This window comes from Enterobacter mori LMG 25706 (assembly GCF_000211415.1).
Classification (GTDB): domain Bacteria; phylum Pseudomonadota; class Gammaproteobacteria; order Enterobacterales; family Enterobacteriaceae; genus Enterobacter; species Enterobacter mori.
Genome location: NZ_GL890775.1, coordinates 391253 through 506595 on the forward strand (window position 1 = coordinate 391253; position 115343 = coordinate 506595).

The window sequence follows — 115343 nt, forward strand, 5'->3', positions numbered from 1 at the left end:
ATGCACTCAGCTGTACTGCCGCACCCTCGCCACCAGCTCTTCCGCGCTGTCGATTCGGTCGGCAATGACAATCAGCGCCTTGCCGAGCGTAATGGCGTGGCGCAGGCATTCGTGGCGCATGGCGTCATCCGCAATGGTGTCGATATCCGCCACGTGAGAAAGCCCCACGCTTCGGCGAATCAACTCGGTGCCGCAGAAGCCAATGGCATCGTGCCAGACTTTTTTCAGAAACGCGGAGGCGTAGCCCGGTGCGCTCAGCGCCGCATCGCGCGTTTTCTCGTTTGCCAGCGCCTGGAAGCGTTCCGCGAAGGTGTTCCACAGTTCCTGAATATCGGTCAGGCGCTGCTCGCGTGCGGCAGCGGCATCGCGAATGCCCAGATGCCCCGGCAGGCCGCAGAAATTGAGCAGCAGGTTGCCGATGGCGGTGCCGAGGTCAAAGCCAATCGGCCCGAAATAGCCAAACTCGGCGTCGATGGCCTTCAGGCTGCCGTCCGCCACGAAGATCGACCCGCTGTGAATATCGCCGTGCAGGAGCGCTTCGGCGTGCGAGAAGAAGCGATGCTTCAGCGAGGCCACGGCAATCTTCAGCTGGGCGTCGTCGCGCAGGGCCGCTACGTCATTTTCCAGCTCGGCCGGGTAGCTGTTGCGCTCGTGGATCTGGTACGGATCGTTGAAGAACAGATCTTCGGTGATCTCGCACATCTCCGGGTTAATGAATTTCGCCACCTGTGCTTTTTTCTCGTGCGGGTGCAGGTAGAAATCGCTGGTGTGGAACAGCGCGTGCGCGAGGTATTCTCCCAGCTGGCGTGCGGCCTGAGGGTAGTGATTATTTTTAATCAGCTCGCCGCGCCAGATCAGATGGCTGGAGAGATCTTCCATCACCATTACCGCCAGTTCCGGGTCAAAGTGGTGGATTTTCACGGTGTGCTGCGGGCTGTGCTGGTAGTGCTCGACCAGGGTTTGTGCCTCCAGGCGGGCACGATCCAGCGTCAGCGGCCAGGACTCCCCGACGCAGCGCACGTAGGGCAGCGCCTGCTTAACGATGATGCGGCTCACGCCTGCGCTGTCGAAAATTTTGAACACCAGATTGAGGTTGCCGTCGCCGACCTCCTGCGCCTCCACCAGCGATGAAGGGTCATCAAGACCGCCAAACTGCCTGGCATACTCCACGGCGTCCTGGGCGGTAAAGGTACGGTATTGCGACATGGCCTGTTCCTCACGGGTTTGCTAATAAAGACATGTAGACGTCTATACATCTGGATTTCATCCTGACACAATGTGCTACAACAACGCAACAGGGAATTAACGACATGCAGACATTACAGACGACCAGCCTGCGGGTGACGGATAATCAGCTCTTTATTCTCGACCAGCAGGCCCTTCCGCAGGAGAAACGCTGGCTGGACGCCTCTACGGTAGAGGCGCTGGTGGGGCATATTCACGCCCTGCGGGTGCGCGGCGCGCCGCTGATTGGTCTCTCTGCAAGCCTGCTGCTGGCGCTGCTGGCGGAAAGCGGCAAAAGCCGCGACGAACTGACCGTGGCGCTGGATACCCTGCGCGCGTCGCGCCCCACGGCCGTGAACCTGATGAACAATCTCGACCGCATGAAGGTTGCGCTGTGGCAGGAGGATTATGTTCCGGCGCTGGTGGCGGAGGCGCTGCGCCTGATTGACGAAGATAAACAGCTCTGCGATGCGATTGCGAAAGCCGGTAGCGCGCTGGTAAAACCCGGTAGCCGTCTGCTGACCCACTGCAACACCGGCGGGCTGGCAACCGCGGGCGTCGGCACCGCGCTCGGCGTCATTGCTCGTGCGCATCAGGACGGTAACGTCAGCAGCGTCTGGGTCGATGAAACCCGTCCGCTGCTTCAGGGAGGCAGGCTGACCGCATGGGAACTTGGCGAACTGGGCGTGCCGTATCAGCTCATCACCGATTCCATGGCCGCCAGCCTGATGGCGAAAGGGCAGGTCGACGCCGTGTGGGTGGGCGCAGACCGTATTGCCGCCAACGGCGATGTGGCAAATAAAATTGGTACCTACTCTCTGGCGGTGCTGGCGAAATTCCACGGCATTCCGTTCTACGTCGCCGCGCCGCATACCACGCTCGACCCGGCCTGCCCGAACGGGGACGCGATCCCCATCGAGCAGCGTGCCGCCAGCGAAGTCACGGGCGTGGCAGGGAGCTTTGGCGCGGTGCAGTGGGCACCGGAAAATGCACGGGTCTATAACCCGGCCTTTGACGTTACGCCTGCCTCGCTGATTAGCGGCTGGGTACTGGATACGGGCGTGGTCACGCCGCAAGAGGTGGCGGAAGGGAAATTCGCCTGAGTCCGGCTATCCTTTAAGGGTTTCCCTTAAGAGGACAATATCGTGACGCTCGATCCTGAAACTGACTTAAAACTGGAGCGCGTGGTGGATGCCCCGCGCGACCTGCTGTGGCTATGCTGGACCACGCCGGAACACATCAAAAACTTCTTCATTCCTGCTCCCCATAAGGTGACCGAGTGCGATCTCGATCTCCGCGTGGGCGGGCGGTTCAACACCGTGTTTGAGGTGGACGGTCAGCGTATGGATAACCGCGGTGTCTTCCTGGAAATCGATCCCGGTAAAAAGCTGGTCTTTACCGACGGTTATACCGAAGGCTGGAAACCGGCCGAAAAGCCGTTTATGACGGCGATTTTATTGCTGGAAGACGTCGGGGAGGGGAAAACCCGCTATACGGCGATAGCGCGCCATCCGACGAAGGACATCCGCGAGCAGCATGAGCAGATGGGCTTCCACGAAGGGTGGGGCATTGTGCTGGATCAGCTGGTGGGGTATGTGAAGGGCTTAACGCGTAGTGCGCGCTGATGCCCTCACCCCAGCCCTCTCCCACAGGGAGAGGGAGAAAAGATTATGCCAGGCGCGGATACGCATCCGCGATCGCATCACCCGTAAACTGCGCCACCCAGCCTTCCGGGTTATCGAAAATACGAATCGCCGTAAAGTTCGGCTCTGAACCCATATCGAACCAGTGCGGCGTGCCCGCGGGCACGGAAATCAGGTCGTTTTTCTCGCAGAGCACCTGATACACCTCATCGCCAATGTGCAGGCAGAACAGCCCCGCGCCTTCTACGAAGAAGCGCACTTCGTCTTCGCCGTGGGTGTGTTCGTTCAGGAACTTCGCGCGCAGCGCCTCTTTCTGCGGGTTGTCGGCGCGCAGGCTGATCACGTCCCAACTCTGGTAACCTTTCTCCGCCACCAGTTTGTCGATCGCATGCTGATAGGCTTCGATCACGGCTTCGGGTGCAGGATCCTGTCCTAAATCGCGATCGGCTGCCCAACGTTCAAACCGCACCCCTTTAGCGTTGAGCTGCTGGGCGATCTCGGCGGCGTCGGTGCTGTGCCACTGGTGTTGGCTGGCGTCTTTATCGGAATAAATGGTCAGTGCGCTCATGAAGGGATTTGCTCCGGATTAATCTCGTCAAACTGGTGGACCTGATGGTGATGGCTTGCGCCGTCATCATCGCCGCGAATCAGCTGCAGGGTGCGAAAACCTGCCTGTTCAGCCGCATCCAGCTCCTGATGGATATCGGAGAGGAACAGGATCTGCGACGGGGCGATGCCCGTTTGCGCCGCAATGTTTTGATAAGACTGCACCTCGCGTTTGGCGCCGATGTGGGTATCAAAATAGCCGCTGAACAGATGAGTAATATCACCTTCATCGCTGTAGCCAAATAACAGTTTCTGCGCGGCGACGGAGCCCGAGGAATAAACATAGAGATCAATACCTTGCGCTTTCCATTTTTCCAGCGCAGGCAGTACGTCCGGATAGAGATGGCCGGTAAAGTCGCCGTTCACATAGCCGTCGTGCCAGATGATCCCCTGCAGGGCTTTGAGCGCCGTGGATTTGCGATCTTCGTCCATAAAGGCAAACAGGGCGTCGATAAGCTCGCTGACGCTGGCGTGTGGGCTACCGATTTCATCGCGCAGGTTGTCCAGAATGGATGTGACCGGCTCGGCGTACTGCTGCGTGGTGACGAAGGCCGCCAGCCGCTCACGCGCATAGGGGAACAAAACATCATGGACAAAACGGATATCGCTGGTGGTGCCTTCAATATCCGTCACAATTGCGCGAATCAAACTCTCTCCAGTTGTCGTAAACGCATTTCACATTCAAACAGGAATTCCAGTCCTTCCAGATGACGGCGGGCTTCGGCCACGTCGCGTCCCCAGCAGGTTAAGCCATGACCGCGCAGAAGAAAACCATAATTAAGCGGGCGTTCCTGCGCGTAATGGGCGATGCGCGAGGCGAGGGCATCGATGTCCTGGTCGTTATCAAATACCGGGATGGAAACCGTATCCAGATGCGTGGTCTGTCCGGTGAGGGATTTTTGCATCTCAAAGCCGCTAATATTCAGTTCAGCCTCTTTCACCAGGCGCGAGAGCACCGTGGCATTGACCGTGTGCACGTGCAGGACTGCATTGGCCTCCGGGAACAGGCGATAAATAAGGGTGTGTAGCCCCGTTTCGGCTGATGGCTTACGACCAGACGGTGCGCGGTTGGTGGCGATTTCAACCTGCAGAAAACCTTCCATCGTCAGGCTGCCTTTGTCTTTACCGGATTCGCTGAGCCAGCACAGGCGTTCGTCCTGCCGCACCGACATATTGCCGCCGGTGGCGGGAGCCCAGCCTTTGGCACCAATCCAGCGGCAGGCGTCGACTAAATGTGTGAGTTGCAGGTTGTCTGTCATTTCCTTTTACCCTCGCGGCCAGGAATATTCATATGGTTTAGACGTCTAAGCGTCTTGATTGCCAAAGACTAACATCGTGTTATAGTGGCAGCAACATAAGTATTACACGCAGGCACAACACAATGAGCAATAACGCATTGATTCCGCAGAGTAAACTCCCCAATCTCGGCACCACTATCTTTACGCAGATGAGCGCCCTGGCGCAGCAGCACAACGCCATTAACCTCTCGCAGGGGTTCCCGGATTTTGACGGCCCGCGCTATCTGCAGGAGCGTCTGGCGTACCACGTGGCGCAGGGGGCGAATCAGTATGCGCCGATGACCGGCGTGCAGGCGCTGCGGGATGCCATTGCAGACAAAACGGCTGAGTTGTATGGCTATAATCCCGATGCGAACAGCGAGATCACGGTGACGGCAGGGGCGACCGAAGCGCTGTATGCGGCGATTACCGCGCTGGTGCGTGCGGGCGATGAAGTCATTTGTTTTGATCCGAGCTACGACAGCTACGCGCCAGCCATCGAGCTTTCCGGTGGCGTGGTGAAACGCGTGGCGCTCCAGCCACCGCATTTCCGCCCTGACTGGCAGGCGTTTGCCGCGTTGCTGAGCGATAAAACCCGCCTGGTGATCCTGAATACGCCGCACAACCCGTCGGCGACGGTGTGGCAAAAGGCCGATTTCGCCGCGCTGTGGCAGGCCATTGCCGAACGTGAGATTTATGTTCTGAGCGACGAAGTGTACGAGCACATCTGCTTTGCAGAAGAGGGGCACGCCAGCGTGCTGGCCCATCCGCAGTTGCGCGAGCGCGCCGTCGCCGTGTCGTCATTTGGTAAGACCTATCATATGACCGGATGGAAAGTGGGCTATAGCGTTGCACCGGCTGCCATCAGCGCCGAGCTGCGTAAAGTGCACCAGTATCTGACCTTTGCGGTAAACACGCCCGCCCAGCTGGCGCTGGCGGATATGCTGCGCGCCGAGCCGGAGCACTATCGCGATCTGCCGGACTTCTATCGAAAACGCCGGGATCTGTTTGTGAACGCGCTGAGCAAAAGCCGTCTGGAGATTTTACCCTGCGAAGGGACCTACTTCCTGCTGGCCGACTACAGCGCGATTTCCGATCTGGACGACGTGAGCTTTTGCCAGTGGCTCACGAAAGAGGTGGGGGTGGCCGCTATTCCGCTGTCGGTGTTCTGCGCCGATCCCTTCCCGCACAGGCTGATTCGCCTTTGCTTTGCGAAACAGGAATCGACGCTGCTGGCGGCGGCAGAACGCCTTAACGCACTCTGATTATTTTACCGTCCAGGCTTCTGAGAAACGACGGTCTGCAAAGAGTTCCAGCAGGCCGTTAATTTGCTTGAGGCGCAACACCTCATCACTGTCCATACCGAGCTCTTTGCCAATTTTCTCCTCGTTCCAGCCAAGCAGAGCCAGTTCACGAACGATTTCTGCCATCGCGTTGATCTGGTGTCGCCCCCGCGCCCGGTTGTGGCGAATGGTCGCGGCCATTCGGTCGTGTTTATCCTGGCGCTCCCGGCGCAGACAGGTGACGGGAAGATACCCTTTCAGTTGTCGCTTTAGCGCAGCGCGGGTGCTGCCTATTTCATGGCGATGAAAACCGTCCACGATTTCGTAATGCTGCGGGTCATTTTCGGTCACAACGAGAGGTTGGGTGAAACCATCAAGTTCCAGCGATTTCGTGAGTAATCGTTTTTCCGGTGGGGCGACATTATTGGGGTTGTAATCATTGGCCGCAATGCGATCCTGTTTAACCCAGAGGACGCAGTCGACAGGCTGCTCGCGAAAAGGGCTATGCTGATGTATGGCCTGGCGAAATGCATTGATAGCGTTAATGCGATCCTCTTCCGGAAGGGACTGAAGGTACGTTTCGATCTCTGAGATTATTCTTTGTCGCATAAAATTCCCCACTCCTTGCGTTTTGCCTTCACTCTTTCACTGTAGCGCTGATAGTGTTTGGGTTTGTTAGGGCTGAAAGAGAGCGCCCGGCACCAGTAGTCGTTATTAAGTAAAACCTTACAAATTCGGCGCCAGGAGGGGATATCTTTCGAGCCAATGTCCCCTTCCTGCGTATCGGGAATATCGTCCATGCCCCGCTTTTGATACCAGTGCAGATACACCGCAATTTTGTTGCGGTAATGCTCTGCCGTCGTTTGCGGCATGCTGTCGAGCAGCAGCATGGCATACGCGTACCAGCTCAGGTGGTCGGGTTTCAGGATCTTCCTGTGGCCGTAGAAATGGTTATCGTGTCCGGCGTAAATTCCGCCGCTGCTCGCACCGCTGACGCGTTCACACATAACGGCCCAGCGTTCAGGCTCGACAACGTGATACAACCACAAACCCTGACGTTGTTCCGGGCCAAAGGGTTCGCAGATGCGCATATAGCGTGGTGGGACCCCTGCCTGAAACATGAGATTGTACAGAGGGTTATAGCACTCTCCCGTTTTGGCGAACCACGTCCAGATATCCGCGGTTTTCCAGTCGTAAAGCGGGTAGATGTACCACGCGTGCCCGCCCGGAGCGATGGTTGTCCAGGGTTTATCATCGGCGAAACGCTGTTTGCGGGCATTGGCGATGGTTAAAAAGCGGTTGTAGGATTCATCGGCGCGTATGCCCACCAGCATCGCGGCAGGGCGATGCTGTGCAAACCAGTCAGAAAACGCACGGACAAAGGCTTCAAACGTCATGCCCGGCTGGTAAAAATCGAAATAATCAGGGGCGGTTATCGCCTCTTCGGGCGGCTGGCGAACCCACGGTTTTCCCGGCTCCCAGCATCGCCACTCGGGCTGGTATTGCGACAGGGCGTTTTGCGTCGTGAGTGGCAGCGCGACCCACCAGTATTTTTCAATCACATCGGCATACTGATGGAGCATTCTATTCACATGCTCAATGGTGTAAGTGAACTGCACTTCCCAGTCGATAAAGAGCAGATGAATTTTCTTGCCCATTTTTCGAGCTTGTTGAGCCGTCAAATGCAGCATGATGGTCGAATCTTTCCCGCCTGAAAATGAAACACAAACCATCGGGAGATTCTCAAGCGTCCATGTGATGCGGTCTACCGCGGCCTCAAGGACATTTTGATTCAGAGGATGCTTATACATTGACAAGGTAAACGCCTCCCTGCAAATAAATACTGCATGCGTGTCAATAATAAAGAGAGAGTAATATTAGGTAAAAATAATGGCAGGTAAATGAAAAAGAGAAATGTTTTTATAATCTATAAACGTCAATTATATCTTAATAACGATGAATGGCCGTGAGAAACACAGCCATTCAAAGTTATTTTTCTGCGATTTGTTCCACAAAGGTCGCGAAAACCGAACTGTTTAATGCCGAGCGATTATAAATCATGTAAACGTCCAGGGGAGGAAGCGTAAACGGGACGTCTAATTTTTTGAGCCTGAGCACATCTCTGTATTTATTAAATAACGGTTCGGGTATGTAGCCCAGCAGATGGGATGCGCTGATCATGGTTATAATGGTAAAGACTGAGTCACAGCGAAAAGCAATAGTCCTTTCCATATGGACTTTCTCCACCAGTGACTGATAGTTTTTGACGCCCGCCTCATCGCTGAGGAAGACGGTAAACTTCTCTTCCTGCAACTCCTCCATTGTGACAACGTCTTTCATGCGCGGATGATCTTGGCTGCACACCAGAATCATAGGATAACTTGCATAGGGAACGCAGACCATTGAGCGGTTGTTGACCGGGGCCATAGAGAAGATAAGATCCGCTTTACGGTATGCCAGCAGACTCTCCGCGGAATCAGCAGCAAGCAACATGTCATGTAACTCAATTTCGTAATTATGCTCTCTCATCAATAGCTTAAGTGGGTTAAGCAGATTGTTGGTTGTCAGGATCTGGGCGCTGTAAACAACAAAATTCTTCTTAAGCGAGGAGCCATGCATGATGTTAATCGTCTGCTCAAGCTGATTGAGGTTTTGCTCAAGATGGTGGTGAAGATTAACCCCTACGGTGGTGGGCGTGATGCCTTTGCCAGAGCGAATAAAAAGCGGATCGTTGAGCTGATTACGCAACCTTTGCAGCGACTGACTTACCGCTGAGGGGGTGATATAAAGCGTTTCGGCTGCCTTACTAATACTGAGATGCTGATAGATACATTCGAAAATGACCAACAGATTAAGATCGAATTTTTTGAGGTCGTAGAGGTTTGCCATGTTTCGTCCTGAGGGTGCCGAGTTTGCTGTGGTTAGCACATCACTGATAACTATAGTTTGAAGTTAACCATTTACAATCCCTGTGGTTAACTCACTTAATTTTAAATTTAAGTTACCTTAATATATCACGCTATCAAATTAATGAAACAAAACTTCAGGGGTGGTTAAGATAATTTTATCTTTAAAGGTCGAGCGCATGAATTGAATGACAATTAATATTTATATATGGTGCGGGATTCATCACTGAATTGTATTTATAACATTCTGAGAACATGTTCGATCATACCTATCACAGCCATAGGCAGGACTATCTCTCTTATGGATTGCTCATTGCTCGCGTGAATGGTGTAATCAAAACGCTGTTACCGCCTTGATATAAAGGGTTGTAGAGCGCAACGCAACGCCAGCTTCGGCTGGCACTGAATGTACCTGCGGGGAATTCAGGTATCAGGGCCGCCCGTTGAGGCGGCCTTTTTACTTTCAGGCTCCCTTTAATAAGGTTCACCTTGCTGTCTTGTCGACGTTGTAAGGTTTGGCTGATTGATTTGATAAAGCATACGCATTAGCCCCGATGAAGAAAGTTGGTTACCTTACATCTCAACGAAAACACGGAGGAAGTACAGATGTCTTTGATTAACACTAAAATTAAACCTTTCAAAAACCAGGCGTTCAAAAACGGTGAATTCATCGAAGTTACCGAGAAAGATACCGAAGGCCGCTGGAGCGTCTTCTTCTTCTATCCGGCTGACTTCACCTTCGTTTGCCCGACCGAACTGGGTGACGTGGCTGACCATTACGACGAACTGCAGAAGCTGGGCGTAGACGTTTACTCTGTCTCTACCGATACCCACTTCACCCACAAAGCATGGCACGGCAGCTCTGAAACCATCGCGAAAATCAAATACGCGATGATCGGTGACCCGACTGGCGCCCTGACCCGTAACTTCGAAAATATGCGTGAAGATGAAGGCCTGGCCGACCGTGCGACCTTCGTTGTTGACCCGCAGGGCATTATCCAGGCTATCGAAGTTACCGCTGAAGGTATCGGCCGTGACGCATCTGACCTGCTGCGTAAAGTGAAAGCCGCTCAGTACGTGGCTTCTCACCCAGGCGAAGTGTGCCCGGCGAAATGGAAAGAAGGCGAAGCGACGCTGGCTCCATCTCTGGACCTGGTCGGTAAAATTTAAGCCCGTAACGCCCGACGGCGCTGCGCTTGCACGGGCCTACAGTATCGCAGGCCGGGTAAACGAAGTGCCACCCGGCAATCAATGGGCGCACCCGCGCCCATTTCATTCCAGCACCATGATGCAAGTTGCATTCAGGCCGCCCGTTAAAGGCAGCTTGCATGATGACGTTTTAAGAGAGGGAAGAACAATGCTCGACACAAACATGAAAACCCAGCTCAAGGCCTACCTTGAGAAACTGACCAAACCCGTTGAGTTGATTGCCACGCTGGACGACAGCGCGAAATCGGCAGAGATCAAGGAACTGCTGGTGGAGATCGCAGAGCTGTCACCGAAAGTGACGTTCAAGGAAGATAACGCGCTGGCCGTTCGTAAGCCTTCTTTCCTGATTACTAACCCGGGCTCTGACCAGGGGCCGCGCTTTGCCGGTTCTCCGCTGGGCCACGAATTTACTTCACTGGTACTGGCGCTGCTGTGGACCGGTGGTCATCCGTCGAAAGAAGCGCAGGCGCTGCTGGAGCAGATCCGCGATATCGACGGTGACTTTGAGTTTGAAACTTACTACTCGCTCTCCTGCCACAACTGCCCGGATGTGGTGCAGGCGCTGAACCTGATGTCGGTGCTGAACCCGCGCATCAAACACACGGCAATTGACGGTGGAACCTTCCAGAATGAAATCACCGATCGCAACGTGATGGGCGTTCCGGCGGTCTACATGAACGGTAAAGAGTTTGGCCAGGGCCGTATGACCCTGACGGAAATCGTGGCCAAAGTGGACACCGGCGCTGAAAAACGCGCGGCAGAAGAGCTGAATAAACGCGATGCCTACGACGTGCTGATCGTCGGTTCCGGCCCGGCGGGCGCAGCGGCGGCGGTGTACTCCGCGCGTAAAGGTATCCGTACCGGCCTGATGGGCGAACGCTTTGGTGGCCAGGTGCTGGATACCGTGGACATCGAAAACTATATCTCCGTGCCAAAAACGGAAGGTCAGAAACTGGCAGGCGCACTGAAAGCGCACGTCAGCGACTACGACGTGGACGTGATCGACAGCCAGAGCGCCAGCAAGCTGGTTCCGGCAGCGGTCGAGGGTGGTTTACACCAGATTGAAACCGCGTCCGGCGCGGTGCTGAAAGCGCGCAGCATCATCATTGCCACCGGCGCGAAATGGCGCAACATGAACGTGCCGGGTGAAGATCAGTATCGCACCAAAGGCGTGACCTATTGCCCGCACTGCGACGGCCCGTTGTTCAAAGGCAAGCGCGTGGCGGTGATCGGCGGCGGTAACTCCGGCGTGGAAGCGGCCATCGACCTGGCGGGTATTGTTGAACACGTGACCCTGCTGGAATTTGCACCAGAGATGAAGGCCGATCAGGTACTGCAGGACAAAGTGCGCAGCCTGAAAAACGTCGACATCGTGCTGAACGCGCAGACCACGGAAGTGAAGGGCGACGGCAGTAAAGTGACGGGGCTGGAATACCGCGACCGCGTAAGTGGCGATGTTCATAGCGTGGCGCTGTCAGGCATCTTCGTGCAGATTGGCCTGTTGCCAAACACTACCTGGCTGGAAGGCGCGATTGAGCGCAACCGTATGGGCGAAATCATCATTGATGCGAAGTGTGAAACCAGCGTGAAAGGCGTATTTGCCGCAGGCGACTGCACCACCGTGCCGTATAAGCAGATTATCATCGCCACCGGCGAAGGTGCGAAAGCGTCACTGAGTTCGTTTGATTACCTGATTCGCACCAAAACAGCATAATAAAAGAAAGTAAGACGACACCTGCAATAGCAAGAGGCCACCGAACGGTGGCCTCTGTTTTTTTACCGAACGACCATCACCGGAATGTGAGTGTGGCGGATCACGCTGGAGGCGTTAGAGGCCCAGCAGGTGAGTGGTGATCGACGGATTACGCGAGCCAATCACCACCACGTCGGCTTTCAACTCACCAGCCAGTTCGTTTACGGCATCACGCACGCTGCCAAAACGGACGTGGGTTTTGATGCGCGATGGGTCAATGCTGAAGTGCTCAACCATGGTTTGCAGTCGGGTTTCGGCTTCGTGCTGAAGGTGCTCTTCGAAGCGGCGCACGTCGGCGGCAAAGCGGTGCAGGCTCAGGCTGGCCGAACCCGGTAATACATGAAGAAGATGAATAATGCCGTCCTGCTGCGCAAGGAACTCCGCGTGGCGAACGGCCTTGTCGCTCAACTCCATCTCAAAAACATCAACCGGCATAATGATTGTCTGATACATACCCGTTTCTCCTTGTTTATAAACGCTGAATTCATTCAAACATAAAATATTATCGCTTTCTGTAATCTGAACAGCACTTTTCTATTCCGCCAGGATAAATCTCAAAACAGCCTGATTTCAGGGCTGACCTTCAGAGGACGCTACCCTTTTAGAAGCTTACTCACATCCTTTCGGAGGTCGCATGAAAGCACTCACATACCACGGTCCACACCATGTTCGCGTGGATAATGTTCCCGATCCCGTCATTGAACAACCTGACGATATCATCCTGCGCGTTACGGCGACGGCGATTTGTGGATCCGATCTGCATCTCTACCGCGGTAAGATCCCGAAGGTCGAGCATGGCGACATTTTTGGTCATGAGTTTATGGGTGAAGTGGTCGAAACCGGCAGGGATGTGAAGAACGTGCAGAAGGGCGAGCGGGTCGTGATCCCCTTCGTGATTGCCTGTGGCGACTGCTTTTTTTGCCGTCTGCAACAGTATGCGGCCTGCGAGAAAACCAACGCCGGGCAGGGCGCGGCGCTGAACAAAAAGCAAATTCCTGCCCCTGCCGCACTGTTTGGTTACAGCCACCTTTACGGCGGGGTACCGGGAGGACAGGCGGAATACGTTCGCGTGCCGAAAGGCAACGTCGGACCGTTCAAGGTGCCGCAACTGCTGTCAGATGACAAAGCGTTGTTCCTCTCAGATATTTTGCCCACAGCCTGGCAGGCCGCAAAAAACGCGCAGATTACAAAAGGCTCGAGCGTGGCCGTTTTCGGCGCGGGGCCAGTCGGTTTGCTGACCATCGCCTGCGCAAGGCTGTTAGGGGCTGAAAAGATCTTTGTCATTGACCATCATCCGTACCGGCTTCAGTTTGCTCAGGAACGTTACGGTGCCATTCCCATTAACTTTGACGATGATAACGACGCGGCGGAAAAAATCATTGAGCAAACGGCGGGGCAGCGCGGCGTGGATGCAGTGATTGACGCGGTCGGGTTTGAAGCCAAGGGCAGTACCACGGAAACCCTCCTCAGTAATCTCAAGATTGAAGGAAGCAGTGGCAAAGCGCTACGCCAGTGTATCGCGGCCGTACGACGCGGTGGGGTGGTAAGCGTGCCGGGCGTCTATGCCGGGTTTATCCATGGGTTCTTATTTGGTGACGCATTTGATAAAGGGATCAGCTTTAAGATGGGGCAGACGCACGTTCATGCCTGGCTGGGCGAATTGCTGCCGCTGATTGAAAAAGGGCTGCTGACGCCGGAGGAGATCGTCACACATTATTTGCCTCTGGCCGACGCTGAACGTGCGTATAAGATTTTTGAGAAACGGGAAGAGGCATGTCGCAAAGTCATTCTGGTTCCCGGCGCGGAAAGCCCCGAGGCGGCAGAGCAGCAGGTTAAGGGGTTGGTTAACGCGTTCCCCGGCGGGGTAGTGTGAACGTAGTCGTTTACCAGTGGCGCTCAAGATAAAGCACGGCCATGACGATAATCGCCATAAAAATGAGAAAAATAAGTGTGATAGCCAGTATCTCACTCATAACCGTCCCCGCGGCAACAAAACAGATTAAGCGTGGATTAAGGTGATTTTGAGCGATATAGGACAATCGGGTGAAATGACGAAAAGAGGATGCAAGAGCATCCTCTTTGCAGGGCAGGAAACGCGGGATTAACGAAGGTAATCGCCTGCGGCTTCTGGCTGGTAGAGCAGCTCAAGCACTTCCAGATGCGTCGACGCGCCACCCGGTAGTTCCCAGTGAATGGTATCACCTGTGCGCAACCCAAGCAGGGCCGCACCCACAGGTGCCAGTACGGAAAGCTGCGTGCTGCTGTCGGTCATTTGCGTCGGATAGACCAGCGTGCGGGTCAACTCTTCGCCCGTTGTCAGGTTACGAAATTTCACCTGGCTGTTCATGGTAACCACATCCTGAGGCATGGTCTCAGGCGTGCACATCTGCGCCCGGTCAAGCTCCTCGTTCAGTGCATCGGCTACCGGGAGAGAAGCGAATTCGGGTTTCTCCAGAAGACGGTCAATACGTTCTGCGTCGAGCTCATTAATGATAATTGTGGGTCTGGACATTTTTTACTCCATGTCGTTAATACTGCGTGTAACGCAGAAACCAATCCAAAAGAAAACCCTCGCCGTCTGGCAGCGAGGGTTTAACTCTCCCGATGATACTGGCTGAGCGTGCAAGTTTGAAGTGATGAAGGTCACATTCACGGCCCATATGAATTTTCGCTGAAATTTATTCAGTCTTCATTCCGGGCGGAATACGTTACGCTGAGTCTTTTGAACCTGGGCGTTGCGCGCCCCCAACGAGAGAGAACTATGTACTTCTACCAACCGTCTCAGGGTCACGGCCTGCCGCACGATCCGCTGAACGCCATTATTGGCCCGCGCCCGATTGGCTGGATCTCGTCCTGCGACACGAACGGCATGCTTAATCTCGCGCCGTATAGCTTCTTTAACTGTTTTAACTATCGGCCACCGATCATTGGTTTTTCCAGCAACGGCTGGAAAGACAGCGTGCGCAATATTCATGAAACGGGCGAGTTTGTCTGGAACCTGGCCACGCGCGATCTGGCTGCTGCGATGAACAAAACCTCGGCCATGCTCCCCCATGATGAAGATGAGTTTACCTTTGCCGGACTCACGCCCGTCGCCAGCCAGTTGGTGAAAGCGCCGCGCGTGGCAGAAAGCCCGGTGAATTTTGAGTGCCGCCTGTCGCAGTGCATCCAGCTGACCGGCGCAGACGGTACGCCAGTGGACACCTGGCTGGTATTGGGAGAAGTGGTCGGTATTCATATTGCTGATACGCTGCTGGAAGAGGGGATTTATCAGACCGCAAAAGCGCAGCCCATCCTGCGTGCGGGTGGGCCGACGGCGTATTACGGCATCAGCGATGAACACCGGTTCGATATGGTGCGTCCGGGCGCGGGTCAATAACCTGCTTTATCAATAACGAACTGTTTGCCGCAGTTGCCTGGATGTGGTTGCGGCGCAAAAGAGGCCGGCGAGAGAGGGGCATTAATGGTGTCGGCTTTCAGGGAGATCTGCATCTCGGTCAGATAAGCCGGATTGCCGTTACAGGTAAGCTTAATGGCTTTGACGTTCTGTTTGCCCCAGCTTTTGGGCGACGGCATTATCAAAGTCACGGCGGCTGACGGTCTTGCCGTAGTTGTCCGCCAGAAATTTACCGACTGCGCTGGTTTTAACATCCTGATTTAAACGCACCATGGTGCCGAAGTAAGCGTCGGGATCAAAACCAAAGCAGACGCCGTGTTTGGCATATTCGTAACGTTCCAGGCAGGCGTTCCCGCCCGCACCGGGCATCACGCTGTTAAGCTTTGCGGCGCCTGAAAGTGACAGCCCGGTTTCTGCGGCAGAACATTTACGGCTTGCTTTTGCTTCAGGCATGTTCGGGACGGGGCGGGTGGCGCAGCCAAAGCGCATCCAGCGGCGTTCATCTACCCCGCGTGACGCGATGGATTTTGGCAGGCCAGGCCATAAGCCGTGCACGGTCAGGAAATCAGTTTTGCTGGCGCTCTCTTTTTGCAGGCGACATTCATCGGGTTCATTGCGATTGCGTTCGACCATGCTCTGACAGAATCCGGTTTGCCAGGAAAGCGCCAGAACGTAGCGATCGAAATCGCCATATTGCGTTGCCTTGAGGGGTTCTGCTTGTGCGGAGAGGACACAAAGGGCAAGCGCCATAGCGCCAGATGGGATAGCGATATCCTTACTGAACATTTGATTTCCTGATCGATTGAGTGCAATTAATTTCTGGAAATTATTAAAGCACAAAAAGCGCCCGCAGGCGCTTTTTGGTTATCAGGAATTTCGCTTAGGCGGCGCCGGGAACCAGCACTTCAGTGGCGATGATCACGATGATCAGGCCAACCACCACGGGTACTGACGTCCGTTTCACTACCTCAAACGGCGAGATTTTTGCCATACCGGCGACGCCAACCACCACACCCGATACGGGAGAGATGGTACGGCCCAGGTTTGAGGCCTGAAGCATCGGGATAGAAAGGTAAGCCGGGTTAATGCCAGAGGAGTGAGCCAGTTTCGGGATCATCTCAACGAAGGCATAAAACGGTGCGTTACCGGAACCCGTGGTCATTGCCGCCAACATGGTGAGGATCACCAGGACCAGCATCAGGATAATGCTGGCAGAGCCGAACGAGGTGGCGATGGAGATCAGGCTCTGAATAAAGCCGATGGTGCTGAGACCCTGGGCAAACACGCCCGCGGCAACCAGCAGCATCACGACGCCAGCAAATGCATCCGCCATCCCGCGATAGGCCACTTCCAGTCCTGAGAACACCTTCTGAGTGTTGAAGCCGCGCACAAATTCCAGCAAGGCTGCCAGCAGCATACAGATCACCAGAATGGTGATGATGTGCAGCTGTGGACCCCATTTGCCGTCAAAAATCAGTACCCCGATAATCGGGGTGAACGGCAGAATGGCGTAAAACGCGGGCGCAGTGGTGGTGATTTCACTCACGTCCAGCATTTCATGGCTGATGTTCTCTTTCTTATCGAGATAGCGCTGCCAGAAGAAGTGGGCGATGCCCATACCCACGATGGCAACAATGGAGATGGGCAGCGTGGTTTTAAAGGCGAAATCGATGAGTGACATCTCCGCCGCCTTTGCCGCCAGCACAACGTCGCCGGAGGTTGGGGAGAGAATAATGGCTGCAGGAGAGGCACAAATTGCCGCGGCCGCGCCACGGCTGATACCGACGTTGACCATAACCGGGAACAGCGTTGCCATTAACAGTACGCCAAGGCCGGTTGCTGACGACACCGCAAGGGACATCAGGCAGGCGAGGAAATAGGCCGCGACCATGAGCAAATAGGGGGAGTTGATGTACTGCAGTGGTTTCGACGCCAGTTTGACCACCATATCGTTTGCGCCGATATGGGTCATATAGGCGGCAAAACCGCACAGCATCATAATCATCATGCCCAGGTCGCCACCGCGGCTCATGAGCAGAATTTTTATATATTCAACAATGTCGGTGGCCGTGTAGCCGGTGCTGGCTGCGCTGGCAGGTAACACCTGATGACCCATTAGCGCGCTAACAATCAGCAGGGTTAAGCCGCCGACAAATAACACGCCTGTGGCTGAGTACCCTTTAATGATGTAGCGGGCTACACCGACAATGACGACGACTCCGATAAGGAGTTCGATAAACGTAAGCATGATTTCCCCTGTCTCCTTGCTACCCGAGAGCACAAATAATCAATAAAAAAGAAGGATGAGAATGTGCCGAATTATTGCTCAGTCCTTGCTGATTAAAATCAATAAAAAGACTACTAAAGAAGGCATTGACGCTATTTTTGCCATCACTCCGGCATTTATGTCATATGGGTATTGACCACCGGATACACCATTATATGTCATTTAGGGCACGGCAGGTCGGGAACGTGCGGGGCGCTGAAGCCTGTCTCTTCTGTGCACCTGGCAGCCTTTTGCTATAAGCCATATGATGCGTGTGGCTCAAAATCATTTTTTCTTCTCCGGGTATATTATTATTTTGGCGCAACGGATAAATATTTATTACATGACAAATAAATTGAAAAAGAATTTATGGGTTCTTCTGGGGGGTGTTTTATTATGCGGAATGATTTTTTTAATATATCGCCACTGGCCTTCAGGTTCTGTGGCTGAATATAGTTGTGATAAAGTAGAAGTGATACGAATATGTACCAAGGTGAGAACGGATGGCGGGCTTACTGACGTGTGCTGAGTGCGGCGGCAGAGCCCGGCAGGGCTGGAGTGCATCTTCTCATCCTCTTTCTAAGAATATTCTCGGATTTAGGGCCATTAATTAGGAATAACGCTGATGTTGTTAAGGATTCATTCAACTATTCTATGGTAAACTTTGCCTTGAATACTAAGAATGGTAATTGCATTGTGATGGTACGTAATAAATTTTTCCTGATTTTATTGTTTATTTTTGGGCAGTTAACTTTCTCTTCTGTCGCCAGGGCAGAGGATAACGCGGCGGATAAAGGTTGGTTCTCAACGTTTACGGATAACGTCGCGCAAACCTGGAAGGAGCCAGAACATTACGATCTCTATATTCCGGCGATAACGTGGCATGCACGTTTTGCCTATGACAAAGAAAAAACGGACCGCTACAACGAACGTCCCTGGGGAGCGGGTTTTGGTCAGTCCCGTTGGGACGACAAAGGAAACTGGCACGGACTGTACCTGATGGCGTTTAAGGACTCCTACAACAAGTGGGAGCCGATTGGCGGTTATGGCTGGGAGAAAACGTGGCGTCCATTAGCGGATGAGAACTTCCATCTTGGCCTAGGCTACACGGCAGGCTTTACGGCGCGTGATAACTGGAAGTACATTCCGGTCCCGGTCTTGCTGCCGTTGGCATCCATTGGCTATGGTCCCGCGACGTTCCAGATGACCTACATCCCGGGAACCTATAACAACGGAAACGTTTACTTTGCCTGGATGCGTTTTCAGTTTTAACTGACAAAACGTTACAAACTGGCGAAAAAGTGCACTCTCGTTGAATCGTAAAGGATAAAAATCCGTCAACGAAAATTAACGCGACTTTTGTCACTTTTTAGCAAAGATCCGCTGGACAAAAGGTTCCACAATTGATGTACTGATACCCGACACAGCACTTGTGTCGTTTTTTAATGTAAAGGTAATTTTGATGTCTAAGATTAAAGGTAACGTTAAGTGGTTTAATGAGTCCAAAGGATTCGGTTTCATTACTCCTGAAGATGGCAGCAAAGATGTGTTCGTACACTTCTCTGCAATCCAGTCTAATGGTTTCAAAACCCTGGCTGAAGGTCAGCGTGTTGAGTTTGAAATCACTAACGGTGCCAAAGGCCCTTCTGCTGCTAACGTAATCGCTCTGTAATTCAGACGCGTCAGCAAGAATTTCAAAACCCGCTATTTGAGCGGGTTTTTTTCGTTCTGAATCAACCAATCAGATACATTTTCAGGAAGCTGGCGACGATTGCCACGCTCAGCAAAACCATTCCTGCGCTCATCAACTGTTCTTTCATACTGTCACCCTCGCTCCGTATTACGTCCAGAGTGACAGAGAAAAATTAAGCCAACATTAACGTCGGGCGATTAATGCGCGCTGGCGGAAGAAAAGAGCCAAAATGCGATCCCGGTCATCGCAAATGAACCGAGCATATTGATGGCGATGTTCGTTAATGCCCAGCCAATGCGACCTTCCTGAAACAGGAACACCACTTCAGCAGAGAAGGTGGAGAACGTCGTTAAACCGCCACAGAAGCCGGTGGTAATCAATACCTTCCACACCGGGTCGATATGTGTCATGCGGTTAAACCAGGCTAGCCCCATGCCGATAATAAAGGCACCAATCAGGTTTGCTGCCAGGGTTCCCATGGGAATGGCCTGATGAAGAGGGTTAAACCGCATACTCAAAAACCACCGCGCAACGCTACCCGTGCCTCCGCCAATAAAAACGGCTATAAGTAGTTGTAACCCTGTCAATACCTGCTATTGGATGTGTAAGTACGTCGAGTGTAACGCTGTTTTTGACCGGGGGACAAATATGTATGTTGCGGTAGGGCAGTTTGCGGTAACGCCGGACTGGAATGAGAATGCGGGAACATGCGTCTCCCTGATGGCCCAGGCGCGACAGAAGGGGGCATCCTTGCTGGTGCTTCCCGAAGCGCTGCTGGCACGGGATGATAACGATCCTGATATGTCGGTTAAGTCGGCGCAGTCGCTGGACGGGGCGTTTTTACAGCAGCTGCTGGCAGAGAGCGCTGGCAATCTCATGACGACCATTTTTACGGTGCATGTACCTTCTGCTCCGGGCAGGGCAGTGAATACGCTTGTGGCTATCCGTGGCGGCGAGATTATTGCACGCTACGCTAAGCTTCATCTCTATGATGCGTTCAACATTCAGGAGTCGCGACTTGTCGATCCCGGCGACAGCGTTTCACCCCTGCTGGAGGTCGATGGATTTAACGTGGGATTAATGACCTGCTACGATCTGCGTTTTCCAGAAATGGCACTGAATCTGGCTTTACAGGGTGCCGACGTCCTGGTATTGCCAGCGGCCTGGGTTAAAGGGCCCCTAAAAGAGCACCACTGGGCGACGCTGTTAGCCGCAAGGGCGCTTGATACCACCTGCTACGTGGTCGCTTCAGGAGAGTGTGGGAATAAGAATATTGGGCAGAGCAGGGTTATCGATCCGTTGGGTGTGACCATCGCCTCAGCAGCCGAAACGCCAGCGCTTTTAATGACTGAGATATTATCAGAGAGAATTGCGCTTGCACGTCGGCAGTTACCCGTTCTTCGCAATCGACGGTTTGCGCCACCGCAATTATTGTGATGTTTTTTTCAACAATGCTTGATTCACCTTGTTACAGATTGCTATTGTGTGCGCGCGTCAAATGTCCGTTAATACGATCGGGTTTTTGGCGCTTAATGCAGCCTGTTTTATGTAAAGAAGGTATCTATGGGTGAGATTAGTATTACCAAACTGCTGGTGGTTGCCGCACTGGTCGTCCTGCTGTTTGGTACCAAGAAGTTACGCACGTTGGGTGGAGACCTGGGTGCTGCCATTAAAGGCTTTAAGAAAGCGATGAATGACGATGACGCGGCCGCGAAGAAAAGCGCCGAAGATAGTGTTCCTGCAGAGAAGCTTTCGCACAAAGAGTAATGGCAATCCTGCAAGGCTTGCATAAAAAAACCGGCTCATGAGGCCGGTTTTTTTGTGTTTCTGTAAAAAGATATTACAGGTTTATTTTACTTCTTCGCCTTTCGCCTGCATATCGGCGTGGTAGGAAGAGCGAACAAACGGGCCACACGCTGCATGGGTGAAGCCCATCGCCATGGCTTCGGCTTTCATCTCGTCGAACTCATCAGGGCTAACATAGCGCTGTACCGGCAGATGGTGACGGCTTGGCTGCAGATACTGCCCCAGCGTCAGCATAGTGACACCGTGGCGGCGCAGATCGCGCATCACTTCGATGATTTCGGCATTGGTTTCACCGAGACCCACCATCAGACCGGACTTGGTCGGAATATGCGGATGCGCTTCTTTGAAGCGCTCCAGCAACTTCAGAGACCAGTTGTAGTCTGCGCCTGGACGCACCTGACGGTAAATACGCGGCACGTTTTCCAGGTTGTGGTTGAATACGTCTGGTGGGGTGGCGGTCAGGATATCCAGCGCGCGGTCCATACGTCCACGGAAATCGGGAACCAGCGTCTCAATCTTGATGCTTGGGCTTTTCTCACGGATGGCAGTAATGCAGTCTGCAAAGTGCTGTGCACCACCATCACGCAGGTCATCGCGGTCAACCGAGGTGATAACGACATAACGCAACGCCATGTCGGCGATGGTTTGCGCCAGTTTCTGCGGCTCGTTCACATCTGGCGCAACAGGGCGGCCATGAGCAACGTCGCAGAACGGGCAGCGGCGGGTACAGATAGCACCCAAAATCATAAATGTCGCGGTACCGTGATTGAAACATTCAGCAAGGTTAGGGCAGGAGGCTTCTTCACACACGGAGTGAAGGCCATTTTTGCGCATCGCCGCTTTGATCCCCTGGATACGCGAAGAGTCCGCCGGCAGTTTGATTTTCATCCACTCCGGTTTTCTTAACAGCGCTTCGCGCTCTGTAGCCACGTTTTTAACCGGGATAAGGGCCATTTTATCGGCATCGCGGTATTTAACACCGCGTTCCATCACAATGGGTTTACTCATAGCGTGCGTGTTCCAGTTGCGAATATCGAAGGAAAGCGTTTCAATTCAAGGGAATGTTGTATTTATCAACTATTTTTGAACGAACGACAGGCAGTATATCATTGAAACGGTCGGTAAAGCAGCCTGCCAGGTCGCCAATTTGTAAAATAGTTGTTGTTTTGTGCGTTTTGCCCCGCATACAGCAGGGGCTTGTGCTGCCAGGCGGGTTCAGAAGGCCTGGCGGATAACGTTGATGACGTTTTCCAGTACCGGATCGCGCAGGCTTAGCTTGTTGTAATGCAGCGAAATTTCAAGCGTTTCGTCATTTAACTGATCGAGCGGAATGCTCTCCAGCGGCCAGCATTTGCGCAGCAGGTTAAAGAGGCGCAGAGGCATTACGCACAGCATGTCGCTACTGCCAATCAGGGATGCAACGGTAAACATATTGTAACTGCTGAAGCTCACCTGCCGCTCCGGGAAGAGTTCATCAATGCGCTGCCGTAGCGGGTTGGATCCCTGGCCTTCTGCCATAAAAGAGGAATGCTCATAGGCACGCAGGTTTTCTAGCGTCAAAGGCGCATTGAACGCGGGATGATGCTGGCGGCATACCAGGATCAGGCTGTCGGCGTACAGGACATGCTGGCCTAAAGCCCTTGCACTGAAATTATTGCTGTCAATGATCAGGTCGGTCTGGAACTGCGCCAGTTGGGTTTCAGGATCATTCACGGTGACGTTGCGGATCAACAGCTGCGGCGCATGTTGCTTTATTGTCTTGTAGATAGCAGGCATCACCAGCACGCCCAATGATGGAGATGTGCCAATAGTGATGGTTCTGTGTTTATCGTAGCTACCCGTGAGGTCCAGCGCGCCGAGAATCGATTCCAGTCCCTGGCTAATGTATTCATGCAGATGTGTGGCATAAGCCGTAGGGGTTACGCCCTGGCCCTTACGTATAAATAACGGATCCGGGAAAATAGCGCGCAGCTTTTGAATTGACTGGCTAATTGCTGAGGGGGTCAGATTAAGAATTTTCGCAGCGTTAACGATACCCTTATGGACATAAACTGCCTCAAAAATAGTCAACAGGTTGAGATCAATATTACGTAAAGTCCGAAAAATTTGTGGCTTATCTTCACCGCCGGGTTCATTCAGGCGTTTGGCTGGTAAATTAGTAGACTCCACGCTTTCACTCCGTATCCATTCACAATATGAATGATAGTTGAATTTATTTATTATGCTTGCAGAGATTCGTAAAGTGTTTCACATGTTTAACGAAAACAGACAGTTGGGTGATTGTCACGCAAGTAATATGGGATCCGCAGGCGGCACTATCAAATTGATGAATAATATGTATCGCTAATATGCGGGCGCTTCGAAAATATAGAATCTGCTGATTGTTGTAAAGCGTAAATGCGGGAAATAGCCGTGGCCCGTCAAATAATCGAGCCACTAGCAAGCATATATTAAGCAGGGATATATTCGTGAGGAGGATTGTTAAGCAGTGCTAAAAAGTTCTTCAAAAGTACAGGACGAATAATATCCGGGGTGGCGGTGGCTACCCACTGGCACATTTGCGTCATCTCCATACCCGCATAGCCGCACGGATTGATGCGCAGGAAGGGGGCGAGATCCATATTGATATTGAGCGCCAGCCCATGGAAGGAACAGCCTTTACGAATGCGCAGACCCAGCGAACAGATCTTCATCTCTCCCACATACACGCCCGGCGCATCCGCACGCGGATGGGCATCAATGCCGTATTCTGCGAGGGTGTTTACGACGGTTTGCTCCAGCAGGGTGACAAGTTCACGGACACCCAACTTTCTGCGCTTCAGGTTGAGCAACACGTACATCACCTGCTGACCCGGACCATGATAGGTTACCTGCCCACCACGATCGCTTTGGATCACCGGGATATCGCCTGTCATCAACAGATGTTCGGCTTTTCCTGCCTGCCCCTGGGTAAACACAGGAAGGTGTTCAACCAGCCAGATTTCATCGGGTGTGGTTTCATCGCGTGAATCAGTGAAGTCATGCATAGCCTGGGAGACAGGCTCGTAAGGTTGAAGCCCGAGATGGCGGACAAGAATGTTATCCTGGTACAAAACGACGTCTCCGAAGACGGGGAGAAAAGGGTGTGGAAAGTATATCACAGCAGGGAGAGGGGTTACCCGGCAAACCGGGTAACCGCAGAGGGACTACAGCACCATACGAACGATTTCGATATTGCCGAGTTCTTCGTACAGCGTCTCAACCTGCTCAATGTGTGTCGCAGTGATGGTAATAGAAACCGAGTGGTAGTTGCCCTTGCTGCTTGGTTTTACTGACGGAGAGTAGTCACCCGGCGCATGGCGCTGTACCACTTCAACCACCTGATCAACCAGCTCAGGCTTCGCCAGACCCATTACTTTGTAAGTAAATGAGGTAGGGAATTCAAGCAGTTCGTTAAGTTTGGTTTTCATGTCAGCTCCGGCGTAACGTCAAAAAATAATAACTCCCACGTCGGGTGGGAGTTATCAGGATACTTAGTATATGGGGATCAAAATCACACTTTCAAGTGTTCAGTTTTTAGCCAAACCAGTGGTGGAACATCAATTTAATGTAATCAATGATTTTGCTGAAGAAATTGCCTTCAGGAATTTCATCCAGCACCACGAGCGGACGCTGATCGATGGTTTTGCCGTCAAGCTGGAAGTTGATGGTACCCACAACCTGGTTCTTCTGCAGCGGGGCGTGCAGTTCGGTGGTGTTGAGCACATAGCTCGCTTTCAGATCTTTCATGCGGCCACGAGGAATGGTCAGATACAGATCTTTATCCACACCCAGGGAAGCACGGTCATTATCACCGAACCAGACTGGCTCTGAGGCGAACTCTTTACCCGCTTTCAGCGGATTGACGGTTTCGAAGAAACGGAAGCCCCAGGTCAGCAGTTTTTTGCTTTCGGTTTCACGGCCTTTGAAGGTGCGACCGCCCATCACGGCGGAAATCAGGCGCATCTGGCCTTCAGTCGCAGAGGCCACCAGGTTGTAACCCGCTTTATCGGTATGGCCAGTCTTGATGCCGTCAACGTTCAGGCTGTTATCCCACAGCAGGCCGTTACGGTTGGTCTGACGGATACCGTTGAAGGTGAACTCTTTTTCTTTATAGATGGTGTATTCGTTCGGAACATCACGGATCAGCGCCTGGCCAATCAGGGCCATGTCACGTGCGGAGCTGTACTGACCGTCTGCGTCCAGGCCGTGTACGGTCTGGAAGTGACTGTTTTTCAGACCCAGTGCGGAAACATAGCTGTTCATCAGGCCAACAAACGCGTCCTGGCTGCCTGCTGCGAAATCTGCCATGGCGACGCAGGCGTCGTTACCAGACTGCAGGTTGATACCGCGGATCAGCTGGGAGACGGGAACCTGCATGCCAGGTTTCAGGAACATCAACGATGATCCTTTGACCACCGGGTTACCGGTCGCCCAGGCATCGTTACCGATGGTGACCAGGTCGGTTTCTTTGAATTTACCTGCCTTCATGGCCTGGCCGATAACGTAGCTGGTCATCATTTTAGTCAGGCTGGCCGGATCGCGACGGGCATCGGCATTCTGTTCTGCCAGAACTTTGCCAGAGTTGTAATCGATCAGGATGTAGGATTCCGCGTCGATTTGCGGAACGCCAGGGATCATGGTCTTGATGTTCAGGTCATCCGCGTGAGCTGCAGAGAGAGCAGCTGCGCAAAGGGCCGCGGTCAGCGCCATGCGCTGCACAAAACGAGCAGAAAAAGTGGTCTTCATGGTCAGAACTACGACATCCGTGATGGAATTAAAAAAAGTGCCTTACTATAGCAAATGCTATACAGGCAGGCATCCGACTTTCATCATGAGATTGTGAATGTGTTTTACACAACTTGACATTTCGGATACCGCCGATTCATTACTTCGCAACAGTGATAAATGACTGGAGCTGCGCTTCACTTTGCAAACGCTGTTGCAGGGAAGCTGCCTGAGATTTGCTGGCAAACGGCCCCATCTGAATACGCCAGACTGCACCGTTTTGCTCAACGCGGCCCGGCACGCTGAACTGCTGGCTTAAGCGCTGCTGATACTGCTGTGCACGTGCCCGATCGCTGACGGCGCCGACCTGAACCACGTAACTGCCGCTTGCGGCCGCAGGGGCGGGAGTACTTTGCGTGGTCGCTGGTGCGGTCACGGGAGCAGGTTGCGTGACTGGGGCTGCGACAACCGGGGCTGGCGAGGGTTCACTGCCTTCAAGGACGCCAGAGGATAAAGTTGTCGGCGCACCGAGGAAACCGCTGCTTTTCACCGGGGCACCGGTACTGTCATCGCTTTGTAACGTATCGTTACTGATGGCGCGGACTTCGCCCTGTGGTTGAGCTGGCTCTGCAGGGGTAGACGCGCCTCCCATTCCACCACTCAGGTCAGGACGAGCCGGCAGGGCATAGGTTTGTTTCGCGACAGTCGTACAGGCGGTGCCTGGACCTGAAAGGGTACCATCCTGCGCGACGATAATCGGATCGATACGCACTTTGGTGTTGTTCGAGGTGTTCAGACGGTCAGCCGCTGCGCGGGACAGCGAGATCACGCGGTCATTCCCGTATGGGCCACGGTCGTTGATACGCACGACGATCATACGGCCGTTCGCCAGGTTGGTGACGCGAGCATAGCTTGGGATCGGCAGCGTAGGATGCGCCGCCGTGATTTGCATCGGATCGAAGGTTTCGCCTGATGCGGTCAGGTTACTACCCGGCTCGGCATCATAAATGGCGGCCAAGCCAGCCTGGCTGAAACGGGAAGGATCCTGAACAATTTTGAAGCTTTTGCCGTCGCGCTGATAATCCTGATTCGCCGTTGCGTTCAGCGGTTCATAGATCGGATCGGCACCGCTAATTTCAACAATCGGGCCGTTACAGACCGCAGGCTGCGGCGGCGCGACGGTTGCCTGTTGCTGACCATCATCACTCGTGCAGGCTGCAAGTAAACTTGCTGCGATGCAGATCCCCAGCCACTGCTTACGCATTGCGATCCCCTTATTTTTATACGCTTTTGGACAACATTTTTCTGTGGGTATGGATCGACATGACGATACCAAACCCGGCCATCAACACGATCAGTGCCGAGCCCCCGTAACTCACCAGCGGCAGCGGTACGCCTACAACCGGCAGAATACCACTCACCATACCAATATTTACGAAGACATAAACGAATAAAATCAACATCAATCCGCCTGCCATCACGCGACCAAAGGTGGTTTGCGCTCGTGCGGCAATCCACAAACCTCGCATGATCAGCAGCACGTAGAGGGCCAGCAGAATTAAGATGCCAACCAGCCCTAACTCTTCCGCCAGCACGGCAAAGATAAAGTCGGTGTGGCGTTCCGGTAAGAATTCCAGCTGCGACTGTGTACCGTGCAGCCAGCCTTTCCCGCGCAGGCCACCGGAGCCAATCGCAATCTTCGACTGAATAATATGATAGCCCGCACCCAGCGGATCGGTTTCCGGATCGAGGAGCATCATCACGCGCTGGCGCTGGTAATCATGCATCAGGAAGAACCAGAGGATGGGGATAAAGGCGGCAACCAGCACCACCGCGATACCGATCAGACGCCAGCTCAGGCCTGACCGGAACAGGACAAACAGGCCGGACAGTGCGATAAGAATCGAGGTGCCGAGGTCAGGCTGTGCTGCAACCAGCAAGGTCGGCAGGAAAATCAGCACCAGCGCGATCGCGGTATTTTTTAGCGAAGGCGGGCAGACGTCGCGGTTAATAAAGCGCGCGACCATCAGCGGTACGGCAATTTTCGCGATTTCCGACGGCTGGAAGCGGACGATCCCCAGATCCAGCCAGCGCTGTGCGCCCTTGGATATCGCACCAAAGGCATCAACCGCAACAAGCAGGATGATACAGAAAATATAGAGGTAGGGCGCCCAGCCTTCGTACACACGGGGTGGGATCTGCGCCATCACCACCATGATGACCAGGCCCATCGCGATTTGGCCGATTTTGCGCTCCATCATGCCGATGTCCTGACCGCTGGCGCTCCAGATAACCAGGGCGCTGTATACCAGCAAAGCCAGCAGAATCAATAGCATGGCAGGGTCAATGTGGATCTTGTCCCACAGCGATTTTTTATTCGGATTATCCGTCATGATTATTGGTCCTCCGCCGCAGCGGCTGCCGGGCTTTCTGCCGGCAGTTCGGTGTTGTTATCACCCAGCATAATGTGGTCGAGGATTTGACGCATGATGGTACCTACAGCCGGACCTGCACCGCCGTTTTCGAGAATCATCGCCACTGCAACCTGCGGGTTATCATAAGGGGCAAACGCCGTCATGAGCTTGTGGTCACGCAGACGTTCAGCAATTTTGTGCGCGTTATAGGTTTCGTTTGCCTTCAGGCCGAAGACCTGCGCGGTACCCGATTTAGCGGCCACTTTGTAGGGTGCGCCAGCGAAGTACTTATGCGCTGTCCCGTTTGGACGGTTTGCCACGCCGTACATACCGTCTTTGGCGATTTCCCAGAAGCCGGAATGGATATCGCCCACCGGTGCCTCATGCGGCTGGATCCACGGGACTTTCTTGCCATTCTCAACCGTACTTTGCAGCAGATGAGGAACCTTCACCACGCCGTCGTTAATCAGGATCATCATCGCTTTGTTCATCTGCAGTGGGGTAGCTGTCCAATAACCCTGGCCGATCCCGACCGGAATGGTATCACCCTGGTACCACGGCTTTTTAAAGCGCTTCAGCTTCCATTCGCGGGTGGGCATATTACCAGAACGTTCTTCCGCAAGATCGATGCCGGTGTAGTGTCCGTAGCCGAATTTACTCATCCACGTCGACAGACGATCAATACCCATATCATAGGCGACCTGGTAGAAGAAGGTATCCGCAGACTCTTCCAGTGATTTGGTCACGTTCAGATGACCGTGCCCCCATTTCTTCCAGTCGCGGTAACGTTTTTCAGAGCCTGGCAGTTGCCACCAGCCGGGGTCAAACAGGCTGGTATTGCGATTGATCACGCCCGCACTCAGTGCAGAAACCGCAACGTAAGGTTTTACCGTTGACGCAGGCGGGTAAACACCCTGTGTCGCACGGTTCACCAGCGGGGTGTTCGGATCGTTAAGCAAACCGGAATAATCTTTGCTGGAGATACCATCCACGAAGAGGTTAGGGTCATAGCTCGGCATGGAGACCATGGCCAGAATTCCACCGGTGCGCGGGTCGGTGACGATAACGGCGGCACGGCTGCCAGCCAGCAGGGTTTCGATATACTGCTGCAGCTTAAGGTCGAGTGTCAGATACACATCATGGCCCGCCTGCGGCGGCACCTCTTTCAGCTGGCGGATTACGCGGCCACGGTTGTTAACTTCAACCTCTTCATAACCGGTTTCGCCGTGCAGCACATCTTCATAATAACGCTCAATCCCCAGCTTACCGATATCATGCGTTGCGGCGTAGTTGGCCAGCTTGCCGTCTTTATCAAGGCGGTCAACGTCTTTATCGTTAATCTTGGAAACGTAGCCAATCACGTGCGTCAGCGCAGAGCCGTAAGGATAGAAGCGGCGCTTATAGCCTTTCACTTCCACGCCGGGGAATCGATACTGGTTCACGGCAAAACGGGCCACCTGCACTTCTGTCAGGTTGGTTTTGACTGGAATAGACGTGAAGCGGTGAGAACGGGAACGCTCTTTTTTAAAGGCGGCGATATCGTCATCGTTGAGATCGACCACGCTTCTCAGCGCGTTCAGCGTATCCTGCACGTTGTCGACCTTTTCCGGCATCATCTCGATTTGATAGATGGTGCGGTTTAAGGCCAGCGGCGTGCCGTTACGGTCGTAGATAATGCCGCGGCTTGGCGCGATAGGTACCAGCTTGATGCGGTTCTCGTTTGAACGCGTCTGGTAGTCGGTAAAGCGGACAATTTGCAGATTATAGAGGTTGGCGATCAGCACGCCGGTCAGCAGCAAAATCCCCGTAAAGGCGACCAGTGCCCGGCGCACAAACAGCGCGGACTCAGCCGTATAGTCGCGAAAAGAATTCTGTAGTTTCATCCGCTGCTTAATCTACCCTGGTCAGTCATTACTCGCGGTGGTAGGGGTGGTTGGTAGTAATGCTCCACGCGCGGTACAGGCTTTCTGCCACCAGCACCCTAACAAGCGGGTGGGGGAGCGTCAGCGCGGAGAGAGACCAACTTTGTTCTGCTGCCGCTTTGCAGGCGGGGGACAACCCTTCAGGTCCGCCAATCAACAGACTGACATCACGACCATCCTGCTTCCAGCGCTCCAGTTCGTGCGCCAGCTGCGGCGTATCCCAGGGTTTACCTGGAATATCGAGGGTAACGATGCGGTTTTTGCCTGCGGCAGCTAGCATCAGTTCGCCCTCTTTATCGAGAATACGTTTGATATCCGCGTTCTTGCCGCGCTTACCGGCAGGAATTTCCACCAGTTCGAACGGCATATCTTTTGGAAAACGACGCAGATACTCAGTAAAACCGGTTTGTACCCAGTCCGGCATTTTGGTGCCGACAGCGACCAGCTGCAACTTCACGCATTAACCCCAGAGTTTTTCCAGCTCATACAGGCGACGACTCTCTTCCTGCATGACATGGACAATCACATCGCCGAGATCGACAACCACCCAGTCGGCGGTCGCTTCACCTTCAACGCCAAGCGGTAACAGCCCTGCTGCACGTGATTCCTGAACGACGTGATCGGCAATCGAAACCACATGGCGAGTAGATGTACCGGTGCAGATAATCATGCAGTCGGTGATGCTGGATTTACCTTTTACGTCGATAGCGATGATGTCCTGACCTTTCAGGTCATCAATTTTGTCGATAACAAAATCCTGGAGTGCTTTACCCTGCAAGTTTTCCCCCTGGGTGAATGAGATTGTGTAACTATAAATTCGTAGCCAGACAGTATACCTGAACTGACGCCAGTGTCGGGACAAATGTCACCGGCCGGGCTTTTGAAGGCGGGTATCATCCCACCCTCCGCCGGAGATTGCATCGCCATTTTTGTAAAACAATTTCTGTAAAGCAATGATCGGCGGGAAAGTCTGGCAGCGGAGGATAACAGTATGGCTTACCCTGTCAAGGCAGGATAATCAATCAGCCGCTTTTTCTTGCCTCAGGCTATGCGTCTGCGCTTTTCTGATACAACCCGTGCTGATTGATATCCGCCAGCACTGACGAAGGCAGCATATCGTCACAGGCTAAACCCTGCTGCAGGCGCTCGCGAATGAGCGTCGCAGAAATATCAAACCACGGCGTTTCTGCCAGATAAATCTTCCCGGCTGGCCGATTATGCAGATCTTCCACGTTGTCGGTGAGATGAGCTTCAAGCCATTGCTGGTACTGTGGTTCGCGCATGGTCAGCGGATACCCGGGGCGACGGCACACGAGAAGGTGGCTGTTCTCCAGTATGGTTTCATACTGATGCCAGGTAGGAAAGTTGAGCAGGGAATCCTGACCGATAATAAAGGCCAGCGGTTTATCCGGCCCTTGTTCAGCTCGCCACTCCTGCAGCGTCTGGGACGTCCAGGACGGGGTGTTGCGACGTAACTCCCGTTCGTCAAGACGGAAAAGGGGTTTATCCGCAATCGCCAGCGCGAGCATCTCTTTTCGCTGTTTGCTGGTGGCCTCTGGTTGAGGACGGTGCGGCGGAACGTTATTGGGCATAATAATTACGCGCTGCAGGCCGATCAGATTCGCCAGAATTTCAACCGGCTTAAGATGCCCGTAATGCACCGGGTCGAAGGTTCCGCCGTACAGCGCTTGTAAAGAATGCATGCTATCCATCGATAAATACGTCTGCCAGCGCCTTGTGGCAGAGCAGCAGTGAAAGGCTTTCCAGCTCCGACCAGACCGACTGACCGTAATCTTGTTTCAACGTGAGCTCAGCGCGCATCAAAAGCTGTACAGCCTGGCGCAGCTGTTCATGACTCAGACGGTTGATGGCCTCGGTGGTCATCGCCCTGCGGTTTTGCCATACACGGTGTTTATCAAACAGTGAACGCAATGGCGTATGGGCAGACTGACGCTTGAGTGTATTCAGTAACAACAGCTCTCGCTGGAGCGTGCGCAGCAAAATGACAGGTTCACTGCCTTCAAGGCGCAGCTGCTGCAATATGTGTAGCGCGCGTTTGCTCTTTGCTGACAGCAGCGCGTCAACCCAGTGAAACGGCGTAAAGTGGGCAGCATCGTTTACCGCCTGCTCAACACGCGGTAACGTCAGTTTACCGTCAGGCCAAAGCAGAGAAAGCCTGTCGAGTGCCTGCGCCAGCGCCAGCAGGTTGCCTTCATAGCAGTAGCAAAGCAGCTGGTTTGCCGCCTCATCCAACTGAAGATTGTGCTGTTTTGCTCGCGCGGCTACCCATTTAGGCAGATGTGCCTGTTCAGGTGTCTGGCAGGTGACCTGAACTGTGTTGGTCGCAAGTTGAGTAAACCACGCTGCGTTTTCCTGCGCCTTGGTGAGCTTGTTGCCACGCACAATCAGCAGCAGATCGCTGTGTAACAGGCTGACCAGGGTGGCGAGTTGCTCATTCATGGCCGCGTTAGGGCCATTTTCCGGCAGCAGGATCTGGATTGTCTGGCGCGATGCAAACAGGCTCATTGCCTGGCAAAGTGAAAAGAGGGCGTTCCAGTCGGTGTTGTTGTCCAGCTGGACGGTGTGGTGTTCATCAAAGCCCTGAGCGACCGCCGCGTGACGAACGGCATCCAGACTTTCCTGAAGTAATAGCGGATCGTTTCCGAGCAGCAGATACGCCGCGCGCAGCCCTTCATTGAGCTGCGCGCGGAGTTGTTCAGGATACAACCTGATCATCAGTTACCCATCGACGTTGACATGGTCGGCGCGTTAGCGTCCGGTGTGTCGATAATGTCAGAGCCTTGTTTCGTCGACGCAGCAATGCTTGGCAGTTTACGGATCAGCTGTTCCGCTGCCTTATCATACATTTCGTTGATGATAATCTGCTGCTCGGCATCTTTTGCCAGCGCCGTTTGCGGGTTATCGAAGAACGAACGGTAGACTTTAGTACTGATTGGATAAATATCTTTACCCGGGATCAATACGGCCGCTTTCACGTTAAGCACCATCTGATATTCCGCAGTACGGCCATCCTGGAAGATGGACGCGGTATCTTTAGACAACGTCGAAGTCAGGATGCGGAATGACGGAACATCCTGGCGCAACGTGCCTTTCTCGATCAACTCAACATCGTTCAAACGGAGCTGGTTACGTACAGCCCGGCTGAGTGGGCCATTCGGATCCGAAGAGTCGAAGATCAACGTTTTCATCTGAGGCGGCACTGCCGTGGTATTGCGCAGATGCCACCCGCAACCTGCGGTGACAAGCACCGCCAGGGATAAGAGTATTGTTGCCAGTTGTCGCACGTTTCCTCCCGCGCTTAGCCAACGACCAGATTAAGCAGTTTACCTGGTACGTAGATCACTTTACGTACGGTAACGCCCTCAAGATATTTTGCAACCAGCGGTTCCTGACCTGCGCGTTCGCGAACCTGCTCTTCGGTTGCATCAACGGCCACGGTGATTTTCCCGCGCACTTTGCCGTTGACCTGCACCACAACCAGAGTGGTGTTTTCCACCATCGCTGATTCGTCTGCCACTGGCCACGGCGCGTTGTCGATATCGCCTTCGCCTTTCAGCTCCTGCCACAGGGTGAAGCTGGCGTGTGGTGTGAACGGGTTAAGCATGCGAACAACGGCCAGCAGCGCTTCACGCATGATGGCACGATCCTGCTCGCCATCCTGCGGGGCTTTCGCCAGCTTATTCATCAGTTCCATAATAGCCGCAATTGCGGTATTGAAGGTCTGACGACGACCAATATCATCGGTTACTTTCGCAATTGTTTTATGAACATCGCGACGCAGCGCCTGCTGATCTTCAGTCAGTGCCGCAGCGTTCAGTGCTGGCGCATCACCCTGTGAGGTGTGCTCGTAAACCAGTTTCCAGACGCGTTTCAGGAAGCGGTTAGCGCCTTCAACGCCGGATTCCTGCCATTCGAGGGTCATGTCGGCCGGAGAGGCAAACATCATGAACAGACGCACGGTGTCAGCGCCGTAACGCTCAACCATGACCTGCGGGTCGATACCGTTGTTTTTGGACTTGGACATCTTGCTCATGCCGGTGTAAACCAGTTCATGACCTTCAGCGTCTTTCGCCTTAACGATACGGCCTTTTTCGTCGCGCTCAACGATCGCATCAACCGGAGAAACCCAGTTACGTTCGCCGTTCGCGCCCACGTAATAGAACGCATCTGCCAGCACCATGCCCTGACACAGCAGCTGTTTCGCGGGTTCGTCAGAGTTCACCATGCCCGCATCGCGCATCAGCTTATGGAAGAAGCGGAAGTAGAGCAGGTGCATGATGGCGTGTTCGATACCACCGATATAGATGTCTACCGGCAGCCAATAGTTTGCCGCATCGGAATCCAGCATACCGTCCTGATACTGCGGGCAGGTGTAGCGCGCGTAGTACCAGGAGGATTCCATAAAGGTATCGAAGGTGTCGGTTTCACGCAGCGCAGGCTGACCGTTGACGGTGGTTTTTGCCCACTCAGGATCGGCTTTGATCGGGCTGGTGATGCCGTCCATGACCACGTCTTCCGGCAGGATCACCGGCAGCTGATCTTCAGGCGTTGGCATGACGGTGCCGTCTTCCAGCGTCACCATTGGAATTGGCGCACCCCAGTAACGCTGACGGGAAACGCCCCAGTCACGCAGACGGAAGTTCACTTTACGCTCGCCTACGCCCAGCGAAGCCAGCTTGTCGGCAATGGCGTTGAAGCCGTCTTCAAAGCTCAGGCCGCTGAATTCGCCGGAGTTGAACAGGGTGCCTTTTTCGGTCAGCGCTTGCTCGGACAGGTCGGGTTCAGAACCATCGGCGGCCAGAATAACCGGTTTGATTGTCAGGCCCTATTTTGTGGCAAATTCGTAGTCGCGCTGGTCGTGACCCGGAACGGCCATCACGGCGCCTGTGCCGTATTCCATCAGCACGAAGTTAGCAGCCCAGACAGGGATGGCTTCGCCAGTCAGTGGGTGAATGGCTTTAAAGCCAGTATCCACGCCTTTTTTCTCCATCGTCGCCATGTCGGCTTCGGCCACTTTAGTGTTGCGGCATTCGTCGATGAAGGTAGCCAGTTCCGGATTGTTCTCTGCCGCTTTCTGCGCCAGCGGGTGACCTGCGGCTACGGCCAGGTAGGTCGCGCCCATGAAGGTATCCGGACGGGTGGTGTAGACGGTCAGGGTCTGGTCGTAGTTCTCAACGTTGAAGGTAATCTCCACGCCTTCAGAACGGCCGATCCAGTTGCGCTGCATGGTCTTAACGGTATCTGGCCAGTGATCCAGTTTATCCAGATCGTTCAGCAGTTCGTCGGCGTAAGCGGTGATTTTGATAAACCACTGTGGGATCTCTTTACGCTCAACTTTAGTGTCACAGCGCCAGCAGCAGCCGTCGATAACCTGTTCGTTTGCCAGAACGGTCTGGTCATTCGGACACCAGTTAACGGCGGAGGTCTTCTTGTACACCAGGCCTTTTTTGTACAGCTCGGTGAAGAACTTCTGCTCCCACCGGTAATATTCCGGGGTACAGGTTGCCAGCTCGCGGCTCCAGTCATAGCCAAAGCCCAGCATTTTGAGCTGGTTTTTCATGTACGCGATGTTGTCGTACGTCCACGGCGCCGGTGCGGTGTTGTTTTTAACCGCCGCGCCTTCAGCAGGCAGACCGAATGCATCCCAGCCGATTGGCTGCAGGACGTTTTTGCCCAGCATGCGCTGGTAGCGTGCAATCACATCACCGATGGTGTAGTTACGCACGTGGCCCATGTGTAGTCGACCAGAAGGATAGGGAAGCATCGACAGGCAGTAATACTTCTCTTTGCTCTCGTCTTCGGTTACTTCAAAGGTGCGCTTCTCGTCCCAGTGTTGCTGGACTTTTGATTCTATCTCTTCCGGGCGGTATTGCTCTTGCATGGCAGCCAGTGGTCCTGTTTTCAATACAGCTACTAAATGTAGCCAATGGATGTGGTATCTCAGATCCGCATAGCATAGCCCAAACGCCCGCGTCAAAACAGCCTTTCGCACAAATGCACTTTGCAGGAATTTACCGGGTCTGTGCTTCACCTGACAAAGCGGCGGCGAAATAAGGTCTATTATTAGAAATAGTTACTTACCCGGGAGGCAAAATGATGAACAAGGTTGCTCAATTTTACCGCGAACTGGTAGCGACACTGACGGAACGGCTGCGCAACGGCGAGCGCGATATCGACGCGCTGGTCGAACAGGCTCGCTCCCGGGTGGCGCAAACGGGTGAGTTAACGCGAACCGAAGTGGAAGAGGTGACGCGCGCCGTGCGGCGTGATCTGGAAGAGTTCGCGCGCAGTTACGAGGAGAGCCAGGACGAGGTCGCGGACAGCGTCTTTATGCGGGTGATTAAAGAGAGTCTGTGGCAGGAGCTGGCGGATATCACCGACAAAACGCAGCCGGAGTGGCGCGAGGTGTTTCAGGATTTGAACCACCACGGCGTCTACCAGAGCGGTGAAGTGGTGGGGCTGGGGAACCTGGTCTGCGAGAAGTGTCATCACCATATTGCGGTGTACACGCCGGACGTGCTGCCGCTGTGTCCGAAGTGCGGGCACGATCAGTTCCAGCGTCGGCCATTTGAGCCCTAGGTAAAAGCAAAACTGTTTGCTCCCTCTCCCGTGGGAGAGGGTTGGGGTGAGGGCATCAGGCCGCACTATAGTAAGCCAGTCTCTCCGCCAGCAAATCCACAAACGCCTCCCGGTCGATGTTCACCATCACCGTAGTATTCGGTTTATTTCCCGTCAGCGAGTAATAATCCACCACCGTCATGCCCTGGGTGTATTTTCCCTGCGTCTCAACGCCAACCCATCTGTCCACCGTGGTAAACATCTCAGGTTTTAACAGCCAGGCAATGGTGCACGGGTCGTGCAGCGGTGCGCCCTGGAAGCCCCACTTCTCGGCTTTGTGATACTCCATAAAGAAGTTGAGCAGTTCGGCCACGGTTGTCGCAACCGGGTTGCCCACCGAGCGGAAGCGCTCAATATCGTCCGCCATAATCTGCGCGCGGTGGGTAACATCCAGCCCCGCCATCACAATCGGTAATCCTGACTGGAAGACAATCTCCGCCGCTTCCGGGTCGACAAAGATGTTGAACTCCGCCGCCGGCGTCCAGTTACCCAGCGCCATTGCGCCCCCCATCATCACGATCCGGGCGATTTTACCGTGCAGTTCCGGATGACTGTTCAGCAGCAGCGCAACGTTGGTTTGTGGTCCGGTTGCCACCAGCGTTACGGGCTCTGCGCTTTCGCGCAGCACCTTCGCCATCAGCTCGACGGCGGTACAGTTTTGCGGTGCAAACACCGGCTCCGGCAGCGTAGGGCCGTCCAGCCCGCTTTCACCATGAACGTTGTCGGCAATAATAAGCTCGCGCATCAGCGGCTTCACGGCCCCACCCGCAACCGGAATATCGGTGCGTTTAAGCAGCGTGAGCATGCGCAGCACGTTGCGCAGGGTTTTTTCAGGCGTCTGGTTTCCGGCGGATGAGGTGACGGCTTTTACGTCGAGTTCAGGGGAGGCAAGTGCAAGGACGAGTGCGATCGCGTCATCATGACCTGGATCGCAATCGAGAATGATCGGCTGTGCCATAGGGTTCTCCATTATTAGCGTTATTTTGTGACAAGGTTAACGCTGCAATATGACGCCGACGAGAAGCGCAGTGTGAAAGCGTGAAGCAGTGCGCAATCCGCAGATCGCGCACCGGGAAGATTAATGCAGGATTTTGGCGAGGAAGTCTTTGGCGCGGTCAGATTTCGGGTTGGCAAAGAACTCTTCTTTCGGAGAGTCTTCCACAATTTTCCCTTCGTCCATAAAGATCACGCGGTTGGCCACTTTACGGGCGAAGCCCATTTCGTGGGTTACGACCATCATGGTCATCCCTTCGTGCGCCAGCTCGACCATTACGTCCAGCACTTCGTTGATCATCTCAGGATCGAGCGCCGACGTTGGCTCATCAAACAGCATCGCCACCGGATCCATACACAGCGCGCGGGCGATCGCCACGCGCTGCTGTTGGCCGCCAGAAAGCTGTGCCGGGAACTTATCGGCATGTGCCGAGAGACCCACGCGTTCCAGGAGCTTCAGCCCTTTCTCGCGCGACGCCTTTTTATCACGCTTAAGCACTTTAACCTGTGCCAGCGTCAGGTTCTCGATGATAGAGAGGTGAGGGAACAGCTCAAAATGCTGGAACACCATGCCGACGTGTGAGCGAAGCTGAGCAAGATTGGTTTTCTTGTCGTTCACTTTGGTACCGTTGACGACAATTTCCCCCTGCTGCACCGGCTCCAGGCCGTTAACGGTTTTGATCAGCGTCGACTTACCGGAGCCGGACGGTCCACACACCACCACGACGTCGCCTTTTTTCACTTCGGTGGAGCAGTCGGTCAGCACCTGAAAGTGCCCATACCATTTCGAAACATTTTTCAGGGAAATCATTATACAGTCCTTTTCTTCAGCCAGCTGACCAACAGCGACGCGCTTAAACTAATCACAAAATAGACCCCACCCGTGAAGAGGACCATCTCAACCTGCGTACCATCACGCTCGCCGATGGTGGACGCGGTACGGAAGAAGTCTGCCAGGCTCAGGACGTAGACCAGAGAGGTATCCTGGAACAGCACGATGCCCTGTGTCAGCAGGAGCGGAACCATGGCGCGGAACGCCTGCGGCAGAATAATGAGCTGCATGGATTGCCAGTGGGTCATCCCCAAAGCCAGTGCGGCGCTGGACTGCCCGCGGGAGATACTCTGAATGCCCGCACGGATAATCTCTGAGTAGTAAGCGGCCTCAAACATTGAGAATGCCACCATGGCGGAGATCAGGCGGATATCGGTTTTCGGCGACAGTCCCAGTACGTTCTGCAGGAAGCCGGGAACAATCAGGTAAAACCACAGCAGCACCATCACCAGCGGAATGGAGCGGAAGACGTTAACGTAGGCAGTCGCAAACCAGGCGAGGGGTTTAAAGCTCGACAGGCGCATCACCGCCAACAGGGTGCCCCAGACGATACCGATGATGATGGCGATCACGGTGATCTTTAAGGTGATCACCAGGCCATCCAGCAGGTAAGGCATGGATGGAACGATAGAACTCCAGTCAAATTCGTACATTATTTGCCCCCCAGATTGCCCGGCAGGCGAATTTTGCGTTCAACCAGGTTCATCACCAGCATGATGAAAGCGTTAATCAGAACGTAAGCGAGGGTAATCGCGGTGAAGGATTCCCACGCGTGGGCGGAGTAGTCCAGCAGCTTACCCGCCTGCGCCGCCATATCCACCAGACCAATAGTCGAGGCGATGGCCGAGTTTTTCACCAGGTTCATCATCTCTGACGTCATCGGTGGAACGATAACGCGATAGGCGTTAGGCAGCAGAACGTAACGGTAGGCTTGCGGCAGCGTCAGGCCCATCGCCAGAGCCGCGTTCTTTTGCCCGCGCGGCAGTGACTGGATGGCAGCACGCACCTGTTCGCAAACCCGCGCGGCGGTGAACAGCCCCAGGCACAGCATGGAAGAGACAAAGAACTGAACGTTAGGATCCAGTTCCGCCTTGAACCACATGCCGATATTTTCCGGCAGCAGTTCCGGAATGACCAGATACCAGGTAAAGAACTGCACGATCAGCGGAACGTTACGGAACAGTTCCACGTACAGGGTGCCGAGTGTTGAAAGAAAGCGATTGGGAACGGTGCGCAGAATACCGAACAGCGAACCGACAAGAAACGCGATAATCCACGCCGTTATCGATAGCGCAACGGTGACCTGAAAGCCGCTCCACAGCCAGCCAAGATAGGTGGTGTTGCCGAACGGGGCTTGTTGCAGAAAGATGCCCCAGTTCCAGTCAATTGACATAATAAACTCCAGAAAAAAAAGGGTAGCAGCGCTACCCTCGAAGATTGGTGAGAAGCTCATTTTCGCGCTGAGTGGGGAACGACCACTCAACGTATAGTCTGTCCATGCTTCCCGACAATCGAGAGGGCAGGAGATCCCGCCCCTGTCGTTCTAATTAGTTAAGCGCTTTATCGTTTGGTGATTTGAACAGTGCTTTCATGTCGTCAGACAGTTCAAAGTTCATGTTGAGGTTCTTTGGTGGAATCGGGTTCTTGAACCATTTGTCGAACCATTTTTCCGCGTCGCCGGATGTCTGTGCCTGCGCGATGGTGTCATCAATCAGCTTTTTGAAGTCAGCATCGTCTTTACGCAGCATACAACCGTAGGCTTCTTTCGACTGCGCGGTGCCCACGATTTCCCAGTTGTCTGGTTTCTTCGCTTTCGCCCGTTCGCCCGCCAGCAGAGCGTCATCCATCATAAACGCGACGGCACGACCGCTTTCCAGGGTACGGAAGGAGTCGCCATGGTCTTTCGCGCTGATGATGCGCATATCCATTTTCTTCTCGTCGTTCAGCTTGTGCAGCAGCACTTCGGAAGTCGTGCCGGAAGTCACAACGACCGCTTTGCCTTTCAGGTCAGCAAAATCTTTGATTGCGCCGCCTTTCTTGGTCAGCAGACGGGTGCCCACGACAAAGATGGTGTCGGAGAAGGCGGCCTGTTTCTGACGTTCAAGGTTGTTGGTGGTGGAGCCACACTCGAAATCAAAGGTGCCGTTTTGCAGCAGTGGAATACGGTTCTGTGAAGTGATTGGGATCAGCTTCACCTGCAGGTCAGGTTTGTTCAGCTTTTTCTTCACAGCTTCAACGATAGCGTTGGAGTAATCCTGTGAATAGCCTACGACTTTTTGCGTGTTGTCGTAGTAAGAGAACGGGACAGAAGATTCACGGTGGCCGACCACGATGACGCCGTTTTTGGCAATCTTGTCGAGAGTGCTGCCTGCTGCCGGGGCATCTTCAGCGTGAACGACGCCAGCAGACATTCCCATCACCAGCATTGCTGTGGCCAGTTTACGTAATTGCATACCCAACTCCTTTCTTATCAGCGCCAGTGACGCATTGATACCCATTGTGATGTTGTTATATCTCGCGCTATGCGAGTGCAGTGTTATGCAAGCTTGTTAACATTTAGTCTGGCTTAATGTAAAGATTTTGCTGCGTTATTGTTTATTTTTGCGAAGCGCGCCGCACCATTCAGAGGCAATAATCTTTCGTTGCACCGTTTCGGTGCTGCCGATGATCTACGGTGGTGCGACAAGGTTGCACGTTAAGCCAAACTGCGTTTGCGCGAATAAACAAAGCAATAGGCGTGCCAGAATGGGAGTTTGGAGGGTATTGTCGGGTGGCGGCTACGCCTTACCCGACCTACGGGAGCAAAAATGTAGGCCGGGTAAGCGTCAGCGCCACCCGGCAACAGAAGGTAAAATTATTTACGACGCTGGCGCAGACTCATCAGCACCGCGGCAAAGCCGAACAGCGTGGTCAAAATCCACAGCGGCCAGTTGCCGGTACGTGCGTACGGCGTCAACCCCGTGGTAGGCGTGACTGTAGTGGTCAGCACCTCGCGGGTGAACTGTGGGATCATCGCCTGAATGTCACCCTGCGGACCAATCACAGCGGTGATGCCGTTGTTGGTGCTGCGCAGCAGCGGACGCGCCAGTTCCAGGGAGCGCATGCGCGCCATCTGGAAGTGCTGCCACGGGCCGATTGACTTACCAAACCACGCATCGTTGGAGATGGTCAGCAGATAGTCAGTATCCGGGCGGAAGTTATCGCGCACCTGTTCCCCGAGAATAATTTCGTAGCAGATGGCCGCCGTCAGGGCGAGACCGTGCGCGTGCAGCTGAGGCTGAACGTACGGACCGCGGCTGAAAGAGGACATCGGCAGGTCAAAGAACGGGGCCAGCGGGCGCAGAATCGACTCCAGCGGGACAAATTCACCAAACGGTACCAGGTGATTCTTATTGTATCGGTTGGTGGAGTTGTGGCTGTATTCGCTGTCTTTGCCGAGCGCAATGATGGTGTTGTAAGTGTCGTAGCGGTTTTGCTGATTCAGGCGTGCATCAACGATGCCGGTAATCAGCGTGCTGCCGCGCGCCACAAGCAGATCGTTCATCATGTTGAGGAACGGCTGCTGGTTAATTTCCAGATCGGGAATGGCGGACTCCGGCCAGATAATCAGCTGGGATTTACCCATCACCTCTTCGGTGGCGTTGGCGTAGATCTTCAGCGTATTCAGCAGCTCTTTTTCGTCCCACTTCATGGACTGCGGGATATTCCCCTGCACCATGGAGACCTGCATGGCGCGCTCGGGTTCAGGTGTGAACCACTGGATATAACGCAGCGGGAAGGGCAGAGCGAACAGCACCAGCGCCACAGCCAGCGGTTTCCAGCAGCGCGTGACCAGCGCCAGCACCAGCAGGCCACTGACCACCATCAACAAGAAGTTAATTGCTTCAACGCCCATCACCGGTGCCAGCCCTTTCAGCGGGCCGTCAATCTGGCTGTACCCGAACTGCAGCCACGGGAAGCCGGTAAGCACCCAGCCGCGCAGGAACTCGGTAATTTGCCAGACAACCGGTGCGGCAATCGCGACGCGCAGCCAGGTGGTTTTAGGCCACAGACGCGAGAGGATCCCTGCGAACAGTCCGGTATAGAGCGAGAGATAGGCGGCGAGCAGCACAACGAGGAAGATGTTAACCGGCCCCGGCATGCCGCCAAACTGCGCGATGCTGACGTAGACCCAGTTGATGCCTGAGCCAAACAGCCCCAGCCCCCACAAGTAACCGATGGCGGCAGCCTGTACCGGACGCCGATTCAGGGTTAAACCCTGAAGCCCCATCAGGGAGAGAAGGGCCGCGGGCCAGATGTCGTAAGGAGAAAAAGCCAGCGTACCGCTGGCTCCGAGCAACAGCGCCAGCAGCAAACGGACGCGCTGGCGTTCAAGTAATGGGGCAAATGCCATTTACATTAATCTTCCAGTTTTGGCACCGGTGAGTCGTCCGGCGTTCTGACGTGAACCTGAATAATACGTCGGCTGTCGGCCATGGCGACTTTGAATTGGTAACCGTCGATGTCAACGGTCTCTCCGCGCGCCGGAAGATGACCAAAGGCCTGCATCACCAGTCCACCAATGGTATCAACCTCTTCATCGCTGAAGTGAGTGCCGAAGGCGTCGTTGAAGTCTTCAATCGAGGCCAGCGCGCGCACGGTCCATGTGTGGCGGCTAAGCTGACGGAAGTCGATATCTTCTTCTTCGTCATACTCGTCTTCGATTTCGCCTACGATCAGCTCAAGAATATCTTCGATCGTGACCAGACCTGAGACGCCGCCGAATTCATCAATAACAATAGCCATGTGGTAACGCTGAGAGCGAAACTCTTTCAGCATCCGATCCACACGTTTACTTTCCGGCACAACCACGGCCTGGCGTAACACTTTTTCCATGCTGAAAGCTTCGGCATCGCTGCGCATAAACGGCAGCAGATCCTTGGCCATCAAAATCCCTTCGATGTGATCTTTGTCTTCGCTGATGACCGGGAAACGGGAGTGGGCGGATTCGATGATCACATCGAGGCACTCGTCCAGCGTCTGGTTACGTTTCAGGGTGATCATCTGCGAGCGGGGGATCATGATGTCGCGGACGCGCTGGTCGGCGATGTCCATGACCCCTTCGAGCATTTCGCGCGTATCTTCGTCGATAAGGTCGTTCTGCCCGGAATCACGAATCAGCTCCAGCAGTTCATCACGGTTTTTCGGTTCGCCGTGGAAAAGCTGGTTCAGAATGAGGGAGAAAAATCCCTTTTTACTGTTTGTCGTGTCGCTACTGTGTGAATTGTCGTCGCTCATGGCGTTTGTTAAGGGTTCTCTTGTGAGTTCAATGTTTACCGCCGCGCTATGTCCTTACGCGGCGGCATGTTAGTCAGGCGTTAGACCGACTATTCTTTCTCGGCAATGTACGGATCCTCATAGCCCAGAGCAAGCATTATCTCTGTCTCGAGGGACTCCATCTCTTCCGCTTCGTCATCTTCAATGTGATCGTAGCCGAGCAGGTGCAGGCTGCCGTGTACCACCATATGCGCCCAGTGGGCGTCGAGCGGCTTTTGCTGCTCTTTGGCTTCCTGTTCAACCACCTGACGGCAGATAATCAGATCGCCAAGCAGCGGCATCTCGATGCCCGGTGGCGCTTCGAACGGGAAAGAGAGCACGTTGGTCGGCTTATCTTTCCCGCGGTAGGTCAGGTTAAGCTCATGGCTTTCTGCTTCATCCACCAGGCGAATCGTGACTTCTGATTCTTCCTGAAACTGGGGGATAACCGCATCCAGCCATTTCTGAAACTGTGCCTCATCTGGCATGCCGGAATTGTCTTCACAGGCCAGCTGTAAATCGAGGATCACCTGACTCATTTCTGTTCTTGCTCCTGCGCTTCGCGCTTACGTTCCGCGGCCTGTTCGGCCCTGCGTTTTTGATCTGCCTCTTCCCAGGCTTCATAGGCGTTAACGATACGTGCGACCACCGGGTGGCGGACGACGTCTTCACTGTGGAAGAAGTTGAAGCTGATTTCATCGACCTCAGCCAGGACTTCAATGGCGTGGCGCAGGCCAGATTTGGTGCTGCGCGGCAGGTCGATCTGGGTGACATCACCGGTGATAACCGCTTTGGAGTTAAAGCCAATACGCGTCAGGAACATCTTCATCTGTTCGATGGTGGTGTTCTGGCTCTCATCGAGAATGATGAACGCGTCGTTAAGCGTACGGCCACGCATGTAGGCCAGCGGCGCAACTTCAATCACGTTACGCTCAATCAGCTTTTCAACTTTCTCAAAGCCTAACATCTCGAACAGCGCGTCATAAAGCGGACGCAGGTAAGGGTCCACTTTCTGACTTAAATCGCCCGGCAGAAAGCCCAGTTTTTCACCCGCCTCAACGGCAGGGCGCGTCAGCAGGATACGACGGATATCCTGACGCTCCAGCGCATCCACCGCAGCGGCAACGGCGAGATAGGTTTTACCCGTACCTGCCGGGCCCACGCCGAAGGTGATGTCATGGTCGAGGATATTGGCGATATACTGCGCCTGGTTCGGCGTACGTGGCTTGATGACGCCGCGTTTAGTCTTGATGTTGATCGCCTTGCCGTAGTCCGGCACGCTTTCTGCGCTTTGCTCAAGCACGCGTGCCTCTTTAATGGCGAGGTGAATTTGTTCCGGTTCGATGTCCTGAATCTCGCCACGCATTGGGGCGGTATCGACATACAGGCTGCGCAGAATATCCGCAGCCGCGTTGACGCAGATAGGGCGTCCGGTGAGTTTGAAATGGTTATCGCGACGATTGATTTCGATACCCAGACGTCGTTCCAGTTGTTTGATGTTGTCATCAAACGGCCCGCACAGGCTCAGCAGGCGAGCGTTGTCTGCGGGCTCAAGGCTAATTTCACGCGTGTCTATATTCAAACCGTTCCTCTTTGAGTGTTTTGTAGGCCTGGCGACATAAAACTGTCATTACCGAAAGTATTCACGCCTTAGATTAAAGGCGCAAGCATTGCTATGCATATTGGGACGACGAGAGGAAATACAAGGCCTGCCGGAAAGGCAGGCCAGAAGGATTACGGCTGGTAAATGCCCACGCCTGAATCGTTGACTTTGCGAGTGCGAGAGATAACGGATTCCGGAGATTCAGCAATTCGCAGGCCCATTTCGTCTTCGGTGCGTACCAGCTTCGCGCGCAGCGAGTTGGTCAGCACGTCGACAATCTCGACGTCCACGAATTTACCGATCATGTCCGGGGTGCCTTCAAAGTTCACCACGCGGTTGTTTTCGGTACGACCGGACAGTTCCATAATGCTCTTGCGGGAGGTGCCTTCCACCAGAATGCGCTGAACGGTGCCGAGCATACGGCGGCTCCACGCGTTGGCCTGCTGGTTAATACGCTCCTGCAGAATATACAGACGCTGCTTTTTCTCTTCTTCCGGCACATCGTCAACCATATCGGCCGCAGGTGTTCCAGGACGCGCAGAGAAGATGAAGCTGTAGCTGACGTCAAAATTCACTTCACCAATGAGCTTCATGGTGCGCTCGAAGTCATCGGTGGTTTCGCCAGGGAAGCCAACGATAAAGTCGGAGCTGATCTGGATATCCGGACGCGCGGCAAGCAGCTTACGAATGGTGGATTTATACTCCAGCACCGTATGTGGACGGCCCATCAGGTTCAGCACGCGGTCAGAGCCACACTGAATCGGCAGGTGCAGGAAGCTCACCAGCTCTGGCGTATCGCGATACACCTCAATAATGTCGTCGGTAAATTCCATCGGGTGGCTGGTGGTAAAGCGAATACGGTCAATGCCGTCAATCGCAGCCACCAGGCGCAGCAGTTCAGCAAAGCTGCCGGTGGTGCCGTCGTAGTTCTCACCGCGCCAGGCGTTAACGTTCTGGCCCAGCAGGTTCACTTCGCGAACGCCCTGTGCGGCAAGCTGCGCGATTTCAAACAGAATGTCATCCGCCGGGCGGCTGACCTCTTCACCGCGGGTGTAAGGCACCACGCAGTAAGTACAATATTTGTTGCAGCCTTCCATGATGGAGACGAAAGCAGTCGGGCCATCAGCGCGCGGCTCTGGCAGACGGTCAAATTTTTCGATCTCCGGGAAGCTGACGTCAACGACCGGGCTGCGATTGCCACGCACCTTATTGATCATCTCTGGCAGGCGGTGCAGGGTCTGTGGGCCAAAGACAATATCCACATACGGCGCTCTCTGGCGGATCAGCTTACCTTCCTGCGATGCGACGCAGCCGCCCACGCCGATGATCAGGTCCGGATTTTTACGCTTGAGAAGCTTCCAGCGGCCTAATACGTGAAAGACTTTCTCCTGCGCTTTTTCACGAATCGAACAGGTGTTCAGCAGCAGCACGTCCGCTTCTTTCACGTTTTCTGTCAGCTGGTATCCGTGGGTTGAATCCAGCAGATCGGCCATCTTAGATGAATCGTATTCGTTCATCTGACAGCCCCAGGTTTTTATATGGAGTTTTTTAGTCATCGACTTGCTCAGCTCAGGATTGCAAGCCGCGTATTGTAATGCTTTGGTGGGGTTGTGACCAGTATGAAGGTTATGGGCCTCAAGACCACAAAAATCCGGTAAACTTAAGGGATTCTCCAATAAGGAAAATTGACCATGACACTCCTACACACCGAAGTTGCCGTTGTCGGCGGCGGTATGGTCGGCGGCGCGCTGGCGCTGGGGCTGGCGCAACAGGGATTTGAAGTAACGGTAATTGAACAGTCTGCTCCGCCAGCCTTCGATCCCGCCAGCAAACCGGATGTGCGCATTTCCGCGATCAGCGCGGCGTCTGTCGATCTGCTGCGCGGGCTGGGCGTCTGGGAGGCGGTGCTGGCGATGCGCGCGCATCCGTACAGCCGTCTCGAAACCTGGGAGTGGGAAAATGCCCACGTCGCGTTTGATGCCGCCGAGCTGAAGCTGCCGCGTCTGGGCTATATGGTAGAGAACAACGTGCTCCAGCTCGCGCTCTGGCAGGCGCTGGAGGCGCACCCGAATGTCACGCTTCGTGTTCCTGATTCCCTCAAGGCGTTGCATCATCAACCGGGTGGATATGTGCTGACGCTGGATAACGGCGATGAGCTGGCCGTGAAGCTGGTGGTGGGGGCGGATGGTGCCAATTCGCAGGTCAGACAGATGGCGGGCATTGGCGTTCATGCCTGGCAGTATCAGCAATCCTGCATGCTGATCACCGTTCAGTGTGAAAATGCGCCCGGTGAGAGCACCTGGCAGCACTTTACCCCGAACGGCCCGCACGCCTTTTTACCGCTGTTTGATAACTGGGCCTCGCTGGTGTGGTACGACAAACCGGCGCGCATTCGCCAGCTGCAGGGGCTGAGTATGGAACAGCTGCAGCGTGAAATTCTGCTGCACTTCCCGAGCCGCGTAGGTCACGTTACGCCGGTTGCGGCTGGCGCATTCCCGCTCACGCGCCGTCACGCTTTACAGTATGCTCGTGAAGGGCTGGCGCTGGTGGGCGATGCGGCGCACACCATTCATCCGCTGGCCGGGCAGGGGGTGAATCTGGGATATCGTGACGTCGACGCGTTACTGGACGTGTTAGGTAATGCGCGCACTCATGCTGAAGCCTGGGCCAGCCATCAGATTCTGAAACGCTACCAGACGCGACGTATGGCGGATAACTTCATCATGCAGTCGGGGATGGATCTGTTCTACGCGGGGTTCAGTAACGACCTGGGGCCGGTGCGCATTTTGCGTAACATTGGATTGATGGCGGCAGAGCGTGCCGGTGGTTTGAAGCGCCAGGCGCTGAAATACGCTCTCGGACTCTAATCCTTTTACCCTCTCCCCGTGGGAGAGGGCCAAGTTTAGTCTGTACAAAAACAAAAAAGCCCGCAGAGCGGGCTTTTTTGTTACTTAAGTGGCTGGGGTGCAGGGATTCGAACCCCGGAATGCTGGTATCAGAAACCAGAGCCTTACCGCTTGGCGACACCCCAATTGCGTTAAACAGACTGCTTAACGACTTTTTTAAATTGGCTGGGGTACGAGGATTCGAACCTCGGAATGCTGGTATCAGAAACCAGAGCCTTACCGCTTGGCGATACCCCAACAATTTTTTCTAGTCTATCGAATAACTCGACAGATTACTAATTTGGTGGCTACGACGGGATTCGAACCTGTGACCCCATCATTATGAGTGATGTGCTCTAACCAACTGAGCTACGTAGCCAGTACTGCAATCTTCGATGGCTGGGGTACCTGGATTCGAACCAGGGAATGCCGGTATCAAAAACCGGTGCCTTACCGCTTGGCGATACCCCAATACCGCGGAGAACCGCAAAATCGAAGAAATATGGCTGGGGTACCTGGATTCGAACCAGGGAATGCCGGTATCAAAAACCGGTGCCTTACCGCTTGGCGATACCCCATCCGTGCAACGCTATCCTGGGAATGGTGCGGGAGGCGAGACTTGAACTCGCACACCTTGCGGCGCCAGAACCTAAATCTGGTGCGTCTACCAATTTCGCCACTCCCGCAAAAAAGATGGTGGCTACGACGGGATTCGAACCTGTGACCCCATCATTATGAGTGATGTGCTCTAACCAACTGAGCTACGTAGCCATCTTTTTTCGCGTTACCTTATCGGCGTTGCGGGGCGCCTTATGCGTATAGACCCTTGCAGCGTCAACACCTTTTTCAACGAAAATAGCCGGAATGTGACTGTTTGGTTAGGTTGCGAACAGCGTGGCCGAATATTCGGCAATTATTGGTTATTAATCGGTTTTAGCAGGTGAAAAGTGGGGAAAAAAATCAGGCCCCGGAGGGCCTGACGTCTTCATATTGATTATTTGTAGGCAGACTGGTGAACGCCGACCGCACGTCCTGACGGATCGTTCATGGATTTGAACGATTCATCCCATTCAATCGCTTTGGCAGACGAGCAGGCAACGGAAGGACCACCCGGTACACATTCGGCAGCACTCGGTACCGGGAACAACTCTTCGAAAATTTCACGGTACAGATACGCCTCTTTCGAGCCCGGCGTGTTGTACGGGAAGCGGAAGCTTGCGGTTTCCAGCTGTTGGTCAGAAACCTGTTTCGCCGCCACCTCTTTCAGGGTATCGATCCAGCTGTAACCGACGCCATCAGAGAACTGCTCTTTCTGACGCCATGCAACGCTCGCCGGCAGGTAGGATTCAAAACATTCACGCAGGATATGTTTTTCCATTTTGCCGTTGCCGCACATTTTGTCCTGCGGGTTGATGCGCATCGCCACGTCGAGGAATTTCTTATCCAGGAACGGCACGCGCGCTTCCACGCCCCAGGCGGACATCGCTTTGTTGGCGCGCGCGCAGTCAAACATATGCAGCGCCTGCAGCTTACGCACGGTCTCTTCGTGCAGCTCTTTGGCGTTCGGCGCTTTGTGGAAGTACAGGTAGCCGCCAAATACTTCGTCAGAACCTTCACCGGAGAGCACCATTTTGATGCCCATCGCTTTGATCTTACGCGACATCAGGTACATCGGCGTTGAGGCGCGGATGGTGGTCACGTCATAGGTTTCAATGTGATAGATCACATCGCGGATCGCATCCAGACCTTCCTGCACGGTGAAGTGAATTTCATGGTGCACGGTGCCGAGGTGGTTCGCGACTTCCTGCGCGGCTTTCAGGTCAGGAGCCCCTTCCAGGCCTACAGCGAAGGAGTGCAGCTGCGGCCACCAGGCCTCAGAGCGCTCCTGATCTTCCACGCGGCGGGCCGCGAATTTTTTGGTGATCGCGGAGATCACGGAAGAGTCCAGGCCGCCGGAGAGCAGTACGCCGTAAGGCACGTCTGACATCAGGTGGCTTTTTACGGAATCTTCCAGCGCCTGACGCAGCTCGGCTTTGTCAGTCACGTTGTCTTTTACCGCGTCGTAGTCGAACCAGTCGCGCTGGTAGTACTGGCGGATCTCACCGTCTTTGCTCCACAGGTAGCTGCCTGCCGGGAACTCTTTAATGGTGCGGCACACCGGGACCAGGGCCTTCATTTCAGACGCAACGTAGAAGTTGCCGTGCTCATCGTGGCCCATGTACAGCGGGATAATACCGATGTGGTCGCGGCCAATCAAATAGGCGTCTTTTTCACTGTCGTACAGCGCGAAGGCAAACATGCCCTGCAGGTCGTCCAGGAACTCCGGGCCTTTTTCCTGATACAGCGCCAGGATCACTTCACAGTCGGAACCGGTCTGGAACGCGTAGCGATCGCCGTATTCGGCGCGCAGCGCCTGATGGTTGTAGATTTCACCGTTTACCGCCAGCGCGTGCGTTTTTTTCTCGTTATACAGCGGCTGTGCACCGGCGTTGACGTCAACAATGGACAGACGTTCGTGAGCCAGAATCGCTTTATCGCTGGCGTAGACGCCTGACCAGTCCGGGCCGCGATGGCGCATCAGGCGGGACAGTTCGAGTGCTTTTTTACGCAGTTCGCCTGCGTCAGTTTTAATATCCAGTACGCCAAAAATTGAACACATAACCTTCTCCGTTAACCCTGTTGCTTTGTAATGTTGCTTGCTTATGAAAATGCCGCAAAGGGTAAAGGCGCGCAAGCGTTTTACCGGGGAAAACGCAAATAGCGCAATGGTGATTGCAGAATGTTGAAAAAAGCGTACGCCTGACGCGCTTTTATTGAGGATTATTTAATAGAAGGCGTTTTTTATTAGATGGTGCTTTGGTTTTGCGAGCCAGAAATGAAAAACCACGCCCTGAGGCGTGGTTGGGTGTCAGATAATGTCGATTTCATCGACGGAGGGATAAATCCAGCTTGGCCGGAATGGCATCGCGTCAATGTCATCAAGTTGAGAGACGCCAGAAAGCACCAGGATGGTCTCAAGACCCGCCTGGAAACCGGCCAGAATATCGGTGCGCAGGTTATCGCCGACAATCACGGTTTCTTCGGAGTGTGCCTGCATCTTGTTCAGCGCGGCACGAATGATCCACGGGCTCGGTTTACCGACCACAAACGGCTGACGACCGGAGATTTTCTCAATACCGGCGCACAGCGCGCCGCAGGCCGGATAAAAACCACGGCCGTGCGTATCCGGATTGGTGGCGATAAAGCGCGCGCCGCTGGCGACAAAATACGCAGCTTTATGCATCATCTCCCAGTTAAAGGAGCGCGTTTCGCCGACAATCACAAAGTCCGGGTTCACATCGGTAATGGTAAAGCCTGCTTTATACAGCTCGTGGATCAGCGCGCCTTCACCGACGACATAGGCCTTTTTTCCTTCCTGACGCTTCAGAAAATCAGCGGTTGCCATAGCGGAGGTATAAAACACGCTGTCCGGCACGTTGACGCCCGCCGTGGCAAAGCGGTTTGCCAGATCCTGACCGGTTTGGGAAGGGTAGTTCGTGAGAAGAACCAGAGGCATTCCTTTGTCGATGATGCGGTGAAGAAACTCCGCAGCACCCGGCACGGCAACGTTGTCGTGCATCAGCACGCCGTCGATATCACAAATTACATTCTTAATGGTCATGGACAATCCGGCATCAAAAAAAGAAGGCGTTACTATAAGTCCCGATCAACTTTCCAGCAAATGCTGGAGCAGGATCCCGTTGAGCATGGCGCGTTTTACCAGGGCAAACGCACCAATTGCGGAGCGGTGATCCAATGTAGATCGCACTACCGGTAAATTCTGACGAAACGCTTTCAGCGCCTGGGTATTGATGCAACCTTCAATGGCGGGCAGTAAGACTTTTTCGGCTTCGACGATTTCCCCGGCAATCACGACTTTTTGCGGGTTAAACAGGTTGATAGCAATGGCGATGGTTTTGCCAAGATGGCGTCCAACCTGCTCGATCACTTCGCAGGCCAGCGCATCGCCTTTATTAGCGGCTTTGCAGATGGCGCCGATCTTACAGTCGTTCAGCGTTACGCGGCTTTGATAGCCCTGTTCCAGCAGATGGCGAACGCGGTGCTCGATGGCGGCGTTGGCGGCAACCGTTTCAAGGCAGCCGAAGTTGCCGCAGTGGCAGCGCTCGCCGAGCGGTTCAACCTGAATGTGACCAATTTCGCCGACGTTGCCGTTGCGACCGATAAAAATGCGGCCATTCGAGATAATGCCCGCACCCGTCCCCCGGTGTACGCGCACCAGAATAGAGTCTTCGCAGTCCTGGCTCGCACCAAAGTAGTGCTCAGCCAGCGCCAGCGAGCGAATATCATGACCCACAAAGCAGGTGACTTTAAAGCGCTTTTCCAGCGCGTCGACCAGCCCCCAGTTCTCGACCTGGATATGCGGCATGTAACGAATCACGCCGCTTTCCGGGTCGACAAGGCCGGGCAGGATCACGGAGATAGCGATAAGTTCGCGGATCTTACGCTGACAGCTCTCAATAAAGTGCGCGATGGTGTTCAGCAGCGCGTGTTCCAGCGTCTCCTGGGTGCGCTCCGGAAGCGGATAGTGCTCTTCAGCGATGGCTTTACTGCTCAGATCGTAAAGCGTAAGGGTGGTGTCGTGACGCCCAAGACGGACGCCAATCGCCTGGAAATTGCGGGTTTCGGTAATGATGGAGATGGCGCGGCGGCCCCCGGTGGAGGCCTGCTGATCGACTTCTTTGATCAGACCGCGCTCAATAAGCTGACGCGTAATTTTTGTTACGCTGGCGGGAGCAAGCTGGCTTTGTTCGGCTATCTGAATTCGAGAGATTGGCCCGTGTGAGTCAATCAGGCGATAAACCGCCGCGCTGTTAAGTTGTTTAACGAGATCGACATTACCGATTTGAGCTTGTCCGCCTGGTGTCATACTTTTACTTACTCAGTGACGACCTCGTTACCATTAACGATGGTCTTAATAATTTTATAATCGTGTGTGAACGCCGTCAGGTTTGCAACCATACCCGGTGCAATTCCGCCAAGCTGTTTATCCACGCCCATTGCACGAGCCGGATAAAGCGTCGCCATACGCAGCACTTCATCAAGCGCAATGCCGCACTGCTCAACCAGGTTACGTACCCCTTCAATCATGGTCAGGGCAGAACCGCTCAGCGTGCCGTTTTCGTCCACACAGAGTCCATTGCGGTAGTATATTGTTTTACCAGCAAAAATGAACTGCTCAATATTTGCCCCTGCTGGCGCTGTGGCATCTGTCACCAGACACAGCTTGTCGCCTTTCAGGCGTTTGGCGTTGCGCATGTTGGTGAAATCGACGTGCAAACCGTCTGCGATGATGCCGCAGTAAACGTCGGGCTCATCCAGAATCGCGCCAACCAGCCCCGGCTCGCGACCGGTAATGTACGGCATTGCGTTGTACAGATGCGTCGCAAAAGTAATCCCTGCGCGGAAACCGGCTTTCGCTTCTTTCTGCGTGGCGTTTGAGTGACCCGCTGACACCACGATCCCGGCGGCAGCCAGTTTGCTGATAACGTCAGTACCGGTCATTTCAGGTGCCAGCGTCACTTTGGTAATGACATCGGCGTTAGCACACATGTAGTCGACCAGCTCAGCGTCCGGTTTGCGGACGTAGTCCGGGTTATGCGTACCTTTCTTCACCATGTTCAGCCACGGCCCTTCAAGGTGCAGACCCAGCGCCTGATTAGGGTGTTTGGCCAGGTATTCACGCATCACGCGGATACCCTGCTTCATGAGGTCATCACTGCTGGTGATGAGCGTTGGCAAATAGCTGGTGCAGCCCGATTTCTCGTTGGCTTTCTGCATGATCTCCAGCGTTTCGACCGTCACGGCATCCGCGGAGTCATTGAACTGCACACCGCCGCAGCCGTTAAGCTGTACGTCGATGAAACCGGGGGAGATTACTGCTCCATTGAGTGAGCGCTGTTCAATCTCCGGCGGCAGTTCTGCCAGCGGACAAACACGTTCAATCAGGCCATTCGCGATAACAATCGCGTGGTCATCCAGAATTTCATGGCCGGTATAAATCCGACCGTGGGTTAAAGCGTACATAACGACCCCCGGTTTAAAAAAAAGCGACCGCCCCTGCACACAGAGGCGGTTATTCAATTACAGACCTTTGATGTTCTCTGCTTCTAACTCGTTGAAGTATTTCAGCGTTTTCACTTTCAGCTCCATCGTGGACGGTTCGTCACACACGACGACGGCTTTAGGATGCAGCTGCAGGCAGCTGATGGTCCACATGTGGTTAACGTTGCCTTCAACGGCAGCCTGGAGTGCCTGCGCTTTCACGCCGCCCAGTACCAGGATCATCACTTCTTCGGCATCCAGCAGGGTGCCTACGCCAACGGTCAAGGCGTATTTTGGAACCTGGTTCACGTCGCCGTCAAAGAAACGGGAGTTTGCCACGCGGGTGTCATGGGTCAGCGTTTTAATACGGGTACGGGAAGCCAGAGAGGACGCTGGTTCGTTGAACGCGATATGACCATCGTTGCCCACGCCACCCATGAACAGGTGGATTTTACCGTAAGAACGGATTTTTTCTTCGTACTGACGGCATTCTGCGTCAATATCAGGCGCGTTTCCATTCAGCAGGTTAATATTTTCAGCTGGGATATCAACGTGATCAAAGAAATTACGGTGCATGAAGCTATGGTAGCTTTCCGGATGTTCCTTTGGCAGGCCAACATATTCGTCCATGTTGAAGGTCACAACATGCTTAAAGCTAACCTGGCCCGCTTTGTGCATTTCAACCAGGGCTTTATACGCGGTCAGCGGGGTACCACCGGTTGGAAGGCCAAGAACGAAAGGACGATCGGCGGTAGGTTTGAACGCATTAATGCGGTTAACGATATGACGCGCAGCCCATTTACCGACTTGTTCAGCTGTTGCCAGGGGGATCAGTCTCATTGTTCACCTCTAAAGTTTAATTAAAAAGTGGGCGGATGATTCGTGCAACCTGATACGTAAGCGTAACCTGGAACCTTTCAGGCCGGATCAATCCGTCTTGATTTTTTGAATGATAAAATAAGTTTTCGCTGTTAGCCAGTGAAAGGGAGGGGTGATTACGATATTTGGTGACAAAAATCACAAAAAACGGGTGTTTAATTTGCGATACGAATTAATTTTTCACACACTCACAATGCCAGTGAATCATCAACTGTATCTATTAGTTAATGACACAATAAAAACACAGCAGAGAACGTGCCTGAAACGGGGTCTCATAGGGGGAAGAAAGTGAGTATTCTAGGTTATTTACAAAAGGTTGGCCGCGCGCTTATGGTGCCGGTTGCCACGCTGCCAGCGGCAGCGATATTAATGGGTGTCGGTTACTGGATTGACCCGGTTGGCTGGGGTGGAGACAACGCGCTAGCGGCGTTCTTCATTAAGTCTGGTTCTGCCATCATCGACAACATGTCCGTGCTGTTCGCCATTGGTGTGGCTTACGGTATGTCCAAAGATAAAGACGGCGCTGCGGCATTGACCGGTTTCGTGGGCTTCCTGGCGCTGACCACGCTCTGTTCTCCGGCTGCGGTTTCCATGATCCAGAAGATCCCGGCGGACCAGGTTCCTGCCGCGTTCGGTAAGATCAGCAACCAGTTCGTGGGTATCCTCGTCGGTATTATCTCTGCGGAACTGTACAACCGCTTCAGCAGCGTTGAGCTGCCGAAAGCGCTGTCGTTCTTCAGCGGCCGTCGTCTGGTGCCAATCCTCACCTCCTTCGTGATGATCTTCGTTGCGTTCATCCTGATGTACATCTGGCCGGTGATCTTCGACGGTCTGGTGAACTTCGGTGAACACATCCAGAAGCTGGGTTCCGTCGGTGCGGGCGTGTACGCGTTCTTCAACCGTCTGTTGATCCCTGTTGGTCTGCACCACGCGCTGAACTCCGTATTCTGGTTCGACGTTGCCGGTATTAACGATATTCCTAACTTCCTGGGTGGCGCACAGTCCATCGAAGCAGGTAAAGCGGTTGTAGGTATCACCGGTCGTTACCAGGCAGGCTTCTTCCCAATCATGATGTTCGGCCTGCCGGGTGCAGCGCTGGCTATCTACCACTGCGCGCGTCCAGAGAACAAAGCGAAAGTGCTGGGTATCATGATGGCGGGTGCGTTCGCGGCCTTCTTCACCGGTATCACCGAGCCGCTGGAATTCTCCTTCATGTTCGTTGCGCCGGTTCTGTATGTGATCCACGCCGTGCTGACCGGTATCTCCGTGTTCATCGCTGCAAGTATGCAGTGGATTGCCGGTTTCGGCTTCAGCGCCGGTCTGGTGGATATGGTGCTGTCGTCCCGTAACCCGCTGGCGACCCACTGGTGGATGCTGATCCCTCAGGGTCTGGTGTTCTTCGCTATCTACTACGGGGTGTTCCGCTTCACCATCACCAAATTCAACCTGATGACTCCGGGTCGCGAGCTGGCTGTTGCCGGTAGCGAAGCGGATGGTCAGGATGTGAACGTGAGCGGCGGTCAGGAGCAGGATGTTTCTGGTCTGGCGCGTCAGTACATTGCCGCTGTCGGCGGTTCTGACAACCTGACCGGTATTGATGCCTGTATCACTCGTCTGCGTCTGAACGTTAAAGACTCTTCTCTGGTGAACGAAGCGCTGGCAAAACGTCTGGGTGCCTCCGGCGTTATCCGCCTGAACAAAACCAGCGTGCAGATTATCGTCGGCTTCGTGGCAGAGAAAATTGCTAACGCGATGAAAACGACGGGTCCGGTAGCCGCTGCTGAAGCCACTGCAGCGCCTGCTGCACCCGCTGCTGTTAAACCACAGGCTGTGCCAAATGCGGTGACCATCGCCGCGCTGGTGTCCCCGGTTACGGGTGACGTGGTTGCCATTGAGCAGGTACCTGACGAAGCGTTCGCCAGCAAAGCGGTCGGTGACGGCGTGGCCGTGAAGCCAACGGACAAAACCGTTGTGTCTCCTGCTGCCGGTACCATCGTGAAAATCTTCAACACCAACCACGCGTTCTGCCTCGAAACGGAAAAAGGCGCGGAGATCGTTGTCCACATGGGTATCGATACCGTTGCGCTGAACGGCCAGGGCTTTACTCGCCTGGTGGAAGAGGGTGCAGAAGTCGTGGCAGGCCAGCCAATTCTGGAAATGGATCTGGACTTCCTGAACGCGAACGCGCGCTCGATGATCAGCCCTGTCGTGTGCAGCAACATCGACGACTTCAGCGGTCTGGTTATCCAGGCGAAAGGTCAGGTGGTTGCGGGCCAAACGCCACTGTATGAGATTAAAGGCAAGTAATCGCTCCTGAGTAGAGTCATGCCTTAAGCGGCGGGGGATATCCTCCGCCGCTTTTTTTTGCAGCAAACGCCCCCATTATTTTCATCTGATACGTATTTTCCGTAACTAAGGGTTGTCACTACGTCCGGCTTATAAGATCATATGCCGTTATACGTTGTTTACGCTTTGAGGAATCCACGATGAGTGAGGCAGAAGCCCGCCCGAGTAACTTTATTCGTCAGATCATCGATGAAGATCTGGCCAGTGGTAAGCACACCACAATTCATACCCGCTTCCCGCCGGAGCCGAACGGCTACCTGCATATTGGGCATGCAAAATCTATCTGCCTGAACTTTGGTATTGCGCAAGACTATCAGGGCCAGTGCAACCTGCGTTTCGATGACACCAACCCAGTAAAAGAAGACATCGAATACGTTGAGTCCATCAAGAACGACGTGCAATGGCTGGGCTTCAGCTGGTCTGGCGATATCTGCTACTCCTCTGACTATTTCGATCAGCTGTACGCCTACGCTGTAGAGCTTATCAACAAAGGTCTGGCGTATGTGGATGAGCTCTCTGCTGACGAAATCCGTGAGTACCGCGGCTCGCTGACCGCACCGGGCAAAAACAGCCCATACCGCGATCGCAGCGTAGAAGAGAACCTGGCGCTGTTTGAAAAAATGCGTGCCGGTGGCTTCGAAGAAGGCAAAGCGTGTCTGCGTGCCAAAATCGACATGGCCTCTCCGTTCATCGTGATGCGCGATCCGGTGTTGTACCGCATTAAGTTTGCGGAACACCACCAGACCGGTAACAAGTGGTGCATCTACCCGATGTACGACTTCACCCACTGCATCAGCGATGCGCTGGAAGGCATTACACACTCTCTGTGTACGCTGGAGTTCCAGGATAACCGCCGTCTGTACGACTGGGTGCTGGATAACATCACCATTCCTGTGCATCCACGTCAGTACGAGTTCTCTCGTCTGAACCTGGAATACACCGTGATGTCCAAGCGTAAGCTGAACCTGCTGGTCACCGACAAGCACGTTGAAGGCTGGGATGACCCGCGTATGCCGACCATCTCCGGTCTGCGTCGTCGTGGCTACACCTCTGCGTCAATTCGCGAGTTCTGCAAACGTATCGGCGTCACCAAACAGGACAACACCATTGAAATCGCTTCTCTGGAATCCTGCATCCGTGAAGACCTGAACGAAAACGCCCCGCGCGCGATGGCGGTGATCGACCCGGTTAAACTGGTTATCGAAAACTACCCGCAGGGCGAGAGCGAGCTGGTGTCTATGCCTAACCATCCGAGCAAGCCGGAAATGGGTACCCGCGACGTGCCGTTCAGCGGCGAGATCTGGATCGATCGTGCTGACTTCCGCGAAGAAGCGAACAAGCAGTACAAGCGTCTGGTGCTGGGCAAAGAAGTCCGTCTGCGTAATGCATACGTGATTAAAGCTGAGCGCGTTGAGAAAGATGCAGAAGGTAACATCACCACCATTTTCTGTTCTTACGATGCAGAAACGCTGAGTAAAGACCCTGCTGATGGCCGTAAGGTGAAGGGCGTTATTCACTGGGTGAGCGCTTCCCATGCGCTGCCGGTTGAGATCCGTCTGTATGACCGTCTGTTCAGCGTGCCTAACCCAGGCGCGGCTGACGATTTCCTGGCGACCATTAACCCGGAATCACTCGTTATCAGGCAGGGTTACGCTGAGCCGTCCCTGAAAGCGGCTGAAGCGGGTAAAGCGTTCCAGTTCGAGCGTGAAGGTTACTTCTGCCTGGACAGCCGTTACAGCACCGCAGAAAAACCGGTATTTAACCGTACCGTCGGCCTGCGTGACACCTGGGCTAAGATCGGCGAATAATATTGCTGCTCTGGTCAAGGAGAAACAAACGCCGCTTATTGCGGCGTTTTTTTTATTTAATGATCATGGTATTAAGCCAGGGCTTAAAGATAAGCCGCTAAAATATCAGGTCAATGAGGTGCTACTTATTTTTCTAAAAAAAGTTTGTATTTTTACGAAATACAAAAGGGATAAAAAATAAACAGCAAATACCTGCGCTACCCGCTGAAATCTCTGATATTTCCCCGCCAATCCTCACTCTCCTCTAAATGTTACAAAGCACTACTAATTATGTGCACTTCGTCATAATCCTGACTTTTGCCCACGAAAAAGCATTGATAATTCGCGTCGCGAAAAATAACCTAAAGGCGGTAGTTAATTCGAGGGTATTTCTAACTACCCCTGACCTTTTGGTCTTTTATATTTTCGCCGTTGAGGCGTTTTAATTCGTCAAAGAGGAATAATCTATGCGTACGTTCAGTGGCAAACGTAGTGCGCTGGCGCTGGCTATCGCCGGTGTGACAGCAATGTCGAGCCTGGCGATCACCCCAGAAGCTAAGGCAGAAGGTTTCATCGATGATTCTACCCTCACGGGCGGTATTTATTACTGGCAGCGTGAGCGTGACCGTAAAGACGTCACTGAAGACAAATACAAAACCAACCTTTCGCACTCTACCTGGAACGCCAACCTGGACTTCCAGTCAGGCTATGCCGCGGATATGTTCGGTCTGGATATTGCTGCCTTCACCGCCATCGAAATGGCTGAAAACGGCGACAGCGCACACCCGAACGAAATCGCCTTCTCCTCCAGTAACAAAGCGTATAAAGAAGACTGGTCTGGCGATAAAAGCGGTGTCAGCCTGTACAAGGCAGCAGCGAAATTCAAATACGGCCCGGTGTGGGCACGTGGGGGCTATATTCAGCCAACCGGTCAAACGTTGTTAGCGCCGCACTGGAGCTTTATGCCGGGTACTTACCAGGGCGCGGAAGCCGGGGCTAACTTTGACTACGGCGATGCGGGCGCGTTGAGCTTCTCCTATATGTGGACCAACGAGTATAAAGCACCGTGGCACATTGAGATGGACAAGTTCTACCAGAACGATAAGAAAACCAAAGTCGATTACCTCCACTCGCTGGGCGCGAAATACGACTTCAAAAACGACCTGGTCCTGGAAGCTGCATTTGGTCAGGCGGAAGGTTATATCGATCAGTATTTTGCTAAAGCCAGCTACAAATTTGATGTTGTGGGCAGCCCGCTGAGCACCAGCTACCAGTTCTACGGCACGCGCGATAAAGCCAGCAATGGCACCGTCAACGATATCTATGACGGCACTGCATGGTTGCAGGCGCTGACCTTCGGCTACAAAGTGGGCCAGGTCGATTTACGTCTGGAAGGAACATGGGTGAAGGCAGAAGGGCAGCAGGGCTATTTCCTGCAGCGTATGACGCCAACCTACGCGTCCTCTAACGGTCGTCTCGATATCTGGTGGGATAACCGCTCTGACTTCAACGCCGACGGCGAAAAAGCGGTGTTCTTCGGCGCAATGTATGACCTGAAAAACTGGAACCTGCCTGGCTGGGCGGTGGGTGCATCTTACGCTTACGCCTGGGACGCAAAACCTGCGGATATGGCGACACCGGACGCGTACTACGATCCAAACTATCGTCTGAAAGAGTCTTCTTACAGCCTGGATGCAATCTACACCCTGCAGGATGGCCGAGCAAAAGGCACGATGTTCAAACTGCACTTCACGCAGTATGACAACCACTCCGATATCCCGAGCTACGCGGGCGGTTACGGCAACATCTTCCAGGATGAACGTGACGTGAAATTCATGGTCATCGCGCCATTCACTATTTTCTGATGAACACACTGGCGGGCAACGTCCCGCCGGTATGGAGACTGCACATGATGAAAAAAATCGTAATCGTCGCGTTGCTGGCATCAGGGCTGGTGGCGTGTGCTCAGACTGAGGCACCAAAAGAAGATTCCCGCCTGAAGGAGGCCTATAGCGCCTGTATCAATACAGCGGAAGGGTCGCCGGAGAAAATCGAAGCCTGCCAGAGCGTGCTGAACGTGCTGAAGAAAGAGAAAGCGCATGAGCAGTTTGCGACGCAGGAAAACGTCCGCGTGATGGATTACCAGGCCTGCATTCAGGCGCGTAAAACCGGTAACGATCAGGAAGTGGCGAAGCGTTGCGATAAGATCTGGAGCGATATTCGCAGTAACAATAAATAAGTTGCTTTACGCCCGGTGGCGCTGCGTCACCGGGCTTTTTTTTGCCCAAAAACAGGCAAAAAAAAAGCCAACCTTACGGCTGGCTCAGAGTATAAACACGATATTATTTCGCGTCGTGCGCGTGGTCGTCTTCACGGCAATCGCCTTCAGCACAGTGACCATACAGGTACAGGCTGTGGTTGGTCAGGCGAATACCGTGACGTGCGGCGATTTCACGCTGGCGTGATTCGATGGAATCATCGCTGAATTCAATAACCTTGCCACAATCGAGGCAGATCAGGTGATCGTGATGGTGCTGCTGGGTCAGCTCGAAAACGGATTTGCCGCCTTCGAAGTTATGACGGGTAACAATGCCCGCGTCATCGAACTGGTTCAGCACACGATACACGGTTGCCAGTCCAATCTCTTCACCCATGTCGATAAGACGTTTGTAGAGGTCTTCCGCACTGACATGGTGATTGTCTGGCCCCTGAAGCACTTCAAGGATTTTTAACCGAGGAAGCGTTACTTTCAGGCCAGCCTTCTTTAATGCGGTATTGTTGTCAGTCATGCGGAATCTGTCCTGTTGCTAAACGATTCACTTCTAAAGAAGAAGTGACAGAAAATGCACTTGGGATAATGCGTCTCATTATAGAACTGCCATGGCTAAATGAAAACTGCAAGTCTCAAGCAAAGTATGCTTATAAAAACGTGGTATCACCAACAAACTTGTTCGATGGCATCCACTTTTTACCAGGGGGATATTGTACAGGTCTGAACGAAAAAGTTAAAAGTTTGTAGCAATTAATTTAATCGGTTTTACCTGGTAAGCGGGCGCAACCGGAGTTGCGCCACCGGGAAATCAGGCGTTAAGAATGTCGTCGAGGTTCAGTTCTTCGCGAACCTGTTTAACCCATTTCTCAACGCGTTCAGCGGTCAGTTCCGGCTGACGGTCTTCGTCAATGGCCAGGCCGACAAAGTGGTCGTCGTCTGCCAGGCCTTTAGAGGCTTCAAAGTGGTAACCCGCCGTTGGCCAGTGGCCCACGATAGCAGCACCGCGCGGTTCAATAATGTCGCGGATGGTGCCCAGTGCGTCACAGAAGTATTCTGCGTAGTCTTCCTGGTCGCCACAACCGAACAGCGCGACCAGCTTACCGTTGAAGTCAACTTCTTCCAGGGTTGGGAAGAAATCATCCCAGTCACACTGCGCTTCGCCGTAGTACCAGGTTGGAATGCCCAGCAGCAGGATGTCATAGCCTTCGAGATCTTCTTTGCTGCTCTTGGCGATGTCGTGCACATCGGCAACGTCTTTACCGAGCTGTTTTTGAATGTTTTTTGCGATATTTTCGGTATTGCCGGTATCACTGCCAAAGAAAATGCCGATGATTGCCATGAGTAAAATAACCTCTTGAAACTTAATGGTATGGTGGCGCAATTTGTCCACGGATAAGGGCAATAATAGCAGAACAGGCAACCCTGCGGAAACAGCTATCGCGCAGGACTGCACTCTGTGCTACATGAAAAGGGTCATAAAGGGGATTTTCAGACTTATGCCTTGCTGCGCAATGTCTCAAGTTGGGTGATTAACATCTCTTCAATCAGTTCGCTGCGGCTGATGTTACGCGCCTCGGCCAGCTCATTTAGTGCATCGACAGCATCGGCGTTCAGCTTCAGTTCGACACGCTTAAGCCCACGATTTTTATCGCGTTTAAGCTGGTTGCGTTTATTGATACGCAGCTGTTCATCGCGCGAGAGCGGATTCGTTTTCGGTCGTCCCGGTCGACGCTCATTCGCGAACAGATCTAGTGTCGTACGGTCCGTTTGTTCTTTGGCCATGATTCTGAGACTTCGGGGGAAATACGCCGCCCTGCTAATGCCCGGGCGATAAGCGCGCCATCATACATCACCGAAAACGGCACGCCAACGACTGGAAGCCCACAACCTTCCAGTCGCTCTCTTTTTAATCAATTTGCAGTATCAGAGAGATAGCGACGAATGGCGCGCAGCACGGCGTCCGGTTTTTCGGCGTGAACCCAGTGCCCGGCACCGGCGATCACATGGGCGCGAGCCTGCGGGAATTGGGCCAGCAGCGTGTCGCGGCAGGCATCGGTAACGTAAGGCGAGTTTCCGCCGCGAATAAAGAGGGTAGGGTGTGGCCACGCGGGGACGTTTTCCCAGCCCACGATGTTGTTGTATTGCGCCCAGAGCACCGGCACGTTAAAACGCCATTGCCCGTCGACAAACGACTTCAGCAGGAACTGCACGACGCCTTCTTCATCCAGATGCTCACGCATTACGGCGGCGGCCTGTTGGCGTGTTGCGACGCCCGCTTCTGTGACCGCATTAATAGCGGCGAAAATCTCATCGTGACGGCGGACGTTGTAATCCACAGGCGCGACGTCAATGACAACCAGCCCGTTGATACGCTCTGGCGCAAGCGCCGTCAGGGCCATCACCGCTTTGCCACCCATGGAATGCCCGATCAGCGTTACCTTCTGCAGGTTATGTGCATCCAGCGTATCCAGCAGATCCTCCGCCATCGCCGCGTAGGTCATCTCGTCGGAACGCCCGGAAAGACCGTGATTGCGCACATCAACCCGTAAAATATCGTGGTCGGAAACCAGATCGCGCGCCAGCACGCCCAGGTTATCGAGGCTACCAAACAGCCCGTGAACCAGTACGATGGGAGAATTATTGTTCGGCGATTGTGCAGATTGCGCTCGGGTATTCAATTTCATGGCAAAGTTCTTTTTTTACGTATGTCAGGTTAGGGTATCATGTTGACCATTCTGCCGCCCGGCTGCAAGGATCCAGTTTAATCTGACTTTTGCCGCCTGCCGGGTTTGACGCTATCCGCTGTTGGGATTTGACCTTATAATCCCAACGACTTGTATTCAGATAAGATATCGCACTGGATTAAGATGAAAACAATCGAAGTTGATGACGAACTCTATCAGTTTATTGCCAGCCAGACGCGGCATATCGGGGAGAGCGCGTCCGACATTTTACGGCGTATGCTTAAAATTTCCGCCGCCTCACAGCCTGCTACCCCTGTCACAAAAGATGTCGTGTCTCAGCCGAGCGTTGTTGCACAAGCAAAACCTGCCGTGATACCGGCAAAAGATAAAGTGCGCGCAGTACGTGAACTGCTGCTGTCTGATGAATACGCAGAGCAGAAAAAGGCGGTTAACCGCTTTATGCTGGTGCTGTCTACACTTCATTCACTGGATAACAAAGCGTTTGCTGAAGCGACCGAGTCGCTCCACGGTCGCACCCGTGTCTATTTCGCGGGCGACGAACAGACGCTGTTACAAAATGGCAATCAAACCAAACCTAAACATGTCCCTGGCACACCGTACTGGGTCATCACCAATACCAATACGGGCCGCAAGTGCAGCATGGTTGAACACATCATGCAGTCCATGCAGTTCCCGGCGGAATTGATTGAAAAGGTTTGCGGTACAATTTAACCCTTGCATCAAAAGGACCAGGCAATGGCAAATCACAGCCGTGCAGGCCAACCTGCACAACAAAGCGATTTGATTAACGTCGCTCAACTGACCGCGCAGTATTACGTGCTGAAGCCGGTCGTGGGCAACGCAGAACACGCAGTGAAGTTCGGCACATCTGGTCACCGCGGCAGTGCGGCGCGCCATAGCTTTAACGAACCGCACATTCTGGCCATTGCCCAGGCCATCGCGGAAGAGCGCGCCAAAAATGGCGTTACCGGTCCATGCTACGTGGGGAAAGATACTCACGCCCTGTCTGAACCGGCGTTTATTTCCGTACTGGAAGTGCTGGCAGCGAACGGTGTGGATGTGATTGTTCAGGAGAACAACGGTTTCACACCAACGCCTGCGGTCTCTAACGCAATCCTCGTACACAACAAAAAAGGTGGCGCACAGGCTGACGGTATCGTCATTACGCCATCTCATAACCCGCCAGACGACGGTGGCATTAAATACAACCCGCCTAACGGTGGCCCGGCAGACACCAACGTCACCAAAGTGGTGGAAGACCGTGCGAATGCCCTGTTAGCCGACGATCTGAAAGGCGTTAAACGTATCTCTCTGGATGCCGCCATGGCGTCCGGTCATGTGAAAGAGCAGGATCTGGTTCAGCCATTCGTGGAAGGGCTGGCGGATATCGTCGATATGGCGGCCATCCAGAAAGCCGGTCTGAAGCTGGGCGTGGATCCGCTGGGCGGCTCCGGTATTGAATACTGGAAGCGCATTGCAGAGCACTACAAGCTGGATCTGACCATCGTGAACGATCACGTCGATCAGACCTTCCGCTTTATGCACCTCGATAAAGACGGCGCGATCCGCATGGACTGCTCCTCCGAGTGCGCAATGGCGGGCCTGCTGGCGCTGCGTGATAAATTCGACCTGGCGTTTGCTAACGACCCGGATTATGACCGTCACGGTATCGTCACCCCTGCAGGGCTGATGAACCCGAACCACTATCTGGCCGTTGCAATTAACTACCTGTTCCAGCATCGCCCGCAGTGGGGCAAAGAGGTGGCTGTTGGTAAAACCCTGGTCTCCTCCGCGATGATCGACCGCGTGGTCGAGGCGCTGGGCCGCAAGCTGGTGGAAGTGCCGGTGGGCTTCAAGTGGTTCGTTGACGGTCTGCACGACGGCAGCTTTGGCTTCGGCGGTGAAGAGAGCGCGGGTGCGTCCTTCCTGCGCTTCGACGGCACGCCGTGGTCAACTGACAAAGACGGCATCATCATGTGCCTGCTGGCGGCGGAAATCACCGCGGTCACCGGTAAGAACCCGCAGGAACATTACAACGCGCTGGCGGAGCGTTTTGGTGCGCCAAGCTATAACCGCATTCAGGCGGGCGCGACCTCTGCTCAGAAAGCCGCTCTGTCCAAACTCTCTCCGGAGATGGTCAGCGCAAGCACCCTGGCGGGCGATCCGATCACCGCGCGTCTGACGGCGGCGCCGGGCAACGGTGCGTCTATCGGTGGTCTGAAAGTGATGACCGAGAACGGCTGGTTCGCCGCGCGTCCATCCGGTACGGAAGATGCGTACAAAATCTATTGCGAAAGCTTCCTCGGCGCTGAGCACCGTCAGCAGATTGAGAAAGAAGCGGTAGAGATTGTCAGCGAAGTGCTGAAAAACGCGTAAGTGCGGTTTGTGTGCGGGCTGATGCCCTCACCCCGTCCCTCTCCCACAGGGAGAGGGAGAAAACATTAAAAACGGCAACCTCAGGGTTGCCGTTTTGCTTTTACCTAACTATGTTTATTCTTCAATTCAAATCTCGGCGATACCAGACCGTACAGCGTCCAGCCCATAAAGGTCACCATCGCGCCATACAGCATCGCTTCCTGGCCGGATGAGTAGAGCGCATAGAAGCTGTAGATTGCCCCAATCAGCGCCACGATATTGGCCGCTCGCGCCTTGCGTGGATCCACCTTCGCGACCTTCTGAATAATCACCAGCGCCGCCATCGACAGAATGTACGGAATGATATTTGTCACAACCGCCAGGTTGACCAGTACGTTGAACTGGCTGTTCAGCGATGGGCTAATGGTCATCAGCGACAATCCGCTCTGGAAGATGACAATCGCCAGCATGCCCTGCACCGGCGCATCGGCTTTGCTTACGCGGGAGAAGATTTTCGGGAAGTAACCTTCATCTGCGGAGGATTTAAACACCTGCGCGATGGTGAACTGCCAGCCGAGAAGGGAACCGCAGCAGGACATCACCATCAGCCCCATAATCACTTTCCCGACTTCCGGCGTGAACATCTGCGCGAAAGCCAGCCCGAACGGCGCCGTGGAGTTTGCCAGATCCATATTCGGTACGATGCCCGCAATCACGTTAGTCGAGACGATATAGATCACCGCCGCGCCCAGCGTGCCGCCGAGGACCGCAATCGGCACGTTCTTTTCCGGATTCTCTACCACTTCCGCGTTCGCGCAGGCGGATTCCAGACCGAGGAAGGCCCACAGCGTCATGGCGATAGAAGAGCCCACTGCGGTAAAGAACGGCACGTGGTGCGGGTTCCAGGAGTTGGCGTACAGCGTCGGGCTAAACCAGAACCAGCCGATGATGCACAGACCGACTACCGGGATAATCACGCCCCAGACGGTGATGCTGCTGAGCTGTCCGGTGATGCGCGCGCCGCCAAAGTTGGCGACGGTGCAGATCCACAGCACCCCGATGGTCGCCAGCCCTATTTGTACCGGGCTGAGCGTCGCGCCAAACAGCTCCGTACCGTAACCCACCGCGGAGATGGCAATCGCCACGTTGGCGATCAGCAGTGACACCCCGTAGGTATAGTTGGCCATAAAGTTGCCCGACTTGCCAAAGGCATATTCGGCATAGCCGCCCATGCCGCCAGACTTACGGCTGAACATCCCGCACTTGGCAAACGCCCACGCCAGCGCCATTGAGCCGACTGCCGTTACCAGCCAGGAGATAATCGAAATGGTCCCCACTTCTGCGAGCTTGGTGGGCAGCATGATGATCCCGGATCCCATCATGTTGACCATGGTGAGGATGGTGAGTTGCACCACGCCCATCTTATTGGACTTGCTCATAATTTTTCTCCTTTCAGCAGAGATGGCTGAGCGGCGGGTTGTTTAATGACATAGCAGCGAACCTGTTTCCGACCGTCACACTCCTCGACGTACACCCCCTGCAGCTCCGGCGCGAAGCCCGGCAGAAGGTTGATGCCTTCTTCCAGCGCGGCAAAATAGCGCAGTACGGAACCGCCCCAGACTTCACCCGGCACAACGCACAGCACCCCCGGTGGATAAGGAAGTGCACCTTCAGCGGCGATACGGCCTTCTGCGTCACGCAGTGAAACCAGCTCGACCTCACCGCGGAGATAGGCATAGTTCGCCTCTTGCGGGTTCATCATGACGCGCGGAAAGTGAGACTTGCGGAACATCTCTTTCTGTAGCTGTTTCACGTTGTGGCGGGCGTACAGGTCATGCATTTCCTGACAGATCTGGCGCAGGGTGTAACCGGCGTAACGCTCCGGATATTGTTTGTAGAGAGAAGGCAGGACCTCTTTTAGCGGAACATCACTCTCGAGCAGTTTTTCGAAGCGAACCAGTTGAGCAACCAGCTGCTGCAGTTTGCCCATGTCCTCCGCAGGCGTGAGCAGGAACAGGATCGAGTTGAGATCGCATTTCTCCGGCACGATGCCGTTTTCACGCAGGAAGTTGGCGAGGATAGTGGCGGGCACGCCGAAGTCCTCATATTCCCCGGTGCGGGCGTTGATGCCCGGCGTGGTCAGCAGCAGCTTGCACGGGTCGATAAAATACTGGTGCTCAGCGTAGCCTTCAAAGGCGTGCCAGCGTTCACCCGGCACGAAGTGGAAGAAGCGCAGATCGGTCGCAATGTCCGCCGTGTCCCAGCTTTCCCATGGACGGTCATCCACCATCTCCGGCACGAACGGACGCAGATACTGACAGTTCTCCAGGATCAGCTTGCGCGCCTCGATACCGTTCACCACGCAGTCCATCCACATGTTGCGGCCGCTCTGGCCTTCATGCATACGGGCGTTGATGTCCAGTGCGGCAAACAGCGGATAGAACGGGCTGGTGGAGGCGTGCATCATAAAGGCATTATTCAGCCGCTTATGCGGGACATAGCGCTGTTGCCCTTTGAGATGGCTGTCTTTCTTGTGGATTTGCGAAGTCTGCGAGAAGCCTGCCTGCTGTTTGTGCACGGACTGAGTGACCAGGATCCCCGGATCGTTTTCGTTCAGCTCCAGCAGCAGCGGAGAGCAGTCGGCCATCATCGGAATAAACTGCTCGTAGCCCACCCAGGCAGAGTCAAACAGGATGTAATCACACAGGTGCCCAATCTTATCCACCACCTGACGGGCGTTATAGATGGTGCCATCGTAGGTACCCAGCTGGATCACCGCCAGACGGAACGGACGCGCATCGCGTGCACGGCCAGGCGCCACCTCTGCCACCAGCTCACGTAGATAATTTTCCTCAAAGCAGTGGGCGTCAATGCCGCCAATAAAGCCGTACGGGTTGCGCGCGGTTTCCAGATAGACCGGCGTTCCGCCAGCCTGGAGGAGGGCTCCGTGATGGTTAGATTTGTGGTTGTTACGGTCGAACAGCACCAGGTCGCCCGGCGTGAGCAGGGCGTTTAGCACCACTTTGTTGGATGACGAGGTGCCATTCAGCACGAAGTAGGTCTTGTCGGCATTAAAGACTTTTGCCGCATGCTGTTGGGCGATGCACGGCGCGCCTTCATGAATGAGCAGATCGCCCATTGCGACGTCAGCATTACACAGATCGGAGCGGAAAAGCGTCTCACCAAAGAAGTCGACAAACTGATTACCGGCTGGATGACGGCGGAAGAACTGTCCTCCCTGATGCCCCGGGCAGTCGAACGCGCTGTTGCCCTGTTTAACGTAATCGACCAGGGCGCGGAAGAACGGTGGACGAAGCTGGGTTTCGTACTTCAGTGCAGCCGCTTCCAGCTGGCGTCCATAAAAATCGTTGCTGGTGTCTGAATACTCAAATACGCCATGAATGCGCGATAAATAGTCTGCCGGAATGAATTCTTCTTTGTGCGTCGCGACAAAAACAGGAATGCCAAAACCGGTGGCTTCTATTTCGTCCAGAATACCGCTGGCAATATCCGTGACTGCCAGAACAATGGCGGCAACATCAATATAATCAGAAGCGCGGACATCCACCAGTTCACGCTGGGTAGTAAAGCAATCCGGACATGCACGGCTGGCTGCGATTTTTAAACTTTTCATCTTTCTCTCTTTATTTTAGGTAATAAGCGTCCCTCGATTTCTGGCAAGAAAGAAATCGATAATTTTCCGGAAAAAAAGCAAAGGGTGACCACTGATTAAAATCAGTAAATTGCTTTTTTGATGATTGAAATTCAGTCCGCCCGGTGCGGATGAGTCTGAATCAAGATGAGTGAGCGCACGAGATTACAGGCAATAGCCTGTAAAATAAGGTGTTTCAGGATGACCTGTAAGCGAGTGCGCCAGAAGTCGAAGGACTACCGGGCATTAAAGAGATGAAAGTCAAAGCAGTTTCGGTGGGCAAACATCATGATATGTGTTGTCCGCCTTATATGGGGCATTAAACGATTGTTGTTTTCCATGTTTCATTTTCCTTTCAGTAATTGAAAGCATGGCCATTTTATCCAGGAAATGGCGATTAACTGTGAAGGAGATCACCGTTAACTGATCATTTCACAAATAATTAGTCGTTTTTGATGAATAACGCAGATCAAAATGCTGTTTTGTTGATGATGTGTTAATGTTGTGTTTGTTTGGTGTTTTCATTGCGCGAAAATAACCCATAAAATAACGCCTGGATTATTTTTGTGTCTATTTTGGGTGGGTTGATTTCTTTATTTGAAATTAATTTGAATAATTATTCAAATCATAAACCGATAACCGATACCGGTTTCAGTTAATAAATGGCGAGGACGCGCGGGGTCAACTTCAAGTTTTTGACGAAGGTGTCCCATATAAATGCGTAAATAGTGACTATGCTCGACGGCATTGGGTCCCCAGACCTGGCTTAACAGCTGGCGCTGAGTCAGCACCTTGCCATGATTGTTAAGCAAAACGGCAAGCAGACGGAACTCGATAGGCGTGAGGTGGATCTCTTCTTCAGCCCGGGTGATGCGCCGAGCGGCAAGATCGACCTGAATGTCGCCGAAGGTATACACCGGGTCGGAAGGCGTCGTTGCACTATGACGACGCAATGCGACGCGAAGCCGGGCCTGCAGCTCACCAATGCCAAAGGGCTTGACAAGATAGTCGTCTGCACCTGCATCCAGCGCGGCGATTTTATCCGCTTCTTCCGTTCGCGCAGAAAGAACCAGAATCGGCATTTGGCTCCACTGACGAACCTCACGGATAAAATCGATGCCATCCCCGTCCGGTAGCCCCAAATCGAGGATCGCCAGGTCCGGCTTGCGCGTCGCGGCCTCAATTAACCCCCGTTGAAGCGTACCGGCTTCATGAACGCGCAGGCCGTCGGCTTCCAGCGCGGTGCGCAGAAAACGGCTTATGGCGAGCTCATCTTCAACAATCAGGACGTTAATCACAAATCCTCTGGTAATTCATCAAGTTCTGGTGGGGTATCAAGTGGAAGTGTAACACAAAAATGTGCGCCGCCTTCCGGACGGTGCTCTGCCGAAATGGTGCCGCCATGCACGTCAATAATCGCTTCGCAAATAGCGAGACCCAGCCCAACGCCGGGGATCGCAGATTCCTTATTACCGCGCGAAAATTTTTCGAAAATGGCCTTTTCCTGCCCGACCGGAATACCCGGCCCGGTATCCCAGACTTCCAGCTGCAGCGTTTGTGCGTTCACCGTGGCATTAATGCCAATCTGTGCTTTCGCCCCCGCATATTTAGCGGCATTTTCGAGCAGGTTAATCAACACACGCTCGAACAGGGGGCCATCAACGTGAATTAGCGTCAGGGGTTCAGGCATGTTCAATGCGATATGGCGACCGCCCAGGCCGGGCTCCAGCATTTTCAGCGAGCTCCCGACGACCTCTTCCAGCGTGAGCCACTCTTTTTTGAGGTTAAACCCGCCAGACTGGATGCGCGCCATATCCAGCAGGTTATTCACCAGCCGCGTCGTATTCAGCACATGCTGACGGATTTCGCTGGCCTGCATCGCATGTTTTGAACCTTCTGCAGCCAGGTCCAGCGTCAGGATCTCCGACTGACCAAACAGAACGGTGAGTGGAGTGCGTAGATCGTGAGAGAGCGCCGCCAGTAATGAATTTCGGATGCTTTCGCGCTCGCTTGCCAGCCGCGCCTGCTCTTCGCTGGCGGTGAGTGCCAGCCGTTCGAGCGCGCTGGCGACAAGCAGGGTGAAGGTTTCCAGTAAACGTTGCTGTTCGGGGATCATCAGCTGGCGCAGGTTGGTTGGCTCAACGATAACCAGCCCCTGATTTTTATCCGCACTGCGTAGCGGCAGGATCTGATAAGGCACGCCTGGCAAAGTGTCCGTTCCTGCGCCTGCGGGCAGCCCTTTATCAAAACTCCAGCGCGCGATGGCTTCATCCCAGGGCGTCATGCCGGAGGCGGAGGTGAGCGGACGAAGGTTGCCATGCTCGTCCGGGAGCAAGATAAGATTACTGGCGTTAAACGTAGAGCGAATAAATTGCTCGCTGGTCTGGACAATATCCAGCGGCGTGCGGCCGACTGCCAGCGATTTGGACATCTCATAGAGATGGCGCGTACGCTGCTCGCGATAGCGTGCAATACGCGCCTGATAGCGAACGCCCGCCGTCAGGTTACCAATAACCAGCCCGACGGTGAGCATCACGCCAAAGGTGAGAATGTACTGCACGTCGGACACGGCAAGCGTTCCGCGCGGGGCAATGAAGAAAAGATCGAAGCTGACAACGTTGATGACCGTCGCCAGTACGGACGGCCAGCGTCCGTAGAAGAGCGCCACCACCACCACGCCGAGCAGGTAAATCATCACCAGGTTGGCGGCGTCAAAGGCGATCAGCCACTGGCTGGCAATCACGGTAATCAGGGCGCAGAGCACGACGGCGACAAGGCAGCCGCGGATCTGGATCCGCCATTTATCACCAAAGGCGCGGGCATCCGGCGCACGGTTGGGCAGGGGCGTGGGCTTGTCATCCAGCGCCACGATCACCAGATCCAGGTCCGGCGCGCGGCGGGCCAGCTTATCGGCGAAGGATTCACGGCTGAACCAGCGGCGGTGTTGGCGACGACCAATGACAATTTTTCCCAGGTTATGCTCGCGCGCGTAGCGCAGGATGGCTTTATCTTCCTGAGGATCGGAAAGGGTGGCGGTTTCGGCACCCAGCTCCTGCGCCAGCCGCAGCGAGCTGAGGATGGCGCGACGCTGATGTTCCGGCAGAGCATGCAGCTGCGGCGTTTCGACATACACCGCATGCCAGACGCTGCCAAATTTCGCTGCAAGGCGCGCGGCGGTGCGGATCAGTTTCTCATTGCCGCTACCGTGCCCGATGCACAGCAGAATGGCGCCGCGGGTGTGCCAGACGCGTTCTTGCCCCTGCAGGTCGCGCCAGGCGCGCATCTGGTCGTCAACGCGGTCGGCGGTACGGCGCAGGGCCAGCTCGCGCAGGGCAATCAGGTTGCCTTTGCGGAAGAAATGTTCGATGGCGCGTTCGGCCTGACCGGCAATGTAGACTTTGCCCTCGTGCAGGCGCTGGCGCAGGTCGTCCGGCGGCAGATCGACCAGCACCACCTCATCGGCGGAGTCAAAGAAGGGATCGGGCACTGTCTCTCGCACCTGAATGCCGGTAACGCCGCTCACCACGTCGTTCAGGCTCTCCAGATGCTGGACGTTAACGGTGGTGAACACGTCGATGCCGGCTTCCAGCAACTCTTCCACGTCCTGCCAGCGTTTCGGATGACGCGAGCCTGGCGCATTGCTGTGTGCCAGTTCGTCCATCAGGATAAGTGCAGGACGGCGGGCGAGGGCGGCATCGAGATCGAACTCCGTGACCAGCCGTCCACGATGGCTTATACGTCGTGGCGGCTGTGTGGCAAGTCCTTTCAACAGCGCCGCGGTCTCTTTACGGCCATGAGTTTCCACCACGCCGATGAGAATATCGAGCCCCTGCGCCCGAAGCCGCTGGGCTTCCGTCAGCATGGCGAAGGTTTTCCCGACGCCTGCGCAGGCGCCAAAGAAAATTTTCAATTTGCCGCGATGGGCTTCAGCCGTCTGTTCTAGCAGCCTGTCCGGATCCGGGCGCATGGGCTCGTCGGTCATTTAGTTTTTCCTTAGCGCGTCCAGCGCCAGATTCAGCTCAACAATATTCACTACCGGCATGCCGATGAAGCTGACCAGCGGCTTTTGCGTATGCTCAGCGACCAGCTGGCTCACCTGCTCAATGGTCAACTGACGGGCCGCAGCGACGCGCGGAATTTGCCATGCCCCCGCCTGTGGCGTCAGGCTGTAGTCCAGCCCGCTGGCTGAGGTGGTGACCAGCTCTACGGGAACGTCACGGCTAGCCTGCGGGTTGGCGGCGCGCAGGGCGGCAACGCGTTCTGCAACGGCTTTATCCAGCTCCGGGTTGCTGCCCGCCAGGTTGCTGCCGCCGGATGCCATCGGATTATACGGGCTTTCCGCGGTGGCGGAAGGGCGGCCCTGGAAGTAGCGCGCGTCCGTAAAGTTCTGACCAATCAGCCGTGAACCGCGGGATTCTCCGTTCTGGATAATCTGTGAGCCGTTAGCCTGCTCGGCAAACCACCACTGACCCAGCGCGGTGGTCGCCAGCGGGTAAAGCCCGCCGGTAATAAGAGACAGCAGAATAAATAACAGTATAGCGGGACGTAACATCGTCATTTGATTCACCTTTTAGACCAGCCCGAACAGCGTCAGGAGCACGTCGATAACCTTAATACCAATAAAGGGCACAACCAGCCCGCCCAGACCGTAAATCCACAGGTTGCGGCGCAGCATGGCGGCGGCCGTCAGCGGTTTATAGCTCACCCCTTTCAACGCCAGCGGAATAAGAAAGACAATGATCAGGGCGTTAAAGATAACTGCACTGAGAATGGCCGATGCCGGGGAGTGCAGGTGCATCACGTTCAGCGCATTCAACTGTGGATAGGTTGCCGCAAACGCCGCCGGAATGATGGCGAAATACTTCGCCACGTCGTTGGCGATGCTGAACGTGGTCAGTGAACCCCGCGTCATCAGCATCTGTTTCCCGATGTGCACTACCTCAATCAGCTTGGTCGGGTTAGAGTCGAGGTCAACCATGTTGCCCGCCTCTTTTGCCGCCTGCGTGCCGGAATTCATTGCCACCGCCACGTCGGCCTGCGCCAGGGCAGGGGCATCGTTGGTGCCGTCCCCGGTCATCGCGACCAGACGGCCCTCAGCCTGATACTGGCGGATCAGCGCCAGCTTCGCTTCCGGCGTCGCTTCAGAAAGAAAATCATCCACGCCCGCTTCGGCGGCAATGGCGGCAGCGGTCAGGCGGTTATCCCCGGTGATCATCACCGTTTTGATGCCCATTTTGCGCAGCTGTGCAAAACGCTCCTTGATGCCGCCCTTAACGATATCCTTCAGGGCAATCACGCCCAGCACGTTCGAGCCTTCCGCCACCACCAGCGGCGTGGCTCCCTGTCGGGCGACACTTTCGACCAGTTTGTCTACTTCAGGCGGGAAGTGACCGTTGTTGGCTTCGATATGGCGACGAATGGCGTCAACGGAGCCTTTACGTATCATTCGGTCCTGAATATTAATCCCACTCATGCGGGTCTGCGCGGTGAAGGGGACGAAAGTGGCATGCAGGCTTTGCACGTCACGCTGGCGCAGGTTGAAACGCTGCTTAGCCAGAATCACGATGCTGCGACCTTCCGGCGTTTCATCGGCCAGAGAGGAGAGCTGCGCGGCATCCGCGAGCGTTTTTTCATCCACGCCCGGTGCGGGCAAGAAATCAGAGGCCTGGCGGTTGCCGAGGGTGATGGTCCCGGTTTTATCCAGCAGCAGTACGTCGACGTCACCGGCGGCTTCAACGGCGCGTCCGCTGGTGGCGATGACGTTCGCGCCCAGCATACGGCTCATCCCGGCGACACCGATAGCGGACAGCAATCCGCCAATGGTGGTTGGGATCAGGCATACCAGCAGCGCCACCAGTACGGTGATGCTGACCGCCGTGCCGCCATAGGCGGAGAACGGCCACAGCGTCGCGGTTGCCAGCAGGAAAACGATAGTCAGGGCGACCAGCAGAATGGTCAGGGCAATCTCGTTCGGCGTTTTGCGACGCTGCGCGCCCTCCACCATGGCGATCATCCGGTCAAGGAATGTTTCGCCCGGGTTAACGCTGCACTGGATCACCAGCCAGTCGGAGAGAATGCGCGTCCCGCCCGTGACTGATGCGAAGTCACCGCCAGACTCACGAATAACCGGCGCGGATTCCCCGGTGATGGCGCTTTCGTCAACCGATGCGCCGCCTTCAATGACTTCCCCGTCGCACGGGATGATGTCACCGGCCTCGACCAGCACCACGTCGCCTTTACGCAGTTCATCTGCCGGAACGTGGTCCATCTGTGCGCCGTGTTTGGGTTCACGTAATTTGCGCGCGAAGGCGGTTTTTTTGACCCCTTTCAGGCTGTTAGCCTGTGCTTTACTGCGCCCTTCCGCCAGCGCCTCTGCGAAGTTGGCAAACAGCACGGTAAACCACAGCCACAGGCTGATGGCACCGGTAAAGAGTGCATTACCCGGAAGATGCCCCGTACCCATCGCAACTGCCAGCGCGGTGGTGAGTAAACTCCCTATCCAGACGATAAACATCACCGGGTTGTGCCACTGCACGCGTGGGCTCAGTTTTTTCACCGCATCCATGAGGGCCTGACGAACTAACGTCGGTTCGAGCAGGGCCAGTTGTTTACGACTCATGACAAATTCTCCGCAAAATCAGCGTAAAGAGAGGGTTTCCGCGACCGGGCCTAACGCGAGGGCGGGGATAAAGGTCAGGGCACCGACCAGCAGTACGGTGCCAATCAGCAGGCCGATAAACAGCGCGCCGTGTGTCGGTAACGTACCGGTGGTGGTCGGTTGGATTTTTTTGCTCACCAGCGCTCCCGCGATCGCCATCACTGGCACAATCACGCCGAAACGCCCCACGAACATGCAAAACGCCAGCAGACAGTTCCAGAACGGTGAGTTAGCGCTTAAGCCTGCAAAGGCGCTGCCGTTGTTGTTGGCGGCAGACGAGACGGCATAAAGCACTTCGCTAAAACCGTGAATGCCTGGGTTAAAGATGCCGCTGCGTCCGGCGTCGGTCATCAGCGCCAGCGCGGTGCCGATCAGAACGAGGGCAGGGGTGACCAGAATCGCCAGGGCGGTTAATTTCATCTCGCGGACGTCGATTTTTTTTCCCAGATATTCCGGAGTACGGCCAATCATCAAACCGGCGATGAATACGGCGAGCAGAACGAACAGCAGCATGCCGTACAGCCCGGAGCCGACCCCGCCAAAGACCACTTCGCCAATTTGCATTAGCCACATTGGGATCATGCCGCCGAGTGCGGTAAAGGAGTCGTGCATGGCGTTAACCGCCCCGCACGACGCCGCCGTGGTGACCACCGCATACAGGCTGCTGGCGAGAATGCCAAAGCGGCTCTCTTTGCCTTCCATATTGATGTTGCTGTTGGCACCCAACTGCATGAAGTGGCTGTTACCGTTCCATTCGGCCCACATCACCAGCGCCACGCAAACCACGAAGATTAGCGACATTGCCCACAGCAGGGTGCGCCCCTGACGGCGATCGTTAACCACATCGCCAAAGGCAAAACACAGCGCGGCGGGGATCAGGAAGATCGCCAGCATTTGCACCATGTTGGTCAGCGCCGTTGGGTTTTCAAAGGGATGCGATGAGTTGGCATCGAAGAACCCGCCGCCGTTAGTGCCAAGCATTTTAATCGCTTCCTGCGAGGCCACTGGCCCCATAGGCAGGAGTTCTTTTGCGCCTTCCAGTGAGGTATATGGGGCATAAGGCAGCACGTTTTGCAGGGATCCTTGCTGGATAAAGAACAGCGCAATCAACAGTGCCACAGGCACCAGCACCCACAGGGTTATGCGCGTCAGATCGACCCAGGCATTGCCCAACGTGCCAATGTTCTGACGGGCAAATGCACGCGTCAGGGCGAAGATCACCGCTATCCCGCTTGCCGCAGAGAGGAAGTTTTGCACGGTTAAGCCAGCCATCTGACTGAAATAGCTGAGCGTGGTTTCACCGGCATAAGATTGCCAGTTCGTGTTGGTCACAAAGCTCACTGCTGTGTTCAGCGCCAGATGCCAGGACAGGCCCGGCAGCTGCTGCGGATTAAGCGGCAGGCTCCCCTGCAGCATCAGCATGGCGAAGAGAACAACCCGCCCGACGATATTTACCAGCAAAATGGCCATCAGATACTGACGCCAGTTCATCTCCCGATCGTCTATTCCCAGTACCCGCCAGATCCCTTTTTCAATGCTTCCCGTGCCCGGTAAGGCTACGTTGTTGATCAGCCGTGCCAGTCCTGTTCCCAATGGCCTGGCCAGTACGAACAACACCAGTAAAAAGCTGGCGATAAGCAAAAACGCCTGAGCAGCCATCAGAATGCCTCCGCATTAATCAGGGCGTAGACCAGATAACCCAATAACAGGAACACCAGCACAATGCCGGCAATCAAACCTGCACTCACAATCCACCTCCGGGTGACATTTGTATTTGTGCTAAAGGTAGGATTTACGGCGCAAAGATTTCGCAAAAATCAGGCGGGAGGGTGTAAAAAAAGTATAAAAATGGAGATACCCACAATTTAACTATTGATAAGTAAATCGTTAACTTTTTTGTAACTTAATTACGGCGTGAATGTAAATATTCACTAAATGGATAAAAATAAGTGGTCGGATGAGTAGTAAAATTACAAACAAAGCGATATTATTTTAGCCAGGTCACAGATTTTGAATTTTCCGGATGACGTTTCCGGCCAACTATAGGGGAGAAAAATATGGATCTTTATAAAGAGTTTCCGGCTCATATCATTTTCATGCGTCGCACTTTCGCCGTAGTGGCTGGCGTGCTGGCACTGCCGGTAATGCTGTTCTGGAAAGATCGTGCACGTTTTTATAGCTACCTGCACCGCGTCTGGGCGAAAACCAGCGAGAAGCCGGTGTGGATGGATCAGGCCGAGAAAGCGACCTGCGATTTCTACTGATACGAAGTCTACACACAGCAATAAAAAAACCGCCTACATCAATGTGGCGGTTTTTTTGTCCCTCGGGATTCGCGGTCCGTTGGGTGGTCTTGCAGCCCCTACCCGGGATTTTTATCATACCCTCCTGCAAGCAGATGGCAATCCCTCGAAGCCTTTATAAAATCCTAATTTTATTTGAGTATCTTACCTTTGCAGCGGATGTTAATTATGATGCTGCGTCCCTTTCCGCCATCTCGCAAATGGGCATCGGTCCTGGGAAAGTTGTATTCACAGCCGTAAAGCAGCCCGCCTACCCGGGCTTGTGTCCACCGACTTATCACCGGTGGTGAACGGTGGAGCGGTTAGCTGCAGGGACCGCATAATGAAACGCTATTTTTGCATTGCGTTCATTGTCGCCAGCGTACTCGTTGTGAAAAGTGATGAACCGACCGTGTTTGTTGCATTTACCACGATAGCGCAGGACAAGTAGCGTTAAGGCCGCCCCGCCTTTTTTATTTCATCCCGTCTACACTTCATGGCAAAGTAGTTCAATGCATGCTTTTTCCTTTTACGGCATGCCCTTACGGACATAATGGACAATTGCCTGGAGTTTTATGCCCACCCATCTGGTTTGGTTTCGCGCGGACCTGCGCGTACATGACAATATCGCCCTTGCGGCAGCCTGCCGCGCCAAAGACGCTAACGTACTGGCACTGTTTATGGCTACGCCCGAGCAGTGGCGGCAGCACGATATGGCCCCCCGACAGGCGGCCTTGCTCCGGGCGTATCTGAACGATCTGCAGCACTCGCTTGCCGGAAAAGGCATACCGCTTCTCTATAAAGAGGTGAGTGATTTTGCCGCGCAGCTCCAGACGCTGCAGGAGATCTGTGAGCAGCATGACGTCAGGCATCTTTTTTATAACTACCAGTATGAATTCAACGAGCAGCAGCGGGATCGTCAGCTGGAGAACGTGCTGGAAGGGGTCGTCTGTGAAGGGTTTGACGACAGCGTGATGCTGGCACCGGGCAGCGTGATGACCGGCAACCACGAGATGTATAAAGTTTTTACGCCGTTTAAAAACGCCTTTATCAAACGCCTGAAGGAGGCGCTGCCGGAGTGCGTTGCCGCGCCTGCCGCGCGGGGCGAGCCCGTGACGGATTTGCCAGAGCTGACGTTTGATTACCCTCAGCAGGCGTTTGATGAAACGCTGTTTCCCGCCGATGAGAAAGCGGCTATTGCCCAACTCCGGCAGTTCTGTAAACAGAATGCGGCTGATTACGAAGCGCGTCGGGATTTCCCCGCCGTTGAAGGCACCAGCCGTCTGTCGGCCTGTCTCGCGCTGGGTGCGATCTCTCCCCGCCAGTGTTTGCATCGGCTGCTGGCAGAACAGCCGCAGGCGCTGGACGGAGGCGCAGGGGCTGTCTGGCTCAATGAACTTATCTGGCGCGAGTTCTATCGCCACCTGATGACGTATCACCCTGATTTATGTAAACATCGCCCATTCATTCAATGGACTGATAATGTAAGGTGGCAGTCGAATGATAAGCAGCTCAGAGCCTGGCAATCCGGACAGACCGGTTTCCCCATTGTCGATGCCGCCATGCGTCAGCTCAATGAAACCGGATGGATGCACAACCGCCTGCGGATGATTACCGCCAGCTTTCTGGTGAAAGATCTGCTTATCGACTGGCGTATCGGAGAGCGCTATTTTATTTCTCAGCTGATCGATGGCGATCTCGCAGCGAATAACGGTGGCTGGCAGTGGGCGGCCTCCACCGGCACCGATGCGGCTCCCTATTTTCGGATTTTTAATCCGACGACGCAGGGACAAAAATTTGATGCGGACGGCGAGTTTATCCGCCAGTGGGTACCTGAACTTAACGTTGTCCCCGCGAAAGCGATCCACGACCCATGGACATGGGCGGATAAACAGGGCGTAAAGCTCGATTATCCCCGTCCGGTTGTCGACCACAAACAGGCACGCGTCGCCACGCTGGCGGCGTACGAAGCCGCGCGCAAAGTATGAGAGAGTGATGATGAAAAACAGCGAACTGGAAAGCCTGATTAACGAAAAACTGAACAGCACCTCCTTCAGCGACTACGGCCCGAACGGCCTGCAGGTGGAAGGGCGTGAAACGGTGCAGAAAATTATCACCGGCGTGACGGCAAGCCAGGCGCTGCTGGATGAAGCCGTGCGTCAGGAAGCCGATGCGGTCATCGTTCACCACGGTTATTTCTGGAAGAACGAATCCCCTATTATTCGCGGCATGAAGCGCAACCGCCTGAAAACATTGCTGGCAAATGACATCAACCTGTACGGTTATCACCTGCCGCTGGATGCGCACCCGGAACTGGGTAACAACGTGCAGTTAGCGCAATTGCTGGGTATTACCGTGATGGGGGAAATCGAACCGCTGGTGCCGTGGGGCGAACTGGCGATGCCGGTTCCGGGTCTGGAGCTGGCGTCGTGGATCGAAGCGCGCCTCGGACGTCGTCCGCTGTGGTGTGGCGACACGGGACCCGATACCGTGAAGCGTGTGGCCTGGTGCACCGGGGGCGGGCAGGGCTTTATCGATAGCGCCGCGCGTTTCGGCGTTGATGCCTTCATCACGGGGGAAGTGTCTGAGCAGACGGTTCACTCCGCCCGCGAGCAAGGGCTCCATTTTTACGCGGCAGGTCACCATGCAACGGAACGAGGCGGCATTCGCGCCCTCAGCGAGTGGCTGACGGAAAATACCGATCTGGATGTGACCTTTATTGATATTCCCAATCCGGCCTGATGAGAGGTGCCCGAGTGCAGAGAGCGCGTTGTTATCTTTTGGGTGAAACCGCCGTCGTACTGGAGCTTGAACCCCCGGTCACGCTTGCCACGCAAAAGCGTATCTGGCGGCTGACGCAGCGTCTGGCCGATATACCTGAAGTGGTTGAAACCATTCCGGGCATGAACAATATCACCGTCGTGCTGCGCAACCCGCACACGAAAGCCCTGGATGCCATCGAACGCCTGCAGCGCTGGTGGGAAGAGAGCGAAGCGCTGGAGCCGGAATCACGTGCCATTGAGATCCCGGTCGTCTATGGCGGCACGGGGGGGCCGGATCTTGGCGTTGTGGCAGCGCACTGCGGGTTAACAGAAAAGCAGGTGGTTGAGTTGCACAGTTCAGTTAACTACGTGGTCTGGTTCTTGGGGTTTCAGCCCGGCTTCCCGTATCTGGGCGGATTGCCTCCCCAACTGCATACGCCGCGTCGTGCCGAACCGCGTCTGAGCGTACCGGCGGGGACGGTGGCTATCGGCGGCGAGCAAACTGGCGTTTATCCGCTGGCATCGCCCGGCGGCTGGCAGCTTATTGGGCACACGGCTACGCCGTTATTTGAACCCGGACGGGAGACGCCAATACTCCTGCGTCCCGGCGATACCCTTCGCTTTATCCCGCAAAAGGAGGGGGTATGTTAACGCTTATTCGCGCAGGGCTTTACACCTCTGTGCAGGATGCAGGCCGATTTGGCATGCGTCAGTCCGGCGTGAGCTATTGTGGTGCGCTGGACAGGCCTGCGCTGGAGATTGCTAACGTGCTGGTGGGCAACCCCGGCAGTACGGCCGCGCTCGAAATTACGCTCGGCCAGTGTGTGATTGAGTTTGGTCAGGAGACCTGGTTTGCCTTAACCGGCGCAGGCTGTGAGGCCACGCTGGATGGTAAAGCGGTGTGGACCGGCTGGCGGCTGCGGGCGAAAGCCGGACAGCGTCTGACGCTCAAGCGTCCGCTACACGGTGTGCGTAGCTATCTCGCGGTGGCTGGCGGCATTGACGTGCCGGAGGTGCTGGGCTCATCCAGTACCGATCAGAAGGCGGGCATCGGCGGGCATGAAGGGCGTCTGCTGCGCGACGGCGACCGGCTGGTAATCAAGCCCTCCGCGCGCCATTTCGCCACCACGCAGGGCGTAAAGCAGCTGCTGTGGGGAAACCAGATCCGCGCCTTACCGGGGCCGGAATATCACGAGTTTGACGAGGCTTCCAAAGAGTACTTCTGGCGCTCGCCGTGGAAGCTCAGCCCGCAGAGCAACCGTATGGGCTACCGCCTGCAGGGCCAGCCGCTGACCCGCACGACGGACCGGGAACTGCTCTCCCATGGGTTATTGCCGGGGGTCATTCAGGTGCCGGGCAACGGTCAGCCTATTGTGTTGATGAACGATGCGCAAACCACGGGCGGATACCCGCGAATTGCCTGCATCATTGAAGCCGATCGCTATCATCTGGCGCAAATTCCTCTCGGGCAGCCGATTCACTTTGTGCAGTGTTCACTGGAGGAGGCGCTTAAGGCGCGGCAGGATCAGCAGCGTTATCTCGAACAGCTGGCGTGGAGGCTTGATGGTAAAGATTGATTTAAATGCCGATCTGGGCGAGGGCGGAAGCGCAGATGCTCAACTGATGATGCTGGTCTCCTCGGTCAATATCGCCTGTGGCTTTCACGCGGGCGATGCGCAAACCATGCTGGAGAGCGTGCGTAATGCCATCAAAAACGGCGTCGCGATTGGCGCTCATCCGAGCTTCCCGGATCGGGAGAACTTTGGCCGCACGGCGATGGATCTGCCGCCGGAGACGGTCTACGCTCAGGTGCTCTACCAGATTGGTGCGCTGGAGGCGATGGTGCGCGCTGAGAACGGTGTTATGCGCCACGTGAAGCCGCACGGCATGCTCTACAACCAGGCGGCGAAAGCCCCGGCGCTGGCGGACGCTATTGCCCGCGCGGTGCGGGACAGTAATCCGCAGCTTATCCTTGTAGGTTTGGCTGGTAGCGAGCTGATTCGCGCCGGGAAGCGGCTGGGGCTGACTACGCGTCAGGAAGTCTTTGCCGACCGCGGCTATCAGCCCGATGGCAGTCTGGTCCCGCGCACGCAGGCCGGGGCGCTGATAACCGATGAAGGTAAAGCGCTGGCGCAGACGCTGGAGATGGTGTGTGCCGGGCGGGTGACCGCCGTGGACGGAACACTGGCAAACGTTCAGGCCGATACGGTGTGTTTACACGGCGACGGCGAGCATGCGCTTCAGTTCGCGCGCCGCTTACGGGCGGCGTTCTCTGAAGAGGGCATTCTGGTCAGCGCAGAATAATCAGGAAAGGACAATAACATGCCAGAAGGTCCGGAGATCCGCCGCGCGGCGGATAGCCTGGAGGCGGCGATAAAGGGCAAACCGTTGACGAATGTGTGGTTTGCTTTTCCTCAGCTAAAACCGTTTGAATCACAGCTGGTGGGGCAGACGGTGACCCATATTGAAACGCGCGGCAAGGCCTTACTTACGCACTTTTCCCATAACCTGACGTTATATAGCCATAACCAGCTGTACGGCGTCTGGCGAGTGGTGGAGGCGGACGAGCAGCCGCAAACCACCCGCGTACTGCGCGTCAGGCTGCAAACGGCGGATAAAGCAATCCTGCTTTACAGCGCGTCGGATATCGAAATGTTAACGCCGGAGCAACTGCTCACTCACCCGTTTCTGCAGCGGGTTGGGCCGGACGTGCTGGACATGCGCCTGACGGCAAACGATGTTAAAGCCCGCTTGTTATCCCCCAAATTCCGCAACCGGCAATTCTCCGGGTTATTGCTCGATCAGGCGTTCCTGGCAGGGTTAGGTAACTATCTGCGGGTGGAAATTCTGTGGGAAGTGGGGCTGGCGGCGCAGCATAAAGCGTCTCAGCTGAATGATGAACAGCTGGAGGCGTTATCCCACGCGCTGCTGGATATTCCGCGGCTGTCGTACAACACGCGCGGCGTGGTGGATGAGAACACACATCACGGGGCGCTGTTCCGGTTCAAGGTGTTTCATCGGGCGGGGAAAAAGTGCGAAAGGTGTGGTGGCATTATTGAGAGAACCACGCTCTCTTCACGACCGTTTTACTGGTGTCCCGGGTGCCAGATGTAAAAGTAAAACGGTAACCCTTAGGTTACCGTTTTTAGTGTTTTCACCCTCTCCCACAGGGAGAGGGCCGGGGTGAGGGCATCAGGCCGCACCCAACGTCTTTTAGCGCTTAATATCAGACTTAAAATCACGCTGCTCGTAGCCGGTATACAGCTGACGAGGACGGGCGATTTTCATGCCTTCGCTGTGCATTTCGTTCCAGTGCGCAATCCAGCCTACGGTACGGGCCATGGCGAAGATCACGGTGAACATGGAAGACGGAATGCCCATCGCTTTCAGGATGATGCCAGAGTAGAAATCGACGTTCGGGTAGAGTTTCTTCTCGATGAAGTACGGGTCGTTCAGCGCGATGTGTTCCAGCTCCATCGCCACTTCCAGCAGGTCATCTTTGGTACCCAGCTCTTTCAGCACTTCATGGCAGGTCTCACGCATGACGGTCGCGCGTGGGTCGTAATTTTTGTAAACACGGTGACCGAAGCCCATCAGGCGGAAGGAGTCATTCTTGTCTTTCGCGCGACGCACGAACTCAGGAATGTGCTCAACGGTGCTGATCTCTTCCAGCATCTTCAGTGCCGCTTCGTTCGCGCCGCCGTGCGCCGGTCCCCACAGGGAGGCGATGCCCGCAGCGATACAGGCGAACGGGTTCGCGCCTGAAGAGCCTGCGGTACGGACGGTGGAGGTCGAAGCGTTTTGTTCGTGGTCAGCGTGCAGGATCAAAATACGGTCCATCGCGCGTTCCAGTACCGGGTTCACTTCGTACTCTTCGCACGGCGTGGAGAACATCATGCGCAGGAAGTTACCCGCGTAGGAGAGGTCGTTACGTGGATACACAAACGGTTGGCCGATGGAGTATTTGTAGCACATCGCCGCCATGGTAGGCATTTTGGACAGCAGGCGGAACGCCGCGATATCACGGTGACGCGGGTTATTCACGTCAAGGGAGTCGTGGTAGAACGCCGCCAGCGCACCGGTAATCCCGCACATCACCGCCATCGGGTGAGAGTCACGACGGAACGCATGGAACAGACGGGTAATCTGCTCATGGATCATGGTGTGACGGGTCACGGTGGTTTTGAATTCATCGTACTGCGCCTGCGTCGGTTTTTCGCCGTTCAGCAGGATGTAGCACACTTCCAGATAGTTGGATTCGGTGGCTAACTGATCGATGGGGAAGCCGCGATGGAGCAGGATACCTTCGTCACCGTCAATGTAGGTGATTTTGGATTCGCAAGATGCGGTAGAGGTAAATCCAGGGTCAAAGGTGAAAACTCCTTTGGAACCCAGCGTACGGATATCAATAACATCCTGACCGAGCGTGCCTTTTAGCACATCCAGTTCAATAGCAGTGTCACCACCCAGGGTGAGCTTTGCCTTTGTATCAGCCATTTACGGTCTCCTTAGCGCCTTATGCTTAAGACTGCGCTTTACCGGATTTGCTTTCAGCTGTTAATCACCGTTACCAGATTGTTATTTGGCTTACCGCTCAGCTCACGAGGACAAACCAGGGTACAGAGCTATGGCGCCTTGCAGGTAAACGAATGAAATATCAGTGAAACAACAGCAAATCAGCGTTTTTGCAGTCCGAATTATTCAAACCTGTATATCACTAATAACTGTCCTGATAACTTCGGTCAATACCATCACACTGTTACATAACTATTTGTCAGGTGAAAGTGAGACCTCATAACTTTTGCGCATTATATGCCTTTTCTGCTGACGTTTGTAACAATATTGTTTAACATTTGTCAAATCAGATGATTAAAAATTAAAAAGATGTTGTTATCGTGACCCTGATCACTGTTCCAGAGAAAACCCGACAAACTGTATGTAGGTTAATTGTAATGATTTTGTGAACGGCCTATACTGCCGCCAGGTCTCCGGAACACCCTGCAATCCCGAGCCACCCAGCGTTGTAACGTGTCGTTTTAGCATTTGGAAGCAATGTTTTGCATGACGCGCAGTTATAGAAAAGGAACGCTGCTTGACCCGCATCGCAGTCCGGAGGAAGGAAACAATAAGAACAGCATGTGGGCGTTATTCATGATAAGAAATGTGAAAAAACAAAGACCTGTCAATCTGGATCTCAAAACGATCCGGTTCCCTGTAACAGCAATAGCGTCCATTCTGCACCGTGTATCCGGTGTGATTACGTTTGTGGCGGTCGGTATTCTGCTGTGGTTGCTGGGCACCAGCCTCTCTTCTCCTGAAGGATTCCTCCAGGCCTCTGCCATCATGAACAGCTTCTTCGTGAAATTCATCATGTGGGGCATTCTGACCGCGCTGGCGTACCACGTTGTGGTGGGTGTTCGCCATATGCTGATGGACTTCGGCTACCTGGAAGAGACATTCGAAGCCGGGAAACGCTCCGCTAACATTTCATTTGTGATCACTGTCGTGCTTTCACTTCTCGCAGGAGTTCTCGTATGGTAAGCAACGCCTCCGCATTAGGACGCAACGGCGTACATGACTTCATCCTGGTCCGTGCTACCGCCATCGTTCTCACCCTTTACATCATCTATATGATCGGTTTCTTCGCGACCAGCGGCACGCTGACGTGGGAAATCTGGAGCGGGTTCTTCGGATCTGCCTTCACCAAAGTGTTCACCCTGCTGGCGCTGTTCTCCATCCTTATTCATGCCTGGATTGGCATGTGGCAGGTGTTGACCGATTACGTTAAACCACTGGCGATTCGCCTTCCTCTGCAGCTGGTTATTGTTGTTGCCCTGGTGGTTTACGTTATTTATGGATTCGTTGTGGTGTGGGGTGTGTAATGAAACTGCCAGTCAGAGAATTTGATGCTGTAGTGATTGGTGCGGGTGGCGCAGGTATGCGTGCCGCACTGCAAATTTCCCAGAGCGGCCAAACCTGTGCGCTGCTCTCTAAAGTGTTCCCAACCCGTTCGCACACCGTGTCTGCTCAGGGCGGTATCACCGTTGCGCTGGGTAATACCCATGAAGATAACTGGGAATGGCACATGTACGACACGGTAAAAGGTTCCGATTACATCGGTGACCAGGACGCCATCGAATATATGTGTAAAACCGGCCCGGAAGCGATTCTGGAGCTGGACCACATGGGTCTGCCGTTCTCCCGTCTGGAAAATGGCACCATCTATCAACGTCCGTTTGGCGGCCAGTCGAAAGATTTCGGCGGCGAGCAGGCGGCACGTACTGCGGCAGCGGCTGACCGTACCGGTCACGCACTGCCGCACACGCTCTATCAGCAAAACCTCAAAAACCACACCACTATCTTCTCCGAGTGGTATGCGCTGGATCTGGTGAAAAACGCCGATGGCGCAATCGTCGGTTGTACCGCACTGTGCATCGAAACCGGTGAAGTGGTTTACTTCAAAGCCCGCGCTACCGTGCTGGCGACCGGCGGCGCAGGCCGTATTTATCAGTCCACCACCAACGCCCACATTAACACCGGTGACGGTGTCGGTATGGCTATCCGCGCGGGCGTGCCGGTGCAGGATATGGAAATGTGGCAGTTCCACCCAACCGGTATCGCCGGTGCAGGTGTTCTGGTAACAGAAGGCTGCCGCGGTGAAGGCGGTTACCTGTTGAACAAGCACGGCGAGCGTTTCATGGAGCGTTATGCCCCGAATGCGAAAGACCTGGCGGGTCGTGACGTGGTGGCGCGTTCCATCATGATCGAAATCCGTGAAGGCCGCGGCTGTGACGGCCCATGGGGTCCACACGCGAAGCTGAAACTCGACCACCTGGGTAAAGAGGTTCTGGAATCCCGTCTGCCGGGTATCCTGGAGCTGTCCCGCACCTTCGCACACGTCGACCCGGTGAAAGAGCCGATTCCGGTTATCCCAACCTGCCACTACATGATGGGCGGTATTCCGACCAAAGTGACCGGTCAGGCGCTGACCGTGAACGAGCAGGGCGAAGACGTGGTTATTCCTGGCCTGTTCGCGGTAGGCGAAATTGCCTGCGTATCCGTACACGGCGCAAACCGTCTGGGCGGCAACTCCCTGCTGGACCTGGTGGTGTTTGGTCGTGCAGTGGGTCTGCATCTGCAGGAATCCATTGCCGAGCAGGGCGCACTGCGTGATGCAACCGATGACGAAATTGATGCCTCTCTTGCGCGCCTCAACCGCTGGAACGGTAACCGTAACGGCGAAGATCCGGTGGAAATCCGTAAAGCGCTGCAGGAATGCATGCAGCATAACTTCTCGGTATTCCGCGAAGGTGACGCGATGGCCAAAGGCCTTGAACAGCTGAAAGCGATCCGCGAGCGTCTGAAAAATGCCCGTCTGGACGATACCTCAAGCGAGTTCAACACCCAGCGCGTAGAGTGCCTGGAGCTGGATAACCTGATGGAAACCGCTTACGCCACTGCGGTGTCGGCAAACTTCCGTACCGAAAGCCGTGGCGCGCATAGCCGCTTCGACTTCCCGGATCGTGATGACGAAAACTGGCTGTGCCATTCCCTGTATCTGCCAGAGTCGGAATCCATGACGCGTCGTAGCGTCAACATGGAACCGAAACTGCGTCCGGCGTTCCCGCCGAAGATTCGTACTTACTAATGCGGAGACAGGATAATGAAACTCGAATTCTCAGTTTATCGTTATAACCCGGATGTAGACGACGCTCCGCGTATGCAGGATTACACCCTGGAAGCGGAAGAAGGTCGCGACATGATGCTGCTGGATGCCTTAATGCAGCTGAAAGAAAAAGATCCAACGCTGTCGTTCCGCCGCTCCTGCCGTGAAGGGGTCTGTGGCTCTGACGGCGTGAACATGAACGGCAAAAATGGTCTGGCCTGCATCACGCCAATTTCAGCGTTGCAGCGTCCTGGTCAGAAAATTGTTATCCGTCCTCTGCCAGGCCTGCCGGTCGTGCGTGATTTGGTGGTAGACATGGGGCAATTCTATGCACAATATGAGAAGATTAAGCCTTACTTATTGAATAATGGGCAAAATCCACCCGCTCGTGAGCACCTGCAGTCTCCTGAGCAGCGTGAAAAACTCGATGGGTTGTACGAGTGTATTCTCTGCGCATGTTGTTCTACGTCCTGCCCGTCGTTCTGGTGGAACCCGGACAAGTTTATCGGCCCGGCCGGTCTGCTGGCTGCCTATCGCTTCCTGATCGATAGCCGCGACACCGAAACCGATAACCGTCTGGAAGGACTGAGTGACGCTTTCAGCGTATTCCGCTGCCATAGCATCATGAACTGCGTCAGTGTGTGTCCTAAGGGGCTGAACCCGACGCGCGCCATCGGCCATATTAAGTCGATGCTGCTGCAGCGCAGTGCGTAAGTAGTGAGAGGGGAGCGCTGTTCCCCTCACCCTAACCCTCTCCCAAAGGGAGAGGGGATAGATTGCAGAAACCTTTAAAAACTGCCCTGAAGTTTAGACAGTTTCTAAAGGTTCCTTCGCGGGCCAAATGAAAAGAGCTCGCAGGTGAACCCCGGCACGTACACGTGGTGTGCGTGGTAGTTTCTACGGCGAAAGTAAGCATAAAAATGCTTAAGGGATCACGATGCAGAACGGCGCAATGAAAGCCTGGCTGGACTCTTCTTTCCTTTCTGGTGCGAACCAGAGCTGGATTGAACAGCTCTATGAAGACTTCTTAACCGATCCTGACTCAGTGGACGCAAACTGGCGTTCCATGTTCCAGGAGTTGCCTGGCACGGGAGTCAAACCGGATCAATTCCACTCCAAAACACGTGATTATTTCCGCCGTCTGGCGAAGGATGCCTCACGTTACTCTTCTGCGATTTCCGACCCTGACACCAATGCGAAGCAGGTTAAAGTCCTGCAGCTCATCAACGCTTATCGCTTCCGCGGTCACCAGCATGCGAATCTCGATCCGCTGGGACTGTGGCAGCAGGAACGTGTGGCCGATCTCGATCCGGCGTATCACGATCTGACCGAGGCCGATTTCCAGGAAAGCTTTAACGTAGGTTCCTTTGCCATCGGCAAAGACACGATGAAGCTGGGCGAACTGATTAACGCGCTCAAGCAAACCTACTGCGGCTCCATCGGCGCGGAATACATGCACATCACCTCTACAGAAGAGAAACGCTGGATCCAGCAGCGTATCGAATCCGTGGCGGGCCACGCGACATTCTCCGCTGACGAGAAAAAACGTTTCCTCAGCGAACTGACTGCAGCAGAAGGCCTTGAGCGCTATCTGGGCGCGAAATTCCCGGGTGCAAAACGCTTCTCGCTGGAAGGTGGTGACGCGTTAGTGCCACTGCTGAAAGAGCTGATTCGCCACGCGGGCAACAGCGGTACCCGTGAAGTGGTACTGGGCATGGCGCACCGCGGTCGTCTGAACGTGCTGGTCAACGTGCTGGGTAAAAAGCCGCAGGACCTGTTCGACGAATTCGCGGGCAAACACAAAGAACACCTCGGCACCGGCGACGTGAAGTACCACATGGGCTTCTCGTCTGATATCGAAACCGAAGGCGGTCTGGTACACCTGGCGCTGGCGTTTAACCCGTCGCACCTTGAGATCGTTAGCCCGGTGGTGATCGGTTCCGTGCGTGCGCGTCCGGATCGTCTGGACGAGCCGAGCAGCAACAAAGTTCTGCCAATCACCATTCACGGTGATGCGGCGATTACCGGTCAGGGCGTGGTTCAGGAAACCCTGAACATGTCGAAAGCGCGTGGTTACGAAGTGGGCGGTACCGTTCGCATCGTGATCAACAACCAGGTGGGCTTCACAACCTCTAACCCGCTGGACGCGCGTTCTACCCCATACTGCACCGACATCGGTAAGATGGTGCAGGCGCCAATCTTCCACGTGAATGCGGATGACCCGGAAGCGGTCGCTTTCGTCACCCGTCTGGCGCTCGACTTCCGTAACACCTTTAAACGCGACGTGCTGATCGACCTGTTCTGCTACCGCCGTCACGGCCACAACGAAGCTGACGAGCCAAGTGCAACCCAGCCGTTGATGTACCAGAAAATCAAAAAACACCCGACCCCGCGCAAAATCTATGCTGACAAGCTGGAAGCGGACAAAGTGGCGACGCTGGAAGATGCGACCGAGCTGGTCAATCTTTACCGCGACGCGCTGGATGCGGGTGAATGCGTAGTGAAAGAGCTGCGCCCAATGAACATGCACTCCTTTACCTGGTCGCCGTACCTCAACCACGAGTGGGATGAGAGCTACCCGAACAAGGTCGAGATGAAGCGCCTGCAGGAGCTGGCTAAACGCATCAGCACCGTACCGGACGCTATCGAAATGCAGTCTCGCGTAGCGAAAATCTACGGTGACCGTCAGGCCATGGCGGCAGGCGAGAAGCTGTTCGACTGGGGCGGTGCAGAAACCCTGGCCTATGCGACCCTGGTTGACGAAGGTATTCCTGTTCGTCTGTCCGGTGAAGATGCGGGCCGTGGTACCTTCTTCCACCGTCACGCGGTGGTTCACAACCAGTCCAACGGTTCAACCTACACCCCGCTGCAGCACGTGCACAACGGTCAGGGCCAGTTCAAGGTCTGGGACTCCGTGCTGTCTGAAGAAGCGGTACTGGCCTTCGAATACGGCTACGCCACCGCAGAACCCCGCACCCTGACCATCTGGGAAGCGCAGTTCGGTGACTTTGCCAACGGTGCGCAGGTGGTTATCGACCAGTTCATCTCCTCCGGCGAGCAGAAGTGGGGCCGCATGTGTGGTCTGGTGATGCTGCTGCCGCACGGTTATGAAGGACAGGGTCCGGAGCACTCTTCCGCGCGTCTGGAACGTTATCTGCAGCTCTGTGCCGAGCAGAACATGCAGGTTTGCGTGCCGTCTACCCCGGCTCAGGTGTACCACATGCTGCGTCGTCAGGCGCTGCGCGGTATGCGCCGTCCGCTGGTGGTGATGTCACCAAAATCTCTGCTGCGTCATCCGCTGGCTGTTTCAAGCCTGGATGAACTGGCCAACGGCACCTTCCTGCCAGCCATCGGCGAGATTGACGAACTGGATCCGAAGGGCGTGAAGCGTGTCGTGATGTGTTCTGGTAAGGTTTATTACGACCTGCTGGAACAGCGCCGCAAGAACGATCAGAAAGATGTCGCCATCGTGCGTATCGAGCAGCTTTATCCGTTCCCGCATCAGGCGATGCAGGACGTGCTGAAACAGTACGCTCACGTACATGATTTTGTCTGGTGCCAGGAAGAGCCGCTTAACCAGGGCGCATGGTACTGCAGCCAGCATCATTTCCGTGAAGTGATTCCATTTGGGTCTGCTCTGCGTTATGCAGGTCGCCCGGCCTCCGCCTCTCCGGCGGTAGGGTATATGTCCGTTCACCAGAAGCAGCAACAAGATCTGGTCAATGACGCGCTGAACGTCGATTAATTAAAGGATACATAATGAGTAGCGTAGATATTCTTGTTCCCGACCTGCCTGAATCCGTAGCAGATGCGACCGTCGCCACCTGGCACAAAAAACCGGGCGATGCCGTTAAGCGCGATGAAGTGCTGGTAGAAATCGAAACTGACAAAGTGGTACTGGAAGTACCGGCTTCGGCGGATGGCGTTCTGGACGCGGTGCTGGAAGATGAAGGTACCACCGTCACCTCTCGTCAGATCCTGGGTCGCCTGCGTGAAGGCAACAGCGCGGGCAAAGAGTCCAGCGCCAAGTCTGATGAGAAAGCCTCTACCCCAGCGCAGCGCCAGCAGGCGTCTCTGGAAGAGCAAACCAACGACGCACTGAGCCCGGCGATCCGTCGTCTGCTGGCTGAGCACAACCTGGACGCGGCAGCCATTAAAGGCACCGGTGTGGGTGGACGTCTGACGCGCGAAGATATCGAAAAGCACCTGGCGAAAGCGCCTGCGAAAGCAGAAGCCAAAGCCCCTGCGGCAGCACCGGCAGCGCAGCCTGCTCTGGGCGCACGCAGCGAAAAACGCGTGCCGATGACTCGCCTGCGTAAGCGTGTGGCCGAGCGTCTGCTGGAAGCAAAAAACTCCACCGCGATGCTGACTACCTTCAACGAAGTAAACATGAAGCCAATCATGGACCTGCGTAAGCAGTACGGCGACGCGTTTGAAAAACGTCACGGTATCCGTCTGGGCTTTATGTCCTTCTACGTGAAGGCGGTGGTTGAAGCGCTGAAACGCTACCCGGAAGTGAACGCCTCTATCGACGGCGATGACGTGGTTTACCACAACTACTTCGACGTCAGCATGGCGGTTTCTACCCCGCGTGGCTTGGTGACCCCGGTTCTGCGTGACGTAGATACCCTGGGCATGGCTGATATCGAGAAAAACATCAAAGAGCTGGCTGTGAACGGCCGCGACGGCAAGCTGACCGTAGACGATCTGACCGGCGGTAACTTCACCATTACCAACGGCGGCGTATTTGGCTCGCTGATGTCTACCCCGATCATTAACCCGCCGCAGAGCGCGATCCTGGGTACGCATGCCATTAAAGATCGCCCTATGGCGGTAGACGGTAAAGTTGAGATTCTGCCGATGATGTACCTGGCACTGTCTTACGACCACCGCCTGATCGACGGCCGCGAGTCCGTGGGCTTCCTGGTAGCGATTAAAGAGCTGCTGGAAGATCCAACGCGTCTGCTGCTGGACGTCTAGTAACGTTTTAGCGTCACCTGCCCTGTAGGCCGGATAAGCGTAGCGCCATCCGGCACACACACCGCGCCGGTCTACAGGTTTGAAGATAACGATTACCCTGAAGGATGGATAGAACACATGAACTTACATGAATATCAGGCCAAACAGCTGTTTGCCCGGTATGGCTTACCGGCTCCGGTGGGTTATGCCTGTACTACCCCGCGTGAAGCAGAAGAAGCCGCATCTAAAATCGGTGCCGGCCCGTGGGTAGTTAAGTGTCAGGTTCACGCTGGTGGCCGTGGTAAAGCGGGCGGTGTGAAGGTTGTTAAGAGCAAAGAAGAAATTCGTGCGTTTGCTGAACATTGGCTCGGCAAACGTCTGGTGACGTACCAGACAGATGCAAACGGCCAGCCGGTTAACCAGATCCTGGTTGAAGCGGCGACCGACATCGCGAAAGAGCTGTACCTGGGCGCGGTTGTTGACCGTAGCTCCCGTCGCGTAGTGTTCATGGCGTCTACCGAAGGCGGCGTGGAAATCGAAAAAGTGGCGGAAGAAACCCCGCACCTGATCCACAAAGTGGCTATCGATCCGCTGGCGGGCCCAATGCCTTACCAGGGTCGCGAGCTGGCGTTCAAACTGGGCCTGGAAGGCAAGCTGGTTCAGCAGTTCACCAAGATCTTCATGGGTCTGGCGAACATCTTCCTGGAGCGCGATCTGGCGCTGATCGAGATCAACCCGCTGGTGATAACCACCCAGGGCGACCTGATCTGCCTCGACGGCAAGCTGGGCGCTGACGGCAACGCGCTGTTCCGCCAGTCCGATCTGCGTGAAATGCGCGACCAGTCTCAGGAAGACCCGCGTGAAGCACAGGCTGCACAGTGGGAGCTGAACTACGTCGCGCTGGATGGCAACATCGGCTGCATGGTTAACGGTGCGGGCCTGGCAATGGGCACCATGGACATCGTTAAGCTGCACGGCGGTGAGCCAGCAAACTTCCTCGACGTAGGCGGTGGCGCAACCAAAGAGCGCGTAACCGAAGCGTTCAAAATCATCCTCTCTGACGATAACGTGAAGGCGGTTCTGGTTAACATCTTCGGCGGCATCGTGCGTTGCGACCTGATTGCCGACGGCATCATCGGTGCGGTAGAAGAAGTGGGTGTTAACGTACCGGTTGTTGTGCGTCTGGAAGGTAACAACGCTGAACTCGGCGCGAAAAAACTGGCTGACAGCGGCCTGAATATTATTGCAGCGAAAAGTCTGACGGATGCAGCTCAGCAGGTTGTTGCCGCAGTGGAGGGGCAATAATGTCAGTTTTAATTAATAAAGATACCAAGGTTATCTGCCAGGGCTTCACCGGTAGCCAGGGGACATTCCACTCCGAACAGGCGATTGCCTACGGTACGCAGATGGTTGGCGGCGTAACGCCAGGCAAAGGCGGCACCACGCACCTGGGCCTGCCGGTGTTCAACACCGTGCGTGAAGCGGTAGAAGCGACGGGCGCAACCGCGACCGTGATCTACGTTCCAGCGCCGTTCTGCAAAGACTCCATTCTGGAAGCGATCGACGCAGGCATCAAACTGATCATCACCATCACCGAAGGTATCCCGACGCTGGATATGCTGACCGTGAAGGTGAAGCTGGATGAAGCGGGCGTGCGCATGATCGGCCCGAACTGCCCAGGCGTGACCACCCCGGGCGAATGCAAAATCGGCATCATGCCGGGTCACATTCATAAGCCGGGCAAAGTGGGCATCGTTTCCCGTTCCGGTACGCTGACCTATGAAGCGGTTAAGCAGACTACCGATTACGGCTTCGGCCAGTCCACCTGTGTGGGCATCGGCGGTGACCCAATCCCGGGTTCTAACTTCATCGACATCCTGAAGCTGTTCCAGGAAGATCCGCAGACCGAAGCGATCGTGATGATCGGTGAGATCGGCGGTAGCGCTGAAGAAGAAGCGGCTGCGTACATCAAAGAGCACGTGACCAAGCCTGTTGTGGGTTACATCGCGGGTGTGACCGCTCCGAAAGGCAAGCGTATGGGTCACGCAGGCGCAATCATCGCCGGTGGTAAAGGTACGGCTGATGAGAAATTCGCAGCGCTGGAAGCCGCAGGCGTGAAGACCGTTCGCAGCCTGGCGGATATCGGCGAAGCACTGAAATCCATCATTAAGTAAATCCTCTCTGCGCCCTGAATGGGGCGCGTTGAAATAAAAAAATGTCCGTTTCGACATGGTTGGCCGCTGTAAAGCGGCCTTTTTTATTGCCTGCGTTTGGCGACAAGCGTGAACTTGTAATCGTCGGTATTGAACACGTTGCGGCTGTATTCAAATACCCGTCCGTCCTTCAGAAACCCGCGCGAGACTTTTTCCAGGATCGGTTTCGCCGGATCGAGCGACAGCGCGGCAATCGCCTCTTCTGACGGCATGATCGGCACCAGTTCCTGCTCGCTGCGATCGATAACCAGCTTTTTGAGCTGCTCAACGTAGTGGTATTTCGAATTCTCCATCACTTCCCAGGTGAGGTCGGGAAACATCGCCAGCGGCATCCATGTTTCTTCCAGATTCACCGGTTTTTGTTTGATAAAGCGGACGCGTTTGACGTGCCAGACTTTATCGTCCGGGTTGATCGCCAGCCTTGCTGCGAGCCTCTCATCGGCTTTCACCACTTCGAAGACGCTGACGTCGCTGTGCGTATCGACGTTTCGGTCCGCCAGCTTTTCGTAAAAGCCGGTGAGCTGGTAAATGTCGTAGTTAACGCGTTCTTCTTTTACGTAGGTGCCGCTGCCCTGAATGCTCTCGACGATCTGCTCTTCCGTAAGCAGTTTCAGCGCCTGTCTCACCGTTACACGGCTCACGTTGAACGCCTCCTGAAGGCTGGATTCCGTCGGTAACGCATCGCCAGGTTTTAACTCACCCGTATTGATTTTCTCGCGAAGCGCATCGGCTATCTGCCGGTACATCGGTTTGTTACCCATAGAATCTGCCTTTCTAATACCTTTTCACGGAATTATGCCTTCAGCGTAAAATTTGTAAATAATACAATTTAAATACAAATTTGCATTGTTAGTGAAAGTGATCACATAAATGTATTGCATTGCCTGCCACAATTGCCGCCAGACAATAACAAGTTACGTGTGAGGATCTTATGAACCTGACGACTCTGACCCACTCCAGCGCTGTCTGCGTGCAGGCGCACTATGCCAGCCGTGATGAGGCAATTCGCCAGCTTACGATGCGGCTAGTGGCGCTGGGCAAAATTACCGATGGCGATGCGTTTCTGGCGGAGGTTTACCGTCGTGAATCACAGGGACCGACCGCACTGGGGGAAGGGCTGGCTGTTCCGCATGGTAAATCGAGCGCGGTGAACGAAGCGGCTTTTGCGGTTGCTACGCTGAGCGAACCGCTGGAGTGGGAGGGGGTGGACGGCCCTGAAAACGTTGAGCTGATCGTCCTGCTTGCCATCCCGCCTGCTGAAGCCGGATCCACGCATATCCAGGTACTGACGGCGCTGACGTCTCGCCTGGCAGATGATGCACTCCGGGAACGCGTTATGGCTGCAGCGACGGCGGAGGATCTGCTTGATGCGCTGAACGGTGGCTCGCAGGAAGACGAGGTTGCCACATTGTTGAATGCACCCACCGTCATCTGTGTCACCGCCTGTCCGGCCGGAATTGCCCATACCTATATGGCAGCCGAATACCTGGAAAAAGCGGGACGTAAGCTGGGCGTCAACGTTGTGGTCGAAAAGCAGGGGGCGAATGGCATTGAGGGGCGCATCACCGCGCAGCAGTTGCAGGAGGCCAAAGCGTGTATCTTTGCCGCAGAAGTGGCGATCAAAGAGAGTGAGCGTTTTCAGGGGATCCCCGCCATTTCCGTGCCCGTCGCGGAACCCCTGCGCCATGCTGAAGCGCTCATTGAGCGCGCGCTGGCATTACCGTCTTCGTCTGAAGCACTTCCCGGACAGGCAGAAAAAAAGAGCGTTAAGACGGAGCTCAAGCAGGCGCTCCTTAGCGGTATCCCCTTTGCGGTGCCGCTGATCGTCGCCGGCGGGACGGTGCTCGCCGTGTCGGTACTGCTGGCGCAAATCCTTGGCCTGCAGCACCTGTTCGACCAGGAAAACTCATGGCTGTGGATGTACCGCAAGCTTGGCGGCGGCATGCTCGGCATTTTGATGGTCCCTCTTCTGGCAGCCTATACCGCTTACTCGCTGGCGGATAAACCCGCGCTGACGCCGGGCTTTGCGGCCGGTCTTGCGGCCAATATGATCGGCTCCGGTTTTCTGGGGGCTATCATCGGCGGGCTGATTGCGGGTTACCTGATGCGCTGGGTGAAAAATCACATTCGCCTGAGTAGCCGCTTCAACGGTTTTTTAACCTTTTATCTCTATCCGGTTATTGGCGTACTGGGGGCGGGCAGCCTGATGCTGTTTGTGATCGGTGAGCCGGTGGCCTGGCTTAATACTACGCTCACCGCCTGGCTTAACGGTTTGTCCGGCGCGAATGCGCTGCTCCTGGGGGCGATCCTCGGGTTTATGTGCTCATTCGATTTGGGTGGCCCGGTCAACAAAGCCTCTTACGCGTTCTGCCTGGGCGCGATGGCTAACGGGGTATACGGTCCCTATGCCATCTTTGCCTCCGTCAAAATGGTGTCGGCCTTCACCGTCACGGCGTCAACGTTGCTGGCACCGAAACTGTTTAAACCGTTTGAAATTGAAACCGGTAAATCCACCTGGCTGCTTGGACTCGCGGGCATCACCGAAGGGGCGATTCCGATGGCGATTGAGGATCCGCTTCGCGTCATTGGTTCATTTGTGCTCGGCTCCATGGTAACAGGCGCGATTGTCGGCGCGATGGGGATCGGGTTGTCCACGCCGGGGGCTGGTATTTTCTCTCTCTTTTTACTTCACGATGCCGGATTGAGCGGTGTGGTTGCGGCGGCGGGCTGGTTTGGCGCGGCGCTGGTGGGTACCGCAATCTCCACCTTTATTCTGCTGCTCTGGCGACGCCAGGCGGTGAAAAAGGGCAACTACGTCACTGAAGACGCCATACCGTAACAACGCACAAACAGGAAACGAAGATGAAAGCTGTATCTCGCGTTCATATCACGCCGCATATGCACTGGGACCGTGAGTGGTACTTCACCACCGAAGAGTCGCGTATTCTTCTGGTCAATAATATGGAAGAGATCCTGACCCGTCTGGAGCAGGATGACGAGTATAAATATTATGTCCTCGATGGACAGACGGCGGTGCTGGAGGATTATTTTGCCGTCGTGCCTGAAAACCGCTCGCGGGTGAAAGCGCTTGTGGAGCGCGGAAAGCTGATTATCGGCCCCTGGTATACCCAGACCGATACCACAATTGTCAGCGGTGAGTCGATTGTCCGCAATCTTATGTACGGCATGCGCGACTGTATGGCGTTCGGCGAGCCGATGAGGATCGGCTATCTACCGGATTCGTTTGGTATGTCCGGCCAGCTACCGCATATTTATAACGGGTTTGGCATTACCCGCACGATGTTCTGGCGCGGCTGCTCGGAACGACACGGGACCGACAAAACCGAGTTTCTCTGGCAGAGCCAGGACGGCAGTGAAGTGACGGCGCAGGTACTGCCGCTGGGCTACGCGATTGGTAAGTACTTACCGGAGGACGAAGCAGGGCTGAGAAAACGGCTCGACAGCTATTTCGAGGTACTGGAACACGCCTCTGTTACCAAAGAGATTTTACTGCCCAACGGTCACGACCAGATGCCGCTGCAGCAGAATATTTTCGCGGTGATGGATAAGCTTCGTGAAATCTATCCCCAGCGTCAGTTCATGATGAGTCGGTTTGAAGAGGTGTTTGATTATATCGACGCGCACCGCGACGAACTGGCGACGCTGAAAGGAGAGTTTATCGACGGGAAATACATGCGCGTGCACCGCACTATCGGCTCCACGCGCATGGACATTAAAATCGCCCATGCGCGTATCGAGAACAAAATCGTCAATATCCTCGAGCCGCTGGCGGCGCTTGCCTGGACGCTGGGCTTCGACTACCACCACGGCCTGCTGGAGAAGATGTGGAAAGAGATCCTCAAAAACCATGCTCACGACAGCATCGGCTGCTGCTGCAGCGATAAGGTGCACCGCGAGATTGTCTCCCGCTTTGAGCTGGCTGAGGACATGGCGGACAACCTGGTGCGCTTCTATATGCGCAAGATTGTCGACAACATGCCGCAAAGCGATGCCGATAAGCTGGTGATGTTCAACCTGATGCCCTGGCCGCGTGAAGAGGTGATGAACACCACGATTCGGCTGCGGGCCAGCCAGTTCAGACTGCGGGATGAAAAAGGCAACGAGATCCCCTATTTCATTCGCAGCGCGCGCGAACTCGACCCTGGCCTCATTGACCGGCAGATTGTCCATTACGGCAATTACGAACCCTTTATGGAGTTTGATATTCAGCTCAGTCAGATACTGCCATCGATGGGCTACCGTACGCTGTATATCGAGCCGGACGTGGCCGGGAAGGTGCTCCCGGCGGTGAAAAATGCCGAATCCTTGCTTGAAAATGCCTTCTGGCAGATTGATTTAAATGGCGACGGCACGCTGCGCCTGCGCGATAAAGAAAGCGGGCTTATTTATGACCGCGTACTGGAAATCGAAGAGAGTTCGGACGATGGCGATGAGTACGACTACTCGCCTTCCCGGGAAGAGTGGAGGCTCACGTCAGCGCAGGGCGAGCATGAGGTTAAGGTCCCGCACGAAGGCTGGCAGAGCAGGGCGGCTATCCGCCATCGGATCGCCGTTCCGGCAAATCTGGCTGAACGCGCGGCGCGCCAGCGAAACGGCTCACTCAATGTAGAGTTTGACGTCACGCTTAGCCATAACAGCAGGCGTATCGATGTGGCCGTGCGTCTGGAAAACCAGGCTAACGACCACCGCGTTCGCGTACTGATCCCAACGCCGTTTATGACAGAGGACGTGTTAGCGGATACGCAGTTTGGCTCGCTCATTCGGCCGGTGCGGGACGCGGCGATGGCGACCTGGCATGAGGAGGGCTGGAAAGAAGCGCCGGTTCCCGTCTGGAATTTACTCAACTATGCCGTCCTGCAGGAAAAGCGCAACGGGCTGGCGCTCTTCACCGAGGGACTGCGCGAGTTTGAAGTGGTGGGCGATGACAAAAAAGCATTCGCCTTAACCTTGTTGCGCGGCGTGGGGCTGCTCGGGAAAGAAGATTTGCTGTTGCGTCCAGGCAGACCTTCAGGGATCAAAATGCCTGTTCCTGACTCTCAGGTACGCGGGCCGTTAACCTGTCGCTTTAGCCTCTTCAGCTTTAGCGGTACGCCAGAAAACGCGGGCGTCGCACAGCAGGCTAAATCGTGGTTAACACCGGTGCAGTGCTATAACAAAATTCCCTGGGATGCGATGAAACTGAATCGCGCGTCGTTTATCACGCCAGAAAGTTACAGTCTGTTAGCGCTTTCGCCAACGGGATGCGTGCTTAGTACGCTCAAAAAGGCTGAAGATCGTGATGAGCTCATTCTCCGCCTGTTCAACCCTTCGGCGTCCAGCGCATGTGACACGACGTTATCCATGAATCCAACGGTGAAACGGTGGCGCGAAACGGACATGAACGAACGGATAATGAATCAGTGTGGAGAAGAGGGTATTGTCGGAGGATTCAGGCCGGGGCAGTCGCGAACCTTTAGTATTCTATTCGCCTGAACCAGCGATACAAAAAGGCTGCAGAGAAGGCGGCCTTTTTTCATTAAATAGTCACACAGCGGTGTTAACTTATGGGGTGTCAAAAGTAAATTAAATGTTATTTCGGAGGGTTGCATAAATGCAATGGAAAAATAACCTGGCCCGACTACGCTTTATTGTTTGTCCCCGTTGAAATGTTGCTTACTTTCGCGTTAATTAAAATCACTTCTGTTTATATTTTTTCCCGTCTTCGATAACCAATCTCATCTTTGCATGCACATATCATTAACATGGTTTTTACCATTCTCACCATGATTAAACATGGTTAACATCAACGGTTGTTTTTGATTTAAATCAAAGTTTAATCCTTGGAAAAACCCATCAAAAGGCGCTAAATTGTCCCGGATCAAAATGGCCGAAAAGTGGTAATTTTGCTATAAATTGATCGTCGTCGAAAAACGTAAATGTGATTCAATAAAAACCTGTTTATTGTAAGGGTTTTGCAGCGTATTATATTTGCGGGATCAATTTGAGTTTTTTATTAACCTATTTGTAACCTGACGTCATCGTTTTTATCCTTCTCCAGGGTAATAACGACGACAAGGATGCGAATAATTTGTATTGGGGCATGCGTGTGGATCTCTCTCTGACGGGGTTCACTCTCGGAGTCTTCATGCGATGAGCAAGGAGTCATAATGTTAGACGTAGTCGAACTGTCGCGCTTACAGTTTGCCTTGACCGCGATGTACCACTTCCTGTTTGTGCCACTGACGCTCGGTATGGCGTTCCTGCTGGCCATCATGGAAACGGTTTACGTCCTCTCCGGCAAACAGATTTATAAAGATATGACCAAGTTCTGGGGCAAGTTGTTTGGTATCAACTTTGCACTGGGCGTGGCAACCGGTCTGACCATGGAGTTCCAGTTCGGGACTAACTGGTCTTACTATTCCCACTATGTAGGGGATATCTTCGGTGCGCCGCTGGCCATTGAAGGTCTGATGGCCTTCTTCCTCGAATCCACCTTTGTAGGTCTGTTCTTCTTCGGTTGGGACCGTCTGGGTAAAGTCCAGCATATGGCGGTAACCTGGCTGGTGGCATTCGGCTCTAACCTGTCCGCGCTGTGGATCCTGGTGGCAAACGGCTGGATGCAGAACCCAATCGCATCCGATTTCAACTTCGAAACCATGCGCATGGAGATGGTCAGCTTTGCTGAGCTGGTCCTGAACCCGGTTGCTCAGGTTAAATTCGTTCACACCGTGGCTTCTGGCTATGTGTGCGGTGCGATGTTCGTACTGGGCATCAGCTCTTACTACATGCTGCGCGGTCGCGACTTCGCTTTCGCAAAACGCTCCTTTGCTATTGCAGCAAGCTTCGGTATGGCGGCAATTCTCTCTGTTATTGTTCTGGGTGATGAATCCGGTTACGAAATGGGCGACGTGCAGAAAACCAAGCTGGCCGCTATTGAAGCAGAATGGGAAACCCAACCGGCTCCGGCGGCATTTACCCTGTTCGGTATTCCCGATCAGGAAGCGCAGGAAAACCGCTTCGCCATTCAGATTCCTTATGCGTTGGGCATCATCGCCACTCGCTCCGTCGACCAACAGGTGACTGGCCTGAAAGATCTGATGGTGCAGCACGAAGAGCGTATCCGTAACGGGATGAAAGCCTACTCGCTGCTGGAACAGCTGCGCGCCGGTTCAACCGATCAGGCCGTTCGCGATCAGTTTAACGACGTGAAGAAAGACCTGGGTTACGGCCTGCTGCTGAAACGCTATACCCCGAACGTCTCCGACGCAACGGAAGCGCAAATCCAGATGGCAACCAAAGACTCGATTCCACGCGTTGCACCGTTGTACTTCGCGTTCCGTATCATGGTGGGCTGCGGCATCATCATGCTGCTGATTATCGCGGCATCCTTCTGGTCCGTGATTCGCAACCGTATCGGTGAGAAAAAATGGCTGCTGCGCACCGCGCTGTACGGTATTCCTCTGCCATGGATTGCCATCGAATCCGGTTGGTTTGTTGCGGAGTATGGCCGTCAGCCATGGGCAATCGGTGAGGTGCTGCCAACGGCAGTCGCGAACTCGTCCCTGACTGCGGGTGACCTGATCTTCTCCATGCTGCTGATTTGCGGTCTGTACACCCTGTTCCTGGTGGCTGAACTGTTCCTGATGTTCAAGTTCGCGCGCCTTGGCCCAAGCAGCCTGAAAACCGGTCGCTATCACTACGAGCAGTCTACCGCGACTACTCAGCCGGCACGCTAAGACAGGAGTCATCAAATGATCGATTATGAAGTATTGCGTTTTATCTGGTGGCTGTTGATTGGCGTTCTGCTGATCGGTTTTGCGGTCACTGATGGTTTCGACATGGGTGTAGGGATGCTTACCCGTTTCCTCGGTCGTAATGACACCGAGCGTCGAATCATGATCAACTCCATCGCCCCTCACTGGGACGGTAACCAGGTGTGGCTGATCACCGCGGGTGGCGCGCTGTTCGCTGCCTGGCCGATGGTCTACGCGGCTGCGTTCTCCGGCTTCTACGTGGCGATGATTCTGGTGCTGGCGTCTTTATTCTTCCGTCCGGTAGGCTTCGATTACCGTTCCAAGATTGAAGATACCCGCTGGCGTAACATGTGGGACTGGGGCATCTTCATCGGTAGCTTTGTTCCGCCGCTGGTGATTGGCGTGGCATTCGGTAACCTGCTGCAGGGCGTACCGTTCCACATCGATGAATATATGCGTCTTTACTACACCGGTAACTTCTTCCAGCTGCTGAATCCGTTTGGTCTGCTGGCAGGTGTTGTTAGCGTGGCGATGATCATTACTCAGGGCGCGACCTATCTGCAGATGCGTACCGTGGGTGAACTGCACCTGCGTTCCCGTGCAACGGCTCAGGTTGCGGCGCTGGTCACTCTGGTTTGCTTCGCTCTGGCCGGTGTGTGGGTGGTGTACGGTATCGATGGTTACGTGGTGACGTCTGCGATCAACCATGTTGCGCCGTCTAACCCGCTGACGAAAGAAGTTGCGCGTCAGGCGGGTGCCTGGATGGTGAACTTCAACAATACCCCTGCTCTGTGGGCTATCCCGGCGCTGGGCGTACTGTTGCCACTGTTGACCGTGCTGACCTCTCGTCTGGAAAAAGGCGCTCTGGCGTTCGTGTTCTCTTCACTGACACTGGCGTGCATCATCCTGACGGCAGGTATTGCGATGTTCCCGTTCGTCATGCCATCCAGCACTATGATGAATGCTAGCCTGACCATGTGGGATGCAACCTCCAGCCAGCTGACGCTGAACCTGATGACCTATGTTGCCTGCGTGTTCGTACCGATTATTCTGCTCTACACCGCCTGGTGTTACTGGAAAATGTTCGGTCGTATCACCAAAGAACATATCGAAAGCAATACCCACTCTATGTACTAAGTAAGGAGCTGAATATGTGGTATTTCGCATGGATTTTAGGGACGCTTCTTGCCTGCGCATTTGGTGTCATCACTGCCCTGGCGCTTGAGCACGTCGAAGCGACCAAAGCGGGTGAAGAAAAACACTAATGAATATTATCGCAACGTTATATGCGGTAATGGACAAGCGCCCGTTACGGGCGCTTTCTTTAGTGATGGCATTACTGCTGGCGGGCTGCATCTTCTGGGACCCGTCGCGCTTTGCGGCAAAGACCAGCGAACTTGAGATCTGGCACGGCTTCCTCATCATGTGGGCGGTGTGCGCAGGGGTCATTCACGGCGTGGGCTTTCGTCCGAAAGCCGTTCACTGGCAGGGAATTTTCTGCCCGCTGATTGCCGATTTGGTTCTCCTTGCTGGTCTGATTTTCTTCTTCTTCTGAATAAGAAATGTCCTATAACGATATGGGCTTACCCGAGCCCATAAAAATTTACTCTCCGTTTACTTTCTCCCATTCCAAACCATCATTCCCGCGCGTATAGTAGCGAAGTTTAAAAGCTCTAACTTTTGTTGCATTACTGGGATGTAAAGTGAATACAACGCTGTTTCGATGGCCGGTTCGTGTCTACTACGAAGATACCGATGCCGGTGGTGTGGTCTACCACGCCAGCTACGTTGCTTTTTATGAACGGGCACGCACAGAGATGCTGCGCCATCATCACTTTAGTCAGCAGGTGCTGTTGGCTGAGCGAGTTGCCTTCGTGGTACGCAAGATGACGCTTGAGTATTTTGCGCCTGCCAGACTTGACGATATGCTCGAAGTCCAAACTGAAATTACATCAATGCGCGGAACCTCACTGGTTTTCACGCAGCGGATAGTCAATGCAGAGAACACCGTACTGAACTCAGCTGAAGTACTGATTGTTTGTGTTGATCCAACCATAATGAAGCCTCGTGCGCTTCCTAAGTCTATTGTCGCGGAGTTTAAGCAGTGACTGACATGAATATCCTTGATTTGTTCCTGAAGGCTAGCCTTCTGGTTAAACTTATCATGTTGATTTTGATTGGTTTTTCAATCGCATCCTGGGCCATCATTATCCAGAGAACGCGTATTCTTAATGCCGCTGGCCGTGAAGCCGAAGCGTTTGAAGACAAGGTTCTGGTCGGGTATCGAACTTTCTCGTCTGTACCAGGAAAGCCAGGGGCGCCGTGATAATCTTTCAGGCTCCGAACAACTTTTCTATAGCGGATTCAAAGAGTTTGCCCGCTTACATCGCGCGAATAACCACGCGCCGGAAGCGGTAGTAGAAGGTGCATCGCGTGCGATGCGCATTTCCATGAATCGCGAACTGGAAACCCTTGAGACCCACATTCCGTTCCTCGGCACTGTGGGTTCCATCAGTCCGTATATCGGTCTGTTTGGTACCGTGTGGGGGATCATGCACGCCTTTATCGCGTTAGGCGCGGTGAAGCAGGCGACGTTGCAGATGGTTGCGCCGGGTATCGCTGAAGCACTGATTGCGACCGCTATCGGTCTGTTTGCGGCAATCCCGGCGGTTATGGCTTACAACCGTCTGAACCAGCGCGTGAACAAACTGGAACTGAACTACGACAACTTTATGGAAGAGTTCACCGCGATTCTGCACCGTCAGGCGTTTACCAGTACCGAGAGCAACAAGGGGTAAACCATGGCCAGATCGCGTGGACGAGGTCGTCGCGAGCTCAAGCCCGAAATCAATATCGTTCCACTGCTGGACGTACTGCTGGTACTGCTGCTGATCTTTATGGCGACAGCGCCCATCATTACCCAGAGCGTGGAAGTTGATCTGCCGGATGCGACAGAATCACAGGCGGTAAGCACCAATGACGATCCTCCGGTCATCATTGAGGTTTCCGGTGTAGGGCAGTACAGCGTAGTGGTCGAGAAAGATCGTATGGATCAACTGCCGCCCGAGCAGGTTATTGCTGAAGCGCAACGACGCCTGGAGTCAAATCCGAAAACGGTCTTCTTAATCGGTGGCGCAAAAGACGTGCCTTACGATGAAATTATTAAAGCGCTGAACTTGCTACATAGTGCGGGCGTTAAGTCTGTTGGCTTAATGACTCAGCCTATTTGATCATCTGCGTAGTTTTTGGGAACCGATAGTGTCAAAGGCAACCGAACAGAACGACAAGCTTAAGCGAGCGATAATCGTCTCCGCAGTGCTGCACGTTATTCTTTTTGCAGCGCTGATCTGGAGTTCGTTCGACGAGCACATTGATGCATCAGCTGGCGGCGGTGGGGGGTCTTCCATCGATGCCGTCATGGTGGATCCCGGTGCGGTAGTGCAGAACTATAATCGTCAGCAACAGCAGCAGGCGAGCGCAAAACGTGCTGAAGAGCAGCGTGAAAAACAGGCGCAACAGCAAGCGGAAGAACTGCGTGAAAAGCAGGCCGCGGAGCAGGAGCGTCTGAAGCAGCTTGAGAAAGAGCGTTTGCAGGCGCAGGACGCGGCGAAAGAGCAGGCTGAGCAGCAGAAACAGGCTGAAGCCGCAGCGAAGAAAGCGCAAGAACAGCAGAAACAGGCGGAGGAAGCTGCGGCCAAAGCCGCTGCGGATGCGAAAGCACAGGCAGATGCGCAGGCTAAATTAGCCGCAGACGCTGCGAAGAAAGCCGCTGCTGACGCTCAGAAGAAAGCTGAAGCGGAAGCCGCGAAGAAAGCCGCTGCTGATGCTCAGAAGAAAGCCGAAGCGGAAGCCGCGAAGAAAGCCGCTCAGGAAGCAGAGAAGAAAGCTGCTGCCGAGGCGGCGAAGAAAGCGGCTGCTGCCGAGAAAGCCGCAGCTGAAAAAGCGGCCGCCGCAGAAAAAGCCGCAGCCGATAAAAAAGCTGCAGCCGCGAAGGCCGCTGCCGATAAGAAAGCAGCCGCCGAAAAAGCCGCTGCGAAAAAGGCTGCTGCCGCTGAAAAAGCTGCCGCTGCTGCAGGCGTTGACGATCTGCTGGGCGATCTCAGTTCAGGTAAGAATGCACCGAAAACGGGTGGCGGAGCGAAAGGAAACAACGCAGCGCCGTCTGGAAGTGGTAACACTAAGAGTAACGGTGCATCAGGCGCTGAAATCAACGGTTATGCCGCGCAGATTAAATCCGCTATCGAAAGCCGATTTTATGATGCGTCTTCCTACACCGGTAAAACGTGTACGCTGCGTATAAAACTGGCGCCGGATGGGATGCTGCTCGATATTCAGTCTGAAGGTGGCGATCCAGCCTTATGTACTGCTGCACTGGCTGCAGCGCGTCAGGCGAAGATGCCAAAACCGCCTTCTCAGGCCGTGTATGAAGTCTTTAAAAATGCGCCACTGGACTTCAAACCTTAAGTTACATTTTCCCCGTGCAAACGGGGGAAAATAGACCAGGTTTAGTCACAGGGTTCAGGTAGTTTTGTCTATTTGAGTTTGTTAACATTCTGCTAAATTATCGTGGGTAAGGTTACCCAGATAAGGGAGATATGATGAAGCAGGCATTACGTGTAGCATTTAGTTTTTTAATGCTGTGGGCAGCTGTGCTGCATGCAGAAGTACGTATCGAGATCACCCAGGGGGTGGACTCGGCGCGCCCAATCGGCGTTGTTCCGTTCCAGTGGGCTGGCCCGGGTGCGGCGCCTGAAGACATCGGCGGCATTGTAGCCGCTGACCTGCGTAACAGCGGCAAATTCAACCCATTAGATCGTTCTCGCCTGCCACAGCAGCCGGGCACTGCGCAGGAAGTACAGCCTGCGGCGTGGTCTGCGCTGGGTATTGATGCGGTCGTGGTCGGTCAGGTAACGCCTGCCCCAGACGGTGGCTACAACGTGGCTTATCAGCTGGTCGATACCGGCGGTGCGCCAGGTACCGTTCTGGCTCAGAACACTTATAAAGTGAACAAGCAGTGGCTGCGCTATGCGGGCCACACCGCAAGTGACGAAGTGTTTGAGAAGCTGACCGGTATTAAAGGTGCATTCCGTACTCGTATCGCTTACGTCGTTCAGACCAACGGCGGTCAGTTCCCGTATGAGCTGCGCGTTTCTGACTACGATGGCTACAACCAGTTCACCGTTCACCGTTCTCCACAGCCGCTGATGTCTCCGGCGTGGTCTCCTGACGGTTCCAAACTGGCCTACGTAACCTTCGAAAGCGGTCGTTCTGCGCTGGTTATCCAGACTCTGTCTAACGGTGCCGTGCGTCAGGTTGCGTCGTTCCCACGTCACAACGGTGCGCCTGCGTTCTCTCCGGATGGCTCAAAACTGGCCTTTGCCCTGTCTAAAACCGGTAGCCTGAACCTGTACGTGATGGACATCGGTTCTGGTCAGATTCGTCAGGTGACGGATGGCCGTAGCAACAACACCGAACCAACCTGGTCCCCGGACAGCCAGCACCTGGCCTTCACGTCCGACCAGGCCGGTCGTCCACAAGTTTATAAAGTGAATATCAACGGCGGAGCGCCGCAGCGTATTACCTGGGAAGGTTCTCAGAACCAGGATGCTGACGTCAGTGCCGATGGTAAAACGATGGTAATGGTTAGTTCTGCGGGTGGTCAGCAGCACATTGCCAAACAAGATCTGGTAACGGGTGGCGTGCAAGTTCTCTCGTCAACGTTCCTGGATGAAACGCCAAGTCTGGCACCTAACGGCACGATGGTAATCTACAGCTCTTCTCAGGGGATGGGATCTGTGCTGAATCTGGTTTCTACAGATGGGCGTTTCAAAGCGCGTATTCCGGCAACTGATGGACAGGTAAAATCACCTGCCTGGTCGCCGTATCTGTAAATAATAATTAATTGATTACTAAAGGAATCTTAGAAATGCAACTGAACAAAGTGCTGAAGGGGCTGATGATCGCTCTGCCTGTAATGGCAATCGCAGCGTGTTCTTCTAACAAGAACGCAAGCAATGACCAGAGCGGTGAAGGCATGATGGGTGCCGGCACCGGTATGGACGCTAACGGCAATGGCAACATGTCTTCTGAAGAGCAAGCGCGTCTTCAGATGCAGCAGCTGCAGCAGAACAACATCGTTTACTTCGATCTGGATAAATACGACATCCGTTCTGATTTCGCTGCGATGCTGGATGCTCACGCTAACTTCCTGCGTAGCAACCCGTCTTACAAAGTCACCGTAGAAGGTCACGCGGACGAACGTGGTACTCCAGAGTACAACATCTCCCTGGGTGAACGTCGTGCTAACGCTGTTAAAATGTACCTGCAGGGTAAAGGCGTTTCTGCTGACCAGATCTCCATCGTTTCTTACGGTAAAGAAAAACCTGCAGTATTGGGTCACGACGAAGCGGCTTACTCCAAAAACCGTCGTGCCGTACTGGTTTACTAAGAGAATGGCATGAGCAGTAACTTCAGACATCATCTCATGAGTCTGTCGTTACTGGTTGGAATAGCGGCCCCCTGGGCCGCTTTTGCTCAGGCACCAATCAGTAGTGTCGGCTCAGGCTCGGTAGAAGACCGGGTCACTCAACTCGAGCGTATTTCTAACGCTCACAGTCAGCTTTTAACCCAACTCCAGCAGCAGCTTTCCGATAACCAAAATGATATTGACTCCCTTCGCGGCCAGATCCAGGAAAGCCAGTATCAGTTGAACCAGGTTGTGGAACGCCAGAAGCAGATCTTACTGCAGATGGATAGCCTGAGTAGCGGTGGTGCAGCAGCACAGCCTGCAGCGGGCGACCAAAGCGGTGCAGCAACAGCGACACCTGCTCCGACAGGAGATGCGTCAGCCTCTTCAGGCGCGCCTGTACAGAGCGGTGACGCGAATACTGACTACAACGCGGCTATCGCCCTGGTACAGGACAAATCTCGCCAGGACGACGCTATCGTTGCGTTTCAGAACTTCGTGAAGAAGTACCCTGATTCCACTTACCAGCCAAATGCGAACTACTGGCTCGGTCAGCTGAATTACAACAAGGGTAAAAAGGACGATGCGGCGTTTTATTTTGCCTCAGTGGTGAAAAATTACCCGAAATCGCCAAAAGCGCCGGATGCGATGTATAAGGTCGGCGTGATCATGCAGGACAAAGGTGACACTGCGAAGGCCAAAGCAGTGTATCAGCAGGTTGTCACAAAATTCCCGGGTACCGAAGGTGCCAAACAGGCGCAAAAACGTCTGAGTTCGATGGGATGATTATCGCATGACCAGAAATCGTGTTATTTCTGGTCGTGCCGCATGATTCGTAAGCAGTTAAGTGATCTTCATCGAAATTTTTGTTGCGCAGAATTCTTAAATCAGTAATATATGCCGCCGTTGCCACGGGATATCAAACAACGTGAAAACAGCGTAAAAGTGGGTCGTTAGCTCAGTTGGTAGAGCAGTTGACTTTTAATCAATTGGTCGCAGGTTCGAATCCTGCACGACCCACCAATTTTAATGTCTTACTCGAGACATTAAACGTGAAGGATAACGTTGCTTCAGCAACGGCCCGTAGGGCGAGGCGAAGCCGAGTCATCCTGCACGACCCACCACTTTCCGGTGGTACCGAGTAAAAATCTTCGAAGTCAGCACCCGAATGGGTCGTTAGCTCAGTTGGTAGAGCAGTTGACTTTTAATCAATTGGTCGCAGGTTCGAATCCTGCACGACCCACCACTGTACAAACGCGCCCTAAAGGCGCCTTTTTGCTATCTGTAGTTTCTGTAGGTCGGGTAAGGCGAAGCCGCCACCCGACAAATGCTTTCTACACCTATTTCCGGTGACTTTTCCCCTCAAATTCGCTATCTTGTTTAGTATATAAAACACAATTGCCGACCGTTTTGCTATGTTGCGCAAAAGAAAGGCAATATTGTTAAGCCAGTAAAACGAGAAGCCATTATGAGCGTGATGTTTGATCCTGAAGCCGCAATCTATCCTTTTCCTCCAAAGCCTGTCCCGCTGAGTCAGGATGAAAAACAGTTCTACCGCGAGAAGATCAAGCGTCTTCTCAAAGAACGAGATGCGGTAATGGTGGCCCATTACTACACCGACCCGGAAATCCAGCAGCTGGCGGAAGAGACCGGCGGGTGTATTTCTGACTCACTGGAGATGGCACGCTTCGGTGCAAAACATCCCGCTTCCACGCTGCTGGTCGCTGGCGTGCGCTTTATGGGTGAAACGGCAAAAATTCTCAGCCCGGAAAAAACTATTCTGATGCCGACGCTCAACGCAGAGTGTTCTCTCGATCTCGGCTGCCCTGTTGAGGAATTCACCGCGTTCTGCGATGCCCATCCTGACCGCACCGTGGTGGTCTATGCCAATACGTCTGCGGCGGTAAAAGCCCGCGCAGACTGGGTGGTGACCTCCAGCATCGCCGTTGAACTGATTGAACATCTGGATAGCCTGGGCGAGAAAATTATCTGGGCGCCTGACCGCCATCTCGGTAATTACGTTCAGAAGCAAACCGGCGCAGATGTTCTCTGCTGGCAGGGCGCATGTATCGTTCACGACGAATTTAAGACTCAGGCGCTGACGCGTATGAAGGCGCTGTACCCGAAAGCGGCCATTCTGGTGCATCCAGAGTCGCCTCAGTCGATTGTCGATATGGCCGATGCGGTTGGCTCAACCAGCCAGCTTATCAACGCGGCCAGGACGCTGCCTCACAAGCAGCTTATCGTGGCTACCGATCGCGGTATCTTTTACAAAATGCAGCAGGCGGTGCCGGAAAAAGAGCTACTCGAAGCGCCAACCGCAGGCGAGGGGGCAACGTGCCGCAGCTGTGCGCACTGCCCGTGGATGGCGATGAACGGCCTGAAAGCGATTGCCGAAGGGCTCGAGATGTGCGGGGAAGCGCATGAAATTCATGTTGATGCGGCGTTGCGGGAAGGTGCGTTAATTCCGCTTAACCGCATGCTGGATTTTGCGGCTACACTACGTACTTAACTTATTCAGAACCGGGGAAAAGATGGATTTTTTTAGCACGCAAAACATTTTGGTTCATATACCGATTGGTGCGGGTGGCTATGACCTGTCATGGATTGAAGCCGTTGGCACGCTGGCGGGGTTACTCTGTATTTGGCTGGCGAGCCTGGAGAAGATCAGCAATTACGCGTTCGGGCTGATTAACGTCACGCTGTTTGCGATTATCTTCTTCCAGATCCAGCTCTACGCCAGCCTGCTATTGCAGCTTTTTTTCTTTGCCGCCAATATTTACGGCTGGTACGCGTGGTCGCGTCAAAACAGCCAGCAGGAAGCCGAGCTGCAGATCCGCTGGCTGCCGCTGCCGAAAGCCATCGCCTGGCTTGTCGCCTGCGTGGCGGCCATTGGTTTGATGACCGTTTATATCAACCCGGTGTTTGCGTTTCTGACGCGCGTTGCTGTTTCGGTCATGTCCGGACTCGGTTTGAGCGTCACGATGCCTGAACTCCAGCCGGATGCCTTCCCATTCTGGGATTCCTGCATGATGGTGCTGTCGATTGCGGCGATGATCCTGATGACCCGAAAATATGTCGAGAACTGGCTGCTGTGGGTCATCATCAATGTCATTAGCGTGGTGATTTTCGCCCTGCAGGGCGTCTATGCCATGTCGCTGGAATATCTGCTGCTAACCTTCATTGCCCTGAACGGCAGCCGTATGTGGATTAACAGCGCGCGTGAGCGAGGCTCTCGCGCGCTTTCCCACTAATTGTGATGATGTGAATGGCCGGACTGCGCCTCGTTCAGGTGGCAGTCTGGCCCGCTACAGGGCTGATACTCCATCTGGATCGTTGAATGGGCAATCTCATAGTGATGTTCCAGAAAATGCTGGATACGTTCGAGCAGCGCGTCGTGATCGTGGGGTGGGATCACCTGAACGTGCAGCGTCATGACCGGCTTTTCTCCTACCAGCCACACGTGAACGTGGTGGACGTTTCGCACCTCCGGAATCGAGCGGCTCAGATTTCGTCTCAGCTCACCAATGTCAATTGACGTGGGGGCACCTTCCAGCAACTCATTGACGCTCTCTTTCAACAGCCGCCAGGCGCTGCGTAGCACCAGACAGGAGACGAGCACCGAAAGAATCGGGTCGATGGGTGTCCATCCCGTCCCGAGAATAATCAGCGCAGCCACAATCGCCCCAACGGAGCCGAGCAGATCCCCCAGAACATGCAATGCCGCGGCACGCACATTGAGATTCTTTTCCCCGCTGCCGCGATGCAAAATCCAGAACGCCAGAATATTGGCTATCAGACCCGCTATTGCGATGACCATCATGGTGGTTCCGGCGACGGGCTGCGGGTGTCTGAAGCGCTGAACGGCTTCCCAGACGATCAGGATGGTAATTACCACCAGCGCAATTGCGTTAACGAAAGCGGCAAGCGTAGTGAGCCTGAGCCAGCCAAACGTGTGGCGAGCATTGGGTGGACGGCGTGAGAACTGGACGGCGAGCAGAGCAAACAGCAGGGCAGCCGCATCGGTAAGCATATGTCCCGCATCTGCCAACAGGGCCAGAGAACCTGAGATTATCCCCCCAATGACCTCGAT

103 protein-coding genes, 9 tRNA genes and 4 pseudogenes (1 of these 116 cut by a window edge) are annotated in these 115343 nt (G+C 54.5%); 51 read left to right on the top strand and 65 right to left on the bottom strand.

Annotated features, from left to right (window positions below; all coding sequences use genetic code 11):
* Positions 1-6: 6 nt before the first annotated feature.
* Entirely contained in the window at positions 7-1206 is a 1200-nt protein-coding gene (gene mtnK / locus ENTMO_RS0106870; protein WP_010428469.1) for an S-methyl-5-thioribose kinase, read from the bottom strand.
* A 104-nt stretch (positions 1207-1310) separates the two neighbouring features.
* Here mtnK and mtnA point away from each other — a divergent pair, with 104 nt between their 5' ends.
* Both mtnA and ENTMO_RS0106880 read left to right on the top strand, forming a co-directional pair.
* On the top strand, positions 1311-2327 hold the full coding sequence (mtnA, locus tag ENTMO_RS0106875) for an S-methyl-5-thioribose-1-phosphate isomerase (protein WP_010428471.1): 1017 nt from the start codon (positions 1311-1313) through the stop codon (positions 2325-2327).
* Between the two features lie 42 nt (positions 2328-2369).
* Positions 2370-2849, top strand: coding sequence for an SRPBCC family protein (locus tag ENTMO_RS0106880; protein ID WP_010428473.1), 480 nt, complete (start codon positions 2370-2372; stop codon positions 2847-2849).
* A 43-nt stretch (positions 2850-2892) separates the two neighbouring features.
* On the opposite strand, the gene ENTMO_RS0106885 is transcribed toward ENTMO_RS0106880, so the two are convergent.
* From ENTMO_RS0106885 to ENTMO_RS0106895, 3 genes are read right to left on the bottom strand one after another with little or no spacing between them, the layout of a single operon-like run.
* Positions 2893-3435 carry a 1,2-dihydroxy-3-keto-5-methylthiopentene dioxygenase gene (locus ENTMO_RS0106885; RefSeq protein WP_010428475.1) on the bottom strand — a complete coding sequence of 181 codons (543 nt, stop codon included), beginning with the start codon at positions 3433-3435 and terminating at the stop codon, positions 2893-2895.
* A complete protein-coding gene (gene mtnC / locus ENTMO_RS0106890; RefSeq protein WP_010428478.1) occupies positions 3432-4121 on the bottom strand; it encodes an acireductone synthase in 690 nt (229 codons plus the stop codon). Before mtnC ends, ENTMO_RS0106885 begins: the two co-directional genes overlap by 4 nt.
* The gene (locus tag ENTMO_RS0106895; RefSeq protein ID WP_010428480.1) at positions 4118-4732 is read right to left on the bottom strand and encodes a methylthioribulose 1-phosphate dehydratase; all 615 of its coding nucleotides are present in this window, start codon (positions 4730-4732) and stop codon (positions 4118-4120) included. The genes mtnC and ENTMO_RS0106895 overlap by 4 nt, the downstream gene beginning before the upstream one ends.
* A 122-nt stretch (positions 4733-4854) precedes the next feature.
* Between ENTMO_RS0106895 and ENTMO_RS0106900 the strand changes: the two genes are divergently transcribed.
* Positions 4855-6015, top strand: a complete 1161-nt coding sequence (locus ENTMO_RS0106900; RefSeq protein ID WP_010428483.1) for a pyridoxal phosphate-dependent aminotransferase — start codon at positions 4855-4857, stop codon at positions 6013-6015.
* Here the strand turns inward: ENTMO_RS0106900 and ENTMO_RS0106905 are convergent, their stop codons facing one another.
* From ENTMO_RS0106905 to citR, 3 genes are all read right to left on the bottom strand, one after another.
* Positions 6016-6642: an IbrB-like domain-containing protein gene (locus ENTMO_RS0106905; protein ID WP_010428486.1), complete on the bottom strand. Its 627-nt coding sequence runs from the start codon at positions 6640-6642 to the stop codon at positions 6016-6018.
* Positions 6627-7850, bottom strand: coding sequence for a phosphoadenosine phosphosulfate reductase (locus ENTMO_RS0106910; protein WP_010428489.1), 1224 nt, complete (start codon positions 7848-7850; stop codon positions 6627-6629). Before ENTMO_RS0106910 ends, ENTMO_RS0106905 begins: the two co-directional genes overlap by 16 nt.
* A gap of 172 nt (positions 7851-8022) precedes the next feature.
* Positions 8023-8922 carry a DNA-binding transcriptional repressor CitR gene (gene citR / locus ENTMO_RS0106915; RefSeq protein ID WP_010428491.1) on the bottom strand — a complete coding sequence of 300 codons (900 nt, stop codon included), beginning with the start codon at positions 8920-8922 and terminating at the stop codon, positions 8023-8025.
* A gap of 623 nt (positions 8923-9545) precedes the next feature.
* Between citR and ahpC the strand changes: the two genes are divergently transcribed.
* The gene (gene ahpC / locus ENTMO_RS0106920; RefSeq protein ID WP_010428492.1) at positions 9546-10109 is read left to right on the top strand and encodes an alkyl hydroperoxide reductase subunit C; all 564 of its coding nucleotides are present in this window, start codon (positions 9546-9548) and stop codon (positions 10107-10109) included.
* Between the two features lie 187 nt (positions 10110-10296).
* On the top strand, positions 10297-11862 hold the full coding sequence (ahpF, locus tag ENTMO_RS0106925; RefSeq protein WP_010428494.1) for an alkyl hydroperoxide reductase subunit F: 1566 nt from the start codon (positions 10297-10299) through the stop codon (positions 11860-11862).
* A gap of 62 nt (positions 11863-11924) precedes the next feature.
* Here the strand turns inward: ahpF and uspG are convergent.
* Positions 11925-12354: pseudogene (gene uspG / locus ENTMO_RS23920) on the bottom strand (universal stress protein UspG).
* A 181-nt stretch (positions 12355-12535) separates the two neighbouring features.
* Between uspG and ENTMO_RS0106935 the strand changes: the two are divergent.
* Positions 12536-13774, top strand: a complete 1239-nt coding sequence (locus tag ENTMO_RS0106935) for a zinc-dependent alcohol dehydrogenase (protein ID WP_010428499.1) — start codon at positions 12536-12538, stop codon at positions 13772-13774.
* A gap of 10 nt (positions 13775-13784) precedes the next feature.
* On the opposite strand, the gene yldA is transcribed toward ENTMO_RS0106935, so the two are convergent.
* Positions 13785-13874, bottom strand: coding sequence for a small membrane protein YldA (gene yldA, locus ENTMO_RS26825; protein WP_272941838.1), 90 nt, complete (start codon positions 13872-13874; stop codon positions 13785-13787).
* A gap of 128 nt (positions 13875-14002) precedes the next feature.
* A complete protein-coding gene (rnk, locus tag ENTMO_RS0106945; protein ID WP_010428502.1) occupies positions 14003-14413 on the bottom strand; it encodes a nucleoside diphosphate kinase regulator in 411 nt (136 codons plus the stop codon).
* 249 nt (positions 14414-14662) lie between these two features.
* On the opposite strand from rnk, the gene ENTMO_RS0106950 reads away from it, so the two are divergent.
* Positions 14663-15280 (top strand): flavin reductase family protein, encoded by a 618-nt coding sequence (locus ENTMO_RS0106950; protein WP_010428506.1) that lies wholly within the window; start codon positions 14663-14665, stop codon positions 15278-15280.
* Here ENTMO_RS0106950 and rna read toward each other — a convergent pair.
* A pseudogene (rna, locus tag ENTMO_RS23925) lies at positions 15274-16084 on the bottom strand (ribonuclease I). The gene ENTMO_RS0106950 and the pseudogene rna sit on opposite strands and share 7 nt — an antisense overlap.
* Positions 16085-16178: 94 nt before the next feature.
* Positions 16179-17546 carry an anaerobic C4-dicarboxylate transporter DcuC gene (gene dcuC, locus ENTMO_RS0106960; RefSeq protein ID WP_010428514.1) on the bottom strand — a complete coding sequence of 456 codons (1368 nt, stop codon included), beginning with the start codon at positions 17544-17546 and terminating at the stop codon, positions 16179-16181.
* Positions 17547-18218: 672 nt separating this feature from the next.
* On the opposite strand from dcuC, the gene pagP reads away from it, so the two are divergent.
* Entirely contained in the window at positions 18219-18836 is a 618-nt protein-coding gene (pagP, locus tag ENTMO_RS0106970) for a lipid IV(A) palmitoyltransferase PagP (protein WP_010428517.1), read from the top strand.
* Positions 18837-19026: 190 nt separating this feature from the next.
* Positions 19027-19236 (top strand): transcription antiterminator/RNA stability regulator CspE, encoded by a 210-nt coding sequence (gene cspE, locus ENTMO_RS0106975; protein WP_002439184.1) that lies wholly within the window; start codon positions 19027-19029, stop codon positions 19234-19236.
* Positions 19237-19454: 218 nt separating this feature from the next.
* Here cspE and crcB read toward each other — a convergent pair whose 3' ends face one another.
* On the bottom strand, positions 19455-19844 hold the full coding sequence (gene crcB, locus ENTMO_RS0106985; RefSeq protein WP_029485003.1) for a fluoride efflux transporter CrcB: 390 nt from the start codon (positions 19842-19844) through the stop codon (positions 19455-19457).
* Between the two features lie 61 nt (positions 19845-19905).
* On the opposite strand from crcB, the gene ENTMO_RS0106990 reads away from it, so the two are divergent.
* Positions 19906-20694, top strand: a complete 789-nt coding sequence (locus tag ENTMO_RS0106990) for a deaminated glutathione amidase (RefSeq protein WP_010428564.1) — start codon at positions 19906-19908, stop codon at positions 20692-20694.
* A gap of 126 nt (positions 20695-20820) precedes the next feature.
* Entirely contained in the window at positions 20821-21024 is a 204-nt protein-coding gene (gene tatE, locus ENTMO_RS0106995) for a twin-arginine translocase subunit TatE (RefSeq protein WP_010428567.1), read from the top strand.
* 81 nt (positions 21025-21105) lie between these two features.
* Here tatE and lipA read toward each other — a convergent pair whose 3' ends face one another.
* The 14 genes and pseudogenes from lipA to leuS form a co-directional block, all read right to left on the bottom strand.
* Positions 21106-22071: a lipoyl synthase gene (lipA, locus tag ENTMO_RS0107000; protein WP_010428570.1), complete on the bottom strand. Its 966-nt coding sequence runs from the start codon at positions 22069-22071 to the stop codon at positions 21106-21108.
* Between the two features lie 207 nt (positions 22072-22278).
* Entirely contained in the window at positions 22279-23232 is a 954-nt protein-coding gene (locus tag ENTMO_RS0107005) for a YbeF family transcriptional regulator (RefSeq protein ID WP_010428572.1), read from the bottom strand.
* 281 nt (positions 23233-23513) lie between these two features.
* Positions 23514-24155: a lipoyl(octanoyl) transferase LipB gene (gene lipB / locus ENTMO_RS0107010; protein WP_010428573.1), complete on the bottom strand. Its 642-nt coding sequence runs from the start codon at positions 24153-24155 to the stop codon at positions 23514-23516.
* Between the two features lie 93 nt (positions 24156-24248).
* Positions 24249-24512 (bottom strand): DUF493 family protein YbeD, encoded by a 264-nt coding sequence (ybeD, locus tag ENTMO_RS0107015; protein WP_006177135.1) that lies wholly within the window; start codon positions 24510-24512, stop codon positions 24249-24251.
* A 106-nt stretch (positions 24513-24618) separates the two neighbouring features.
* Positions 24619-25830, bottom strand: coding sequence for a D-alanyl-D-alanine carboxypeptidase DacA (gene dacA / locus ENTMO_RS0107020; protein WP_010428575.1), 1212 nt, complete (start codon positions 25828-25830; stop codon positions 24619-24621).
* Between the two features lie 139 nt (positions 25831-25969).
* Positions 25970-27073 (bottom strand): endolytic peptidoglycan transglycosylase RlpA, encoded by a 1104-nt coding sequence (gene rlpA / locus ENTMO_RS0107025; RefSeq protein WP_010428576.1) that lies wholly within the window; start codon positions 27071-27073, stop codon positions 25970-25972.
* A 16-nt stretch (positions 27074-27089) separates the two neighbouring features.
* Positions 27090-28202: a peptidoglycan glycosyltransferase MrdB gene (gene mrdB, locus ENTMO_RS0107030; protein ID WP_010428578.1), complete on the bottom strand. Its 1113-nt coding sequence runs from the start codon at positions 28200-28202 to the stop codon at positions 27090-27092.
* A 2-nt stretch (positions 28203-28204) separates the two neighbouring features.
* Positions 28205-30106: a peptidoglycan DD-transpeptidase MrdA gene (mrdA, locus tag ENTMO_RS0107035; protein ID WP_010428580.1), complete on the bottom strand. Its 1902-nt coding sequence runs from the start codon at positions 30104-30106 to the stop codon at positions 28205-28207.
* A 28-nt stretch (positions 30107-30134) separates the two neighbouring features.
* Positions 30135-30602 carry a 23S rRNA (pseudouridine(1915)-N(3))-methyltransferase RlmH gene (rlmH, locus tag ENTMO_RS0107040; protein WP_003858701.1) on the bottom strand — a complete coding sequence of 156 codons (468 nt, stop codon included), beginning with the start codon at positions 30600-30602 and terminating at the stop codon, positions 30135-30137.
* Positions 30603-30605: 3 nt separating this feature from the next.
* On the bottom strand, positions 30606-30923 hold the full coding sequence (rsfS, locus tag ENTMO_RS0107045; RefSeq protein WP_003858696.1) for a ribosome silencing factor: 318 nt from the start codon (positions 30921-30923) through the stop codon (positions 30606-30608).
* 268 nt (positions 30924-31191) lie between these two features.
* On the bottom strand, positions 31192-31857 hold the full coding sequence (gene nadD / locus ENTMO_RS0107050; RefSeq protein WP_010428591.1) for a nicotinate-nucleotide adenylyltransferase: 666 nt from the start codon (positions 31855-31857) through the stop codon (positions 31192-31194).
* The gene (gene holA / locus ENTMO_RS0107055) at positions 31850-32881 is read right to left on the bottom strand and encodes a DNA polymerase III subunit delta (RefSeq protein ID WP_010428594.1); all 1032 of its coding nucleotides are present in this window, start codon (positions 32879-32881) and stop codon (positions 31850-31852) included. Before holA ends, nadD begins: the two co-directional genes overlap by 8 nt.
* Positions 32881-33450 (bottom strand): LPS assembly lipoprotein LptE, encoded by a 570-nt coding sequence (gene lptE, locus ENTMO_RS0107060; RefSeq protein ID WP_041951371.1) that lies wholly within the window; start codon positions 33448-33450, stop codon positions 32881-32883. The genes holA and lptE overlap by 1 nt, the downstream gene beginning before the upstream one ends.
* A 14-nt stretch (positions 33451-33464) precedes the next feature.
* Positions 33465-36047, bottom strand: a pseudogene (leuS, locus tag ENTMO_RS23930) (leucine--tRNA ligase).
* Positions 36048-36262: 215 nt separating this feature from the next.
* On the opposite strand from leuS, the gene ENTMO_RS0107070 reads away from it, so the two are divergent.
* Positions 36263-36745, top strand: coding sequence for a zinc ribbon-containing protein (locus ENTMO_RS0107070; protein ID WP_010428600.1), 483 nt, complete (start codon positions 36263-36265; stop codon positions 36743-36745).
* A gap of 55 nt (positions 36746-36800) precedes the next feature.
* Here ENTMO_RS0107070 and rihA read toward each other — a convergent pair whose 3' ends face one another.
* The 10 genes from rihA to miaB all read right to left on the bottom strand — a co-directional run bounded on the left by rihA (position 36801) and on the right by miaB (position 47063).
* Complete coding sequence (gene rihA, locus ENTMO_RS0107075; protein ID WP_010428602.1) at positions 36801-37742, bottom strand: pyrimidine-specific ribonucleoside hydrolase RihA; 942 nt, start codon at positions 37740-37742, stop codon at positions 36801-36803.
* 120 nt (positions 37743-37862) lie between these two features.
* Positions 37863-38588 (bottom strand): amino acid ABC transporter ATP-binding protein, encoded by a 726-nt coding sequence (locus ENTMO_RS0107080; protein WP_010428605.1) that lies wholly within the window; start codon positions 38586-38588, stop codon positions 37863-37865.
* Positions 38588-39262, bottom strand: coding sequence for a glutamate/aspartate ABC transporter permease GltK (gene gltK, locus ENTMO_RS0107085; RefSeq protein WP_010428607.1), 675 nt, complete (start codon positions 39260-39262; stop codon positions 38588-38590). Before gltK ends, ENTMO_RS0107080 begins: the two co-directional genes overlap by 1 nt.
* A complete protein-coding gene (gltJ, locus tag ENTMO_RS0107090) occupies positions 39262-40002 on the bottom strand; it encodes a glutamate/aspartate ABC transporter permease GltJ (protein WP_010428609.1) in 741 nt (246 codons plus the stop codon). The genes gltK and gltJ overlap by 1 nt, the downstream gene beginning before the upstream one ends.
* A gap of 154 nt (positions 40003-40156) precedes the next feature.
* Positions 40157-41062, bottom strand: a complete 906-nt coding sequence (locus ENTMO_RS0107095) for an amino acid ABC transporter substrate-binding protein (protein WP_010428610.1) — start codon at positions 41060-41062, stop codon at positions 40157-40159.
* A gap of 401 nt (positions 41063-41463) precedes the next feature.
* Positions 41464-43002, bottom strand: a complete 1539-nt coding sequence (gene lnt / locus ENTMO_RS0107100) for an apolipoprotein N-acyltransferase (protein ID WP_010428612.1) — start codon at positions 43000-43002, stop codon at positions 41464-41466.
* Between the two features lie 5 nt (positions 43003-43007).
* Positions 43008-43886 carry a CNNM family magnesium/cobalt transport protein CorC gene (corC, locus tag ENTMO_RS0107105; protein WP_010428614.1) on the bottom strand — a complete coding sequence of 293 codons (879 nt, stop codon included), beginning with the start codon at positions 43884-43886 and terminating at the stop codon, positions 43008-43010.
* Positions 43887-43975: 89 nt separating this feature from the next.
* Positions 43976-44443 carry an rRNA maturation RNase YbeY gene (gene ybeY, locus ENTMO_RS0107110; RefSeq protein WP_010428616.1) on the bottom strand — a complete coding sequence of 156 codons (468 nt, stop codon included), beginning with the start codon at positions 44441-44443 and terminating at the stop codon, positions 43976-43978.
* A complete protein-coding gene (locus ENTMO_RS0107115) occupies positions 44440-45486 on the bottom strand; it encodes a PhoH family protein (protein ID WP_010428617.1) in 1047 nt (348 codons plus the stop codon). Before ENTMO_RS0107115 ends, ybeY begins: the two co-directional genes overlap by 4 nt.
* 152 nt (positions 45487-45638) lie before the next feature.
* Positions 45639-47063, bottom strand: a complete 1425-nt coding sequence (gene miaB / locus ENTMO_RS0107120) for a tRNA (N6-isopentenyl adenosine(37)-C2)-methylthiotransferase MiaB (protein ID WP_010428619.1) — start codon at positions 47061-47063, stop codon at positions 45639-45641.
* Between the two features lie 135 nt (positions 47064-47198).
* On the opposite strand from miaB, the gene ubiF reads away from it, so the two are divergent.
* The gene (gene ubiF / locus ENTMO_RS0107125; RefSeq protein WP_010428623.1) at positions 47199-48374 is read left to right on the top strand and encodes a 3-demethoxyubiquinol 3-hydroxylase; all 1176 of its coding nucleotides are present in this window, start codon (positions 47199-47201) and stop codon (positions 48372-48374) included.
* A gap of 89 nt (positions 48375-48463) precedes the next feature.
* Here ubiF and ENTMO_RS0107130 read toward each other — a convergent pair.
* The 12 genes from ENTMO_RS0107130 to nagB all read right to left on the bottom strand — a co-directional run bounded on the left by ENTMO_RS0107130 (position 48464) and on the right by nagB (position 55334).
* A tRNA-Gln gene (locus ENTMO_RS0107130) sits at positions 48464-48538 on the bottom strand.
* A 37-nt stretch (positions 48539-48575) separates the two neighbouring features.
* Positions 48576-48650 (bottom strand) — tRNA-Gln (locus tag ENTMO_RS0107135).
* Between the two features lie 44 nt (positions 48651-48694).
* A tRNA-Met gene (locus tag ENTMO_RS0107140) sits at positions 48695-48771 on the bottom strand.
* 17 nt (positions 48772-48788) lie between these two features.
* A tRNA-Gln gene (locus ENTMO_RS0107145) sits at positions 48789-48863 on the bottom strand.
* A gap of 32 nt (positions 48864-48895) precedes the next feature.
* A tRNA-Gln gene (locus tag ENTMO_RS0107150) sits at positions 48896-48970 on the bottom strand.
* A 23-nt stretch (positions 48971-48993) separates the two neighbouring features.
* A tRNA-Leu gene (locus ENTMO_RS0107155) sits at positions 48994-49078 on the bottom strand.
* 8 nt (positions 49079-49086) lie between these two features.
* A tRNA-Met gene (locus ENTMO_RS0107160) sits at positions 49087-49163 on the bottom strand.
* 223 nt (positions 49164-49386) lie between these two features.
* A complete protein-coding gene (asnB, locus tag ENTMO_RS0107165) occupies positions 49387-51051 on the bottom strand; it encodes an asparagine synthase B (protein WP_010428626.1) in 1665 nt (554 codons plus the stop codon).
* Between the two features lie 249 nt (positions 51052-51300).
* Complete coding sequence (gene nagD / locus ENTMO_RS0107170) at positions 51301-52053, bottom strand: ribonucleotide monophosphatase NagD (RefSeq protein ID WP_010428628.1); 753 nt, start codon at positions 52051-52053, stop codon at positions 51301-51303.
* Between the two features lie 45 nt (positions 52054-52098).
* The gene (gene nagC, locus ENTMO_RS0107175; protein ID WP_010428629.1) at positions 52099-53319 is read right to left on the bottom strand and encodes a DNA-binding transcriptional regulator NagC; all 1221 of its coding nucleotides are present in this window, start codon (positions 53317-53319) and stop codon (positions 52099-52101) included.
* A gap of 8 nt (positions 53320-53327) precedes the next feature.
* A complete protein-coding gene (gene nagA, locus ENTMO_RS0107180; protein WP_010428631.1) occupies positions 53328-54476 on the bottom strand; it encodes an N-acetylglucosamine-6-phosphate deacetylase in 1149 nt (382 codons plus the stop codon).
* Between the two features lie 57 nt (positions 54477-54533).
* Positions 54534-55334: a glucosamine-6-phosphate deaminase gene (nagB, locus tag ENTMO_RS0107185; protein ID WP_010428635.1), complete on the bottom strand. Its 801-nt coding sequence runs from the start codon at positions 55332-55334 to the stop codon at positions 54534-54536.
* Between the two features lie 327 nt (positions 55335-55661).
* Here nagB and nagE point away from each other — a divergent pair, with 327 nt between their 5' ends.
* From nagE to chiQ, 4 genes are all read left to right on the top strand, one after another.
* The gene (nagE, locus tag ENTMO_RS0107190; protein ID WP_010428638.1) at positions 55662-57680 is read left to right on the top strand and encodes an N-acetylglucosamine-specific PTS transporter subunit IIBC; all 2019 of its coding nucleotides are present in this window, start codon (positions 55662-55664) and stop codon (positions 57678-57680) included.
* Between the two features lie 179 nt (positions 57681-57859).
* Positions 57860-59527 carry a glutamine--tRNA ligase gene (glnS, locus tag ENTMO_RS0107195; protein ID WP_010428641.1) on the top strand — a complete coding sequence of 556 codons (1668 nt, stop codon included), beginning with the start codon at positions 57860-57862 and terminating at the stop codon, positions 59525-59527.
* Between the two features lie 446 nt (positions 59528-59973).
* Positions 59974-61371, top strand: coding sequence for a chitoporin ChiP (gene chiP, locus ENTMO_RS0107200; RefSeq protein ID WP_010428644.1), 1398 nt, complete (start codon positions 59974-59976; stop codon positions 61369-61371).
* A 47-nt stretch (positions 61372-61418) separates the two neighbouring features.
* Positions 61419-61745 carry a ChiQ/YbfN family lipoprotein gene (chiQ, locus tag ENTMO_RS0107205; protein WP_010428646.1) on the top strand — a complete coding sequence of 109 codons (327 nt, stop codon included), beginning with the start codon at positions 61419-61421 and terminating at the stop codon, positions 61743-61745.
* Positions 61746-61848: 103 nt separating this feature from the next.
* On the opposite strand, the gene fur is transcribed toward chiQ, so the two are convergent.
* The 4 genes from fur to ybfF all read right to left on the bottom strand — a co-directional run bounded on the left by fur (position 61849) and on the right by ybfF (position 64462).
* The gene (gene fur / locus ENTMO_RS0107210; RefSeq protein WP_010428651.1) at positions 61849-62295 is read right to left on the bottom strand and encodes a ferric iron uptake transcriptional regulator; all 447 of its coding nucleotides are present in this window, start codon (positions 62293-62295) and stop codon (positions 61849-61851) included.
* A gap of 291 nt (positions 62296-62586) precedes the next feature.
* A complete protein-coding gene (fldA, locus tag ENTMO_RS0107215; RefSeq protein WP_003858653.1) occupies positions 62587-63117 on the bottom strand; it encodes a flavodoxin FldA in 531 nt (176 codons plus the stop codon).
* A 155-nt stretch (positions 63118-63272) separates the two neighbouring features.
* Positions 63273-63560: a LexA regulated protein gene (gene ybfE, locus ENTMO_RS0107220; protein ID WP_010428654.1), complete on the bottom strand. Its 288-nt coding sequence runs from the start codon at positions 63558-63560 to the stop codon at positions 63273-63275.
* Between the two features lie 128 nt (positions 63561-63688).
* Positions 63689-64462, bottom strand: a complete 774-nt coding sequence (ybfF, locus tag ENTMO_RS0107225; protein WP_010428656.1) for an esterase — start codon at positions 64460-64462, stop codon at positions 63689-63691.
* A gap of 183 nt (positions 64463-64645) precedes the next feature.
* Between ybfF and seqA the strand changes: the two genes are divergently transcribed.
* Together seqA and pgm are read left to right on the top strand one after the other, a co-directional pair.
* Positions 64646-65194, top strand: coding sequence for a replication initiation negative regulator SeqA (gene seqA / locus ENTMO_RS0107230; RefSeq protein ID WP_010428659.1), 549 nt, complete (start codon positions 64646-64648; stop codon positions 65192-65194).
* A gap of 24 nt (positions 65195-65218) precedes the next feature.
* A complete protein-coding gene (pgm, locus tag ENTMO_RS0107235; RefSeq protein WP_010428661.1) occupies positions 65219-66859 on the top strand; it encodes a phosphoglucomutase (alpha-D-glucose-1,6-bisphosphate-dependent) in 1641 nt (546 codons plus the stop codon).
* A 104-nt stretch (positions 66860-66963) separates the two neighbouring features.
* Here pgm and potE read toward each other — a convergent pair whose 3' ends face one another.
* From potE to kdpF, 9 genes are all read right to left on the bottom strand, one after another.
* Positions 66964-68277 carry a putrescine-ornithine antiporter gene (potE, locus tag ENTMO_RS0107240; RefSeq protein WP_010428664.1) on the bottom strand — a complete coding sequence of 438 codons (1314 nt, stop codon included), beginning with the start codon at positions 68275-68277 and terminating at the stop codon, positions 66964-66966.
* Positions 68274-70472 carry an ornithine decarboxylase SpeF gene (speF, locus tag ENTMO_RS0107245; protein ID WP_010428666.1) on the bottom strand — a complete coding sequence of 733 codons (2199 nt, stop codon included), beginning with the start codon at positions 70470-70472 and terminating at the stop codon, positions 68274-68276. The genes potE and speF overlap by 4 nt, the downstream gene beginning before the upstream one ends.
* Positions 70473-70726: 254 nt before the next feature.
* On the bottom strand, positions 70727-70831 hold the full coding sequence (gene speFL, locus ENTMO_RS25725) for a leader peptide SpeFL (protein WP_003858645.1): 105 nt from the start codon (positions 70829-70831) through the stop codon (positions 70727-70729).
* A 279-nt stretch (positions 70832-71110) separates the two neighbouring features.
* Complete coding sequence (gene kdpE, locus ENTMO_RS0107250) at positions 71111-71788, bottom strand: two-component system response regulator KdpE (protein ID WP_010428667.1); 678 nt, start codon at positions 71786-71788, stop codon at positions 71111-71113.
* Positions 71785-74472 (bottom strand): two-component system sensor histidine kinase KdpD, encoded by a 2688-nt coding sequence (gene kdpD, locus ENTMO_RS0107255; protein ID WP_010428668.1) that lies wholly within the window; start codon positions 74470-74472, stop codon positions 71785-71787. The genes kdpE and kdpD overlap by 4 nt, the downstream gene beginning before the upstream one ends.
* Positions 74473-75048: a potassium-transporting ATPase subunit KdpC gene (gene kdpC, locus ENTMO_RS0107260; protein WP_010428669.1), complete on the bottom strand. Its 576-nt coding sequence runs from the start codon at positions 75046-75048 to the stop codon at positions 74473-74475.
* A 12-nt stretch (positions 75049-75060) separates the two neighbouring features.
* Positions 75061-77109, bottom strand: a complete 2049-nt coding sequence (gene kdpB, locus ENTMO_RS25865) for a potassium-transporting ATPase subunit KdpB (protein ID WP_010428671.1) — start codon at positions 77107-77109, stop codon at positions 75061-75063.
* 18 nt (positions 77110-77127) lie between these two features.
* Positions 77128-78807 carry a potassium-transporting ATPase subunit KdpA gene (gene kdpA, locus ENTMO_RS25870; RefSeq protein WP_010428673.1) on the bottom strand — a complete coding sequence of 560 codons (1680 nt, stop codon included), beginning with the start codon at positions 78805-78807 and terminating at the stop codon, positions 77128-77130.
* A complete protein-coding gene (gene kdpF, locus ENTMO_RS25145; protein ID WP_014069365.1) occupies positions 78807-78896 on the bottom strand; it encodes a K(+)-transporting ATPase subunit F in 90 nt (29 codons plus the stop codon). Before kdpF ends, kdpA begins: the two co-directional genes overlap by 1 nt.
* 309 nt (positions 78897-79205) lie before the next feature.
* Here kdpF and ENTMO_RS0107280 point away from each other — a divergent pair, with 309 nt between their 5' ends.
* From ENTMO_RS0107280 to nei, 7 genes are all read left to right on the top strand, one after another.
* The gene (locus tag ENTMO_RS0107280) at positions 79206-79412 is read left to right on the top strand and encodes a YbfA family protein (RefSeq protein WP_003858637.1); all 207 of its coding nucleotides are present in this window, start codon (positions 79206-79208) and stop codon (positions 79410-79412) included.
* A gap of 593 nt (positions 79413-80005) precedes the next feature.
* Positions 80006-81418, top strand: coding sequence for a deoxyribodipyrimidine photo-lyase (phrB, locus tag ENTMO_RS0107290; RefSeq protein ID WP_010428679.1), 1413 nt, complete (start codon positions 80006-80008; stop codon positions 81416-81418).
* A 10-nt stretch (positions 81419-81428) separates the two neighbouring features.
* On the top strand, positions 81429-82172 hold the full coding sequence (locus tag ENTMO_RS0107295) for a type 2 GTP cyclohydrolase I (protein WP_010428682.1): 744 nt from the start codon (positions 81429-81431) through the stop codon (positions 82170-82172).
* Between the two features lie 14 nt (positions 82173-82186).
* Positions 82187-82843: a 5-oxoprolinase subunit PxpB gene (pxpB, locus tag ENTMO_RS0107300; protein WP_010428688.1), complete on the top strand. Its 657-nt coding sequence runs from the start codon at positions 82187-82189 to the stop codon at positions 82841-82843.
* Positions 82837-83769, top strand: a complete 933-nt coding sequence (gene pxpC / locus ENTMO_RS0107305; protein WP_010428692.1) for a 5-oxoprolinase subunit PxpC — start codon at positions 82837-82839, stop codon at positions 83767-83769. Before pxpB ends, pxpC begins: the two co-directional genes overlap by 7 nt.
* Positions 83756-84496: a 5-oxoprolinase subunit PxpA gene (pxpA, locus tag ENTMO_RS0107310; protein ID WP_010428694.1), complete on the top strand. Its 741-nt coding sequence runs from the start codon at positions 83756-83758 to the stop codon at positions 84494-84496. The genes pxpC and pxpA overlap by 14 nt, the downstream gene beginning before the upstream one ends.
* 18 nt (positions 84497-84514) lie before the next feature.
* Complete coding sequence (gene nei, locus ENTMO_RS0107315; RefSeq protein WP_010428696.1) at positions 84515-85306, top strand: endonuclease VIII; 792 nt, start codon at positions 84515-84517, stop codon at positions 85304-85306.
* 99 nt (positions 85307-85405) lie between these two features.
* Here nei and ENTMO_RS0107320 read toward each other — a convergent pair whose 3' ends face one another.
* Positions 85406-86689 (bottom strand): citrate synthase, encoded by a 1284-nt coding sequence (locus ENTMO_RS0107320; RefSeq protein ID WP_010428698.1) that lies wholly within the window; start codon positions 86687-86689, stop codon positions 85406-85408.
* Positions 86690-87328: 639 nt separating this feature from the next.
* Here ENTMO_RS0107320 and sdhC point away from each other — a divergent pair.
* The 8 genes from sdhC to sucD all read left to right on the top strand — a co-directional run bounded on the left by sdhC (position 87329) and on the right by sucD (position 96991).
* A complete protein-coding gene (gene sdhC, locus ENTMO_RS0107325) occupies positions 87329-87733 on the top strand; it encodes a succinate dehydrogenase cytochrome b556 subunit (protein ID WP_020684965.1) in 405 nt (134 codons plus the stop codon).
* Positions 87727-88074, top strand: a complete 348-nt coding sequence (gene sdhD / locus ENTMO_RS0107330; RefSeq protein ID WP_010428702.1) for a succinate dehydrogenase membrane anchor subunit — start codon at positions 87727-87729, stop codon at positions 88072-88074. The genes sdhC and sdhD overlap by 7 nt, the downstream gene beginning before the upstream one ends.
* Positions 88074-89840, top strand: a complete 1767-nt coding sequence (sdhA, locus tag ENTMO_RS0107335; protein WP_010428704.1) for a succinate dehydrogenase flavoprotein subunit — start codon at positions 88074-88076, stop codon at positions 89838-89840. The genes sdhD and sdhA overlap by 1 nt, the downstream gene beginning before the upstream one ends.
* Positions 89841-89855: 15 nt before the next feature.
* Complete coding sequence (gene sdhB, locus ENTMO_RS0107340) at positions 89856-90572, top strand: succinate dehydrogenase iron-sulfur subunit SdhB (RefSeq protein WP_010428707.1); 717 nt, start codon at positions 89856-89858, stop codon at positions 90570-90572.
* A gap of 223 nt (positions 90573-90795) precedes the next feature.
* Positions 90796-93603, top strand: coding sequence for a 2-oxoglutarate dehydrogenase E1 component (sucA, locus tag ENTMO_RS0107345; protein ID WP_010428711.1), 2808 nt, complete (start codon positions 90796-90798; stop codon positions 93601-93603).
* A gap of 14 nt (positions 93604-93617) precedes the next feature.
* Positions 93618-94838, top strand: coding sequence for a 2-oxoglutarate dehydrogenase complex dihydrolipoyllysine-residue succinyltransferase (gene odhB, locus ENTMO_RS0107350; RefSeq protein ID WP_010428714.1), 1221 nt, complete (start codon positions 93618-93620; stop codon positions 94836-94838).
* A gap of 117 nt (positions 94839-94955) precedes the next feature.
* Positions 94956-96122 carry an ADP-forming succinate--CoA ligase subunit beta gene (gene sucC / locus ENTMO_RS0107355; protein ID WP_010428717.1) on the top strand — a complete coding sequence of 389 codons (1167 nt, stop codon included), beginning with the start codon at positions 94956-94958 and terminating at the stop codon, positions 96120-96122.
* Positions 96122-96991, top strand: a complete 870-nt coding sequence (gene sucD, locus ENTMO_RS0107360; RefSeq protein ID WP_010428720.1) for a succinate--CoA ligase subunit alpha — start codon at positions 96122-96124, stop codon at positions 96989-96991. The genes sucC and sucD overlap by 1 nt, the downstream gene beginning before the upstream one ends.
* Positions 96992-97074: 83 nt before the next feature.
* Here sucD and ENTMO_RS0107365 read toward each other — a convergent pair whose 3' ends face one another.
* Positions 97075-97791, bottom strand: a complete 717-nt coding sequence (locus tag ENTMO_RS0107365) for a GntR family transcriptional regulator (RefSeq protein WP_010428722.1) — start codon at positions 97789-97791, stop codon at positions 97075-97077.
* Positions 97792-97961: 170 nt separating this feature from the next.
* Here ENTMO_RS0107365 and mngA point away from each other — a divergent pair, with 170 nt between their 5' ends.
* The 17 genes and pseudogenes from mngA to pnuC all read left to right on the top strand — a co-directional run bounded on the left by mngA (position 97962) and on the right by pnuC (position 114504).
* A complete protein-coding gene (gene mngA, locus ENTMO_RS0107370; RefSeq protein WP_010428725.1) occupies positions 97962-99869 on the top strand; it encodes a PTS 2-O-a-mannosyl-D-glycerate transporter subunit IIABC in 1908 nt (635 codons plus the stop codon).
* 23 nt (positions 99870-99892) lie between these two features.
* Positions 99893-102523: a mannosylglycerate hydrolase gene (mngB, locus tag ENTMO_RS0107375; RefSeq protein ID WP_010428728.1), complete on the top strand. Its 2631-nt coding sequence runs from the start codon at positions 99893-99895 to the stop codon at positions 102521-102523.
* A 674-nt stretch (positions 102524-103197) separates the two neighbouring features.
* Positions 103198-104766: a cytochrome ubiquinol oxidase subunit I gene (cydA, locus tag ENTMO_RS0107380; protein WP_010428730.1), complete on the top strand. Its 1569-nt coding sequence runs from the start codon at positions 103198-103200 to the stop codon at positions 104764-104766.
* Positions 104767-104781: 15 nt separating this feature from the next.
* Positions 104782-105921: a cytochrome d ubiquinol oxidase subunit II gene (gene cydB / locus ENTMO_RS0107385; protein WP_010428732.1), complete on the top strand. Its 1140-nt coding sequence runs from the start codon at positions 104782-104784 to the stop codon at positions 105919-105921.
* A 14-nt stretch (positions 105922-105935) separates the two neighbouring features.
* Positions 105936-106049 carry a cytochrome bd-I oxidase subunit CydX gene (gene cydX / locus ENTMO_RS24580; RefSeq protein WP_003858598.1) on the top strand — a complete coding sequence of 38 codons (114 nt, stop codon included), beginning with the start codon at positions 105936-105938 and terminating at the stop codon, positions 106047-106049.
* Positions 106049-106339, top strand: coding sequence for a cyd operon protein YbgE (gene ybgE, locus ENTMO_RS0107395; protein ID WP_010428735.1), 291 nt, complete (start codon positions 106049-106051; stop codon positions 106337-106339). The genes cydX and ybgE overlap by 1 nt, the downstream gene beginning before the upstream one ends.
* A gap of 148 nt (positions 106340-106487) precedes the next feature.
* Entirely contained in the window at positions 106488-106892 is a 405-nt protein-coding gene (gene ybgC / locus ENTMO_RS0107400) for a tol-pal system-associated acyl-CoA thioesterase (RefSeq protein WP_003858593.1), read from the top strand.
* A pseudogene (tolQ, locus tag ENTMO_RS23940) lies at positions 106889-107582 on the top strand (Tol-Pal system protein TolQ). The gene ybgC and the pseudogene tolQ overlap by 4 nt, the downstream one beginning before the upstream one ends.
* Positions 107583-107585: 3 nt before the next feature.
* Positions 107586-108014, top strand: a complete 429-nt coding sequence (gene tolR / locus ENTMO_RS0107410) for a colicin uptake protein TolR (protein ID WP_010428737.1) — start codon at positions 107586-107588, stop codon at positions 108012-108014.
* Positions 108015-108042: 28 nt separating this feature from the next.
* Complete coding sequence (gene tolA, locus ENTMO_RS0107415) at positions 108043-109248, top strand: cell envelope integrity protein TolA (protein WP_010428739.1); 1206 nt, start codon at positions 108043-108045, stop codon at positions 109246-109248.
* 134 nt (positions 109249-109382) lie between these two features.
* On the top strand, positions 109383-110675 hold the full coding sequence (gene tolB, locus ENTMO_RS0107420) for a Tol-Pal system beta propeller repeat protein TolB (RefSeq protein ID WP_010428740.1): 1293 nt from the start codon (positions 109383-109385) through the stop codon (positions 110673-110675).
* 35 nt (positions 110676-110710) lie between these two features.
* A complete protein-coding gene (gene pal, locus ENTMO_RS0107425; RefSeq protein WP_003858578.1) occupies positions 110711-111232 on the top strand; it encodes a peptidoglycan-associated lipoprotein Pal in 522 nt (173 codons plus the stop codon).
* A gap of 9 nt (positions 111233-111241) precedes the next feature.
* Positions 111242-112036 carry a cell division protein CpoB gene (gene cpoB, locus ENTMO_RS0107430; protein WP_010428743.1) on the top strand — a complete coding sequence of 265 codons (795 nt, stop codon included), beginning with the start codon at positions 111242-111244 and terminating at the stop codon, positions 112034-112036.
* A gap of 161 nt (positions 112037-112197) precedes the next feature.
* Positions 112198-112273, top strand: a tRNA-Lys gene (locus ENTMO_RS0107435).
* Positions 112274-112420: 147 nt separating this feature from the next.
* Positions 112421-112496, top strand: a tRNA-Lys gene (locus tag ENTMO_RS0107440).
* 222 nt (positions 112497-112718) lie between these two features.
* The gene (nadA, locus tag ENTMO_RS0107445) at positions 112719-113762 is read left to right on the top strand and encodes a quinolinate synthase NadA (RefSeq protein ID WP_010428745.1); all 1044 of its coding nucleotides are present in this window, start codon (positions 112719-112721) and stop codon (positions 113760-113762) included.
* A gap of 22 nt (positions 113763-113784) precedes the next feature.
* Positions 113785-114504 carry a nicotinamide riboside transporter PnuC gene (gene pnuC, locus ENTMO_RS0107450; RefSeq protein WP_010428749.1) on the top strand — a complete coding sequence of 240 codons (720 nt, stop codon included), beginning with the start codon at positions 113785-113787 and terminating at the stop codon, positions 114502-114504.
* On the opposite strand, the gene zitB is transcribed toward pnuC, so the two are convergent.
* Positions 114501-115343, bottom strand: the 3' portion of a protein-coding gene (zitB, locus tag ENTMO_RS0107455; RefSeq protein ID WP_010428751.1) for a CDF family zinc transporter ZitB. 93 nt of this gene lie beyond the right edge of the window; only the last 843 of its 936 coding nucleotides appear in the window; its start codon lies beyond the right edge, outside the window; its stop codon occupies positions 114501-114503. The genes pnuC and zitB overlap by 4 nt on opposite strands.

What these genes read in the sequence shown, in the direction of transcription:
- mtnK (WP_010428469.1), bottom strand. Translation starts at nt 1,206, where the DNA reads ATGTCGCAATACCGTACCTTTACCGCCCAGGACGCCGTGGAGTATGCC.
- mtnA (WP_010428471.1), top strand. Translation starts at nt 1,311, where the DNA reads ATGCAGACATTACAGACGACCAGCCTGCGGGTGACGGATAATCAGCTC.
- ENTMO_RS0106885 (WP_010428475.1), bottom strand. Translation starts at nt 3,435, where the DNA reads ATGAGCGCACTGACCATTTATTCCGATAAAGACGCCAGCCAACACCAG.
- ENTMO_RS0106895 (WP_010428480.1), bottom strand. Translation starts at nt 4,732, where the DNA reads ATGACAGACAACCTGCAACTCACACATTTAGTCGACGCCTGCCGCTGG.
- ENTMO_RS0106900 (WP_010428483.1), top strand. Translation starts at nt 4,855, where the DNA reads ATGAGCAATAACGCATTGATTCCGCAGAGTAAACTCCCCAATCTCGGC.
- ENTMO_RS0106905 (WP_010428486.1), bottom strand. Translation starts at nt 6,642, where the DNA reads ATGCGACAAAGAATAATCTCAGAGATCGAAACGTACCTTCAGTCCCTT.
- citR (WP_010428491.1), bottom strand. Translation starts at nt 8,922, where the DNA reads ATGGCAAACCTCTACGACCTCAAAAAATTCGATCTTAATCTGTTGGTC.
- ahpC (WP_010428492.1), top strand. Translation starts at nt 9,546, where the DNA reads ATGTCTTTGATTAACACTAAAATTAAACCTTTCAAAAACCAGGCGTTC.
- ahpF (WP_010428494.1), top strand. Translation starts at nt 10,297, where the DNA reads ATGCTCGACACAAACATGAAAACCCAGCTCAAGGCCTACCTTGAGAAA.
- ENTMO_RS0106935 (WP_010428499.1), top strand. Translation starts at nt 12,536, where the DNA reads ATGAAAGCACTCACATACCACGGTCCACACCATGTTCGCGTGGATAAT.
- yldA (WP_272941838.1), bottom strand. Translation starts at nt 13,874, where the DNA reads ATGAGTGAGATACTGGCTATCACACTTATTTTTCTCATTTTTATGGCG.
- rnk (WP_010428502.1), bottom strand. Translation starts at nt 14,413, where the DNA reads ATGTCCAGACCCACAATTATCATTAATGAGCTCGACGCAGAACGTATT.
- ENTMO_RS0106950 (WP_010428506.1), top strand. Translation starts at nt 14,663, where the DNA reads ATGTACTTCTACCAACCGTCTCAGGGTCACGGCCTGCCGCACGATCCG.
- dcuC (WP_010428514.1), bottom strand. Translation starts at nt 17,546, where the DNA reads ATGCTTACGTTTATCGAACTCCTTATCGGAGTCGTCGTCATTGTCGGT.
- pagP (WP_010428517.1), top strand. Translation starts at nt 18,219, where the DNA reads ATGGTAAACTTTGCCTTGAATACTAAGAATGGTAATTGCATTGTGATG.
- cspE (WP_002439184.1), top strand. Translation starts at nt 19,027, where the DNA reads ATGTCTAAGATTAAAGGTAACGTTAAGTGGTTTAATGAGTCCAAAGGA.
- ENTMO_RS0106990 (WP_010428564.1), top strand. Translation starts at nt 19,906, where the DNA reads ATGTATGTTGCGGTAGGGCAGTTTGCGGTAACGCCGGACTGGAATGAG.
- tatE (WP_010428567.1), top strand. Translation starts at nt 20,821, where the DNA reads ATGGGTGAGATTAGTATTACCAAACTGCTGGTGGTTGCCGCACTGGTC.
- lipA (WP_010428570.1), bottom strand. Translation starts at nt 22,071, where the DNA reads ATGAGTAAACCCATTGTGATGGAACGCGGTGTTAAATACCGCGATGCC.
- ybeD (WP_006177135.1), bottom strand. Translation starts at nt 24,512, where the DNA reads ATGAAAACCAAACTTAACGAACTGCTTGAATTCCCTACCTCATTTACT.
- dacA (WP_010428575.1), bottom strand. Translation starts at nt 25,830, where the DNA reads ATGAAGACCACTTTTTCTGCTCGTTTTGTGCAGCGCATGGCGCTGACC.
- rlpA (WP_010428576.1), bottom strand. Translation starts at nt 27,073, where the DNA reads ATGCGTAAGCAGTGGCTGGGGATCTGCATCGCAGCAAGTTTACTTGCA.
- mrdB (WP_010428578.1), bottom strand. Translation starts at nt 28,202, where the DNA reads ATGACGGATAATCCGAATAAAAAATCGCTGTGGGACAAGATCCACATT.
- mrdA (WP_010428580.1), bottom strand. Translation starts at nt 30,106, where the DNA reads ATGAAACTACAGAATTCTTTTCGCGACTATACGGCTGAGTCCGCGCTG.
- nadD (WP_010428591.1), bottom strand. Translation starts at nt 31,857, where the DNA reads ATGGATAGCATGCATTCTTTACAAGCGCTGTACGGCGGAACCTTCGAC.
- holA (WP_010428594.1), bottom strand. Translation starts at nt 32,881, where the DNA reads ATGATCAGGTTGTATCCTGAACAACTCCGCGCGCAGCTCAATGAAGGG.
- ENTMO_RS0107070 (WP_010428600.1), top strand. Translation starts at nt 36,263, where the DNA reads ATGAACAAGGTTGCTCAATTTTACCGCGAACTGGTAGCGACACTGACG.
- rihA (WP_010428602.1), bottom strand. Translation starts at nt 37,742, where the DNA reads ATGGCACAGCCGATCATTCTCGATTGCGATCCAGGTCATGATGACGCG.
- ENTMO_RS0107080 (WP_010428605.1), bottom strand. Translation starts at nt 38,588, where the DNA reads ATGATTTCCCTGAAAAATGTTTCGAAATGGTATGGGCACTTTCAGGTG.
- gltK (WP_010428607.1), bottom strand. Translation starts at nt 39,262, where the DNA reads ATGTACGAATTTGACTGGAGTTCTATCGTTCCATCCATGCCTTACCTG.
- gltJ (WP_010428609.1), bottom strand. Translation starts at nt 40,002, where the DNA reads ATGTCAATTGACTGGAACTGGGGCATCTTTCTGCAACAAGCCCCGTTC.
- ENTMO_RS0107095 (WP_010428610.1), bottom strand. Translation starts at nt 41,062, where the DNA reads ATGCAATTACGTAAACTGGCCACAGCAATGCTGGTGATGGGAATGTCT.
- lnt (WP_010428612.1), bottom strand. Translation starts at nt 43,002, where the DNA reads ATGGCATTTGCCCCATTACTTGAACGCCAGCGCGTCCGTTTGCTGCTG.
- corC (WP_010428614.1), bottom strand. Translation starts at nt 43,886, where the DNA reads ATGAGCGACGACAATTCACACAGTAGCGACACGACAAACAGTAAAAAG.
- ybeY (WP_010428616.1), bottom strand. Translation starts at nt 44,443, where the DNA reads ATGAGTCAGGTGATCCTCGATTTACAGCTGGCCTGTGAAGACAATTCC.
- miaB (WP_010428619.1), bottom strand. Translation starts at nt 47,063, where the DNA reads ATGACTAAAAAACTCCATATAAAAACCTGGGGCTGTCAGATGAACGAA.
- ubiF (WP_010428623.1), top strand. Translation starts at nt 47,199, where the DNA reads ATGACACTCCTACACACCGAAGTTGCCGTTGTCGGCGGCGGTATGGTC.
- asnB (WP_010428626.1), bottom strand. Translation starts at nt 51,051, where the DNA reads ATGTGTTCAATTTTTGGCGTACTGGATATTAAAACTGACGCAGGCGAA.
- nagD (WP_010428628.1), bottom strand. Translation starts at nt 52,053, where the DNA reads ATGACCATTAAGAATGTAATTTGTGATATCGACGGCGTGCTGATGCAC.
- nagC (WP_010428629.1), bottom strand. Translation starts at nt 53,319, where the DNA reads ATGACACCAGGCGGACAAGCTCAAATCGGTAATGTCGATCTCGTTAAA.
- nagA (WP_010428631.1), bottom strand. Translation starts at nt 54,476, where the DNA reads ATGTACGCTTTAACCCACGGTCGGATTTATACCGGCCATGAAATTCTG.
- nagB (WP_010428635.1), bottom strand. Translation starts at nt 55,334, where the DNA reads ATGAGACTGATCCCCCTGGCAACAGCTGAACAAGTCGGTAAATGGGCT.
- glnS (WP_010428641.1), top strand. Translation starts at nt 57,860, where the DNA reads ATGAGTGAGGCAGAAGCCCGCCCGAGTAACTTTATTCGTCAGATCATC.
- chiP (WP_010428644.1), top strand. Translation starts at nt 59,974, where the DNA reads ATGCGTACGTTCAGTGGCAAACGTAGTGCGCTGGCGCTGGCTATCGCC.
- chiQ (WP_010428646.1), top strand. Translation starts at nt 61,419, where the DNA reads ATGAAAAAAATCGTAATCGTCGCGTTGCTGGCATCAGGGCTGGTGGCG.
- fur (WP_010428651.1), bottom strand. Translation starts at nt 62,295, where the DNA reads ATGACTGACAACAATACCGCATTAAAGAAGGCTGGCCTGAAAGTAACG.
- fldA (WP_003858653.1), bottom strand. Translation starts at nt 63,117, where the DNA reads ATGGCAATCATCGGCATTTTCTTTGGCAGTGATACCGGCAATACCGAA.
- ybfE (WP_010428654.1), bottom strand. Translation starts at nt 63,560, where the DNA reads ATGGCCAAAGAACAAACGGACCGTACGACACTAGATCTGTTCGCGAAT.
- ybfF (WP_010428656.1), bottom strand. Translation starts at nt 64,462, where the DNA reads ATGAAATTGAATACCCGAGCGCAATCTGCACAATCGCCGAACAATAAT.
- seqA (WP_010428659.1), top strand. Translation starts at nt 64,646, where the DNA reads ATGAAAACAATCGAAGTTGATGACGAACTCTATCAGTTTATTGCCAGC.
- pgm (WP_010428661.1), top strand. Translation starts at nt 65,219, where the DNA reads ATGGCAAATCACAGCCGTGCAGGCCAACCTGCACAACAAAGCGATTTG.
- potE (WP_010428664.1), bottom strand. Translation starts at nt 68,277, where the DNA reads ATGAGCAAGTCCAATAAGATGGGCGTGGTGCAACTCACCATCCTCACC.
- speF (WP_010428666.1), bottom strand. Translation starts at nt 70,472, where the DNA reads ATGAAAAGTTTAAAAATCGCAGCCAGCCGTGCATGTCCGGATTGCTTT.
- speFL (WP_003858645.1), bottom strand. Translation starts at nt 70,831, where the DNA reads ATGGAAAACAACAATCGTTTAATGCCCCATATAAGGCGGACAACACAT.
- kdpD (WP_010428668.1), bottom strand. Translation starts at nt 74,472, where the DNA reads ATGACCGACGAGCCCATGCGCCCGGATCCGGACAGGCTGCTAGAACAG.
- kdpC (WP_010428669.1), bottom strand. Translation starts at nt 75,048, where the DNA reads ATGACGATGTTACGTCCCGCTATACTGTTATTTATTCTGCTGTCTCTT.
- kdpB (WP_010428671.1), bottom strand. Translation starts at nt 77,109, where the DNA reads ATGAGTCGTAAACAACTGGCCCTGCTCGAACCGACGTTAGTTCGTCAG.
- kdpA (WP_010428673.1), bottom strand. Translation starts at nt 78,807, where the DNA reads ATGGCTGCTCAGGCGTTTTTGCTTATCGCCAGCTTTTTACTGGTGTTG.
- ENTMO_RS0107280 (WP_003858637.1), top strand. Translation starts at nt 79,206, where the DNA reads ATGGATCTTTATAAAGAGTTTCCGGCTCATATCATTTTCATGCGTCGC.
- phrB (WP_010428679.1), top strand. Translation starts at nt 80,006, where the DNA reads ATGCCCACCCATCTGGTTTGGTTTCGCGCGGACCTGCGCGTACATGAC.
- ENTMO_RS0107295 (WP_010428682.1), top strand. Translation starts at nt 81,429, where the DNA reads ATGAAAAACAGCGAACTGGAAAGCCTGATTAACGAAAAACTGAACAGC.
- pxpC (WP_010428692.1), top strand. Translation starts at nt 82,837, where the DNA reads ATGTTAACGCTTATTCGCGCAGGGCTTTACACCTCTGTGCAGGATGCA.
- pxpA (WP_010428694.1), top strand. Translation starts at nt 83,756, where the DNA reads ATGGTAAAGATTGATTTAAATGCCGATCTGGGCGAGGGCGGAAGCGCA.
- nei (WP_010428696.1), top strand. Translation starts at nt 84,515, where the DNA reads ATGCCAGAAGGTCCGGAGATCCGCCGCGCGGCGGATAGCCTGGAGGCG.
- ENTMO_RS0107320 (WP_010428698.1), bottom strand. Translation starts at nt 86,689, where the DNA reads ATGGCTGATACAAAGGCAAAGCTCACCCTGGGTGGTGACACTGCTATT.
- sdhC (WP_020684965.1), top strand. Translation starts at nt 87,329, where the DNA reads ATGTGGGCGTTATTCATGATAAGAAATGTGAAAAAACAAAGACCTGTC.
- sdhD (WP_010428702.1), top strand. Translation starts at nt 87,727, where the DNA reads ATGGTAAGCAACGCCTCCGCATTAGGACGCAACGGCGTACATGACTTC.
- sdhA (WP_010428704.1), top strand. Translation starts at nt 88,074, where the DNA reads ATGAAACTGCCAGTCAGAGAATTTGATGCTGTAGTGATTGGTGCGGGT.
- sdhB (WP_010428707.1), top strand. Translation starts at nt 89,856, where the DNA reads ATGAAACTCGAATTCTCAGTTTATCGTTATAACCCGGATGTAGACGAC.
- sucA (WP_010428711.1), top strand. Translation starts at nt 90,796, where the DNA reads ATGCAGAACGGCGCAATGAAAGCCTGGCTGGACTCTTCTTTCCTTTCT.
- odhB (WP_010428714.1), top strand. Translation starts at nt 93,618, where the DNA reads ATGAGTAGCGTAGATATTCTTGTTCCCGACCTGCCTGAATCCGTAGCA.
- sucC (WP_010428717.1), top strand. Translation starts at nt 94,956, where the DNA reads ATGAACTTACATGAATATCAGGCCAAACAGCTGTTTGCCCGGTATGGC.
- sucD (WP_010428720.1), top strand. Translation starts at nt 96,122, where the DNA reads ATGTCAGTTTTAATTAATAAAGATACCAAGGTTATCTGCCAGGGCTTC.
- ENTMO_RS0107365 (WP_010428722.1), bottom strand. Translation starts at nt 97,791, where the DNA reads ATGGGTAACAAACCGATGTACCGGCAGATAGCCGATGCGCTTCGCGAG.
- mngA (WP_010428725.1), top strand. Translation starts at nt 97,962, where the DNA reads ATGAACCTGACGACTCTGACCCACTCCAGCGCTGTCTGCGTGCAGGCG.
- mngB (WP_010428728.1), top strand. Translation starts at nt 99,893, where the DNA reads ATGAAAGCTGTATCTCGCGTTCATATCACGCCGCATATGCACTGGGAC.
- cydA (WP_010428730.1), top strand. Translation starts at nt 103,198, where the DNA reads ATGTTAGACGTAGTCGAACTGTCGCGCTTACAGTTTGCCTTGACCGCG.
- cydB (WP_010428732.1), top strand. Translation starts at nt 104,782, where the DNA reads ATGATCGATTATGAAGTATTGCGTTTTATCTGGTGGCTGTTGATTGGC.
- cydX (WP_003858598.1), top strand. Translation starts at nt 105,936, where the DNA reads ATGTGGTATTTCGCATGGATTTTAGGGACGCTTCTTGCCTGCGCATTT.
- ybgE (WP_010428735.1), top strand. Translation starts at nt 106,049, where the DNA reads ATGAATATTATCGCAACGTTATATGCGGTAATGGACAAGCGCCCGTTA.
- tolR (WP_010428737.1), top strand. Translation starts at nt 107,586, where the DNA reads ATGGCCAGATCGCGTGGACGAGGTCGTCGCGAGCTCAAGCCCGAAATC.
- tolB (WP_010428740.1), top strand. Translation starts at nt 109,383, where the DNA reads ATGAAGCAGGCATTACGTGTAGCATTTAGTTTTTTAATGCTGTGGGCA.
- pal (WP_003858578.1), top strand. Translation starts at nt 110,711, where the DNA reads ATGCAACTGAACAAAGTGCTGAAGGGGCTGATGATCGCTCTGCCTGTA.
- cpoB (WP_010428743.1), top strand. Translation starts at nt 111,242, where the DNA reads ATGAGCAGTAACTTCAGACATCATCTCATGAGTCTGTCGTTACTGGTT.
- nadA (WP_010428745.1), top strand. Translation starts at nt 112,719, where the DNA reads ATGAGCGTGATGTTTGATCCTGAAGCCGCAATCTATCCTTTTCCTCCA.
- pnuC (WP_010428749.1), top strand. Translation starts at nt 113,785, where the DNA reads ATGGATTTTTTTAGCACGCAAAACATTTTGGTTCATATACCGATTGGT.